Source organism: Maricaulis maris MCS10, assembly GCF_000014745.1.
In the GTDB taxonomy this organism is placed as follows: Bacteria; Pseudomonadota; Alphaproteobacteria; order Caulobacterales; family Maricaulaceae; genus Maricaulis; species Maricaulis maris_A.
Genome location: NC_008347.1, coordinates 2,057,672 through 2,170,754, shown reverse-complemented (window position 1 = coordinate 2,170,754; position 113,083 = coordinate 2,057,672). Strand labels below are relative to the sequence as shown.

Below are 113,083 nucleotides of genomic sequence, written 5' to 3'. Positions count from 1 at the left end.
GGGCGCGACCGATCGTGCCCATGTCACTGCCGAACCAGATTTCGCCGGTAGCAGGCAGGTAGTGCATGTGCCGTACAACACCGCCGCCGGATGGGATGCCGGTGACGGAGAAGAAGGTTTCGCTGGCCGGGTCAAAGCCGACAAACCAGTTCGGGTCGACGCCGGTTTCCACGAACCAGACCCGGTCCTGGCCATCAACGGCAAGGGCATATGGGCGGGCATTGGCGCCCGACGGCATGGCCCACTCGGTCACCGACCCGTCGGCCGGATCCAGCACGCCAAGATAGCCATCCGCATAATCGCCATACCAGATGCGCCCGTCCGAGGTGATGTCGAGACGGCGCGGCCGGGCCGTGTCGCGGGGCAGGTCATGCTCGGTCAGGACCATGGTTTGCGGATCGACGGATGCCAGTTTGTGGGTGCCGAACAGGGCGACCCAGATGGTGCCGTCCGGAGCCAGTTTGATGCCATAGGCGCGGGCGCCTGGCGTCGGCACCATCACCGTGTCGAGCTGGCGCGTTTCCATGTTGAGACGGCTGACCGAATTGCTGCGCTGGCTGGTGAACCAGATATTGCCGTTGCCATCGAAGATCTGTGTGTGCGGATCGGCGACCGTGTCGGGCGGCGTCTCGACATAGTCGAATGTGCCGTCGGCCGGGTCATAGATCCCGATATGGGCATCACGATTGCCGGCATACCAGATGCGCCCGTCCGGATTGACGATCAGATTGTGCGGGCCGGCGCCCTCGCGAAGATCGGTACGGGTCATCTCGCCGGTCGCGACATCAAGGCGGCCGATATAGGAATTGGCCTGGCCGACGAACCAGACCGTTTCACCATCCAGCGTGTAGGGGTCACGCGGCCGACCTTCCCACTGAACATCCCATTCCTGGATGTCGACGGCATTTCGTTCGGGGCTCGTTTCCGGCGGCGCGACGCCGTCGGCGGGGCGGGTGTCTTCGTGGCTGACCGGCGCCGGGGCCCGGCTGTCGGAGACCGGCTCGATGGCGGAATCCTCAGGCGCCGAACAGGCTGCGAGCAACGCGCAGGCCGCGCTGGCTGCCATCAGGTGAAAGCGGATTGAAGCGTGTGACATGGTGGGCCTCCCTCGGCGCGAAATTATCGCGCCGAGGGTCAACCTTCAAGCGTATTCCCGCCCCGGGACTACCAGTGGCGACGGTTGCCGCGCAGGTACCGGATCAGGCGCGTGGACCCCCGGACCGTGTAGGTTCTGCCATGGCGGTCACGGCACACCCGAACACTGACGATGGCGGGGTGGCCGCGAAAACGGGAGCGCTGGCTTTCACTCCAGCAGCGTGACTGGTGGCGGCGATTGTCACGATAATCATGACGGCCCCGGCGATAGTCGCGATAGTCGTGCCGGCCACGACCGCGGTCATTATAGTCCCGGCGCCCACCGCGACGGTCGCTATAGCCGCGATTTGACCCGCGGCGGTCGCGGTAATGGTCGCGCTGCCGGTGCTGGCGTCGTTGCAGGCGTTTCTCGCCGGCCTCGGCAACCTTCTCAGGAGCCTGGGCGGGAGCCGGCGCGCTCGACGATGTTGCGGCGGCAAGTCCACCTGCGCTGATCGCCAGGGCGAGGCCGCAGGCGATGGTTCTGACCGTTCTGAACATGTGATCCTCCCGATTTTGCGTGACAAATCTGTCATTTCGCGCCTGACGGGAATGTGAACGTCCTATTCACCAAGATGAGCGAAAGGCCTTTGCCGGCAGGTGTTTTAAGGGCGCTGTTAAGGCTCGGGCGCTAGGACAGACGCATGATTGCCGCCATGAAACCTCTCGCCACACCCGTTTTCGATGACGCGCACCTGGCCCGATACACGGGCGGTGATGCGGCCCTTCGCGATGAGTTGCTGTCGCTGATGTGCGACCAGGCGCGGCGCTGTCTGGCGATCATGGACAGCCCGCCGGACCCCGCCAGCTGGCGTGCGGCCTGTCACACGCTCAAAGGTGCTGCGCGCGGCGTCGGGGCCTTCGCCCTTGCCGAGATATGTGACGAGGCGGAAGTCCAGTCGGCGGCCGCCTGGGCCGGGGCACGGCTGGCGGTGGAGCGTGCGTTCCGGGAAACGGAACGGGCGTTTGGAACCGTCGACTGATCAGTCGGTGCGTGTCGCATCCCAGACGCTGAACTCATAGGCAATCGAGCGTTCAACCAGTTCGCGCCAGACCGGTTCGGCGATCTCTACCGCGAGGCCGTGGGATTTTGCGGCCGCGCTCACCTTCGAGATCACATCATTGATCCGCCACTCGTCGCGGACGACCTCGCGGCTTGGCTTGATGCGGGCTGCCGCTTCCATGTAGCGCGCCCGCTGCGCCACCAGGGCAACCAGTTCACGGTCCAGCGCATCGACGCCGGCACGGACCTCCTGCATGGTCTGGCAGTCTTCAGCCGGGGTAATGCCGGAAGGGGGTGTCGTGGTCATGGGCAATGGAACCTGTGCTCGTTTGTCCCCTTATAGGCGGGCTGACAGCGACGCCCAAGCGGCGGACTGTCACAGTCCTGGCAACCGGTGCAGCCTTGCCGTGGCAGGCGGCTGCGCGTGGTCCTTTTTCACCACTCGATCTTGCCCGCAGCGGCGCTATGCTGTGACGACACGCACAGGAGTCGCGACATGACCGAGCCAGTACGCATCTATGGTGACCGCCGCAGCGGCAATTGCCTGAAAGTGAAATGGACGGCCGACCACCTGGGCATTGCCTATGACTGGCACGAGGTTGATGTGGTGAAGGGGGAAACCCGGACCGAGGACTTCCTGGCCATCAATCCGGCCGGACAGGTCCCGTGCCTCGAGCGTGAGGATGGTCGCATCCTGGCCCAGTCCAATGCCATCATCTTCCACTTGGCCAACGGCTCGGAACTGGTTCCCGCCGACCCGTTCGACAAGGCCAAGATGCTGGAATGGATGTTCTGGGAACAGTACAGCCACGAGCCCTATATTGCCGTGCGCCGCTTTCAGCGGGCCTTCCAGCACATGCCGGACGAGGCCATTGACCCGCAGCTCATGGCCAAGGGACGCCGGGCACTTGGCGTGATGGAAATGCGCCTCCTGTCACGGGACTTCATCGTTGGCGATCAGCTGTCGCTGGCCGATATCGCCCTGGTCGCCTACACGCGGGTGGCCGATGAGGGTGGATTCGACCTCGACGAATTCCTCGGCGTGAGGGGCTGGGTCGCGCGGGTCGAGAACGAGCTCGACCTCGATCATGATGAGGGGCGGGTGACTGTGCTGGCCTAGCCGGTCCTTCAACCATTGACGCCTCAGCCCGGAACCGGCACCCACTGGATTTCGTAGACCGTGCCCGCATTGAGGGTCTCGAGCGGCGGCAGCTCGCCGTCGGGACCGGCGTGATCGACGCGGATCCAGTAGGTCAGCCCGGTCGGTCTTTCATCCTGGCAGACGACGTCGCCGGAACGTTCTTCAACTCCGGGAAAGCACAAGTCGGGGTCGAGATCGACCGCACCGGCCAGCATGCCGACATCCAGCGCCGACTGGACCAGTTCGGCCACCCGGACCGTGACGGCCAATAGCTGCTCGCCATCACCGTCAATGACCAATTCGACCGGTGCAGCATCCGTGCGGCGGGCTTCATAGATCAGATAGGTCTCGCCCTCGGCCGAGGCCTGACCGGGGTTGACAGTGAAACCGACCAGCGCCTCTGCAAGCGCGTCCTGTCTGAAGGGGGTATCGGCGGTGATCGGGCCGAGCCGGTCGGGATTGGCGGTCCACAACGCGGCATCGTCAGTTTGGCTGGCGTTTGAACAGGATGCGACCAGCGCAAGGCTGGCAGTGAGGGTGGCCAGGGTGATCGCGCGGGACAATGGCAGCATGGGCAGTCCTTCCATTCAGGCGCCCTGACTAGCGCGCCAATTCCTTCATCGCCGCATCGACGCCTTCAAGCGTCAGCGGGAACATGCGGTCGGCGCCGATAATGTCCTGGACGAGGCGGGTGGAGTAGGAGTGCTCCCACCATTTTTCCGGTGTCGGATTGATCCAGATCAGGTGCGGCCAGGTGTCGGCAATGCGTTGCAGCCAGACCGCGCCGGCCTCTTCATTCCAGTGCTCGACCGAGCCGCCATCATGGGTGATCTCATAAGGCGCCATGGCGGCATCACCGACCAGGATGACCTTCCAGTCGGCCGGGTATTTGTGCATCACATCCAGGGTCGGCACGGTCTCGGTGCGGCGGCGCAGATTTGACCGCCACACGCCCTCATAGGGGCAGTTGTGGAAGTAATAGTATTCCAGATTCTTGAAGGTCGAGCGCGCGGCGGAGAAGAGCTCCTCGCACAGGCGGATATGCGGATCCATTGAGCCGCCAACATCGAACAGGGCCAGCACCTTGATGGCGTTGCGGCGTTCCGGTCGCATGACCACATCGAGCCAGCCCTGCTTGGCGGTGGCGTCGATGGTCTCGCCCAGATCCAGCTCCTCGCGGGCACCATCGCGGGCAAATTTGCGCAGGCGGCGCAGGGCGACTTTCAGATTGCGCGTGCCCAGTTCGCGCTCGCCATCAAGATCCTTGTAGCGGCGCTGTTCCCAGACCTTGGCGGCGCGCTTGTTCTGGCTTTCTCCGCCAATACGCACGCCGGACGGGTTAAAGCCGGAATGCCCGAAGGGCGAGGTGCCGCCGGTGCCGATCCATTTATTGCCGCCCTCATGGCGCTTTTCCTGCTCCTCGAGGCGCTTCTTGAGGGTTTCCATCAGCTCGTCAAAGGGCAGGGCCTTGAGCTCGGCCATTTCCTCTTCCGTCAGCATGCGTTTCATCATCGCCTTCAGCCATTCGTCCGGGATGTCCTTGTCCTCGAACATCTGGGAGAGCATTTCCACGCCCTTGAAGACGTGGCCGAAGACCATGTCGAACTTGTCGAAATCCTTCTCGTCCTTCACCAGCGCGGCGCGGCTGACCGAGTAGAAATGCTTGATTTCCGGCTCGATGACGCCCTTGTCGAGGGCTTCCAGCAAGGTCAGGTATTCCCGCGTGGTCACGGGGATCTTGGCGGCGCGGAGTTCTGTGAAGAAGTGATGCAGCATGGTGGTAATCTAGCGGGGTTCGCGCGGCAGGGAAGGGCGGGGGTGTGTCGCGGATTGCCGTCATCCGTAAATGTCGGACCTGTTTCCGCGCCGGGCGCTGGAGACCGAACGGCCTTGCGGCTTGGGGCGCGCGCCGGCAGGTGGTGTGACCACGTCAGCCGTCCTTTCTCCCCACGGAAAACGGCCCCGCCCATGGGGCGAGGCCGCTCAGCCGCAATGAAGTTCGTGATCCGACTAGAAGTCGTATCCGATCTCCAACCCCCAAACCCGCGGCGCCGAGATGGACGCGAACGCTGTACCCAGCGTACTCGCCGTGATGTTGTTGACGCCGCCGACATACTGGTTGTCGAAGACGTTGTTGACGAAGGCGCTGACGGTCAGATCGCCGTTCGGTGCCGTCCAACGGGCCCGCAGATCGGTGCGGTTGCGGGCTTCGCCGGTGGCAAAGGCGGTGTAGCCGCCACAGGTGCCCTGAAGGACGGACTGGCTGTTGCACCGGCTCTCGCCGCGATATGCATGATTGGCCTGCAGGGTCAGATCGCTGCCGCCGTCCAGATCAATGACATAGTCGGCGCCGAAGGCGACATTCCAGTACGGCTCGCCGGTCGGCTCACCGGCCAGGTCGGCGCCATTGCTGTCAACGCGGCGCTTGTGGGTGGAGTCCAGCCACTGGGCATTGCCGCGCAGGCGCAATGCGTCAGACGCCTGCCAATCCAGTTCGATATCGACACCGATGGCTTCGTCATCCGAGGTCTGCACCAGGTATTGCGGCACCCCGCCACCGGTCGGAACGACGAGGCGGATCGACTGCTTGTCCTCGTAGACATAGGAGAAGGCCGACATGTTGAAGACGAGATCGGGGTTCAGGAAGTCTGACTTGAAGCCGAATTCCCAGCTGGTCACGGTCTCGTTCTCGAAGCGCGAACCGACCTCGACCGAGTTGTAGCCGCCGGCCTTGTAGCCTTCACTGAACGAGCCATAGATCATGACATTGTCGGTCAGCTGATAGTCGACGACGACGCGCGGGCTGAGATTGTTCCAACTGTCTTCCATCACGCAGGCGACGCCTTCGGCAACATTGACGCCATTATCGCAGGCCACGCCGGCGAGCGGGGCGAGGTCAAAGACGAAATCGAACAGGAAGTCTGCCGGGGAGGCACCGGCCAGCGCCAGGATGCCGGCCCCGTCGAGAGCGGCGAGCGTCTGGTCGAGACTGTCAGCCTGCCGACCGCCATTGATCCACTGGAAGCTCTTTTCGTCCTCGGTATAGCGCAGGCCGACTGACACATTAAGGCGGTCGGTGGCTGACCAGATCATGTCGGCATAGACCGCGCGGGCGGTGAACTCGCCCTGATTGCTCATTGTCTCCTGCCAGGAGTGACCGAGCATGCTGAACGGCAGGCCAAACGGGACCAGGAGGCCGTATTCCAGATCGGTGAAGGGCGTGCCGGCGCCGACATTGCCGAGCACCGTGTTGACGGTATCGGTGAAGGTGAAGGTTTCGGACGCCTGGATCGCGGTCTCGTCGTAATAACTCGCGCCGACCAGCCAATCGACCGTGCCGGTCGTGCCGGCCAGGCGGAATTCCTGATAGAAGGCTTCATTGTCCTCGACATTATTGGTGTCGAAATAGGTGTCGATCCGGTTGGTGCCGTCCTCGTCCTCGCGATTCATCGTGTCGAATTCGCGATAGGAGGTCAGCGAGGTCAGCGTCATGTCGCCGATGTCCTGACGGACGGTGAGTGTCGTTTCGGCGAGATTGCGGGCTTCGCGGTTGAACACGACATCATTGCGGACAGGTGCGTTGAACGGGTCGAGGAATGCCGTGGTGTCGACGGGAAGCGGCGGCGTGCCCGGGAAGGCGGGAATCTCGACAATGCCGATTGCCGGACGCGCGTCCTGGTCGATCGTGTCCCGGCTGTGGCGAAGCAGGATCTCGGTCGACGGTGTCGCATTCCAGCGCACGGTGAAACGGTCGGCGGAGGAGTCCTCGCGGCGATAGTCTTCACCGGTCACCGCGTCGGTCAGCCAGCCATCAGCCTTGTTGCTCAGGAAGTTGGCGCGAATGGCGAGCGTGTCCGTGATCGGCAGGTTGAGCATCGCCTCCGTGCGCATGCGGTTATGGCTGCCGATGCGCACGGCGACACGCCCTTCCAGCTCGTCGCTGGGTTCGCGGGTGATGATCGAGACCGCGCCAGCAGCCGAGTTGCGGCCGAAGAGGGTGCCCTGCGGTCCTTTCAGGACCTCGATGCGCTCGATATCGTTGAAAGCCAGCAGCGAGGCGCCCGAGCGCGCTGCATAGATCCCGTCAACATAGATGCCGACCGCCGGATCGGTGCCGACGCCGAAATCGCTGGTGGTGATGCCGCGGATCGAATAGCGCGGCTGCGTCGGGCTGCCGTTGGAGACATCGAGACCCGGCACGAAGGCTTCCAGGTCACCCATATCGTCAGCCGCGACCGCGTCGATGAATTCGCTGTCCAGGACCTGCAACGAGATCGGCACATCCTGCGACGACTGGGCACGCTGCTGTGCTGTGACGACAATAACGTCATCCGGCGTCTCGTCGCTCTGCGCCAGGGCAGGCGCCGCAGCGATACAGGCGACAGTCGATGCGAGCAGATAGCGCAAGCTGTGGCGCTTGGCTGACGTGTTGGGTTTCATGGTTCCTCCGCTGGGCAACTGGCCCGATTTCCCGATCCGGCGCGTCATCTTGTTTGCGCGCTCTGCCGGGACTCCCCCTTTGATATATCCGATCGGACATTCCAATAAACGAAACAGAATTTTTTTCAGTTATTCAAGCGGCGAACGGCGCGTGACGCGCTATGCTGTCCATGAGACGCAAATTGGTCACACTTGCCTAACGGCGCAGGTGTGCCAAATTGCGGTGCAATATCAATGAGGCAGACAGTGAACGAGCGGGCTCCGACAGAAAATGTTGATCTTGGGAGACGCGCTGCCCCCCGGCAGAAGCGGTCGCAGGAACGAATCAACACGATCGTCGCCGCCACCAAGTATCTGCTCGAAAATGACGGTGCCGACGCGATTACGACCTCAAGTGTCGCAGCCCAGGCGGGTGTCCCGGTCAGTTCGGTCTATCGATATTTCCCGAATATCTACGCCCTTCACTGCACCATTCTCGACGAGTTCATGCTCGAGGCCGAAGCGATCATTTCGACCATCCTCGAGGACCCGGAGGAGCAGGACTGGCGGATCAGCATTTTTGGCATGCTGAACGGGTTGCGCCAACTGGTCGCCGGTAATCCGTCCTATGGTGCTGTCTTCCAGCTGACCCTGACGACGCCGGAATTGCGGGTTGTCCGCGAGCGCTGGAACCTCCGTTTGGCGGCCGTCCTGTCACATCGCTGGCACAAGGGCATGGACGGTTTCCATGATGGCGACCCGGAAGTCGTCGCCCGGCTGACGGTCGAGTTTTATTGCGCGGCCGAGGTGTTGATTTTTGCCACCCGTGACCGACCGGAGCAGGCCGAGACCTATTTCAATGAAACCCTGATGGCCCTGCAGCGCTATCTGGCGCCCTATCTGGACTGATCAGCCGCAATCGCCGGGCAGGCTTTCGATCCAGGCGCGGATCAGTTCGATGCCTTCGACATGATTGGTCGAGCGCCCGACCTCCGGCATCATCTGGTCCGGCTCAACATTATCGAGGCGGAACAGCAGGATCGACTCGTCCGGACGCCCCGGGAAGATGTCGAACCGACGGTCCCCGGTGCCTGACCCGGCCGCGATCGGCAATTTGCAGATGCCCAGTGCCGGGCCGTGCGCGATATCCGGTTGAAGGTTCAGCCCGGACGTATCGGCCGGTCCCACCGGGCTGTGGCAGTGTGAGCAATTGGCATCGAGATAGGCGCGGGCCCTCGCTTCCAGGCTCGCTTCCAGGTCTTCCCAGTCCGCATTGCGCGGCGCGTCGGCAGGCACGGGCGCGCCGGTGAGGTAGCCGACCTCGGTCAGATATTCGAGCTGATTTGCGGTGCCGTCCGGATAGTCGAAGTCGCGGTTCAGATGGCGCGGTTTCGGACCGATCGGAGCGATCTGGCGGGTATTTGAGTCCGGGGCATGGCAGCTGGCGCACTGGTTCACATCCGGCATGACATAATTGAAAGTCGAAGCGCCGCCATCGGCCTCGGCTACAGTCATCGGCACGACGTCGCCATAGCGCAGGAGCACGGCCTCTGTCTGGTCATCATTCCAGCGATAGGGAAGGGCCTCCCAGCCGGCTTCACGGTGAACCAGGATGCGGGTCTCGATCAGTTGCACACGGGACAGGTCCAGGCTGCCGTCGGCGCGGGTCAGGCTGTGGCCATCGCCGCGGGTGACCTGGCCGGGCGTGTCAGCAAGGGGATAGTAGAAAGTCTTGGTGATGACGGTGCCGACCGGGAAGTCGAGCGTGTCATTCTCGCGGTAGGCTGCGGTTTCGCCGCTTGGCATCCAGATGGTCCGGAGCTTCAGCGCATAGTCGGTGAAGAGCGGTGTGTTGAGGTCGTAGGGCACGACCCCGTCGGCCAATTGCAGGTCGCCGGCGACAATACCCAGCTGCCCCCATTCGGAGAGCAGCCGGGGATTGTCTTCGCTATGGAATTGCGCCGTTGGTGCGTTCGGTGAACAGGCCGCGAGAGCGGCGGCGGCGATCAGTATCAGTCCACGAAACACGGTCACGACAAATCCCGGTATTGCTTAGTCGGCGAAGGCGAGTTCGACGGCGCTCAGGCTGTCGAGGCTGCAACGGAAGTCTTCGGTATCGACGCTCGGCGAGGCATAGCCATTCGGACCGTCGGCATTGAGTACGTCGACAGGATCGCTGACACAGATCCGCAGGGCGTCGGGCAGAGCGCCGTCGACCAGCTTGGCATCGTCGACAAAACCGTCAAACAACACGTCCGGCAGGGCGCCATTGAGACCGAACATGGCGATCTTCAGCGCGGTCAGGTCGAGACCGTCCGGCGAGGTGCCGCCACCGGAATAGGTGTTGTCATGGATCCAGATCGATTCCGGATAGGGATCGAAATCGGTCTGCACCGAGTAATCGGAATACCCGGTCGAGTGCAGGCTGGAGATGATGATGTTGGCGGTGTCGTTGTCGGAGATCCGGTTGTTGAAGATCTCGACCTGGTCGTTCGAGTTGATGACCACGCCCGAACCGGCCGGGACGCTGGCGACCGGGGTGCCGGCATGGCCGAAATTCTCGGTATTGTTGGCGAAGATGTCATTGTCGTAGACGCGGGTGTGATAGCCCGGCTGCGGCAGGTTCGGCATGTTGAAGACGAGGATGCCGCCGGTATTGTTGGTGGCGGTGTTGCCGTAGACGTCGGCGCCGATGCAGTTCTCGATCTCGATGCCGGCGACATTGTATTCGGCCCGGCTGTTGCGGACGATCACATTGCGCGACTGGCCGACATAGATGCCGGCATCCGAGGCGCCGATCGCAACCGTGTCTTCGACCAGCACATTGGTGGTCTGCACCGGATAGATGCCATAGGCACCGTTCTCGGTGGCATAGCCATTGGTCCACTCGACGCGGACGCCGCGGATGATGATGTTCTCGCCGCCATTCACCTTCAGCCCGTCACCGATCGTGTCTTCAATGGCGAGGTTTTCGAGGGTGAAGTCATTGGCGGTGACGATCAGGCCTTCTGCTCCGGCGATCTGGTCCTGGAAGCTCAGAATGGTCTCGTCCATGCCGGCGCCGCGGATCGTCACGCCATCAATATTGAGGCTCAGCGAACGGTCGAAGCTGTACACGCCTGCCGGGATCTCGATCACGTCACCCGGCTGGGCATCGATCAATTGCTCCATCAGGGTCGCCTGATAATCGACATTGGCCTCAGCGAGGTCGCGTGACGTGTCGCTATTGCCGCAGGCGGTCAGAACCAGCGCGGATGCCCCGATCATCAGATACTTGAATGTCTTCATCTTGCTCTCCCCGGCGTCTCGCCGCCCATGACTTTTGGTTCGGCATTCGCCGATCGCTTCTCCTAGCAAATTTTCACATTCAATGCGCAGATACAATCAGAAACAGAAACAGTTTCTGTTTCTTTGACAGTTAACGGGGCGCGTCGGGTCATCCCTGATTGAGTTGTCAGGGTGCCAATCGCTCCAGAGCCTCGATATCCGCCTTCATCAAGGCGTCTGACGCCGCGCGGATCGCCTCGACCGGCCAGTCCCACCAGGCCAGCGCCAGAACGCGCTCGACATCGGCGTCGGGCAGGCGTTGGCGGATCACCTGTCCGGGATTTCCGCCGACAATGGTGTAGGGCGCGACATCGCGGGTGATCACGGACTTGGCGGCGATGATGGCGCCGTGGCCAATGGTGACACCGGGCATGATCACCGCGTCCCAGCCGATCCACACATCATGGCCGATCGTGATCCCGCCCTTGTTCGGCCAGGGACCGGGATCGGGCTCACCCCAGCAACCGAAGATCGGGAAGGGATAGCTCGACAGCCGGTCGGCAAAATGATTGCCGCCATTGAGCACAAAGCTGGCATCCGCCGCGATCGAACAGAATCTGCCGATTTCCAGACGGTCCTCGATGAAATCAAAGGCGTATTTTAGCTGCGTCTCGGCAAAACGGGCCGGGTCATCGAAGGAATGGATATAGCTGTAATCGCCGGCCGAGACCTTGGGATGATCGGCGACCAGCGGTTTGAGATAGGCCATCGATGCCGCGGCCGGCATGGGGGCCGGATTCATCGGGTTGAGAGCAGGGTGATCAAACGCAGGCGTGTTGGAAGAAGCAGTCATGAACAGACTCCGGGCAAGAGGTGGATTTCGTATCGTCGAAATGCGCCCCCGGTCTCCCGGTCAGGCGCGGACTAGCCGGACATGTTCATTTGAGCGCTCTCCTGCGTTGGACGTGTTTTATAGCGGCCATCCGGTCCGCGTTCCACCGTCATTCCACGGTGGCTGCGCAGCAGGCATCCGGGGGACCTTTGCTTCCCCGTCAGACGGGTAGGTGAGGTCCCCCGGATCACGACGTGGTCGTGACCGTGGGATGACGGTGAAGATGGGGCACGAAAATCGGTGTCGAAAAAAGCAGGGCACCCACCATTTTTCCCGGACGCGCGTGAGCGCGATCCGGGACCTACGGGAGACTCATTGCTTGCCGGTCAGGCCCGTCGGTCCCGGCTCTGCGCCCCGCTGTTGCGGGGCTTCGGCCGGGAAAAATGGGGTAGGCGTCCGCAGGTTTTACCTAAGCCGCGCCCGGCCCGCGTGGACCGTCACCCGGCCCACCCGGACGCCGCACCATGAAGGACAGCTTTTCGAACAGCATGACGTCCTGCTCGTTTTTCAGCAGGGCACCGTGCAGCGGCGGGATCAGCTTGCGCGGGTCGCGTTCGGCCAGGACGGAGGCATCGATATCTTCGACGAGGAGGAGTTTCAGCCAGTCCAGGAGTTCCGAGGTCGAGGGCTTCTTCTTGACGCCGGGCACATCGCGGATCTGGTAGAAGAGGGTCAGCGCTTCTGACAGCAGGCGGCCCTTGAGGCCGGGATAATGGACCTCGACGATCTTGCGCATGGTCGCTTCGTCGGGGAAGGCGATGAAGTGGAAGAAGCAGCGGCGCAGGAAGGCGTCGGGCAGTTCTTTTTCATTGTTCGAGGTGATGATGATGACCGGCCGATTGGCTGCCTTGATGGTCTCGCCGGTCTCGTAGACGTGGAATTCCATCCGGTCGAGCTCCTGCAGGAGGTCGTTGGGGAATTCGATATCGGCCTTGTCGATCTCGTCGATCAGAAGGACAGAGCGCTCGGGGGCGGCGAAGGCCTCCCACAGCTTGCCCTTGCGGATGTAGTTGTTGATGTCGTGGACGCGGTCATCGCCGAGCTGGCTGTCGCGCAGGCGCGCGACGGCGTCATACTCGTACAGCCCCTGGCGGGCCTTGGTCGTTGATTTGACGTGCCATTCTATCAGCGGCATGCCCATCGCCTGGGCGACCTGCTTGGCCAGCTCTGTCTTGCCCGTACCCGGCTCACCCTTGACGAGGAGCGGGCGCTCGAGAGCCACCGCGGCGTTGACCGCGGCGCTCAGTTCTCCATCAGCGACATACTGATCTGTACCTTCAAAGCGCATGGCCATGATGTAGCGCGATTTTGTCGCATCGCTCCAGTGTCGAACACCGGCAAATCTGAATTGGCGCCCAACATCCTGTGATTAAGCTTCTGTAAAGGTGAATCTTGGCGTTTGTTGCACAGTTGTACAAAAGGTTTTGGGACATGGCGGACGGGATGAATCGGACCCACAACTTTTACGCCTTCGAATGGCTGACGGGGAAAGTGGCGGATTGCGATCCGAATTTTCCGACCACCCTGTACGCGTGGGACGGCGAGACGCTGGACCTTGGCAATTGCGACACGGCCTATTTCGGCTTCGTCCAGGAAGGCGAGGCGATGCTGGTGACAGCATCCGGACAGTTCAAACTCCAGGCGGGCATGTATTTTTCCGCCAATAATGCGCTCACCGTGACCGGTGGCCGCGGCATTGTGATGGCGCGCGAATACCACCAGGCCTTCTTCATGATCGGTGGGCCGGTCGAACCGCAAGGCCGCCTGAAATACATTGATGGCTGTACCGACAGCCTGCTGGTCGCGCCCGTGAAACTGGGGGCGCCCTGCCTCAACCTGCTCTACTTCCCGCCGGGTATCGACCAGACCCCGCACACCCACCCGTCCGACCGCATCGGCGTGGTCTTCTCCGGACGCGGCGAGTGCGAGACGCCGGAGGGCGTCATTCCGCTCGAGCCGGGCGTGATGTTCCGCATCCCCTTTGAGGGCAATCACAAATTCCGCACCTTCGACACCGAGATGCGGGTCATTGCCTATCACCCGGACAGTGATTTCGGCCCGCAGGACGAAAACCACCCGATGATCAATCGCACGATGGTCGATGGCGTCTCGGCGTCCAAGATCGACGCGATCCGGACCCAATAAGGGCGCGCTTCGAGCGAGACAAAAGGGGCGCCTCCGGGCGCCCTTTTTTGTTCAAGTGCCGACTCCTGCCATTTGCGCGATGTTCTCTTACAACCGTCACCCTGACGAAGGTCAGGGCCCAGATCACAAAGCGTGATGGTGCCCGGCCTGGACGCACTTCGCCCTATGACCTGGGTCCTGACCTTCGTCAGGATGACGGTTGGACAAGGCTGAAAACGTGAGCGCGCATGACCGGCATCACGGATAGCGCTGGAGGCAGGCGATACACTCCGCGCATGGCTCGCCATCCATGCGTCTACATCCTCGCCAGCCAGCGTAACGGCACCCTCTATATCGGTGTGACGGGCAATATCGCGATGCGGATCATGCTGCACAAGGAGGGCAAAGGCTCAGCCTTTACCCGGAAGTACAAGGTCGATCGCCTGGTCTGGTATGAGTTTCATCAGGACTTCGGCTTTGCGATCGAGCGCGAGAAACGACTCAAAAACTGGCACCGCCAGTGGAAGATCAATCTGATCGAGCGCACCAAACCCGGCTGGGAAGACCTTTTCGAGACCATCCAGATGTGGGCCCCGATCGGTTGATCAGAATTCCGCCCGGTCATCCGGAGCGTGTTGCGGGCGCAGCCAGTCGGTGCCGTGATCATCCGGCTTGCCGGTGGTGGCGTCATAGCGGCCCCGGCGCAGATTGCGGCGGCGGTTGATCTCGCTGGCGGCCGGCTTCTTGTCACCATCACCGAGTGCGATCTCGAGATTGCGCAGATCGGCGATCAAGGCGGCCAGCTCGTCCATTTCCATCGCGAAGGGATGGTCCGGCCCCGGCGTCGCGCGATCAAAGGTGACATGCTTTTCGATGACCACAGCGCCCAAGGCGGCCGCAGCGATCGGAGCCATGGCGCCGGGTGAATGATCAGACAGGCCAACCGGCAGACCCAGCGTCTTCTGCAGCGTCGTGATGGCCGACAGGTTGAGATCCTCCCAGGCAGGCGGATAGCTTGCGGCGCAATGCAGGGCGGTCAGATGCGGGCAGCCGCTGCGGGTCAGGGTGGTGACCGCGGTGGTCACCTCGTCGAGATAGCTGGCGCCGGTGGACAGGATCAGGCGCTTGCCGGTCGCGCCCAGGGCTTCGAGAAGCGGTGTGAAGGTCAGGTCGCCCGAAGCGATCTTGTAGCGTTTGACGCCGAGGCTCTCCATCAGCTCAACGGCGTCGAGCGAGAAGGGCGTCGACATGAACTCGACGCCATTGTCCGCGGCACAGGTCATCAGCGGGGCATGCCAGTCGTCGGGCAGGCCGGCATTTCCGAAGGCGGCGAATTTCGGGTTTTCAGTGACAGTTCCGTCGGCACCCTTCACGAAGCGGGCGATCAAGCCCTCGCGGGTCAGCGTCTGGAATTTGACCACATCGGCACCGGCCTTGGCGCTGGCTTCGATATAGCGTTTGGCCTGGTCGAGATCGCCGCCGTGATTGGAGCCGATTTCGGCAATGACATCGATATGGGTCATGGGTCAGGACGCCAGGTCTGTGACGATGGCTTTGAGAACATTGGTTTCGTCGTAGAGGCGGCACAGATGCGCCGTATCGACGGGCCAGTCGCGATCAACCAGTGCCGCATGAAGCGCGCGGACCAGAGCCAGGCCCTCGATGGTATCGACCGAGACATCGAGGTCCGGGCGATGCAGCGGCTCCGGGAAATCGACAGTGTGACAGCGAAAGCGGTCGAGGTGTTCTCGGATGAAGACCGTCACATGCTCGCGGTCGCGCGCGGTCGTCCCGGCCGCCTCGTCCAGCTGGCGCAGGACAGCGGTCTCGACGACCTCGGCGCGCAAACCCTTGGGCAGGTGTCCGGCGCTGGGGCGGGTATATTCGGCCTGATGTTGGCGGTGTTCAGCCACGCAGCGCGCGATAACCGCCGGGTCGCGAAACGGGCTGTCGGAAGTGATACGGATGATGGTCTTGGCCACGGTCTGCTCGGCGACCAGCAGGAAGCGCGACAGCACATCCTCTTCGGAACCGCGGAAAACACGGATGCCCTCGCGCTCGGCCAACGCCACAACGGTGTCATCGTCCGGATTGGTGGTGGTGGCAATCACCAGCTCGTCGACGCCCTCGATATTGCGAAGCTGGCGGCACTGATAGCTGAGCAGCGACACGTCGTCGTGGAGCGGCTTCAGGACTTTGCCGGGCAGCCGGTTTGAGCCGGTGCGGGCCTGGATGACGGCTACGGTTCGGGTCATCTGCTTGTCTCCGTGCTCGGCGGGATTTCGAGGTCTTGCCATGATCGGACCATTCGCGTGGGAGTGTAGGGCGGAAAGGTTGACGGGATATGGCCGGTCAGGTGTTCGCGGCCGGCCAGCATCCGCACCAGCAGGGCGGGGATGTTCAGCCCGGCCAGCGTCATCAGATAGCCAAATCCCCACATGCGCGGATTGATTTCGAGCAGGTAGGCGGGCGCGTCCGGTGTCGGACGCTTGACCTCGACCGCCGCCAGGCCATGCCAGGGCCCGGACGCCTCCAGCACCGCCAGTCCCGCCGCCATCAGCTCGGGATCATCGACCGTTTCGCCGGCAATGGCGACGCCGCCGGTCGGCGGATTTGTCTGCAGTTTGCGGTGCAGGGTGGAGACGATCAGGTCGCCGCGATTCCACAGCGAACCGATGGTGTAGACGGTCTCGGCGCCGCCGGGGATCAGCTGCTGGACGACACACGGGCCGTGCGCTGCCGCCGTCTCCCGCCACATTGACGTCAGTGCGTCGGCATTGCCCGGATAGCCAACACCTCGGGCACCGCGCGATGTGCGGGGTTTGACGACACAGGGAAAGCCGCCAGACCAATCGGCCAGGTCGTCAACGCAGCTGGGTTGAAGGGTCTGCGGATGCGGCAGGCCGACGTGTTTGACACGCTCGAGCAACAGGCCCTTGTCGATCCCGAAGGCGACCACATCCGGCTCGGCGACCGGGACGCGCAGACCGGCCTTTGTCCATTCACGGGCGACCGGTGCCAGGGCGGCGATTTCCGCTTCGGACCCGGGGATGATGATGTCGAGCTTGCGGTCGGTGCAGATCTCTCTGACGGCAGCCCGATAGGCCTCGGGGTCGGAGGCCGAGGGCAGGACCACGCTCGGCGTACCCGGTTCGAACATGCCGCCGGCCAGCGGGTTGATGTCGGCGGCGACCAGATTGAGGTCGGCGTCAGCCAGGCGCAGGGAGCGCAACGTCCCCAGACCGGGCGGCGCTCCGACGCCGGTGACCAGGATGCCGGTTGTCAGGGATGCAAGGCTCATGAGGCTCGCCACTGGTCGAGCGACCGGCCGAGCAGGTCTTCAAGAGCGGCGATTTCAGGCTCGAAGCGGGCCTGCAGCAGGGCGCGCGTTTCGCTCTGCATGGGGGGAATCGACACGGCGTCCTCCTGGATCGGTGGATAGACGCCGTCGGCGCTGGTGGCGCCGGACACGCCAGATACCGGGGCGACAAGTTCGGCATGGAGCTGTTCGAAACTGTCCGCGTCCCGGTGGTCATGAGCACCCTCGAGGATGGGCATTTTCGAGCGCGGAATGCCGCCGGTATTGAAGCGTTGCTCGACGGTGACCGGTGCATCGGCGTCGATCTCGAGAAACTCGAAAATCCGCCGCACGGTGCCGGGGCCGTCTTGATCGAGCTCGTCCTGAAGCAGGACCAGCATATTGGCAAAACGGTCGCGGTACTGGCGCAGGCGAGCGGCATAACGACCGGTATCGGCATAGAGCCACTGAAAGCCCCAATTGGCCGCGATGCGCCGCGGCTCGTCGGCGAGTGCCTTTTCGAACGAGTAGAATTCGGCATCGCGGCGGACATTCTGGAGGTAGTGCGACCAGGTGCGGTCGACCGGGTTCCTCAGGATGGCAATGATCCGGGTATCGGGTCCGCAAAAGGTCATTACCCGTCGGGCGGCGATGGGCGCGTAGGCGTAATAATCCGGTGAGACGTCACCGATCCGGGCCTGCCCCTCATGACCGGCAAACAGCGCCTGATAGTCGCTGACATCCGGCGCCGTGTCGAAATGATAGAAGTCCGGCCAGTAGACCGATCCATCCCCGACACCGGAGAAGAAGCGCCCTTCCTTGCGGATTTTCGACAGGAACACGTCCGGATGCTGGTTGAGATAGTGATAGAGGGAGGTGGTGCCGGATTTCGGCGCGCCGATGACCAGGAAGTTCGGCCAGACCTGCGCGGGCGCCTCGAACGCCTCGCCATTGGGTCGAGTATCGCGCCTCATTGTCCGGACTTGCCCCTCTTGCGCGCGGTCGCGCCGAATCACCCGCCTGATCGAGACCCAATGAACGGGCTCAGTCTTAAAAAATCACTGAATTTCTCAGGTCCCGGCGGTGATGAGGGCGGCCAGGTGGGTGGCGACGCGTCGGGCTCCGCCGCCGTCCACCAGGGCCTGGCCGGTTCGGGCCATGTCCTGTCGTCCGGCTTGATCTGAAACAAGCCTGGCCAGTGCCGTGTCGAACTGCTGGTCGAAACCGGGGTCTGCCGGATCCAGACTGATGCCGAGGCCCGCGCTTTCAAAATGACCGGCCCGCTCGAACTGATTGGCGGCGATAGGCAGACACAGGCTCGGCAGGCCGGTCGCTGCCGCCTCGTGCAAGCTCGTTCCGCCAGCCAGAATTCCGATATCGGCTCTTCGCATGGCTTCGGTCAGAGGCGGGATCGGACCATTGCCGACGGGGCCGCGCCCATCGACCTCGATTGCCGGAAAGCCTTGCGCCAGGCGGTCCCGGATGCGTGCCAGAAGCGGGCTGTCAGTGCCGCCCAGCGACAGCAGGACCCGCCGGGCTGTCGCCGCGACGGGGCGTGGCGGCAGCGCCTCGCATGAGGCGGGAAGCAACAGGTATTTCGGGCCACTCAAGGTTGGCGCCCCGGATGGCGACATGCCCGGCAGGAAGCCTTGCCTGATATGCAGGTCAGGGACTGCATCCTGCAGGAAATTGCCGACCAGGCTGACGTGCACGCCGTTTGCCCTCAGGCTGTGGACACGCTGCGGGTCGGTGCGGTGCCAGTCGGCGACAAGATGGTGGATGTTGCGGGCGGTCAGCGCGTCGGCCAGCTGTTCGTCATTGTCCAGTTGCACGGGCTCGACCGCATGCGACAGGCCGGCGGGCAAATGCTGAGGCGTTGTCGTCAACCAGGCAATTCCGGCACCGATCTCAGCCAGCGCATTGGCCAGCGCGCCGCAGCGCATGACGTGTCCGAGGCCAATCAGCTTCGAGCCATCCGCCCGAATGGCGATTTTGAAGGGGCGCGCCATTACGTCCTTGCCCGGGGCTGTGTCACGGATTGGTGGCGCGCGCGGGACGCGAGGGGCTCGACAAGTCCGGCCGGTGTCATGGTTCCTGACCGGCTGCCGGATCGGTCCCGGCCCATTCGATCAAGTCGAGCTGAAGCGGTTCGCCGCGCTTGATGTCGCGCGAGGCCGGGCGCCCGATAATCTTTTCGTACCAGCTTGGTGCCAAGCCGTGCCCGGGGCGGATTGAGCGCACGTTGTCCGCGGTCAGGCATTGGCCGGCTGCGATGTCGGTAACCGCGTAAAGCGAGCGTCGATAGGTGACCGAGCCCGCTTCGCTCTGGGCTGTGCCAAAGCGCACACTGCCCAGCGCGTGGAAAGCCGCATGGCAGTCTTGCACCAGGCGTCTCATTTCGTCCGGCTCAAGTGAAAACTCACTGTCAGGACCGCCATCCGCGCGGGACAGGGTGAAGTGTTTTTCAATGACCCGTGCGCCGAGGGCGACTGCGGCGACGGCACAGGCCGTGCCGGGCGTATGGTCGGACAGGCCGGCAATGACATCAAAGGCCGCGCCGAGATGGGGGATGGTGCGCAGATCGGCCTGGTCGATTGGCGCCGGATAGGCCGACAGGCAGTGCAGCAGGGCGAGGCCGGTCGCGCCATTCTCGCGGGCGGTGCGGACGGCGGCATCGATCTCGCCAAGGTTGGCCATGCCGGTGGAGATGATCATCGGCTTGCCGGTCTGCGCCACCCGGGCGATCAGCGGCAGGTCGACGGCCTCGAAACTGGCAATCTTGTAGGCCGGGGCTTTCAGGTCCTCGAGCAGGTCGACGGCGGTGAAGTCGAAGGGCGTGGAGAAGATCGGAACACCGCAGGCCCGGGCCTTGGCGAACAGCGCCCCGTGCCACTCAAAGGGCGTTCCCGCTTCCTTGTAGAGGTCGTAGAGCGTACGTCCCGCCCACGGACCGCTCTCGAGGACAAAGCCGGGACCGTCATGATCCATCGTGATCGTGTCGGCGGTATAGGTCTGGATCTTGATCGCATCCGCACCACACGCCGCGGCGGCCTCGATGGTCTCCAGCGCCCGGTCGATGCGACCGAGATGATTGGCCGAAACTTCGGCAATCACGAGCGGAGGATGGTCCGGCCCGATCGGGCGCCCGGCGATCTCGAAACCGGTCTTGTCCTGGGTCATGCTCTCAATCCGTCGTTTCGAGGGGTGGCTGCTTGGGCAGGTTGCCGCGTTCCAGTTCAAGGCAGACCGCCGCGACCATTTTGCCGTCGCGCTCGACCCTGGCTTCGATCCGTCCGGTCTCCCGGAAGCCGAATTTCCGGTGCAGACCTATGACCATCTGGTTGAATTCCAGCACTTCGCAGCGCAAGCGGTCAAATTTCAATTCGTCGAAGATGCGGTGCAGGACGAGGCGTTCCACCCGCGTGCCGATGCCGCGCCCTGTCAGGCCTTCCTCACCGATATAAAAGGCCCAGCTGGCCGATTTCCCGACCGGGTCGATCTCGCTGATCAGGACCACGCCGATATCCTCGCCGTCGCACTGGATCACCCAGAGTTCGCGCGTCGGGTCGCACTGCGCCGCCTCGAGCCAGTTTTCGTGCTCGGCTTTCTTGATCTTGTGATCGGTGTACATGTTCTGCCGGACGTGCGGCTTGTTGCGCCAGGCCCGGATTCGGCTCTTGTCGGCGCTATCGGCCGGGCGAATGGCAACAGGTCCGTCCCTGATCGGGGCTGCAGGTTTTTCAGTCATGGTTTCGGGTCTCCGGTCGATTGCCGTTCACCAGTTCCAGCAGGGCTCTGCCGACGCGCTCGGCGCCTTTTCCGTCGCAAACGGATGCGGCGGTCTTGGAAAGTGCGGCGCAGCGCTCGGGCGTCATCCGGGCCAGCAGTCCGGGCAGCTCGTTCTCGACGGCATCGATCGTGTCGATGGCGAGCAGCGCGCCTGTTCGGGCCAAGTATAACGTGGCCGGCCGCTGATTGGCGGCAAGAATGATCGCGACGCTCGGTAATCCGAGCACGCAGCGCTCCAGCGCCGTGCCGCCGCCGGCGCCGATGGCGATGTCGGCTTGTGACATGCGCCGGGCCATGTCGTCGACATCAATGCCGAGTTCAAGCCGGGGCTGGGAGGCTGCGAGCGTGCGGAGGGCGGGGAGGCTGGGCGCGCGCGGTCCGAGGATGATCTCGACCGTCGCGTCGGGCAGCGCATTGACGACCAGGCGCGCAATGCGTTCGGAAATCCCGCCGATATCGGTCAGCCCCATGGAAACAAGGACATGCCGGGGCGGGGCAATTTGCCGGGCGCGGCGCGCCAGACTGTCCGCCCGGGCCGCGGCGAATTCGTCGCGCAGAAGGGCAAAGCCGGGGCCGGCGAGGACACGGCAATCCGGCGGTACGCGGCCACGATACAGGTCTGCGCTGCGCCCGGCGCCGGGATCGACCAGCAGGTCGCAATTATGGTGGCGACCGTCAAGGTCTTCGATTGCCACGACCGCGCCAGCCCTGGCGCGAAGAGCGACCTCGTCGGAAGCGTCGGAGCTGTAAAGATCAACGAAGACGGCATCCGCCCGCGCCGGCCAGCCGTCCGGCAGCGGCAAATCTCTGTTGCCATGTGCGTCGAGAACCGCAAATCCCGACCGTGCGAGGGCGGGTACCAGGTCCGCGCTGCCCGGCGCGCAGGCGAATGCGACCCGGCAGTCTTGCGCGGCCAGCCAGCGCGCCAGGGAAAGACAACGCATGATGTGCCCGCCGCCGAGGTCGGCAAAGGCGTCGGCGCGGATCATGATGTGCGGTGGCGTGTGTGTCATGGCAATCGGGTCAGGGTGAGTGGCCAGCCTGCGCCTGCCCGGTTAATGCGTCGTTAGGTGTAACGGGCAAACTTGAAGCGAGTGCGCGAAAGGATATTCATGACGCTCGCCATTATCGTCCAGGCCCGGGCCGGCTCCTCGCGATTGCCGGGCAAGGTGCTCGAGCCGCTGGGGGCGGCCAGTGTGTTGGCCCGCGTGCTGGCGCGATGTCGTCGGCTGGAGGGGCTGGACGACCTTGTTTGCGCCGTTCCCGACAGCGCTGGCAATGATGCGGTGGCGGCCGAGGCGAAAGCCTGCGGCGCGCATGTGGTGCGGGGCAGCGAGACTGACGTGCTCTCGCGCTATGCCGATGCAGCGAGGGCCGTCGGGGCGGATGAGGTCGTCCGCGTGACCAGCGACTGTCCCTTCTTCGACCCGGAAGTGTGCCGCCAGGTGGTGGCGCTGCTGCGTGAGTCCGGTGCCGATTACGCCAACAATACGATGATTGCCGGATTCCCCCAGGGACTCGATTGCGAAGCCTTCCCGGCCGAGCTGCTCTTCAAGGCCGAGCGTCAAGCCAAAGCCCCGGCCAACCGGGAGCATGTCACCGCCTGGATGCGGCGCCAGCATGCCGTGAGCATGGCCTGTTTGCGCGGGCCGGGCGGCGATGCCGGGGCATTGCGCTGGACGCTGGACTATCCTGAAGACCTGGACTTCTGTCGCGCTGTTTTCGAGCGGCTGGGCGACGCCCGGGCTGCATGGGTCGACTACCCGAAACTGGCTGCACTTTGCCGATCCACGCCCGAACTTGCCGCGATCAATGCGGCCCATGCCGATCCGTCCCGCGCCAGCGTCGCTGCGGCGGCATCCATCGTGCGCGACTACACTTTTCCTCAGGCGGACTAGCTGGCCAGCTCTTGCGAGAGAGCCTTGGCGACCTGGTCCATCGTATTGGACCAGTCCTGAAAGCCGGTGCCGAAAAAGGAGCGGGACTGCGGATACCAGTGTTGGTGGCGGGTGCCCAGCAGCGTCCAGGCGCTGGAGCGCGAGTGAACAAACCAGACTTTTCCGCCACACGCCGCAGCCAGGTTACTGGTCGCATTCATGGGGCCGATGACAAGATCGCAGGCCGAGGCATAGGCGGCGACACCGTCAAGGTCCAATTTAAGGTCGAGGCCCTGCGGTTGATGGATGTTTACGCCAAAGCGGTCCCTGGCGACGGCCAGTTCTTCGTCAACTTCTCCGTATTGCAGGTTGATGAAGTCAACACCGCTGGTCTTGAGTACGGGGGCCCAGGCATCGAAGGACGAGAAAAACTTCGAGCGCTTGACGTCCATTTTCAGGGACTTCCAGAGAATGCCGACTTTCAGGCCGTCGCCAAACCCATCCATCTGTTGGCGGTAGCTTGATTGAAGGTCGGGGTCGGCAACCAGAAAGTGGGTGTCCGGGAAATCGGCAATATCGTTTCGGAAAGCGCGAAGCGGCGTGGCCATCGGCGTCCAGAAATCGGCGCCGTCTTCAAGCTTTAGGGCGACGCGAACGTCCCGGCCCTCGATGGTTGCTGACAGGTGGTTCCCCACGACGGCTGTGGGAAAAGAGCGCTTGACCAATGATCTCAGGCGTTGTTCGCAAGCAATGCGCAATTCGCCGTCCGGACCGAGGGCTTCCAGGAGGTCCGGAACAGTGTTCATGAACAATACCTCGTCGCCCAGGCCCTGTTCCCCGACGAGGACAAGTGTCTTTCCACGCAGTCTCCCGGGGTCTGTGCCGTCCCAGTAAGGCGCCTTCATCGTAAAAAGCGTGGCCTGCGCGCGATTGGGGTCGAGCCGACTCTCACCGGCTGCCCAACCTTCCGCCAGGCGACCTGCCGACAAAAGGGCCATGGACCGGCCATGTCGCATCGTCGCCTCTTCCATCGCGTCGGCGGGGTCCTTGAGCGCTTCATCGTAATGCGGGAGCGCCAGCAAGGGCTGGCCCAACAACTCGTGGATGTTGGCCATGTTATTGTGGGCCCGGCCATAATCCGGTTTAAGGCGTAGCGCTTCCAGATAGAATGTTCTGGCCTCCTCGGGCTCGCCCTTGTCGCTCAGAACCGTGCCCATCGAGTTCCAGAGCTCGTAGTCGTCCTGATGCGCATAGATCGCCGTCCGGAGGATTTCGATCGCTTCCTCAAACTTCCCGGCATCACGCAAGACACCGCCCAGATTGATCGCCGCATCGACCGCCGCGGGGGCGAGCTTGTATTGAAGCCGATAGAATTTCTCGGCGGCCTCGAGCATGTTCAGCTTCCAGGCGACCAGGCCAAGCTTCTGGTAAATTTCCGCATCGCTCGGATCGATTTTCCAGGCGACCTCGAAAAAGTCGAGCGCGCGTGAAAGACGGCCCAGATTATACAGCATCAAACCGAGGACATGATTGGTCAGGGCCATGTCGGGGGCGAGGAGATAGGCCTTGTGGGCTAATCGCGCAGCGCCAACATTATCCCCCTCGGCAGAAGATTTCATGGCCCGCTTGGCCAGCGCCGCCACCTTCTGGAAGACGCGGCGACGATCTGCCGGTACGCGTTCGACATGGGCATCGACCCGTACCGCCTGCTTCCCGATCTGAGCCGAGTCACGGGCTTCATTCTTTTCAACTTCTGCCTCGGCGGAAATTTCCGCTTCAAGGTCGAGCTTGCTGGCTTGTTGCATGGGTCTGAGTCCTGCCTCGATTCTATCGTGCAGGGCAGGAGATTCGCTTTAAGAACTCGCTAATAACCGATGACTGGTTCCATTCGGCCCGGAAACCATTTCTTCACCCCGTATTGCGAACCTGTACGCAGCGAACCTCGGTGTTCGCGTCAATTGTCGACCGGAGGGACCCCATGCCGCTCAAAATCTCGCTCAAGCCCGGCGAGAAGTTTGTCCTCAACGGAGCCGTCATCGAGAATGGCGACCGTCGGGCCAATCTTGTGCTGCAGAACAAGGCGTCAGTCCTGCGGGAGAAAGACATTCTCCACGCCGAGGACGTCGATACGCCGGTCAAGCGGATCTATTTTCCGATCATGATGATGTATCTGTCCGACCGGGCAGACGACAAACTCTACGATGAATTCGTGTTGCGAATGAACGAGTTCATGGGCGTGGTTTCGGACCCGCAAACTCTGGGTCTGTGCGTGAATGTCAGTCGTGATGTGATGGCGAGCGAGCATTACAAGGCGCTGCTCGGGTGCCGCAAGCTGATGACTTATGAAGCCGAGAGACTGAGCTGATGTCCCTTCAAGCCTATCAGAAATCTGCCGCAAGGGCGGAAGATCCCCGTGCGACCGAGTACCGGCTGTTTGCCCAGGTCACGCGTTCCCTCATGAACGCCAAGTCACTACCCATCGAATCCCTCCAGGACCGGGCCCAGGCGATCGACTGGAACCGCCGTGTCTGGAGCAATCTGGCGCTGGATTGTGCCAGCCAGGACAACAAGCTGCCTGAGGCATTGCGCGCCGCGATCATCTCGCTTTCGATTTTCGTGTCCAAGCAGGGCAGCCACGCCATGCGAAATCCGGAGGCGATCGACGATCTGGTCGATATCAACCGGACGGTGATGCAAGGACTGATGCCGCAGGCTGCCGCGGGTGCGGAGCAAGCGGTGGGGTAACAATTGCCGACACGGCAATAACGGCAGGCAGAATCAGGCACCCTCTCCCGAGGGTGCCTTTTTTAATATCTTAAATCTCTGAAAAGCCACGCTTATCCGGCGTCCATGCGCGGCATGGCGCTTGCGATGCCATGTGCGGGCAAAACGCCCGCGGCTGAAAAATTCAGCCTCATACGCATCCAGAATGGAGAGCAAAAAAATGGCACTTTCTGTCAACACCAACGCTGGGGCGATGATCGCCCTGCAGAATCTGAACAAGACGAACATGGACATGAACGAGGTTCAGAACCGCATCAATACCGGGCTGGAAGTGGCCAGTGCCAAGGACAATGGTGGTGTTTACGCCATTGCCCAGCGCATGCGCTCCCAGGTCAACGGGTATGGTGTGGTCGAGCAAAGTCTCAACCTCGCCGCGTCTGTCACCGATGTGGCTCTGGCTGCCGGTGAGGCAATTTCAGATATTCTGATCGAAATGAAGGAGAAGGCGCTCGCGGCATCTGACTCATCGCTTGATGCAGCCTCCCGGACGGCACTGAATGAAGACTTCAAGGCCCTGCGGGATCAGATCGCAACGATTACTTCTAACGCGGAATTCAACGGCACCAACCTGATCAACGGCACGGTGACCTCGATTTCCGCATTGGCCAATTCGGACGGCTCCAACACGATTCTCATCTCCGACCAGAACTTCACTCTGGCCGGTGGTACCGTGACGGTGGCGGCCGCGGCTTCCTTCGCTTCGGCTGGTGATGCGTCAACACTCGTCACCACGATCGAGACCTCTCTCGACAATCTGAACACCTCGCTTGCGAAGCTTGGTACGGCCTCGAAATCCCTTGAAATACACAAGGGTTTCGTGTCCCGCCTGAGTGATACGCTGGAGCAGGGAATTGGCAATTTGGTCGATGCCGACCTGGCCAAGGAAAGCGCAAGACTCCAGTCGCTGCAGGTCAAGCAGCAGCTGGGTGTCCAGGCGCTCTCCATCGCCAACCAGGCGCCGCAGACCATCCTGTCGTTCTTCGGCTAAGTTCGTCCGACCGGGATCGCCACTTTGGCGATCCCGGTCATTTTTTTCAGATTCGCCGGCGCTGGCGCAGACGCATGCCTGCAATCGGCCATTAACCTGATATTAATCATAAAATTTTGCCGACCGGCAGAAATTTCCTAGCGAAATTCGCCTGTGGACCGGCAAAATTTGCCGCCCAAATGGTTACTGGGCAAAGATTGACTCGGCAAAAACAGCCCTACGAATCACGCGACTCCGAGTTAACCCTTGTGGTCAATGTCCAATTGGCACCGCGCTTGCTCTTTCCTAGGCAGGGTCAGAAGACCCGGCGGGCAGAACGTCCGTACATCACCAGAATGGAAAGGGCCAAGAAATGGCTACAATCAACACGAATGCTGGCGCCATGGTTGCGCTGCAGAACCTCAATCAGACCAACCGCGACATGGAGCAAGTCCAGAGCCGCATCAACACCGGTCTGGCTGTGGCATCCGCCAAGGATAATGGCGGCGTTTACGCGATTGCCCAGAAGATGCGTTCTGACGTCAACGGCTATGCCGCTGTCGGCAACTCGCTCGATCTGGCTGCTTCTACCACCGACGTGGCTCTTGCCGCCGGTGAAGCAATTGGCGATATCCTGATCGAGATGAAGGAAAAGGCCCTGGCTGCTTCCGACTCGTCTCTCGATACGGCGTCCCGCACGGCCCTGAACGAAGACTTCAAGGCCCTTCGCGACCAGATCTCCACAATCGTCGACAATGCCGAATTCAATGGCACGAACCTGATCAACAACTCGGTTACGTCCATTTCGGCCCTGGCCAATGCTGACGGCTCCAACACGATCACGATCTCTGACCAGAACTTCTCTCTGGGCGGCGGCAATGTGACCGTTGCGGCTGCGGCTTCCTTCGCATCTGCTGGCGACGCTTCCACGCTCGTCACCACGATCGAAACCTCGCTCGACAACCTGAACGCATCGCTGGCCAAGCTCGGCACCGCGTCCAGCTCGCTCGAGATCCACAAGGGTTTCGTCGGCAAGCTGTCTGACGCCCTGGAAAAGGGTATCGGCAACCTGGTCGATGCGGACCTGGCCAAAGAGAGCGCGCGTCTTCAGTCCCTGCAGGTCAAGCAACAGCTTGGCGTTCAGGCCCTGTCGATCGCCAACTCGGCGCCCAGCACGATCCTGGGTTACTTCCGTTAATCACGGACTGGATGGCGGAGCCTCGCTCCGCCATCCGCCTCCGCGGTTGACGCGAAATTTTAGTGAGGCGCTGATGCCTCCGCGTCAGCGATTATTCAAATGGCAGAAACGGGGTTCAATCCAAAACCTGTTCCAGTGGCGCCCATCACCGAGAACAGGGACATATCTGCTGACCGCCCACGCGAAGCCGCGCGGCGGGTTGAGCCCGTCATGGATGCTGACCAAAGCGCGTCCGCCAGGCCTGCGTCGCCGGAGCGACCGGCCGAAGTCGAGCGCCTGGCAGCGGAGAGCCTCAGTAACTCCCGCCTGAAAATCCTCCAGGACGACACGTCCGGCGACTACATCTATCTGTTGATCGATCAGGATACCGGCGAGACGGTGCGGCGCTGGCCGCCCGAGAAACATGCCGACCTCATGGAATTCCTGCGCACGCGCTCGGCCGGCATTGTCGACCAGCGGGCCTGATCCCAAATAGTGGCGGCTTTTGACGCCGCCTGAACCCGGCAAATTTTGACCACCCGGGCATATGTGTCCCGGCAAGCCCCGGCGAAGATGATCAGGCCTGATGTCCTGACTTCGGCCTATTGTTCTGATTTAATTCGTAATTCCAGAGCGTGCCAAAACGGCACGCCTCTTGCGCATACCGGTTCGAACAGCCGCTGAATGGCGGTTACTGAGAACGCGGGAGAATGTCGCATGACCATGAGCGTCCACACAAATACCGGGGCGATGATCGCTCTTCAGAACCTGAACAAGACCAATGATGACATGTTGGGTGTTCAGAACCGGATCAATACCGGCCTGAAAATCTCCGGTGCCAAGGACAATGCCGCGATCTACGCCGTGGCCCAGGGCATGCGCGCCGATATCCGCGCCCTCGAAGCGGTGCAAAGCGGTCTCGACCGGGCCTCGACCATCGGCGATGTGGCCCTGGCCGCCGGCGAGTCGATTTCCGATCTCCTCGTGCAGATGCGCGAGAAGGCAACTGCAGCCATGGATCCGTCGCTCGATGCTTTCTCCCGGGCTGCCTACGACTCGGACTTCAAGGCCTTGCTCGACCAGATCAGCGGCATCCTCCAGAACGCCGAATTTGACGGTGCCAACATCCTCGACGGTTCGATTACCAATGGCATTGAATTCCTGGCCGACGCCGATGCGGCACGTTCGGTGACGTTGAAGGCGCAGGACATGAGCATTGGCGGAGCGATCCTGACGATTGCCGCCACCGCCAGCCTCGGCTCAGTGACGCTGGCCACCAATGCGGTGACCGCGATCAAGACCTCGCTGGAAAACGTCAACCAAGCCCTGGCCAATCTCGGCTCCGATACCAAGAAGCTGGAGGCCCACTCCAATTTTGTCGGCAAGCTGATGGACTCCCTGACCCGCGGGGTCGGTGACCTTGTCGATGCTGACCTGGCGGTTGAAAGTGCGAAATTACAGGCCTTGCAGGTCAAGCAACAACTGGGTGTCCAGGCGCTTTCGATTGCCAATGGCCAGCCGCAGATCATCCTCAACCTGTTCGGCGGCTAACCCGTTCAACATTCTCCACCACCACGGCGCGGCCCCCGGTTTCCGGGGGCCGTTTCCGTTTCGGCGACTCAATCCATCATTTCCGGCATCATGTGACCGGATCGCCGTACCACCGGCGTCTGCAGGGAGTATCGCGCATGTCCAGAAGCTTTTTGCCCTACGGGCGTCAGTCGATCGATGAGAGCGATATTGCCGCTGTGGTCGAGGTCCTGCGTGGCGACTGGCTGACCACCGGGCCGACCATTGACGCGCTGGAGACCGCCTTTTGTGACGCCGTTGGGGCTGAACACGCTGTCGCCTGCTCGAATGGTACGACGGCGCTGCACCTGGCGCTGGCGGCTGAAGGGGTGGCGCCGGGAGATGTCTGCATCGTGCCGGCCATCACCTTCATGGCGACAGCCAATGCCGCGCTCTATTGCGGTGCCGACATCGTCTTTGCGGATGTTGATCCGGATACCGGGCTGATGACGCCGGAGACGCTGGCCGACGCGCTCGGCCGGGCCGGTGGCAAGGTCCGCGCTGTTCTGCCGGTGCATCTGGCCGGCCAGTGCGAGGCATTGGACGAGATGGCGGTGCAGGCCGAAGCGGCCGGTGCGGTCCTGGTCGAGGACGCCTGTCATGCCGTTGGCTCGCGCTGGCGCGGTGAACCGGTCGGCAATTGCAAACATTCGCGGGCTGCCACTTTCTCCTTCCACCCGGTCAAGACGATTGCCGCCGGTGAGGGCGGCATGGTGACGACCCGTGACGGTGAGCTTGCCCGCCGCATGCGGACGCTGCGCAGTCACGGCATCGAGCGCGACCCGTCGCGGCATGAACGCCAGGCCGGTGAACCCTGGTGGCACGAGATGCAGTCGCTCGGCTGGAACTACCGCCTCAGTGATATTCAGGCGGCTCTGGCCCTGTCGCAATTGCGCCGCCTGGACAGTTTTGCCAAGCGCCGCAGCACGCTGGCGCGAGCCTATGATGCGGCATTGGCAGACAGCAATCTGTCTGTATCGCCACTGGCGCGGACGCCGCATTGCGACCCCTGTCTGCACCTATATCCGGTCCGGATCGATTTTGATGCCATCGGCCTGAGCCGGGCGGATGTCATGGCCGGGCTGGCCGAGCGGGGAGTGGGTAGCCAGGTGCACTATATCCCGGTCAGTGACCAGCCTTACTACACGGCACGTTACGGGCCGCAGGACCTGCCTGGCGCGCAGGCCTATTACGCACGCACACTGTCGCTACCGCTGTTCGTCGACATGCTGGATGAGGATCCGGCTTTCGTGATCGATAGGCTGGCGCAGGTGCTGAACGGCTAGGCCGCTGCCGCCATGCCGATCAACTGCCGCAGGGCCGTCTCGGTCAATTGCTCCGGATTGGTGTTGGAGGCGTAATTGAACCCGTCGGGCACAAGATGTCCGCCACTGGCCAGATAGCGGGCCGTCACCTTGGCTGCGTGGGCAGGCAGGATGGCAAACCGGTCATCAAGCTCGATCGTGGTGCGGGCATCGTCTTCCGGGATCATGATTTCGTGCAGCTTTTCGCCCGGCCGGATCCCGATCACCTTGTGCGGCAGGTGCGGCGCCATGGTGCGGGCCAGGTTGGCTGTGCTCATGGACGGGATTTTCGGGACGAAGATCTCGCCGCCACGCGCCATGGACAGGCTGGACAGGACGAAATTGACGCCTTGCTCCAGTGTGATCCAGAACCGCGTCATGCGCGGATCGGTGATCGGCAATTCGGTGGCTCCGGATTCGATCAGGCGGCGGAAATAGGGAATGACCGAGCCGCGTGATCCGACCACATTGCCATAGCGCACGACCGAGAAGACCGGGCCGCCTTCGCCGCCCATGTGCTGTGCGGCCGTGAATATTTTATCGGCAGCCAGTTTCGAGGCGCCATAGAGATTGATCGGGTTGGCGGCCTTGTCCGTGGACAGGGCGCAGACATGGCTGACGCCGCGCTTGATCGCGGCGCACACCACGTTTTCGGCACCCATCACATTGGTCTTGATGCACTCGAATGGATTGTATTCGGCGATCGGCACATGCTTCAGCGCCGCGGCATGGATGACGATGTCAACATCGCGCATGGCCTGGTCGAGTCGCGATGCATCGCGCACATCGCCAATGAAATAGCGCAGGAAGGGATAATCGCTGGGCGAAAAATCCTGAGCCATTTCATACTGTTTAAGCTCGTCGCGCGAAAAAATGATCAGCTTTTTCGGCTTGTACTCGGCGCAGATGGTCTCGGTCAGCTTGCGGCCGAACGAACCCGTTCCGCCGGTGACGAGTATTGTTTTGCCGTCGAGCGGCATGCGTGGGTCGAGGAAGGAGCGTTGGTTCATCATTTCCTCGAAAGACGCATCGGGCGCTGTCGTGTCTGACATGCTGGGCCTCGCGATTCGTATCCAGTGTCCGACGCTGCGCCGCCAAGGTTAACGGTACGTTAGGCATGTTCGTCAGCGCTGGACACTAGCAGATTGCCGCGTCCGTGAGCAGACCTGTTGTCGGCCATTGCCGGCCGCGCTTTTGCAGACAATTTGAAAGTCCCGATTTACCTTGTCTCGCAACACTTTCTTCGTGTTTGAGGTCCAGAGTGTAACGTCGAATGTAAAGGAAATTCGCCGTGAGCGTTATCGGACTGGATGTCGGGCTTCTGACGGGGTGGTACAATTCACGTATCAGCGCCTCGCTGGCCTCATCGACTTCATTGTCGACGGCGTCGTCTGCGCGTTCCCAGAAACCGACCGCCCCGGCGCCCTGGGAGATCGGCTCGCCGAACCTGATGACGCTGGAAGAGATGAGCCGCAAGGTTCTCGCCAACGGCATCTTCTTCAACGACCCTGACCGCGAATTCTCCGGCCTGGATGCGCCGGATGACCACAAACAGCTTTTCTCCCTGCACCAGGGCCTCAAGCGCCTCGCTTCCCTGGCCGAGGAAGCCCAGGAAAAAACGACCGCTGACAGTCGCCGTTCCTTCCTCAACAAGAGTTTCCAATCCGGCCTCGCCCAGCTGGACGGCTTTTTTGACGACATGGACCTGGAAGGCCTGACCCTGCTCAAGGGTGAGCAGTTGTCCAAGATCGAAAGCGAAGTCGCGATCGCACGCGGCACGTCGCAATATACGACCGACACGATCCATACCGGTGATTTTGATGCCGAAGTCGCCAGCCTGACCGGCGATGTCCAATTCTCGATCTCAGTGAAGAAGAGCGGCATTACCCAGACCATCGACATCAATCTGGCCGACATGGGCGGGACGACGCGCAATCTCGACAATATCTCCGACCACATCAACACCCAACTCGAAGCCGCCGGCGTGCTCTCGCGCTTCGAGCGCGCCAAGATTGGCGAGGAAAATGATGTCGGGGTAGTGCCGGGGAATAATTACGGCTTCCAGATATCCGGCGTGTCGACCGAAACCATTTCCTTTTCCGCCGCTGCAGCCAAACCGGCACTCTATTTTGCCGGCGTCTCCGGCATCAATGACAGCGCAGGCGGTCAGGTCGTCAAGCTGACGGATCTCGCCAGCGGCACGCCGCAGACCGGATACACGACACGCTTCAGTGCCGACCCAACCACCTCCGAAGTCGCCGTTGTCGGCGGTGAAGAGGGCGAGACGCGGGTCAAGCAGGAAGACAATCCGCTCGAAATCCATGCAACCACCGCCTCCGCTGATGGCGGCATCTTCGTGGTCGGCCATGCATCGGCCGCGACCGACGGCCAGGTGCTCAAGGGTGAGCAGGACCTGATCCTGGCCAAATATGATTCAACCGGCAATCGCGTCTGGAGCCGGGTGCTCGGCGCCGCCGAAAGCGCGCAAGGCCTGTCCATCGCGACCGATTCCAGTGGCAATGTGGTCGTCGCCGGCAAGGTCGAGGGCGGGCTTGGTGACACGACTGATGTTGGCGGCAGCGACAGCGTCGTTGTCAAATACTCGGCCAGCGGTGTGGAACAATGGACGCAGCGCTTTGGCGGGACAAAGGATGACCAGGCCAGCACCGTCGCCGTCGGTGATGACGGTACGGTGTATGTCGCCGGCAGTTCGGCCAGCGCATTCGGTGGTGACGCCCATGCGGGTGGCGGTTCGGACGGGTATATCCGTGCCATCGACGCCAGCGGTACGACTTTGTGGACGCGGCGGGTCGGCTCGACCGGAGAGGAGTCCGTGTCGGCGATCGCGATTGCGAGTGACGGCAATCTGGTCGTGGCAAGCCAGGAGGACGGCAACGCCGTCCTGCGCAAATTCGATGTCAGTGATGACACGTCAGCCGCGATCTGGGAGCAGGATCTGGGCGATCTGGATGATGGCCGGGTTGGTGGTCTCGCGATCGATGCGACCGGTATCTATCTGACCGGCGCGGCGGGCGGCGGGTTCGCACCAACGGCGCCGGTATCGGCGCATGCGGGCGGCGTTCGCGATGCCTTCGTGATGAAGATGACCGATGGTGGCGCACCGACGACCGATTTCCTGACCTTTGTCGGCTCGGACAAGGATGACGGTGCCGCCGATGTCCAGGTCCATGATGGCAAAATCTATATCGCCGGCAAGACGCTTGGCGGGATCAATGGCGGCACGTTGAATGGTGAGCGGGATGCGTTCGCGGCCCAGCTTGATGCCTCGACCGGAGCCGTCGACTGGACGACCCAGGTGTCCGGCCGGGGTGGGCTGGCGGATGCCAAGGGCCTCGCACTGTCGACGACCGATGACAGCGTGCTGGACTCGCTCGGACTGCCAACCGGTACACTGACCTATTCCGACAGCCGTGTGGTCACGGACCGCAGTTCGGCTCGCGAGGACGATTTCTTCTACGTCTCCGTGAATGGCGGTCGTCGCAAGAAGATTTCCATCGAAGCCGACGACACGATGCGATCGCTCAGCTTCAAGATCAACGCCAAGCTGGTGCTCGACGGTACGGCCGATGTCCGCCGTTCGGCCGAAGGCGACATGTTGCGCATCAAGGCGGCCGAAGGCTCCTCGATTGAGTTGTTTGCCGGCAGTGAAGGTCGCGATCTGTTGAAATCCCTCGGAATTTCGCCTGGCGCGATCGTCAATACCGGCTCCCTTCTCGACAAGGACGACAAGACCACCGATGCGCCGCCGCTGTTCGCGCTGGACCTGCCCACCACGATGTCGTTGGCAGAGAAAGACACTGCCGAGACGGCCATGGAAGCGATCCAGGACGCGCTCTCGAAAATCCAGCGTGCCTATCGGGACCTGACGATGGATCCGGCGCTAAAGGAACTGCTCCAGGGGCCGCAGGCGGGCAAGAGAGGCGGCACTGTTCCGGCTTACTACAATTCCCAGCTTGCCAACTACCAGGCCGGATTGGCGCGTCTGAACTCCGGTTCCGGCGGTCAGGCCAGCGCCTATTTCTAGGCGCCCTTCACAAATTGCATGACCAATAATCGCGGCGGGCACTGGCTACCGACCGACGAGCCGGCGTCGACCGGCTCGCGCAGGTCGAGTAGTTGCAGCCCCGCCTCGCGGGCCGCCGCGCAATAATCCGACACGCCATGATACCACGCCTCGATGCGCAATTCGGTCCCGTCAGCCTGCGCGAAGCGGGCCTGGCTTCCCAGCAATTGCCGGAAAGGGTGGAGCTCGGCGAGATAGAGCTGACCGCCGGGCTTGAGTACGCGAGCGGCCTCCTGAAAGACCGGAGCAAGCTCTGCGATATGCTCAAGAACCAGATTGCCGACCACCATGTCGGCCGAGCCTGAGCGGACGGGCCAAGGCTCGGTCACATCATGTTCGATGTATTCAATGTGGGAGCCGAGTTGGCGCGCCCGCGCCCGGTCGAGCATGGCACCGGAAATATCCATTGCCAGGACGTGGGCAGCGCGCCGAGCCAGGAATGCGGTATTCTTGCCGGTCCCGGCGCCGAATTCGACAATACGCCGTCCTGCCAGTTCGAGGCCGGCATTGATGAGGTAGGCTGCATCAAGATCGCGGGTCTTGTTGTCGTCGCTGTCATACTGTGCGGCCCATGCATCATAGGCCTTTGTCACAGATGAGCGGGCTCGGTGTTTCATGGCAGGGTGATGCCGCAGTCAAGGCGACCCGACAAGCCCTGCCATTGTCGAAATCAGGCCGTGCGGTTGACTGCGATAGCGAAGCTGCCGCCACGACCGGTCTGTTGCGACGCGCCGGGTCCGTAACCGCCAGCGGTCGAGCGTTGGCGTGCGGCTTCGTCGGCAATGGCTTTCACCACGCCTTCAGTGACAGTTTTCAACGCGCCGACAATCCGGCCATTCTCGGCCAGGGAGGCGTGGAAACTGGTCGTGGCATCGCGCAGGGCCTGTTTGATCGGTGCCGGAGCGCCGGAAAAGCGCGCCGGTTCCTTGCGCGCCCGCGCCACTTCGGCGCGATAGATATTGGCCAGCTGGGACTTTTCGTCCTGCAGGCCCAGCGCGTCATGCGGCCGACGGTCCTGGAAGAGGCGGGTTTCCTCATTGATCAGGTCGGTCAGGCGACGGGTCAGCTTGAGCAGGCCCTCGGCACGTTCGGCAGGGTTGCCGGCGGCAAGTTCGGTCATGATTAGATCTCCCCGGTTTCCTGATAGCGCAGGATTTCTGATGTCAGGCGGTCGGCAAGGCCAAGTCCGCCGGACTGGGCCATCACCTTGGCGTATTCCTCGTGCAGCAGGCCGGTGAAGGCGCGCTCGCCCGAGCCGCCGCCAAACGGGTTCTCCTCGCCGGTCTGAGCGAACATCTGCTCGATCATCTGCGACAGGAAGAAGCTCTCGAAGTCCTCGGCAATGGCCCGCGCTTCGGTCTCGTTGCGCGCGCCGCCTACATTCGGTGCCCCCTGGGCGCGACCGGCGCCGGTGGCATTGGCGAGTTGCAGTTCCAGCATGCCGTCCATGATTACAGCACCTCGATTTCGGCCTGCAGCGCACCCGCTGCCTTGATGGCCTGGAGGATGGTGATCATGTCGCGCGGGGTGACGCCCATGGCGTTCAGCCCGTCGACCAGCTGGCTCAGCGAGACGCTCTCTTCCAGCACGCCCAGCTGCATATTGTCCTCGGTGACCGACACATCGGTACGCGGCAGGACGACGGTTTCACCTTCGGAGAAGGGCGCCGGCTGGCTGGCGATCGGGCTTTCGGTGACCGTGATGGTCAGATTGCCTTGGGCAATGGCGACGGTGGAGACGCGGACATTCTCGCCCATCACGATGGTGCCGGTATTCTCGTCGATGATGATGCGGGCCGGGATGTCGGCCTCGACACGCAGCTGCTCGACCTCGGACAGAAGGTCGATCATGTCGCCGTCAAAATGGCTCGGGCGCTGCAGCGTGACCGTGCTGGGATTGGTGGCCCGTGCCGAGCCGGGGCCGACATAGGCATTGATCGCATCGGCCATGCGGCGGGCGGTGGTGAAGTCGGGATTGCGCAGCGACAGGCGCAGGCTGGCGCGGTTGGCAATCTCGGCCCAGGGATCAATGCCGGAGCCTTCGAACGGGTTTTCGACCAGGGCGCCATTGGCGATGCGGCCGGAGGTCGGTACGCCGCGGGTGATGCTGGCACCGTCACCGGCGGCTTCGAAGCCACCGACAGCGAGCGAGCCCTGGGCGACGGCCCAGGCGCGGCTCTGGCTGTCGAACAGCGGGGTGGCGATCAACACGCCGCCCTGCAGGCTGGAGGCGTCGCCAATGGCCGATACCGTCACATCGATGCGGCTTCCCTGCGAAGAGAAGGCCGGCAGTGAGGCCGTCACCATCACCGCGGCGACATTGCGGGTGTTCAGGTTGGCGTCGCGGGTGTTGACGTTGAAGTGTTCCAGCATCGCGTTCAGCGACTGGTTGGTGAAGGCGGCATTGCGCAGGCTGTCCCCGGAACCGTCCAGCCCCACCACCAGGCCATAGCCGACGAGGTGGTTGTCGCGGACGTCCTCGACATCGATCATGTCCTTGATGCGGGACGACGCCAGGGCGGGGGTCGCGAAGGACAGGGCGGCGAGAAGGGCAATGATCAGGCGCATTTTGCGGTCTCCGGAACAGGTTCGCCCACGACCTTGCCAGTGGCGTGCCAGTTTTCCGGATTTGGTTAATAAAATAAGACGCTGAAAAACAAAGGGTTGGCGAGTAGAGTGCTGATCGCAGGGGCGGAAAAACCCGCCACCTGCAGGTCCGGACCGGCAGTTTTTGCCGATCCAGGGGGTCAGGTTAAGGCTCTGTTAATCGCCCCGGCCGCATCCATTGGACGTCATCACGAGGAAATGATTCCCGCCATGAAAGTCTCCGGACCCAGCTCCACCAGTTCCGTTTCAGCCGGCAAGCGCAAGTCCACCTCGCGCGCCTCCGGTGAGGCGTTCAAGCTGGATTCGCCGGCCAAGGCCGGTGCCGGGATGACGGCCAGCGGTGTGTCCTCGGTGCAGTCGGTGGATGCCATTCTGGCGCTGCAAGGAGTCGAGGATTTCACCCATGCGCGCAAGCAGGCCACAGATCGCGCATTCGACATGCTGGACATGCTCGATGAGCTCAAGATCGCCCTGCTCGAGGGCGGTTTGCCACGCGCCAAGCTGGTCGCGCTGATGGACTTGCTGCAGACCCGCCGCGATGCGACCAATGACGCCCGGCTGGAAGCGGCACTCGACGAAGTTGAAACCCGGGCAGCGGTTGAACTGGCCAAGTTCAGCTAGGTCACACTTTTCGACACAAATCATTCAAGGTTTTTCGCTATTTGCTCCATGAAGTTGGTGTGGCAACAGCGTCTCCACATTGACTTGAGCGGCTCGGTGCATATTCTCCGCCCGCTTTCTGGGGGAGAGCGCTGTACCGCGTGGAGTTGAGTGGAAAGCGATGAGCGAAGCTGAACCGATCGAATTGCCCAAGGATTACTTCCCGTCGGAAGACGAGCCGTTCATGAATGACCGGCAGAAGGAATATTTCCGACGCAAGCTCATGGCCTGGAAGGATGACATCCTCCGGGAAAGCCGCTCGACGATCACCAATCTCCAGCAGGACATGGGGGCTCTGCCCGACCTGGCCGACCGTGCGTCGACCGAGACGGACCGCTCGCTCGAGCTGCGGGCCCGTGATCGTCAGCGCAAGCTGATCTCCAAGATCGACAAGGCCCTGCGCCGTCTGGAAGAGGACGAGTACGGCTATTGTGACGAGACCGGTGAGCCGATCTCGCTGGCCCGGCTCGATGCCAGGCCTGTTGCCACGCTGAGCCTCGAGGCGCAGGAGCGCCACGAGCGCAAGGAACGCGTCCACCGCGACAGCTGACGGGATCAGGCCGGAAACAATTCCGGCCGAACCGCCCAAAACCTGCGATTTCAATTAAAAAAATGGGCCGTCACGCCTATTGCGCAACGGCCCAGTGGGTCCCGATGGTGGTGGGGATTCGTTGTCCTAGAACGGCATCAGGATGTCATAGAGTTCCTGGCCGTAACGGGGGCGCTGGGCATCGGAGAGATGTCCGCGGCCACCGTAGGAAATGCGGGCTTCGGCGATTTGCGTATGGGCGATCGTATTGTCGGACCCGATGTCCTGCGGACGCGCAATGCCGGTGATGAGAAGTTCGCGCACCTCATTGTTCACGCGGACTTCCTGACGGCCGGCGATCACCAGATTGCCATTCGGCAGGACCTGGGTGACGAGGGCCGCGACGGTCAGCGAGATGCTTTCGGTGCGGTTGACGGATCCCGAACCGGCCAGCGACGAGGTCGAGCCAAGGCTGGTCATCGAGGTCGGGTCGATATTGTCGTTGAAGAAGCCGGTCAGGTCGGCGCCCAGGAAGCTGGTCAGGTCGCTGTCCTCGGCCGATGAGCGGCTGCGATTGGTGGTGTTGTTCAGCTGGGCGCTGTCGGAAATGGCGATGTTGACCGTGACGATGTCACCGACCTGGTCGGCCCGCGGATCACCGAAGAAGGTCGGCGAATTGGCGGTCCAGAGCGAGTTGTTGGCGGTCGAATTGGTCGCATAGCGCTGTTGCGGCATGCGCGGCATCGGCATGGGCAATTGCGACGGTCCGGTTCCGGCGAGATCGGCCGGGTTCTGGATCGGGGTCATCGGCGGCGTCTGGCCGACATAGGACAGACGGTCGGAGACGGCGCATGCCTGCAGGGCGGCAGCGGCGACGATGAGGGCGGCGAGTTTGCGGATCATGGCGTGATCTCCTTGATCAGAAGCTGGCGGCCGGCGAAGTGCCGACGCGGGCACGACCAGGGCCGTCGACGAGGGCCTCCACCGTGCGGTTTGATTGCAGGTTGATGAAGCGGGCAACTTCGCCGTCGGCGGCGTCTTCCATGGCGCGGGCGCGCACGGTCAGCTGGATGCCGGGAACTTCAAACATCAGGACGACCAGGTCACCGCGCTCGACCATCAAAGGGCGCTGAAGATCATAGCCACGCAGCGGCTCGTTGGGGCGCAGGGCGCGGCGTGTTTCCATGCCGATCAGGGCCTCCGGGTCGAGAATGGCATCGGGACGCAGACGGTCCGAACGATGGCTGATCCAGGTGATGTCCGAGGCCGTGATTTCCTGTCCGGATGCAACCGGACGGGCCAGGACCGGCAGTTCGACCGTCGCATAGGCTCGGCCGGTGACGCGGACTGGCTGGGCACCGTGATAGGGCGCGATTTCGGCGGCGAGCATGCCCGAGCGGCTGTCAAAGGAGAGGTCGTGGATCTCCGGTCCGCCAATGCTGTCGAGCGGGGCGTGCAGGGTCATCGCGGTGTTTGACAGTTGCACGTCGTGAACCCGTCCTTCCGAGGCAAACAGCTCGCCTTCCAGCATGTCGGCCAGCGTGTCGGCCGAGACGACGCGGCTGGCGCGCTCGATCGACAGGCGGCGCAGGCCGCCGGCATTGGCCCAGTCGAGGTCATTCTCGAGCGCGATACGACGGACATAATTGACGTCCAGCGCCGTGCGGCTGCCTGGCGCCGGCGCGCGGGCCAGAACGATGTCGGCTTGCGCTCCGGTGATGTCGAACAGGTCGCCCAGCGTGATATGGGCGCTGTCGACGCGGATGGTTTCGCGCAACACGACGGCTTCGGCCGCGAGCGCGGAGGAGGTCGCAAACGGGGCCGTGGTGAGGCAGGCGAGTGCGATGAGGCTTGTGCGGATCATCTATCTCTCCCGTTAGCGAAGGTTGGAGGAAGCGGCCATCATCTCGTCGGATGCGGTGATGACGCGGGCGTTCATTTCATAGGCGCGCTGGGCCTGGATCAGGGCGGTGATTTCTGACACCGAATTGACGTTCGAGGTCTCGACAAAGCCCTGCTGGATATCGCCGAAGCCCGGCGAACCCGGCGTTCCGAGTGACGCTGAGCCAGAGGCCGCTGTTTCCAGGAAAAGATTGCCCCCAATGGCTTCAAGGCCAGCCTGATTGAAGAAGGTCGCCAATTCGATCTGGCCTACGGTCTGCATGTCCGTTTGACCGTCGATCTGCACCTGGACCTGACCCTGAATATTGATTTCGATCTGGCGGGCGCCGTTAGGAATGGCGATGCCCGGCGCGACGGTATAGCCCTCCGAGGTGACCAGCTCGCCATCACCGCTCACTGCAAAATTGCCGGCGCGGGTAAAGCCATCGGAGCCATCGGGCATTTGAACCCGGAAATAGCCTTCGCCGGACACGGCGAGGTCAAACGGATTGCCGGTATTCGACAGCGCACCTTGTTCGGTGATGCGGTAGATGGAAGCTGTTTGCACGCCTAGACCGACCTGGACGCCAGTCGGCACGATCGTCCCGGCGTCGGAGCTGGCGGCACCCATCTGCTGGACATTCTGGTAGAGCAGGTCCTGGAACTCGGCCCGCTGGCGCTTGAACCCGGTGGTGTTCATGTTGGCCAGGTTGTTCGAGATCACTTCGACATTCAGCTGTTGGGCCTGCATGCCGGTGGCGGCGGTGGTGAGAGCACGCATATTCGTTCTCCTCCGATCAGATCCGGCCAAGGCGCTCGATGGCGCGCTTGCTCAGGTCTTCTGCTTGTTCAAGGAATTTCGAGACCGACTGGTAGCTGCGCATGACAGACATCATGTCGGTGAGTTCGAGGATCGACTGCACGTTGGACTGCTCGACAAAGCCCTGGCTCACCGTCGCATCGATCATGGCCAGCGGCTCGTTGGCCGGATCCTCGATCGGCGGGATGGTGTAGCGGCCATTGCCCTGCTTGGACATTTCCGAGCGGTTGGCGATCTCGAACACGCCGATCCGGCCGATCTGCTGGTCGTTCTGCATGATCATGCCGCCCTCGACGATCTGGACACTGCCGGCGGAGGCGTCGATCAGGATCGGGCCGCGGGTGTCGGCGTCAAGAACGGGCGCGCCGTCGGAGGCGACCAGCTGGCCGGCGCCATCAAGGCGGAAGCGGCCGTCACGGGTGAATTGCTCTTCGCCATTCGACTCGACGGCGAAGAAGCCGCCGCCATCAATGGCGAGATCAAATTCGCGACCGGTGAAGGCGAGTTCGCCCTGGCGGAAATCGCGAGCCATGCCCCAGGTATTGACGAACTGGATGTCGGCCGGTCCGTCATCATGCGTGGCAGTCGGTGCAGCGCGGTTTTCCAGCAGCAGGGATTCAACCTTGAAGCCGGCTGTATTGGCGTTGGCGATATTGTTGGCCACGACGTCCATAGACCGGCGAAGGGTCATCTGGCGCGAGAGGCCGATCATCATTGCGTTGTCCATCGGGCGGTTCCTTTCTGGAGCCTGGGGTCCGCCGTCGTCATTGCGCGGCAGTTGCCAGTGCTGCTGCACGCGGCGTGCCAAGGTTAATTTTCATGGAAAACAAGAGGTTGACGGGGAGGGGGTGGCAAGCCCGGCAAGCCTTTCCGGCAAAGACCGTCACGGCAGGGGGAAGAAGTTGCCGGGTCGCCGCCAATCACTACGAAACGTTAACCGCGCTGGTCGTTAATGGGATCAGATGATTCCCCCGACTGGGAGCCTGGTCATGGCTGACGACAACGAAGAGATCGAAGACGACGCCGAAGGCGAAGAGGCGCCGAAGAAGAACCCATTGAAATTGGTGCTCTTTATCGGTCTTCCCGTTCTGATCCTGCTGCTCGCGGGTGTCGGCGGTTTCATGATGTTCGCCGGTGGTGGCGACGACGAGGAACAGCATGCCGATGCCGGTCATGGTGAGGATGCGGATGGCCATGGTGCCGCCGACAGCCATGCCACTGACGAAGTATATTATTATGATCTGCGCGAGGGCGACGGCACCGAAGAGACGATCACCACCAATATCCGGTCGGTGACCGGGCGTCCGGTCATCGTCCAGCTGAAAATCTCCTTCGAGTCGAGCCGGTCGGATCTCGGTCCGATCCTGGAAGAGCATTACGACCCGGTCATGGACCAGTTCATCATGTTCTTGCGTGAGCTGCGTGAGGACGATCTCTACGGGTCGGCGGGCATGCACCGCGTGAAGCTGGAACTGCTGCGCCGGGTCAACCTGGCCATCGAGCCGGACCAGATCGATGCGGTCTGGATCCAGGAATTCATGATTGTCGACTAGGCCGATGACGACCAACGGAAAGCACACGCATGTCTGACGATATGGACCAAGATGCACTGGCGGCCGAATGGGAAGCCATGGCCGAGGACGGAGACGACCTCGACCTGGCGTCCGAATGGGAGGCGATGGTCGGTGCCGAGGATGATGAGCAGGACCTGCCGACAGTTGGCGGTGGGGCCGAGCGCATCCTCAACCAGGACGAGATCGACAGCCTGCTCGGCTTCTCGCTCTCCGATGACGACGCTGCGGACAAGTCCGGTATCCGCGCGATCATCAATTCCGCCCTGGTCTCCTACGAACGCCTGCCGATGCTGGAGATCGTCTTTGACCGCCTTGTGCGCTTGATGACGACCTCGCTGCGCAATTTCACCTCGGACAATGTCGAGGTCTCGCTCGACAATATTTCCTCGATCCGGTTCGGCGATTATCTCAATTCAATCCCGCTGCCAGCCATCCTGGCCGTGTTCCGGGCCCAGCAGCTCGACAATTACGGCCTGCTGACCGTCGACTCCAACCTGATCTACTCGATTGTGGACGTGCTGCTCGGCGGTCGCCGAGGCACGTCGGCCATGCGGATTGAAGGTCGGCCCTACACCACGATCGAACGGATGCTCGTCCAGCGCATGATCGAAGTCGTTCTGGGCGATGCCAAACAGGCCTTCGCACCGCTGACCGATGTCGAATTTGACCTCGAGCGTGTCGAGACCAATCCGCGCTTTGCCGCTATTGCCCGACCGGCCAATGCGGCCATCCTGGTCAAGCTGCGGATCGACATGGAAGACCGCGGCGGTCGAATCGAGCTTCTTCTTCCCTATGCGACTCTGGAGCCGATCCGGAAAATGCTGCTCCAGCAGTTCATGGGGGAAAAATTCGGACGTGATAATATCTGGGAAGGCCACCTGGCGACCGAACTCTGGTCGACCAAGATGGAAGTCCAGGCCGTGCTCGACGAGCAGCGTGTGTCCCTGGGCACCGTGGCCAATCTGAAAGTGGGTGACACGCTCTATCTCGACGCGTCGCCGAGCAGTGATGTCGAACTGCGCTGCGGTCAGGTCCCCCTGACCCGCGGCCGCATGGGGCGCATCGGACACAATGTTGCCCTACGCTTGAGCGGACCGCTCTCGCCGGGAGCCAAAAAAGCCATGATGAGGTTTGCATGACACTCGCCGCCCTGATTTTTGAAGGCCTCGTTGCTGCGCTGCTGGTTGTGGCTGTGGTCATGTGCTGGCGCGTGGATCGCCGTCTGAACGCCCTGAAAAAGGGCCAGGACGGCGTGCGCGAGTCGGTGATCGCCCTCAATGAGGCAACCGATCGTGCCCGCGCCAGCCTTGGCGCTCTGGAGCGTGCCACCGCACAGTCCGTCGACGTGCTGGAAAAGCGTGTCAGCGAAGCGCGGACCCTGGCCGATGAACTCCACCTGGTGACCGGCAATGTCGACCGCAAGGCCGACAGCCTGGCCCAGCGTCGAGCGCCGCGTCGCCGCGCTGCCGATATTTTCCCGGACGGTGCCGGCTCCCGCGTCATCAATGATCTCAAGGATGTGAGGTAGATCCATGCGCGAACCCCTTCGCTTCCTCACCGTGCTGGCCGTCCTGATGGGCGGTCTGTTGGGCCTCAAGACGCTGTCGATCGCCAACGGGGCGGCCGACTGGTGGGAGGCCCAGGGCAGTGCCATGGCCGCCGAGGTCACCGAGCAGGCTCAGGACGAGGACGTTGCGGGTGAGGGCGAGGATGCGCCCATCATGCCGGCCGACCATGCGGCTCCCGCGCCGGCCGAGGATGAGCCAAGTGCGTCGGACGTCTCTGCGGCCTTTGCCGAACGGATTGCCAGTGGTGTCCGGACCGCCGAGGAAGAGCGTGTCATCTACCGCCTGCGCGAACGCTCTTCCGAGCTCGACAGTCGTGAACGGGAGCTGGAGACCCGCGAAGCGCTGATGCTGGCGATGGAGCAGCGGGTGGACACCAAGATCACCGAGCTCAACGCCCTGCGGACCCAGATTGAAAGCCTGTCGGGCGAGCTGTCGGACCGCGAGAACGAAGACATGGACGTGATTGTCGCCTGGTACTCCGCCATGGACCCGCGTGACTCGTCCGAGCGCATCGCGACCCTCGACATGGACACACAGCTGCAGATTGCCTCGCGCATGTCGCAACGTGTTTTTGGCGCGATCCTCGCCGAGATGAATACCGGCGCGGCGGCCGCCCTGACCGAGCGCATGGCGCGCCGGTCGGACCTGCCGGACACCGTGGCCGAGCTGGAGGCGCGGATTGCCGAGGCCGACTAGATATACGGCCGGCCTTGCCGGATGCGTCCTGCCGCTGTTGCTGGCCTCAACAGCCCTGGCCCAGTCGCCAGCCACGCTCAGTGTCGAGCGCGGCAATAATTCCCTGCGCCTGCTGATCGACTATGACGATAGTGTCGCCGACCGTCTGCCGACCGCCGATGTCAGCGTCGAACACACCGTCCTGATTGCCCGATTGAGCGAACCGCTTGATGCCGATGTTGCGTCCCTGGTCGGGTCGCTTGAAGGCCTGGCCGCCCGGGCCCGTCTGGACCCCGACGGATCGACCTTGCGCATCGCCCTCAACCAGACGGTCGATGCCTATACCTCCGCCAGCTATGACCAGGTCGCGATTGATTTTGTGCCTGTGGGTGGCAGCCGTCCTGCCGACATTGTCTCGCCGCGCGAGGCTCGCGAGATCGAGGCCGCGCGACTGGCTGCCGAGCAGGCCGCCCTGCCGCCGCCACCGCCACCGCCCGCCGAGGCCCTGCCGGTCCAATACCGCGTCGGCCAGGCGACGGAATACACACGGATCGAATTGTTGTGGCCGCGTGAAGTCGAGGTCTCGGTCAGCCAGTCAGGCGATGTGGCGGAAGTGCGCTTCGCGGAACCCGCCGACATCGATCTGAGCCGTCTGGCGGGATCGCCGCCGCGCTTTCTCAATGGATTGAGTGCGACCCGCGACGGCGACGAGTTCGTGCTGACGCTGGATGTCGAACCCGGTGTCCAGGTCCGTGCCTGGGGTGAGGGGGGGCGTGTCGCGATCGATCTGCCGGACCCGGCCTTCGCGGACGCCGAGACCCTGTTGGCGCAGATCGAGGCCGCTGCCGGTGCTCAAATCGAGACGGACGAGATCGCCAGCGATGATGAAAGACAGGCTGAGGCTGAACCGGTTGCTGTTCCGCGTCCGCAACGCCCCGCCACGCAGTCTGCCGCGGAGCCGGTGCCGGTCGTTGCCGAAGCCCCGCCACCCGCCGCCGCTCCTGCTGACAATCGTCCAGCGGAGCTGTCAGCCCAGCCGTCCGGTGGCAACCCGGTCCCCGCTGACGGCGTTGTGCAGGCCGAGGTCTCTGATTTCAATGGCGATCTGAGGATCGACTTCAACTGGCAGGCGCCGCTCGGCATGGCAGTCTTCCGGCGCGGCGAAGCGGTCTGGGTGGTGTTTGATGCCGCCGCCGAGCTCGACCTGCGCGAACTCGACGGCGCCAGCCGTCGCCACATCCGTAATTTCGCCGGGGTCAATGGCGAGACCTATAGTGCCGCGCGACTGATCGTGCCGGCCACTTCGCAGGCCGAAGCCCGTCTGGATGGCAATCGCTGGACCGTTGTCCTTTCAGAGCGGATCGACGCGCCGCCGCGTCCGATCAATGTGCGCCGGGATGCCCGTCGCGGTCGGCCCGGTCGCATCCTGATGGACATGTCCAGCGCCCACGCGATCCGCTGGATCGATGATCCGGTGGTCGGTGACATGATCGGCGTGATCACGGCGCTCGGTCCGATCCAGGGACTGGCCGCTCGAAGTGAATTTGTCGGCGGGGCCCTGCTGCCCAGTGCCCAGGGCGGAGCAGTCCAGGCTATCGCTGAAGATATCGAGATTACCCTGATCGGTAGCGGTGCCGCGATCAGCCGTCCCAGCGGGCTGAACCTGACGCCAGCCGCCACGGCAGGCCGGGTTGATGCCGAAAGCTCGGTTCTGGCCAATATTTCATCGCCGGCCTTGATGTATTTCGATGCCTGGCGTGGAACGGGCCCGTATCTGGATGAATGGAATGCGCGCCTGCGTCGCACAGCGCTGGAAGATGGCACGGATGGCCAGATCGCGCTGGCGCGATTCCTTCTGGCCCGTGATCTGGCGCCTGAAGCGCTCGGCATGGCCGAACTGGCCGTAGCTGCCGAACCGCAACTGGTCGATGATCCTCACGTGCGGTCGCTGCAGGCCGTCGCCAGCTATATGTTGCACCGTCCCGAGGATGCCTCTGCCTACCTGTCGCATGCCTCCCTGGCCCAGGACCCCGCTGCCGATCTCTGGCGAGCCATGGTCGCGGTCAGTGAAGAGCGCTGGCAGGATGCTCGCCGCCGGTTCAATACCGGCGAGGCGACCGTCTATCACTACCCGCCGGAATGGCAGGCGCGCTTCAATGCCGCTCATGCCCGCGCCGCACTGGAGCTGGGCGACACCGCCGCCGCACAGGACTATCTCTACGCCGTCGAGGCCGGAGATCCGGACTGGCGGACGCGCCTGGATGCGCGTTATGTCGCGGCCCGTGTCGCCGAGGCCAGCGGCAACCGGACCGAGGCGATCCGCCGTTTCGAGGAATTGTCGGAATCCGGCCATCCCGAGTCCGAGGCCCGAGCCCTTTTCGACCTTTACCGGCTACAGCTTGACGAGGGTGTGATCAGTCGCACCGTTGCCATCGAGAATCTGGAGAATCTCCGCTTCCGCTGGCGTGGTGACACGATCGAGCTGGAAACGGTCCGCACCCTTGGCGAACTCTATGTCCAGGCCGGTGATTTCGCCGGCGGGCTGGAGACCATGGCCACGGCCCAGGCGCGTTTCCCCGAATCCGAAGCTGGACGCCGTATCGGCGAGGACATGGTGTCGATCTTCCGCCGCCTCTTCCTCGATGGCGAGGCGGACCGCATGGACCCGGTCGAGGCGGTCGCCATCTTCTACCAGTATCAACACCTGGCCCCGATCGGTGCCGATGGCGATCGCATGATCCGTCGCCTGGCCGACCGGTTGATTGCCTTTGATCTGCTCGACCCGGCCGCTGAGCTGTTGCAGCATCAGGTCGATTATCGCCTGCGAGAGCCACTCGCACGCGCCCGCGTGGCGACCGATCTGGCCATCGTCTACCTGATGGACCGTCGCTATGAAGACGCCCTCAACACCATCCGCCGTTCACGCATCGCCGGTCTGCCAGAAGTGCTGGTCGATGAGCGCTACCTGCTGGAGGCCCGCGCCCTGTCCGAGTTGGGGCGGTCGGATCAGGCGCTGGAATTGATCGCCTCGGACCAGTCCGAGGCCGCCAGCCGCCTGCGCGCCGATGTTGCCTGGACCCAGCGCGACTGGCGCAATGCCGGTCGCCGGCTGGAAGGTATTCTGGGCAATCGTCATTCGGACCCTGCACCGCTGGTGCCAACCGAGGAAGACGACCTCCTGCGTGCTGCCATCGCCTATAGCCTGTCGCGGGACACGGCGAGCGCGGTCCGCCTTGGGCAACGTTATGGCGAAGCCATGGCCCAGACCGACCAGGCCGCCGCGTTCAGCCTCCTGACCGATGATGACGCAACCCCCGGCAATGTCCGCTTCTCCGACATGGCGTCCCGCATCGCCAGCATCGATACGCTGGACGCCTTCATGGAGCCCTTCCGGGCGCGCTTTGTGAATGGTGGTGGGCCGAGCTAGCTGACGCTCCTCCTTCTCCAGACATGCGCACGGTTTCTCGTCTCCGCACGCTCTTGCGCCGAAGTGTGGGAGGGAACGGGATGTCGGCGGACACCGGGGTGTCCTGTTGGTGGTATGCGGTGTCCGTGATGTCCTCGACATCCCGTTCTCGGAGATTTCCCGGACGCTCTCGCCCCCGATTCCAATGCGGCAGGTAGATGGGGTCGGTCGTTTAGTGCCCCGCGACCTGGTCGCACGCCCTGCCGGAGCTTTGGATTGTCACATCCAAGGCGCGGACAGGCTCCGCTCGCTTCCGGGCACAAGTGACTGAGCTCGTGCCTCCCGTCCCGAAAACCAAGGGCAGTGTCCCATGGCGGATAAGGGGGGAGGATAAGTTTTGCGGATTTTATGCTGGGTGATGCGTTCCCTCTCACTGGGGAGAGGGTCAGGGTGATGGGGAAGTCCCGCTGTCCGCAGGAGTTTCTCCCCTCATCCGGCCTCCGGCCACCTTCTCCCAGGGGAGAAGGAAAGTGGCGCGCAGAGGGGATAAACTGCTTCAATCATGGGGGCTCGTACCGTCAGGCATGGGGCACTGCGCGGTGGGAACCGAGTTCCCCGTCAACTCAATGTCCCGAAACTCTGCACCAATGATCCCACTACCAGTCGCCAGCCATCGACCAGAACGAAGAAGATCAGCTTGAACGGTAGCGAGATGACGATCGGGGGCAGCATCATCATGCCCATCGACATCAGGATCGAGGCGACGACGAGATCGATGATCAGGAAGGGGATGAACAGCAGGAAGCCGATCTCGAAGGCGCGGCGCAATTCCGAGATCATGAAGGCCGGAGCGACGATCCAGAACGAGGTCGCTTCCGGCGATTCCGGAACGGCCTCCTGGGACATGTCGATAAACAGGGCGAGATCGTCCTCGCGGACATGGCTGAGCATGAAGGTCTTGAGTGGCGCGGTCGAAAGGTCGAAGGCCTCGGTCAGCTCGATCTCTTCGTTCAGCAGGGGCTGGATGCCCTCGTCATAGGACTGGGTGAAGACCGGCGCCATGATGAAGCCGGTCATGAAGATGGCCAGCGAGACCAGGACCGCGTTCGGCGGGCTCTGCTGCAGGCCCAGCCCGGTTCGCAGCAGCGACAGCACCACGATGATGCGTACGAAGCTGGTGGTCATGATGATGATGGACGGCGCCAACGACAGCACGGTCAACAGCGCCATCAGCTGCAGGACTCGCTCGGTCAGTGCGCCCTCCTGGCCGGCATCGATGGTCACGGTCTGCGCATCGGCCTGGAAGCCGATCAGGGTGATTACGCCCAGCAGAAACAGCGAAAAACAGAACCAGAAGCCTTTGCGGGCACTCATGCCGAACCCTCCAGCGTGTCTCGCAAGGCCGCCGCGCTGACCGGTTTGGCCGCGCCGGTCGACAGTATGGTCTCCCGCTCTGCACCCAGCAGGACCACATGTTCTTCGCCATCGGCCTGCAGGATCACCACCCGACGGCGCGGATCGATGACAAGGGTTTCGCGGAGCTTGAGGCGGCGGTCGGTTCCGCCCAGCTGGCGCAATCCCGTCATTTGCTGCAGCAGCCAGCCCTTCTGGACGGCATAGCCGAACAGTCCCAATCCGCCCAGCAGGGCGACAAGGATGGAGATGGCAAACAAGTAGCTGGTCCAGTTGACGATATCGGACATCGAGCTTTGGCCTCATAAACAATAACCACTGTCTGGGGTGCTGCGGTTAAGTCGGCGTTAACCGTGCGGGACCACCTTCGTTCATAACTGAGAAAGGGGATTCGCGCATGCGGCCCGACGACGTGCCGGTCCTGGCACTGCTTCGACAATCGATGAGTTTCCACTCCGATCGCCAGCAGGTGATCGCGGAGAACATCGCCAATGCGAACACGCCGGGCTACACACCGCGGGACATTGACGAGTCCGAGTTTCACGCTGCGCTGCGTGCCCAGATGGGTGGCAATGCGGGCGGTGCCGGTGGCAGCAATCGGGGTGCGCTGAATCTGACGACAACCGCTGCCGGGCATATTCCGGCTTCCAGCACGGGTGGCGGATCGTCATCGAACTGGGAGACGAGCGAGCGCCCCGACTCGGAGACAACGGTGAACGGCAATTCTGTCGTCATCGAGGAACAGATGGTACGGGCCCAGGAAAACCGGATGCGCTATGAAAGCGCGCTGACCCTCTACCAGAAAAGCATTGGCCTGCTGCGCACGGCGATCCGTGCGCCGGGCCGATAGGGAGTGATCGATGGGTAATGCTTCAGATACAATGCAGATCTCCGCGTTCGGCATGCGGGCCCAGGCCGCACGGATGCGGATCATCTCGGAAAACATTGCCAATGCCGACTCCACAGCACGCGAGGCCGGCGGTGATCCTTATCGGCGTCAGGTCCCGGTGTTTGAAGCCGAGCTTGATCGCGCCACCGGGCTGAACGCCGTGCGCATGACCGATGTCGCGCACGACCAGAGCGAGTTCACGCTCGAATATGACCCCGGCCACCCGGCTGCCAATGCCGAAGGCTATGTCCAGTACTCCAACGTGCAGACGCTGGTGGAGATGATGGACATGCGCGAGGCCATGCGGTCCTACGAAGCCAATCTCAACATGATCGAGAATGCCCGTCGCATGCAGGAGCGGGCGCTGGATCTGCTGCGTCGCTAGAATAGTCGACGCGAGCCCTAGAAACAGGATGAAGGACGACGTCCATGGCCGCTGATCTCTCTGCCGTACAGGCCTACCAGGCTGCTATCCGCTCTGCCCAGCAATCCTCGCTCGGCTCGAGCCAGGACAGCGCAGCCGCCAGTGGCGGTCTCGATTTCGGCTCGCTGCTGGGCAATGCCATTGCCGACACCAGCCAGACGCTCGCCCATTCCGAACGGATGACGGCTGCGGGCGCCGCCGGCGAAGCCGAGCTGATCGATGTGGTGACCGCCGTGTCGGCTGCCGAGATCTCGCTGGAGACCGTCGTTGCGGTTCGCGATGAGGTCGTGAAGGCCTATCAGGAAATCCTGCGCATGCCGATCTGATCCATGTGATCATCCACCAATGCAAAAGCCCCGGCCAGAGCCGGGGCTTTTTCATGTCTGGGCCATGTTGGATCGAAGGGTTTGCGTTACGGTTGTTCGCTCGCCACCCACGCATTGACCCGCTCTTCCAGCACCGAGAGCGGCATGGCGCCCTGGGTCAGCACGACATCGTGGAAGTCGCGGATGTCATAGGCCTCTCCTAGCGCTTCCTCGGCGATACCGCGCAGGCGCAGGATTTCCAGCATGCCGATCTTGTAGGCCGTCGCCTGGCCCGGATAAACGATATAGCGGTCGATCGCGGCGATACTGTCGCCGAGCGGGTTCGGCGTGTTTTCGCTGAGATAGTCGATCGCTTCCTGGCGCGTCCACTGGTGATAGTGCAGGCCGGTATCGACCACGAGACGGCAGGCCCGCCACAGCTCCATCGCCAGACGGCCGAAGTCGGAATAGGGGTCGGAATAGAAGCCGAATTCCTTGGGCAGGAATTCGGTGTAGAGACCCCAACCTTCGGTGTAAGCGGTGTAGCCGCCGAAGCGACGGAAGGCGGGGATGCCTTCCAGCTCCTGCATGATCGCCAGCTGCATGTGATGACCCGGGCTGCCCTCATGATAGGCCAGCGCTTCCATCTGGTAGGTCGGCATCAGCGACATGTCGCGCAGGTTGGCATAGTAGACGCCCGGACGGGAGCCGTTCGGGGCGGGGCGCTGGTAGAAGGCCTTGCCGGCGGCGTCCTGGCGGAAGATCTCAACCCGGCGGACCTCGAGCTCGGCGCGAGGGAAGGTGTTGAACATTTGCGGCAGGGTCTCGGTCATCGTGTCGATGAGCGAGGTCGCCTCGGCCAGGTACTCGGCCCGGCCTTCGTCGGTATTGGGGTAGTAGAACTGCTCGTCGGTGCGCATGAATTCAAAGAAGTCCTGCAGCGACCCCTCATAGCCGACCTGCTCCATGATGCCGCGCATTTCATCATGAATGCGCGCGACTTCGGAGACGCCCAGCTGGTGGATCTCCTCGGCCGACAAATCCATCGTCGTGTAACCGTTGAGCAGGAAGTTGTAGAACTCCCCGCCATCGGGGTGTTTCCACACGCCATCATCCTCGGTCGCGACTTCCGCCTGCTCCTCGAACAGGGCGATGACGCGGCCATAAGCCGGGGCCACGGCTTCGGTAAGGGCGGCTTCGGCTTCACTGATCAGGCGGGCCTTGTCGGCATCATCAATGTCCAGCGCCTCGACCTTGCCGGTGAAATCGGCGAGGAGCGGGCTGGCTTCGCCATCATCAAACGGTGCGCCCGAAATGATATTGCGGGCCGTGGCGATCATCGGCTCGTAGGTCCATTGCGGGGTCAGGACGCCAAGCTCGGCCGAGCGGCGCGAATTGGCGATGTTCTGGTCCAGATAGGTCGGCAGATTGCGCAGGCGGCCGATATAGGCCTGCGCGTCCTCGGCCGTATCGACGCGGTGATTGTTGATCAGGAAGGAGGCCGCATTCATGTGCGGGCCCGAACGCGGTGTGAAGGTGTAGCCGTGATCATTCCAGCGCTGGGCTTCCTGGGCGCGCTCGGCATTGTATTCGAACAGGCGCCAGGACAGCTGGGCGCTGTCGTCGAGGGCATCGAAATCGAACGTGGCCTGCATGTGCGCCAGATCAGCCTGACCGAGCTCAAAGCCTTCCTGGGCATACTCGGGAGACGCATCCGACCACTGGTCGTAATTGGTCTTCATGCCCAGATAGGTCTGGGTCATCGGTGAGCGCGCGACATTGCGGTCGAACACGTCCTGGAACCAGGCATTGAGGCGATCGGATTCCGTCTCCTCCATGCTGGCTGTTTCGGCGTCAGCCATGGTCTCGGTTGCGGCGGTTTCGGCCGGCATCGCATCGGACTCAAGAGCGGTGTCCTCGGCGGCATTGCAGGCAGTGAGGAGAGCGAGCGCCGAAACGCCAGCAGTCCAGTGTGAAATACGCATTATCTTACCCCTTCAGGTGCATTATTCGGACGCTTCGGTCCGCTTTTCGTCGACATAATCATTGACCAGGGCGGTCAGCACCGCCAAGGGCAGCGAGCCATTGGTGAGCACCACATCGTGGAACTCGCCATAGTCGAAGGCATCGCCCAACTCGGCCTGCGCGAAGTCGCGCAATTGCCGGATCCGCATCTGCCCGGTCTTGTAGGAGGTCGCCTGACCCGGCCAGACGATATAGCGCTCGACTTCGCGGGTGATTTCCTCCTCGGTGAAGGAGGTATTGGCTCGCAGATAGTCGATCGCATCCTCGCGTGACCATTGCAGCGAGTGAATGCCGGTATCGACGACCAGGCGCCCGGCCCGCCACAGCTCATAGGCGAGGCGGCCGAAATCCTGGTAGGGATCGTCGAACATGCCCATGTCCTTGCCGAGGCTTTCGGCGTACAGCGCCCAACCCTCGCCAAAGGCCGACAGGTAGAGGAAGCGCTGGAACATCGGCGTGCCTTCCTGCTCCTGCGCCAGCGTCAGCTGGAAGTGATGACCGGGAATGCCTTCGTGGTAGGCCAGAGTCTCCATCTGATAGACGGGCAGGTTTCGCATGTTCAGCGTGTTGGCATAGTAGATGCCCGGGCGGGCCCCATCGAGCGAACCGGTATTGTAGAAGGCGGTCGGGGAGCCGGCGGCGCGATAGGCCTCGACTTCGCGCACTATCATCTCGCCTTGCGGGACGGTGTCGAAATAATCGGGGATGATGCCACGTACGCGGTCGAACACGTCCGAGACCTCGGCGATGTAGCGCGCCCGGCCTTCCGGGGTGGACGGGTAGTAGAATTGCTCGTCCGTGCGCATGAATTCGAAGAAGTCCTGGAGGCTGCCTTCGAATCCGACCTGCTCCATGATGCCGCGCATCTCGCCATGGATGCGCTCGATCTCGGCGAGACCGGTATCGTGCACTTCCTGCGGCGACAGGTCCGGCAGGGTGGTGAAGGCGGCCAGCTGGCTTTGGTAATAGGCCTCACCGCGCGGCAGTTTCCAGGCGCCGTCGCGCTCGTCGGTCATCGCCTCGTGGCGTTCGAACATCGCGATCAACCGGCCGTAGGCGGGCCCCACGACGTCCGTCAGCGCCGTGGTTCCGCGCGCGATCAGGTCTGCCTTGGCGTCATCGTCAATGTCGAGAGCCTCGACCTTGGCCGTGAAGTCGGCGAGCAGGGGAGAGACCGCCTCGCTGTCATCAAACGGGGCACCGGTGACCACCGCGCCGGTATTGCCGATCAGATATTCAAAGGCGAAGCGCGGCGGGATGACGCCGGCTTCGGCACGGGCATCGGCGCGGGCGATCAGCGTGTCGAGGACAGGCCCGATACCGTTGAGCCGCGAGATATAAGCCTCGGCGTGATCGGCATTCTCGACCCGGTGCTGGCCGATCAGCGTTGAGGGCAGACCGGTGTGCGGTCCGAACATCTGCGTGAAGACATAGGTCTGGTCACGGAACTCGAACTGGCGGATGCCGGTTTCCTGCAGGTATTCGAACACTCGCCAGGACACGCTGGCATCGCGATCGAGCGCGTCGAAGTCGAAGTTTTCGCGCATGTAGGCGAGGCGGTCGATGCGGCGCTGCTGGGCGGCCTCGGCAGCAGCGTCACTGACATCGTCCCAGCGCCCATAGGCATCCAGGTCGTCGATGCGGCCCAGACCCGTCTGTTGCTGCGGTGAGCGCGCGAGATCGGCCTCGAAGAGTTCCGAATACCACGCGTAGAGGCGCTGGCTTTCTGTCTGCTCGACCGGTGTTGGCGCGGCCTCGGTTTCGACGACCGGACTTGTATCGGTGGCCGGCGCGGCGGTTGGCGGCGAGCAGGCAGCGGCGATGGCCAGAATCGAGGCGGCAGCGAGCCAGTTTTGAAGGCGTGTCATGAGTTCTCCCCCGGCAGGCCCTGTCTCTCCCGGAACAGGGCGGGCCGCTCAAACGATCCGGGCGGCAGAATAACCTGCCGCCCGGTCGGACTGTCAAACGATGGTCGCGGTCTGGCCCGATTGGCGGACCGGACTATTCGGCCAGCTTGCGGGCGATCCAGTCATCGACCAGCTCTTCCAGCAAGGTCAGCGGGATCGAACCATTGGTCAGCACGATGTCATGGAATTCGCCATAGCTGAAATCATCGCCCAGCTGGTCCATGGCACGCTGGCGCAGGTCGAGAATGGTCAGCATGCCGACCTTGTAGGACACGGCCTGACCGGGCCACACCATGTAGCGACGGACCTCATTGACGATATCGCCTTCCGGCATCGGCGTGGTGGCGAGCATGTAATCGGCCGCCTCCTGCTCGCTCCACTGAAGGTGATGGATGCCGGTATCGACGACCAGGCGGGCGGCGCGGAAGACCTCATAGGAGAGGCGGCCGAAGTCCTGGTAGGGGTCGGTGAAGAAGCCCATGTCCTTGCCGAGATTTTCGGCATACAGCGCCCAGCCTTCACCATAGGCTGAATACCATTGCAGGCGCTGGAACATCGGTGCGTTCTCGAGCTCCTGGGCCAGCGATGACTGGAAATGGTGACCCGGTGCACCCTCGTGATAGGCGAGGGATTCCATCAGATAGGTCGGATTGTCACGCATGTTGGCGAGATTGACGTAATAGGCGCCCGGTCGCGTGCCATCGAGGGAGCCAGGCTCGTAGAATGCGCCGGTCGCCGTCGTGATGCGGTATTCCTCAACCGCACGAACCTCGAGTTCCGCCCGCGGAAGCTGACCGAAATATTGCGGAGCGACTTCGCTGATCTGGTCGATCATCGCCGCCGACTCGGTCAGATAGCGCTGCCGGCCTTCCTCAGTGTCTTCGTAGTAGAACTCGTCGCTGGTGCGCAGGTGCTCGAAGAACTCCAACAGTGTGCCTTCAAAACCGACCGTTTCCATGATCGCCCGCATCTCGCCATGGATGCGCTCGACCTCGTCCAGACCCGTCTGGTGGATCTGGTCGGCCGTCATGTCCGCCCGGGTCGTGTAGTTCATCAACTGGCTGCGGTAATAAGCCTCGCCCTCCGGCAGGGCCCAGGCGCCATTGATGGCGTCGCCGGCCATGTCGGCATGAGTGCCCATCGTCGCGATCAGGTGATCATAGGCCGGGCCGACGCTCGTCAGGAGCGCAGCCTGAGCGCGGTCCAGCAGGTCCTGGCGCGCTTCATCTTCGATCTCGAGCTCACCGATCTTGGCCTGGAAGTCAGCCCAGAGCGGGGAATCCTCTCCACTGTCGTCAAACGGTGCGCCGGTGACGAAACGCTGCGCGGCGCCGATGATGATCGGATAGGCGAATGCGGGTGCCAGGACGCCCTGTTGCGCCCGGTCGTCGGCCTGCTGGGTGGCGGTGTTGAGGACATCGCCCATGCCCTGAAGGCGGCTGACATAGGCTTCGGCGTGCTCGACAGACTCGATCCGATGATAGCCGATCATGGTGGAGGCGAGGCCGGTGTGAGGGCCGAAGAAGGACGAGTAGACGTAGCCGTGATCCCAGAATTCCGATTGCTGGGCATTGTTCTCGGTGATGAATTCGGCAAAGCGCCAGGTGACCTGGGCTTCTGGTGTCAGCGCGTCATAGTCGAAATTCTCGTGCATGTAGCGCTGACGTGCCGCGGCGCGCTCCAGGCCATCCCGGTAGGCTTGCTCGCTCGGGTCATCCCAGCGGCCATAGGCGTCGAGATCGTCGATCATGCCCAGATAGGTCTGACCGATCGGCGAATAGGCCATTTCCGTTTCGAATTCCTGCTGGAACCAGGCGTAAAGGCGTTCCGTTTCGGTCTGCTCGCTTGCGGCGGACGGTTCGGACGTTGTCTCGGCAACCGGCGGATTCGCGGTTGTGGCGGCGGTTTCGGTCTCGTCGGCCGGCGTGCAAGCGCCTGCCAGGACAAGGGCGCTCGTGCTGGCGAGCAGAAGATGAAGGCGCATGGCTGGATGTTCCCCGTTTACCAGAATTGACCATTTCTTAACGCTGCTGAAGCATGCGTAAACATAATTAACCGTAAGACCGATTCTCCCCGCTCGTGCTGAGGCGAGACCCGTGACCGGACCTGAAGTTCTCGATTTTGCAAGGGAAGCCATCTGGCTCATGCTTGCCATGGCAGCGCCGATCATGCTGGTCGGCTTGGCCGTGGGCGTCACGATCGCCTTGTTCCAGGCTTTGACGCAAGTGCAGGAAATGACGTTGGTATTCGTCCCGAAGATCATCGCCATCTTCGTTGCCTTGTTGTTGTTCCTGCCCCTGATGGGCGGCTTGATGGCCGGCTTCATGGCGATGATATTCGACCGGATCGCCAATCCATGATCCCCGAACTCCCCGCGCTGGTTTACGCGGCCGGGCTGGTGTTTGCGCGGCTCGGGGCGATCTTGATGTTGCTGCCCGGTTTTGGCGAACCCTCGATTCCGGTCCGGTTCCGGCTCGCCTTCGCCCTCCTTTTCTGTCTGATCCTGGGCCCGATCATCGCCCCGTCACTGCCGGTCATGCCGGAGCAGCCGCTGGCAATGGCGGGCATCGTGATGAGCGAGCTGATCATCGGGCTGATGATCGGTGCGGTCGCCCGTATCTTCATGTCCACAGCAGCGGTCGCCGGTCAGGTGATCGGCATGCAGTCGGGCCTTGCCATGGCCCAGTCATTCGACCCGTCCCAGGGCGCGCAAGGGGCCCTGATCTCGACCTTCCTCAACCTGACCTTCCTGATGCTTCTGCTGGCGACCAACACCCACCACATGCTGCTGCAGATGGCGGCCAATTCATACCAGGTGTTTGATCCGGGCAGCATGCCGTCCTTGACCGATGCCGCCGACTGGGCCTTGAGCGCCTTTATCGACGCCTTCCGGATCGGGGTGCAGCTGGCCTCGCCGCTGATCATGTATGGCCTGCTCTTCTACCTGGCGCTCGGCGTGCTGTCCCGCTTGATGCCGCAGGCGCAGATCTTCTTTATCGCCATGCCTTCGAATATCATGATCGGCCTGTTCATCCTCGCCATTGCGCTCGGCGCGATGAGTGCGGTCTGGCTGGAGCGCATGCAGCGCTTCGCCATGGACATGAACTGAGAAGGCTGAAGGTGCATGGCTGAAGGCGAAGACGATAGCCAGAAAACCGAGGAACCGACCCAGCGGCGGCTCGATGACGCGCGCAAGAAGGGCGATGTTGCGAAGTCGCAGGAGATTCCCGGCTGGTTCGTGCTGGCGGCCGGCCTGGCCCTGCTGAGTTTCATCTTCCCGATGATGTCGCGGGCGCTGGCCGGCAATCTGGAGGTCTTCTTCGAGCAGCCGCACGATTTCGCCATCAATCCCGGCGCCATGATGGGGCTGATGCAGGCTGTCGCTTGGCAGGTGGTGGCGATAGTCGGTCTGCCGATCGGCCTGCTCGCCGTGGCCGGGTTCGCCGGCCACTACGTCCAGCAGGGCATGTTGTTCACCACCGAGAAGATCCAGCCCAAGCTGAGCAAGCTCAATCCGATCGAGGGCTTCAAGCGCAATTTCGGTCCCCAGGGCCTGGCCAACTTCCTCAAGGGGGTCGGCAAGATGGCGCTGGTCGCTGTCGCGGCCTTCCTGGTCATCTACCCCAAACGCGAAATCCTGGCCGGCCTGCCGGCGCTCGATATCGGCTCCCTGCTGTCACTGGTGCGCCAGGGAGCGATCGAATTGCTGCTGGCGGCGTTGACGGTCTATGCCGTAATCGCCGGCCTGGACTACATCTTCCAGCGCCAGAGCTTCATGAAGCGCAACCGGATGTCGCGGCGCGAGATCAAGGACGAGATGAAGCAGTCGGAAGGCGACCCGCTGGTCCGCGCCAAGCTTCGCCAGCTACGTCAGGAACGCTCCCAGCGGCGCATGATGACCAAGGTGCCCGATGCGACCGTCGTCGTCACCAACCCCACCCACTACGCCATCGCGCTCCATTATGTGCAGGGCGAGACCCCGGCGCCGGTCTGTGTCGCCAAGGGCGTGGACGAGGTCGCACTGCGCATCCGTGAACTGGCCGAAGAACACAGCGTGCCCATTGTCGAGGACCCGCCGCTGGCGCGCGCCCTGCACGCCACCGCTGATCTGGACGAAGAGATCCCGACCGAGCACTTCCAGGCCGTGGCGAAAGTCGTCGGCTACGTCCTGTCACTCTCGCAGGGACGGCGCGCGCGATACCGTCCGAGCGAGTAGACTTCCTGCAAGCAGTCCTGATTCGCGCCGGAGAGCCGCATGGCCGACACGTCCCCAACCACCCCGCAAGCTGACGCCGAAACCGGGCGCAAGCGCTTTTGGTCGAAACCGGCGGGTCGGGTGGCCTTCTGGGTCTGCGGCGGGATCGCCGTCGCCGCTGCCGCCGTGGCGCTGATCGGGGCGGGGCAGGATAGCGGGCATGGCCTGGTCTATCTGTTCGGACTCGCGGTCATCGCAGTGTTGATCCTGTTCGCGATTGCGGCCGGTGAAGCGGCTGGTCAGACCATGCGCCGCCAGGTCGCCCGCAATACCGCGCCGAGCACGTCTGAGCTGGGCTATGCGGCCATGGACGGTTTCCCCGACCCGGTCCTGATCTCGGACCAGCGCGGCGCAGCCCGCTGGGCCAATGCAGCCTATCGTGAGCTGGCCCGCCAGGCTGGCGGTTTTGGTCAGAGTTTCGGCCTGCCGACCGTTGATCGCCTGTGGGCCGGATCCGGCGGCGGTGATGGTACGGTCTATCGCCTGGCCCGCTCGGCCGCGCAGGGCGAAGCGGCCCGTGAACTCCTGCCGCCGCTCGACCTGGGCGAACATGGAGTCCGGCGTTTCCATCTGGAAGCGGCACCGCAATCGAACGGGCTGGTCCTGTGGCGTCTGGCCCCGGCGGGAGACCGCGACGGTGACGGGGCCGGTGTCCTGTCCGACTGGTCCCAGCATTCCCCGGTGGCGCTGTTCTCCCTGCGGCCCAATGGTGATGTCCCGATGGCCAATGCGACCCTGCGCGACTGGTTGGGCTTGGGCGAGGGCGTTGCCCTGCCGCCTCTGAAAGACATGCTGACTGGCGATGGCGCCCGGCGCGTGTTGCAGACCCGTGGCGGTGAGGGCGTTGCTCGCATCGATGCCCGGTTGAAGGCCCGCGACGGCATTGAGAGCCCGGTCGCCATTGCGGTGGAATGGGCTCCCGGTGAACCGGCCGCTGGCCGGGCCGTGATGTATGGCCTGTCCGTTACCGGTGCCCCTCCGGGTGTTTCCCAGGCCATGGCGGATGGGGCCAGCGCGGAAGCCCGCCCGACCGGTCGCACGCTGGATGACATGTTCGGCAATGCGCCCTTTGGCGTGGTGCGGCTCGATGGCGCCGACCCGGAAACCGCGATGATCGAGGACGTCAATCCGGCCCTGGTCCAGCTGTCAGGCGGCAAGGCGCTGCCCGGCATCAAGTTCTGCGACCTGTTCAACTGGGAAGACGGCCGCTCTCCGACCGACGCCTTCGCGGCGGCGATGGCGGGCAGCAGCGATCCGGCCGAAGCCCGTCTCAATCGCGACGACAAGGGTGTGTATGTGCATCTGGCCTTCGCACCGGCGCGCGGCGGCAAGCGGGTCGCCTATGTCATCGATGTGACCGCCTGGAAGGAGCTGGAACGCCAGTTCAGCCAGGCCAACAAGATGCAGGCGGTTGGCCAGCTGGCCGGCGGCGTCGCCCACGACTTCAACAATCTGCTGACTGCGGTCCGGCTCAATTGCGACGAGCTCCTCAACCGTCACCCGGTTGGCGATCCGGACTATTCCGAGCTGCAATCGATCAACCAGACTGTCGCCCGGGCGGCGGGTCTCGTGCGCAAGCTGCTCGCCTTCTCGCGCAAGCAGACTTTCCGCATGGAGACGCTGGAAATCGGCGACCTCCTGTCCGATGTCTCGGTCCTGCTGCGCCAGATCGTCGAGGAGACGGTCAGGCTGGACATCAAGCATGGTCGCGACCTGCCGCTGATCAAGGCCGACAAGGGCCAGCTGGAAACCGCCATCATCAATCTCGCTGCCAATGCCCGCGACGCCATGCGCGACAATGGCGGTGGCTCGCTGATCGTGAAAACTTCCCGGATCGATGCGGATGCCGTGCGCAGTGCCGGGGCTCCCAATCCACGCGAGGGTGACTGGCTGGCCATTGCGGTGACCGATGAGGGTCACGGCATGGACAAGGAGACGATGGAGAAGATTTTCGAGCCCTTCTTCACCACCAAGGAAGCTGGCAAGGGCACCGGTCTGGGTCTCGCCACCGTCTATGGCATCGTCAAGCAGTCCGGCGGTTTCCTGTTTGCCGATAGTGAGGTCGGCAAGGGCACGACCTTCACCATCTACCTGCCCGGCCACGAGCCGACCGAGGAGGAAACCAGCGAACTCGAGCAGGCCGAGGTCGCCAAGACGGTCGAGAAAGCCCCGGCCGACCTGTCAGGTCGCGGTCGCATCCTGCTGGTCGAAGACGAGGACGCCGTCCGCCAGATCGCCGCCAAGACTTTGGTCAAGCGTGGCTATGACGTGGTCGAGGCGTGCGACGGCGAAGAGGCGTATGAAATCCTCGAGGATGACGAGGAGGGGTTCGACCTGATGATCTCCGACGTCGTCATGCCGGGCCTCGACGGTCCGGGCCTGCTGAAGAAGGCGCGCGACATGCTGGGCGACACCCGTGTCGTCTTCATCTCCGGCTATGCCGCCGAGCAATTCTCCGAGACCCTGTCCCAGGAACAGGACGTGTCCTTCCTGCCCAAGCCCTTCACGCTGACCCAGCTTGCCGAGAAGGTGAAGGAAGAGCTGGGCCAGAGGAGCGAATAGCGGTGTCGGGGCCCGGCTTCGCGCCCTTCAATCCGCAGTTTGCGGGCTGACAATTCCCATCAGATGCCCATAAAGGGGCAAACGCGCGCTCGTGCGCGCCCAAGCTCATGCGGACGATCATGGAAAAGACCTTCAACCCGAACGACGCCGAAACCCGGATCTATCAGGCCTGGGAAGACAGCGGGGCTTTCCAGCCAAAAGATGACGATAATGCCGAGGCTTTCTCGATCGTCATTCCGCCGCCCAACGTCACAGGGCGCCTGCATATCGGTCACGCGCTGAACAATACGCTCCAGGACGTTCTGGTCCGCTACAAGCGCATGCTGGGTTGTTCGGTTCTCTGGCAGCCGGGTACCGACCATGCCGGTATCGCCACCCAGATGGTGGTCGAGCGCCAACTGGCCCAGGAAGGCAATATTTCGCGCGCCGATATGGGTCGCGAGGCCTTCATCAAGCGGGTCTGGGAATGGAAAGAGGAAAGCGGCGGCGCCATCATGCAGCAGCTGCGCCGCCTCGGCGCCACCTGCGACTGGTCGCGCGAACGCTTCACCCTCGATGAGGGCCTGTCCAAGGCCGTCCTGAAAGTCTTCGTCGAGCTGCACCAGCAGGGCCTGATCTATCGCGACAAGCGCCTGGTGAACTGGGATCCGCACTTCCAGACCGCGATCTCCGATCTCGAAGTCGAGAACCGGGAGACACAAGGCCATTTCTGGCATTTCGCCTATCCGCTGGCCGATGGCTCCGGCGAGCTGGTGGTTGCCACCACGCGCCCGGAAACCGTGCTCGGTGACAGCGCGGTTGCCGTCCATCCGGACGATGAGCGCTATCAGCACCTGATCGGCAAGATGATCAAACTGCCGATCGCCGACGTGGAAATCCCGATTGTCGCCGACGAGCATGCCGATCCCGAGCAGGGCACAGGCTGTGTGAAAATCACCCCGGCGCACGACTTCAACGATTTCGAGGTCGGCAAGCGGAACGACCTGCCCAAGGTCAATATTCTCGACCGTCAGGCCCGCCTCCTGAGCGAAGATGACGGCACCGGCGGTCTTGATCGCATTCCCGCCGAATGGCGCGGCATGGACCGCTTCGAGGCGCGCAAGAAACTGGTCGCCAAGATGGAAGAGCTGGGCCTTCTCCGCGAGGTCGAGGACAAGGTGATCCAGCAGCCCTATGGCGACCGGTCCGGCGTCGTCATCGAGCCCTGGCTGACCGATCAGTGGTATGTGAATGCCGGCGAGCTGGCCAAGGATGCCATCGCCGCCGTCGAGGATGGCCGCACCACCTTCCATCCCAAGACCTGGGAAAAGACCTATTTTGAATGGATGCGCAATATCCAGCCCTGGTGCATCTCACGCCAGCTCTGGTGGGGGCACCGGGTTCCGGCCTGGTATGACGAGGACGGCAATGTCTTTGTGGCCGAGAGTGAAGAGGCAGCCGCCGAACAGGCGCGCGCTAAACTTGGAAAAGACGTCGCGCTGACGCAGGACGAAGACGTCCTCGACACCTGGTTTTCCTCCGCGCTCTGGCCGTTCTCGACGCTGGGCTGGCCGGATGACACGCCGGAGATGGTCGAGCGCTATTACCCGACCTCGGTCCTGATCACCGCCTTCGACATCATCTTCTTCTGGGTTGCCCGGATGATGATGCAGGGCCTTCATTTCATGAAGGTCGCGCCCTTCAAGGATGTCTATATCCACGCCCTCGTCCGCGACGAGAACGGGCAGAAAATGTCCAAGTCCAAGGGCAATGTGATCGACCCGCTGGAGCTGATCGACGAATACGGTGCCGATGCCGTGCGCTTCACCCTGGCCGCCCAGGCCGGGCAGGGCCGCGATATCCGCATGTCCAAGGAACGCGTCGAGGGTTACCGCAATTTCGGCACCAAGCTGTGGAATGCCGCCCGCTTTGCCGAAATGAATGAGTGCGTCGTGCCAGACGGGTATGACCCCAAATCTGTCACCCAGACCGTCAATAAATGGATCATCTCGGAGGCCGCCCAGGCGGTCGAGGCGATCAATGCCGGGCTGGATGGCTACCGCTTCAACGACGCTGCGGCTGCGGCTTATCGCTTCGTCTGGAACGTCTTCTGTGACTGGCATCTGGAATTCGCCAAACCGCTCTTCAATGGCGAGGACGAGGCCGCCAAGGCCGAGACGCGGGCGACCACCGCCTATGTGCTCGATCAGGCGCTGAAAATGCTCCACCCCTTCATGCCCTTCGTCACCGAAGCGCTGTGGGCAGAGACCGGCACACGCGACACCCAGCTGATCGTCGCCGAATGGCCACAGCTCGACGGGCTGCAGGATGCCGAGGCGACGGCGGAGATGGACTGGTTGATCAATCTGGTCACCGATATCCGCCGCCTGCGCGCCGAGATGAACATCCCCGCTGGCGCGAAACTGTCGCTGGTCGCTGTCGGGGCTGACGCCGAGGTGGCGGCCCGCCTGCAGCGCCACGACGCGCTGATCCAGCGCATGGCCCGCCTGTCCGAGGTCTCGCTCGCCGACGCGGTTCCGCCGGCCTCGGCCCAGACCGTTCTCGGCACGACCACCCTGGCCTTGCCGCTGGAAGGCGTCATCGATTTCGGCGCCGAAAAGGACCGCCTCGCCAAGGAGGTCGCCAAGCTCGACGGTGAAATCGGCCGCCTTGAAAAGAAGCTCGGCAATGAGCGCTTCGTCGCCAATGCGCCGGAGAGCGTCGTCGCCGAACAACGCGAAAAGCTCACCGACTATGCCGGCCAGAAAGCCAAGATGGCCGAAGCCCTGGCCCGGCTCGAGGCGATGTAATGGACGATCGCTTCCAGTCGCTCTGGACCGAAAAGCTCGAACCCTGGCTGGCCGGGCTGGAAGCTGATCGGAAACGCTTCGTCCGGCTGCGCTGGTACTGGACGGCGGGCGGCGTGGCTTTGTCCCTGGCGTTGGCCGGCGTGCTCGCCTGGAAGGCATTCGATGGGGTGCCGATCGTCATGGCGCTCATCATCGGGCCTTTCCTTGGCTACATGATCGGCAGCCGCGCGCTGCATGCCATGTCGAAACGGGTCAAGGCGGAGCTGAATACCACCATCGCCGAAGCGCTGGGGCTGACCTATTCGGCCAAACCGTCCAATCCGGCCCGCTTCGATCGTCTGCGCGAATTCGGTCTTTTGCCCTCCTCGGACCGGCGCAAGTTCGAGGATCATTTCGCCGGCGCGCGGGATGGCTGCGAGTTCGAGCTTTATGAAGCCCATCTGGAACAGCGCCGCCGCTCGAACAAGCGGACCTATTACGTCACCGTGTTTCACGGCGTCATCATCCGCATCAACTTCCCGCGCAAGGTCGAGGGCATCACCCTGATTACGCGCGACCAGGGCCTGTTCAACGGCATACAGGCCTTCGGGCGCTCCTTTGGCGGCAACAAGCTGGAGCGGATCGGCCTGGTTGACCCGACATTCGAGAAGGCCTTCGAGGTCTATGGCAATGACCAGGTGCTGGCCCGCTACATGCTGACCCCGTCCTTCATGGAGCGCCTGCTGGCGCTGGAAACCAGCCTGAAGGGCAAGAATGTCCGTGCCGCCTTCGATGAGGATAGCGGTGAGGGCGAGCTGTTGATCGCGGCGGAAACCGGCAATCTCTTCGAGATCGGCTCCATGTTCAGGCCGCTGACCGAGCCGGGGCGCTTCACCCAGATTGTCGACGAGCTCGACCATATCACCGGGCTGATCGACTTGCTGGTGGCGCCGGCGCAGCTGAACGAGCATGAAGCCCGGCAGGGCGAATAACTGTCAGGCAGCGGGCGTGGCGGCAATGACCCGTTCAGCCAGCCCCGCAAGTGCGCGATCATCCAGACTGCCCGTTTCCAGGATGGTCCGCGAGAGCTCCGCGTCATCGCGCTTGCGGGCGCGATCATAGGCGGGGTCATAATGGGCGGTCACCAGCGCCGCGGCCAGGGCTTGCCAATCGCCCCGTCCGGCCAGCGCTTGCCACTCCTCGATCACGCTGCGGGCATGGAAGCGCCGCAAGCCGTCAATCGCGGCGAGGAGCTTGTCGGGATCATCGGGCAGGTCGGGATAGGCGGTCATCAGATAGCGGGCGCGTTCGGCGACCGGTGCCCGGATCTCCAGCCGCGGCGCCGCCTGCATGGCATTCCAAACACGCGGTGGCACGCGCAACCGGCCGACCGATCGGCTCTCCGCCTCGACATAGACCGGACGGCTTGGGTCCAGTTCCCGGATTTTCGTCCACAGCGCCGTCTCGAAGGCCTTCTGGCCTGGTTGCGGGTTGTCGGAGAAGTCACCGAAGATCGAGCCGCGATGACAGGCCAGGCCTTCCAGGTCGATGACCTGTTCGCCGCGGGCCGCGAGAACATGCAGGAGCCGGGTCTTGGCGGTCCCGGTCTGGCCGTCAATGAGGATGACCGGCAGCGGCGCATCGGCGTCCAGCTCGGCCACCACCTGACGGCGCCAGGTCCTGTAGCCGCCATCAACCAGCGTTGTTTTCCAGCCGACCGCCGCGAGAATGGTCGCCATGGATTGCGATCGCATCCCGCCGCGCCAGCAATAGACCAGCGGTTTGAACGTCTTGTCCTTGTCGGCCAGGGCGGCGGCGATGTGCCGCGAGATATTGCGGGCAGCGATGGCCGCACCCATCCGGCGCGCCTCGAAGATCGAGACCTGGGTGTAATGGGTGCCGACCCGGGCCCGCTCCTCATCATCGAGGACGGGCAGGTTGATGGCGCCGGGCAGATGGTCCTCGGCATATTCCGACGGTGATCGCACATCGATGATGGCATCAAAGCGTTCCAATCCGCGCGCGGATAGGTCATCAGTGGTGGCAATGCGTTGCATCGGCGTGTCGATCCCGGTCATCGGGGCAGACTAGCCAAAAACACAAGGTACGGGATGATGGATGACACACGACCGATCCGGTTGAGTTCGCTGGCCCATGGCGGTGGCTGTGGCTGCAAGCTGGACCCGGCGGTCCTCAGCGACATTCTCGGCGGCCCGTCGGGGTTCCCGCTGCCCAAGGAGCTGATCATCGACGCCTCGACCCGCGATGACGCGGCGGTCTGGCGGATCAATGACGAGACGGCGCTGGTGGCAACGACCGACTTCTTCACGCCGATCGTCGACGATCCGGAAGTCTTCGGAAAGATCGCCGCCACCAACGCCCTGTCCGATGTCTATGCCATGGGGGCAACCCCGATCTTCTGTCTGGCGCTGGTCGGCATGCCGGTCGGCAAGCTGCCGCCGGAGATGATCCGCGCCATCCTTGCCGGCGGTCGCTCGGTTGCCGAGGCGGCGGGGGCACCGATCGCGGGCGGACACTCCATTGATGCGGCCGAGCCGATCTACGGGCTGGTGGCGCTGGGGACGGTTCACCCGGATCGTCTGCTCAGCAATGCCGGTGCGAAACCGGGCGATGTCCTCATCCTTGGCAAACCGATCGGGATCGGGGTCTTTTCGGCGGCGCTGAAACAGGATCGTCTGTCAGACGAGGGTTATGCGCAGATGGTCGCCTCGACCACACGGCTCAATACGCCGGGCGCCGGCCTCGCCGCGCTCGGCGGGGTAAATGCTGCGACTGACGTCACCGGCTTTGGCCTGCTCGGGCACTTGTCGGAAATGTGTGAGGGCGCGGGTGTCCGCGCCGTGATCGAACGCGCGGCGGTGCCGGTGTTTGAAGAGGCGCGGGCGCTGGCGGCAGACGGCGTCAAGACGGGCGCGTCGGGGCGGAATTGGGCGGCAGTTGGCGGCGGCGTGGAGAGGCCAGCCGACTGGTCGGCGATGGATGAGGTCTTGTGGTGCGACCCGCAGACTTCCGGCGGCCTCCTGGTCAGCTGCACGCCGGAAAGCGCCGAGGCCGTGCTGGAGCATTTCAGACAGGCCGGACATGTCGATGCCGCCGTGGTTGGCCGCATTGAGGCCGGTGAGGGCATCCAAGTCATCTGAGGCAAGGGCCGGCGACGGGCGCGAGGCGCCCGCCGCCAAACCACCCGCGGCCGGGACTGGCTGGATCAGCCGGCGGGAAGGGGGTCGCGTGGCGTGTCCAGAAAGGCCGCGCGGATTTCATAGGCCTCGCTGGACAGCTGATGCTCGCTCATGAAACGGGCGAGAGCCGAAAAGGTCGTGGTGCGGATCGTGCCGCGCTGGTCTTCCAGCCGGATACGGTCATCAACGGACGGGCCCAGCAATCGCTCGAACAGGCCGGTACGGATCGGGGCCGGTTCGAACCAGGCGGTGAGATTGGCCTTGATCTGCTCGCGATCCGTGGTCTCCCAAGCGGCTGCGGCGACCACATCGAGCAGGTATTCATTGCAATTCTGGTAGCGTGGGTCGTGCGGGTTGGAGAGCAGGGAATAGTCCGGCTGGTGCAAGGCCTCGTCGGTCTCGCTGGCCAGCATCATCCACAACCGTCTTTGCATTTCCGGGGAGGGCAGGATCACTCCGACCTCGCCGACCACATCGCCCCGGGTGAAATTGAGAGGCCAGTCCTGGGCGAGATAGGAGAGCCGTGTCTCGTCGGCATGGTGGTAGAGATTGTGGACGGCATAGCCGTGTGTGCGGGTTCCGTCCGCCAGCTCGATCTCGGACCAGACCCAGAATGCGCCATGGGTATAACGCACTCCTTCGGGCAGATCCTCGCGATATCGGCCGGTGCGGAAGACCAGGGCCACACGGGCGCCGCGCGCCGCCAGATCGCGTTCAATCTGTTTCGAGAAATCGGCCGAGTCCTCGATGGCGAAGGGCGAGATCGGAAGCGCGCCCGACCCGGCTTCGGCGCCGGGCAGGGCGATAAAGCCGGTCAGGACCAGGACCGAGAGGGCAGTGAGAGTGTGCCTCATGGCGTCTCGTCCGGGTTGAAGGGGACCTGCGGGGCGTCATCGGCAATGATGACGGCATCGGTAACCTCAAGCGGTCCGCTACCAAACGGCGCCGCGGCCATCTCTGCGGCGAAGTCGAGACTGTTTTCGACCAGTTCCGGATTGCCGGTCAGGACGCCGGCGGTCGATCCCGTCACGCCGACCACGGCGGCGCCGGTCACGGTGACGCCGGCCGACGCCAGTGTCGCTGTCGCCTCGACAGATGCGCCGGCACTTTCGCCGGATGCTCGGGCCGTCGGATTGCCGCTGTCAGCCAAACTCATCGGGGTCACTGCAAGCAGCAGGGAAGATGCGATCATCAGGGTGCGCATGGTGCGTCTCCATTCGGGTGCCAGCCCGACATCACTCTCCCAGATCAGCCGTGAATTGTAAATGAACAATGTTCGTAAATTAGATTCACGTTTCCAGCCTGGCCCGATGCGCGCCCGTTTTCTCATTCAATCCGAGGGGTCCGCCTGGATTTCAAAACTCTCATCGGCCAGGTCGAATGTCAGCATGAAGTCGCTGATCGACGAGAAGCTGGCGATGTTCACTGGCCCATTGCCCTGGTCGTCGAGGCGAATGCGCGGGTCGAACCAGCCGGCCGTCAGCCGCTCCCACCAGCCCAGCTCGACCCGGGTGGGCGGGAAATAGGCGTCAAGATTGATCTTGATGCGAGCCCGGTCATCGGTCAGCCAGGCACCAGCCGCGACCACGTCCAGCAGGAATTCGGTGCAGTTCTGGAAGCGCAGGTCGGCCGGGTTCGAGAGCAGCGAATACTCGGGTTGGTGCAGGGCGTCATACTGGTCGGAGGCGATCACATCGAGCAGCCGGATCTGCATCTCTTCGCTGGGAATGATGACACCGACTTCGCCGACAACATCGCCACGCATGAAATCCAGCGGCCAGTCCTGCGCCAGGTAGGACGTCGTCGGGTCGTCCTGTCCGTGATAGAGATTATAGACGGCATAGCCGTGACCCTGCGAGCCGTCAGCCTCGGTGACGGGCCCGTAGACCCAGAAGGCGCCATGGGTATAGCGAACGCCGTCCGGCAGGGCATCACGGGGGCGGCCGGAGCGGAAGACAAGGGCGATATAGGCGCCGCGCTGTGCCAGTTCCCGTTCGACCTGTTTGGAGAAGTCGGCCGCTTCGCGCAGCGTGAAGTGATCGATCGGTCTCGCATCGCTGTCCGCCCACGCCGGGGTGGCGGCGGAGACGATGAACAGGCAACACGCGATCAGGTAGCGCATGCTACCGATCCGGATCAGGGTCAGGGGCGGTCTGGTTTACGATCGTCTCCGATACCGGCAAACCGGCCGGAGCCGGCGCGCCTTCGTCCGATTGCGCGGAGTTGTGACGGGCCCGGGCCATTTGCTGGGCGGCGCGGGCATGGCCGCGTCGTTGACCCGTTTCGGTACGAGACTGGGATTGCTCAGACCGTTCGGCGGCCGGTTGCGGCGCCGGCTGCTGGCCGTCTGCTGCACCGCCATAGAGGGCCAGGGTGAAGGTCGAAATCAGTAAAATGCGCATGCTCTATCCGTACAGCTTGGTCCCTCGCGACAACCTTACACGAGAGACTCGCCCGTTTGGAGAGTAAATCGCGAATAACGCGAGTTTGTGATCGCTGGCGCGGACAGTCGGTTGAAGGGCCGCAATGCCTGTCAAAGGGGCTGTTCCGACCCTAAAGCGAAAAACTGCCGACGATCGGAATGTGGTCGGAGGCCTTTTCCTTGCCGCGCGTCTTGGTGTGGATCTCGATGCCCTCAAGGTGATCGGCAGCCTGCGGCGAGCACAGCAAGTGGTCGATGCGGATACCATGCCCCTTGTTCCAGCGACCGGCCTGATAGTCATAGAATGTGTATTGGTGACCGCGCCCGTCGAGCTGTTCGAAGGCCTCGGTCAGGCCGAGCCATTTCAGCGCCCGGAAGGCGGCGCGGGTTTGCGGCAAGGCGAGGGCGTCGCTTTCCCATTCGGCGATGTCCCAGCAATCACTGTCGCGCGGGATGCAATTATAGTCGCCGGCGAGGATGAGCGGTTCCTCGAAGGTCAGCAGGTTTTGGGCGTGCCGACGCAGGCGCTCCATCCAGGCCAGCTTGTAGTCGTATTTCGGGCCCGGTGCCGGATTGCCATTGGGCAGGTAGATCGACGCCACGCGCACCGGCCCGCCTTCCGCCGCGATTACCGCCTCGATATAGCGGGCCTGCTCGTCACTCTCATCGCCCGGCAGGCCGCAGCGGAGCTCCTCGATCGGGTGTTTGGAGAGGATGGCGACGCCATTGTAGGACTTCTGGCCATGGGTCTCGATATTATAGCCCAGATCCTCGATCTCCATCCGCGGGAAGCCCTCATCCACCGTCTTGATCTCCTGCAGGCAGGCGACATCCGGCTTGGCCTCGCTCAGCCAGTCGAGCACATTGGGCAGGCGGGCCTTGACGGAATTGACGTTCCAGGAAGCAACGGTCAGGGTCATGATGGATCACGGGTCTTTGTTGGCGAATGAGCGTTCAGCCTAACCCGTTTCGGCGATGAGAAAAGACGCAGGAGCGCGGCAGATGCACAGACAGGTTTTGAGCGCGGGATTGGGTGTGATGCTGCTGGTCTCGACCGGTCAGGCGCAGGACGCCGGTGCGGATGACGCGCCTGTCCTGCGCGAGGAGTTGATGCCGCTCGCCTTTCTCGCCGGGTCTTGCTGGACCGGCGTGTTTCCCGGGTCCGAGACCTTCGACGTGCATTGTTATGAGCCGGTCTATGGCGGCCAGTATCTGCGCGATGTGCATGCCGTACCACAGGGTGCAGCGGTCTATCGCGGCGAGACGCTTTACCACTGGGATGCGGAAGCGGAGGTGATCACCTATCGCTACTATAATTCCATCGGCGGGGTCTCCGACGGTACCATGACGCCGGTCGGCAACCGCATGCTCTTTCCCGACGAGACCCATCGTGGGCAGGGCGGTGAGGAACGCGTGTTTTCGACGGTAATGGAGATCACCGGGCCTGACGGGTATTCCGTCGTCACCAGCGAGGACGGGGAGATTGTCATGCAGATCGAATTCCAGCGGATTTCGCGGCAGGACGCTGACGAGATGGTGCCGGACGGCGTCTGGTAGCCGATCCCGTTTGCATCTGATCCGGCCGGTTGCCGCATCCCTTGGCTGACAACAAGCCGGGGAGCATCATGCCAGTCAAACACGCTATTCGGACGGCCAGCGCCGCCATCATTATCGGTCTGACTTCGGCCGCATCGGCCCAAGAGGCCAGCTACCACTATGACGGGGACCTTCGGCTCAGCCCGGAAACCGGCATGTTGGACGCCGACTGGACGTTGACGGTCAATGATGGCGAACGATCCGAATTGACCCTGTTCCTGAATGCGGCGTTCGGCGAGGCGGAAATCAGTGGTGAGAGGGTCCGATCTGTTTCAAGCCAATTGGTTGATGGTTTCAACGGATCCATGCGGGCCTACACGGTGATCCTCAATCCTGAAGCCGAGGGGCAGGGGCGCGAGGTCCAGGTGAGGTATGCCGGAGCACTGTTTCCCGAGCCCCCTGAAACGGCCATCAATACGCTGGATACAAGCAAGGTCGAATTCACGGTCGACAGTTTCTGGCTGCCGTTTGATGCGGGCTTTGATGCCCTGATGACAGCGGAACTGGATGTGTGGTTGCCCGGCGAGTGGGCGGGGGTCGCCATGCAGTCGATCGAGCGTGTACCGGGTGGATTCCAGGTCGTCCAGGAAACGCCCACGCTCGATCTCGCCTTCACATTGATGGCTGATTATCAGCGTCATGCCGCGCCGGGCTATGCCATTTACGACACCCGCAATCCGGCCGGCACCAATATCGACGCCGTGGTCGGAGCGTTGGAACATTGTACCGGCTATCTCAACGAGCTGGCGGCCGATGCCGGGCCCTTGCCGGATGCCTCCATCGTCGTGACCTCGCGCCATGAGGGCGGGTATTCTCGCGGCACCCTGATCGCGCTCACCGACATTGCCGACAGCGAATCTCCGGCGCTGACCCAGTTCATCTGCCACGAGCTGGGCCACTATTGGAGCCACGGCAATGCGATGACCGTCGAGAACTGGCTCAATGAAAGTTTCGCCGACTATGTCGCGAACATGGGCATGCGCGAAGCGCTCGGCGAGGCCGCGTTTGAAGCACGCATGGCGAGCTATCAGCGTCAGGTCGACGGAGCCGCGAACCCGTTGCCGCCAGTCTGGACGCCGCAGATGACTGAGAGGCCGCCCTATCTGGTCGCTTACCGAAAGGGACCGCTGGCGCTGGCCCGCGCCGAAGCGCTGGTCGGTCGCGAGACCTTTGCCCGCTTCATGCAGGCCTTCATGCGCGAGCGTGTCAGGACCACGTCGCAAATGCTTGATCTGTTCGAAGCTGAAGCCGGCGCAGAGGGCCGGGCCGAATTCGAGGCGATACTCGCGGAATAGGGCTCAGTGTTCGAGGAAGCGGGTGAACTCATCCACCTCCGCCCGCTCCGAGCGCAGCGAGTTCACCGCCGCGTCCGGGTCGGCATGACCGAGCGCCATGCCGCACCAGATTCGCTCCTCCGGTGACAGGCCGATGGCGGCGCCGACGGTTTTCCAGCGTGTCATCCAGGCTTCCTGGGCGCAGGTCGCCAGCCCCTTTTCCTCGGCCGCCAGCATGACGCACATGATGAACATGCCCAGATGGCCCCATTGATTGGGGTTCATGCGGGCGTCGAGGCTGAAGAAGAGGCCGACCGGGGCGCCGAAGAACTCGAAATTCTTCAACAGGTGATTGAGCCGGGCCGGCTTGTTGTCGCGCCCGATTCCCATCGTCTCATACATCTGCTCGCCCAGCGCATGGCGTCGGGTGCGGAAGGGGTCCCAGAGTGATTTGGGATAGGCGCCGAAATCATTCTCATCACCGAACGGGTCGACTTCGAGGCGCATGCGGACCGTGTCGATGACCCTTTGTCGCGCTTCGCCGGTCACGACATGGACCGTCCACGGCTGCAGATTGCCGCCGGACGCCGCCCAGCGCGCGGTATCAAGAATGTCGCGGATCTCGTCCTTGCCGACCGGCGTGTCGAGAAAGGCGCGCGTCGAGATGCGGCGCCGGGCAATGTCCGAAAAACGTGTGGTCATGAAGGGTCAGATCTCGCCCAGTGATTCAAAGCCGCCAAAGATCAGTCGCTTGCCGTCGAAGGGCATCTCATCGGCCTTCATCCGCGGATCGGCCATCATCTTTTCCATCGCAGCATCGGCCGTCGCCTTGTCCGGCCAGACCGCCCAGGAAAAGGTGACCGTCTCGCCGTCCTTTTTCTGCACGGCCTTGGGGAAGGAGGTCAGCTCGCCTTCCGGAACATCGGCGCCCCAGCAATCGACCGCTTGCAAAGCGCCAAATTCCTTCATCATCGCGCACATGACGACGCTGCTTTCGATGAAGGCGTCCCGATTTTCATCCGGTACCGCCGCGACATACCCCTGAACATAAGCCATCTGTTTTCCTCCCGGTTGCCGGCGCAAGGATAGGGCAGCTTGTGGCAGGGGGCGAGGTCTAGACCGAAAAACTCGTGCCGCAACCGCAGGCGGCGGTGGCGTTTGGATTGTGGATCTTGAAGCTGGCGCCGATCAGCTCGTCGACATAATCGATCTCGGACCCGTCCAGAAAGGGCAGGGAGGCCTCGTCGATGACCACTTTGGCGCCATCGCGTTCGATGATCATGTCATCGCCATTGACCGCGTCGTCCAGATCAAAGGTGTAGGAAAACCCGGAGCAGCCACCGCCGACCACACCGATGCGCAACAGGCCGGCCGCCGCCTGGGCGGCGATGATGGTCTTGATCTGTTTTGCGGCCGAGGCCGAGAGTGTGACGTTTGCGGACATGGGTCTGCCTGATGCTGTCGGCCGTACGGCCTTTGGATTGTGTCGTCTTGGTCTTATATGGACCTCCCCCCGCGCGGATAAAAGGCCCTGCTGACATGACCATTGCCGCGACCGAGCGTACCCGTGCCCCCTATGCCTGCCATCCAGCCCAATCACGCGGGCGCCGTTTTCCGCAGGCTGACAGCGCCATGCGCAATGCATTCCAGCGCGATCGTGACCGAGTCATACACTCGGCGGCCTTTCGCCGGCTGAAGGGAAAGACCCAGGTATTTGTGGCCCATGAGGGCGATCTCTATCGCACCCGTCTGACCCATTCCCTGGAAGTGTCACAGATCGCCCGCACGCTGGCGCGGGCCTTGCGCGGCGATGAGGACCTGGCCGAGGCGCTCGCTCTCGCCCATGATCTGGGGCATCCGCCGTTCGGGCATGAGGGCGAGCGTGAGCTGGCCCTGAAGATGAAGGATTTCGGCGGCTTTGATCACAACGCCCAGACCCTGCGCGCGATCACCAAGCTGGAAGTGCGCTATCCCGAGTTCGATGGCCTCAACCTGACCTGGGAAACCCTGGAAGGTGTCGTCAAGCATAATGGCCCCTTGCTCGGGCCGGGGCAGACGGAAGCCGATCTGCCCTGGGCTTTCACTGACTATGAGGGCTGGCGAGACCTCGAATTCGAAACCCATGCCGGCCTCGAGGCCCAGATCGCGGCGCTGGCAGATGATATCGCCTACAATAATCACGACATTGATGACGGGTTGAGTTCCGGCCTGCTGGAAATCGAGCCTCTGCTCGAGCTGCCGCTGGTCGGCGATATATTCCGCCGGGTCCGGGAGCGGTGGCCGGACAAGCCGCAAACCATCATTATCCATGAAGCGGTGCGCGAACTGATCGGCGTCATGGTGGCGGATGTCCTCGCAGAATCCGGCAAACGGCTTGATCGGGCCCGTCCCGACAGCGCCCAGGCCCTGCGTGAGCTGGATCACCCGGTGGTGGCTTTTTCCGAGGAAATGGTGCTGCATCTCGCCGCGCTGCGCCGCCATCTCTTTGCCCACATGTATCGGCACTACAAGGTCAACCGGATGATGAGCCAGGCGCGCCGGGTGACCGGCGAACTGTTTGACCTGTATCTGGCCGATCCGGGTGTCTTGCCCAGCGATGTGCAGGCAGGCATGACAGGTGCCGGTACCGCGCAGACAGCGCGCGCGGTTTGCGACTATATCGCCGGCATGACGGATCGCTTTGCAGTGGAAGAGCACAGACGGCTTTTCACCGTGCAGGGGTATTTCTAGAGTGTCGCGGCGGTAAAGCCTTATCGACCGCAATGTTATCGTGTTGAGGCGCGTCGCGATTCGCGTGACCGCCGGGCAAGGGTGAGAACCGGGATCCATGACAGACCAAGACGAGGAAAGCCGGATCGGGGCCTACGCGCCGCCTGCTGACGAGTTCGCCACTTTTGACGCCCGCGACGAGGACGCCCGTCGGGGGTTGTTGCTGCTGACCACGGCGCTGGCGGCCTTCGTGCTGTTCCTCGGCGTGGTGTGGAGTGCCTATAATCAGGGCCTGCGTGACAGCGGTCGTGATGGCGCGCCGCGGCTTGTCCCCAATGAGGAGCCTTATCGCGAGCGTCCGGTCGATCCGGGTGGCGCGGAGACGCCGGATACCGAACTGGAAGTCTATGACCGGCTGACCGGCGATGGTGCGGCCGATGACACGGTATCACTGCGCCCGGCTCCGGAAGAGCCGCTGGAAGACAGCGGCCGGCCGACCCTGCGAGTGGAACAGGTCGATGCCGATGCGGCGGCCAACACGCAGCCGCAGGATACACCGATCGAAACTGACACACTGCCCGATGCCACGCCGCGCCAGGCACCGCAGCGCCCGGTCCGTGAGCCGGACCCTGCACCCGAACCGGTCGTGGCCGCTCCGGAACCTGCTGCGCCATCAGGCCAGGTCACCGGGGTGGACTTGACCGGAAGCTGGGTGGTCCAGATCGCCTCTTTCCGTACCGAAGCCGACGCCGAGGCGGCGTGGGTCGCCTTCCGCACCCGTTTCTCCGACATCTCGTCGGGCATGGCGCCGGACGTGGCGTCGGTCGAGATTGAAGGACGGGGCACCTATCATCGGCTGCGCATCGCGGCTTTCGGCGACCGGGGTGATGCTGTGAGCTTCTGCTCCACGCTTCAGTCCCGCGGCCAGGACTGCCTGGTGGCTCGCCGATGACCATCGCATCCGTGATCTACGGTCTGGCCGGCACCAAGCTGAGCCCGGACGAGAAAGCCTTTTTCCGCGACATTGATCCGTGGGGCTTCATCCTGTTCGCCCGCAATATCGAGGGCATCAACCAGGTCTCCCGTCTGACACTGGAGCTGCGCGACTGTGTCGGTCGCGACGCGCCCATCCTGATCGACCAGGAAGGCGGGCGTGTCGCCCGGCTGCGGCCTCCGACCTGGCGTGCCGCGCCTGCGGCCCAGCGCTTTGCCGACCTCTGGCAAGTCGATGAGGAGCTGGCGATCGAGGCGACCCGCATCAATCACCGCCTGCTGGCTCACGAGCTGCGCACCATCGGTGTCGATGTCGACTGTGCCCCGGTCGCCGATCTGCGGATCGAAGGGGCAGACGACATTATTGGTGACCGCGCTTTCGGCACCACGCCCGAACCGGTCATCCATCTGGGCCGCGCCGCCATGGATGGATTGATGGCAGGCGGTGTCGCGCCGATCATCAAGCATATCCCCGGACATGGCCGGGCCCGGGCCGACAGCCATCTCGAACTGCCCGTCGTGCCGGAAGAGCATGGCCTGTTGTCTGAGACGGATTTTGCACCCTTCAAGGGTCTAAATGATGCGCCGATGGCGATGACGGCCCATATTGTCTATTCCGACATCGACCGCGACCTCCCTGCCACCCAGTCCGCAGACATGGTCGACAAGGTGGTGCGTGGCGAGATCGGGTTTGATGGGCTGCTTATGACAGACGATCTGTCGATGAAGGCTCTGACCGGCACATTCCGCGAGCGCGGCGAGCTGTCCCTGAAGGCCGGCTGCGACATGCTTTTGCACTGTAATGGCCAGATGTCCGAGATGATCGGGGTCGCCGAAGGAACGACAGCCCTGACCGGCCGGGCGCTGGAACGGGCCGAAGCGGCCGAGCGGATTCGCGACGTGATCGAGGATTTTGACCCGGACGATGCCGAATCGCGGCTCAATGACTGTCTGGACAGGCTTCCCGCCTGATCCTGGCGCGCTGTCCACGCCAGGTTGATCCAAGGGGAGAAAGCCTGAGCGAGGTCGCAAGCTGAGCGAGGTCGTGTCCTGAGCGAGGAATTGAGGTGAGCGAGGACTTCGAGGAAGACGTGCGGTTTGAAGCCGCCGAGAACGCCGAGACCGACGCGCTCGTCGTCGACCTTGATGGATTCGGGGGACCGCTTCACCTGCTCCTCGCCCTGGCGCGCAAGCGCAAGATCGATCTTGCGAAGATCTCCATCCTCGACCTGGCCGACCAGTATCTGCTGTTCATGGAGGCGGCGCGGAAAAAGCGCCTCGACCTGGCGGCCGACTATCTTGTGATGGCGGCCTGGCTGGCCTTTCTCAAATCGAAACTCCTCCTGCCCAAGCCGCCCAAGGAAGACGATGACCAGCCCGCTGAAGTGCTCGCGGCAGCGCTGGCTTTCCGACTGCGCCGGCTGGAAGCCATGCGCGCGGCGGCCGATGCATTGTTCGCGCGGCCCTTGCTGGCCACCAACATCCATGTCCGCGGCATGCCGGAGGGCGTTCGGGCGACGCGGTCGGTGGTCTATGAGGCCGATTTGCACGATCTTCTGTCGGCCTATTCCAGCCGCCGGGTCAAGCAGGCCAAGTCTGTTTACCGGCCCCCGACGCCGAAGGTTTATGGCCTGGAAACTGCAAGGGACCGTCTTGAAACACTGATGCCGCAACTCAGTGACTGGCGGGACCTGGACAGCCTGCTTCCCGGAGCCGGGGAGCTGGGCGCCAACCCTCCTCCGATGCGTTCGGTGCGGGCCAGTTCGATGCTGGCCGCACTTGAAATCACCAAGGAGGGCCATGCACGATTGCGCCAGCAGGAAGCCTATGCGCCGCTGTATGTGCGGTCGCTTTCGGGGGAAGAGGGCGCGACAGATGACTGACGAAACGACAACGGACGAACCGGCCGACGCGATCACCAGCGCGATCTCGGCCCTGCGCGAACGTGCCGCCCATCAGGGCCCCAATGTCGCCGCCGATGCGGAAGCGTCCGAAGCCCTGGGCGTCCATCTCGCCGTCAATACCGAACGTCGCAATCTGCGCATCCTCGAGGCTTTGCTGTTTGCGGCTGCCGAGCCGCTGGACGAGGAAACCCTTATCGGACGCCTGCCACTGGAAGCGAACATCCAGGACCTGCTGGGCAAGTTGCGTGATGAATATGCCGAACGCGGCGTGCACCTGTCCGAAGTGGGCGGCCGCTGGCGGTTCGAGACCGCGCCGGATCTCGCCGACGTGCTGGTCGAGGTCAAGCAGGAGCCGCGAAAGCTGTCGCAAGCGGCGCTGGAGACCCTGTCGATCATCGCCTATCACCAGCCGGTGACGCGTGCCGAGATCGAGGAAATCCGCGGTGTCGCCGTGTCGCGCGGCACGCTCGACCTTTTGTTCGAGCTGCGCTGGGTGCGGCCGCGCGGGCGTCGTCGCACGCCGGGACGCCCGGTCACCTACGGCACGACCCAGGGATTCATGGAGTATTTCTCCCTGCAATCGATCGGCGATCTGCCCGGCATGTCCGACCTGAAGGCCGCCGGCCTGCTCGATGCGCGCCTGCCGCCCGATTTTTCGGTGCCGGACCCGTCGCGCAGTGTCGAACCGGACCTGCTGGAAGACCCGCTCAGTGACGAGGAGGCCCATGCCTTCCATGTCGACTTCATGGATGGGGATGATGATCCGGACGGAGCGACCTAGCCGTTCGCGTGCGATCAATCGTCCTGCTGTCTGATTGACGGGTTGGACGAGGCCCGGCAAACGCAGTAGACCCAATTGGCAAGGTTCAGACGGAGGGGCAAATGGCTCCCGGCATGTGGCAAATTCTTCTCGTAGTCCTTCTCGCGGTGCTGCTGTTTGGCGGTCGCGGAAAGATCGCGTCGGTCATGGGCGATTTCGCCAAGGGCATTACCAGCTTCCGCAAGGGGCTGAAGGATGATGAAGGCGAGAGCGAAACTTCGGAATCCGACACGCCGACCGGCGCGCTCAACACCGAGACCCGCGAAGACGAAAAGACCGGGAGCTAGGCGATGAGCCCCGGCATCGGCATGCCGGAATTGCTGGTGGTCCTGGTCCTCGCACTGGTCGTGGTCGGTCCGCAGCAATTGCCTGTCATGATGCGCAAGGTCGGCCAGATGATGGCCCAGGCCCGCGCCATGGCGAAGGATTTCCAGAACAGTTTCGAGGAAATCGGCCGTGAGACCGAACTGTCCGAGCTGCGTCGTGAAATCGACGCGCTCAAACAGGCCAATCCGATAAACCAGATCCATGGTGAGTTGGACAAGGCGGCCCGCGGCACGCAGGACGACGACATTCGCGCCCTGAAGCTGAAACATGTCGAGCAGAACCAGGCGGAAACCGACGCTGACAAGGCCGCCAAGGCGGCGAAACTGGCCGCCCTCGACAGCGAAGGACCGCAAAGCACGACGCCGGAAGCTGACGCGCGAGCCGACGCCGCTGCCAGTGCGGATGAGACAGAGCGGGCGGCGCCGGTCGAAACCACGCCTGCCAAGCCGGTCGACGAAATCAAGGGACGCTGAGCCGGATGGCTGAAATCGAGCATGATGAAGTCGAGGCGAGCCGGGCGCCGCTGATCGAGCACCTGATCGAGCTGCGCTCGCGCCTGGTTGTGATCATGGGATTTTTGCTGGTCGGCTTCATCGGCTGCTTCATCTTTTCCGAGACGCTCTACCAGTGGCTGCTGCTGCCTTACCGGGATGCGGCCTCCATCGTGCGCGGTGTCCCGGTCGAGGAATTGGACCTGACGGCCAATTTCTTCGCCCCGCTGGAATTCTTCTTTGTCCGGCTGAAACTCTCCCTGGTCGGCTCGGTGATCATCATCTTCCCGGTCATCGCCTGGCAGATTTACGGCTTCGTCGCACCGGGCCTGTACAAGAATGAGCGCGGCGCCTTTGCCCCCTTCCTGGCCATGTCGCCAGTTCTCTTCGGGGTGGGGGTCAGCTTTGTCTACTTCCTGGTCCTGCCCATGGTGATGCGTTTCTCGCTGGGGCAGGAGCAATCCGCCGAGCTGGTCGGCACGCGCATCGAGCTTCTGCTCAATGTCTCCGACTATATGAACCTCATCACCACGCTGATGCTGGTCTTCGGAATCTCCTTCCAGATGCCGGTTTTCCTGATGCTGCTGGCCAAGGCCGGCATCCTCAAGGCGAAGACCCTGCTGAAGGGCTGGCGTTTTGCGGTGGTCGGGATTGCCCTGTTTGCGGCCTTTGCCACGCCGCCGGATCCGATTTCCCAGATCATGCTCGGCGGCGCGCTGCTGCTGCTCTACTTCATCTCGATCGGCGGCATGCATCTCATGCAGTCCTCCGACGACCGGGCGGACGACACGCAAGAGGACTGATCCGGTTTACGGCGCGCGCGGGCAGGGCTATAGCCCGGCCTCGTTATTTCATTGCAACCGGATCAGACCCATGCATGACATCAAGCTCATCCGCGACAATCCCGACGCATTCGACGCTGGCCTCGCCATGCGTGGACTGCCGGCCCAATCCGCGACCCTGATCGAGCTTGATGCCTCCCGCCGCGAAGCGCTGGGCAAGCAGCAGGATGCCGAGACCGAGCGCAATGCGCTGTCCAAACAGATCGGCAAGGCCAAGGCCAGCGGCGACGAGGCCGAGTTCAACCGCCTGCGCAGCGAAGTCGACCGCCTGAAGGCTGTGCTCGAGGAGTCCGGTCAGCAGGCGCGTCATTTCGACGAGGTTCTGAACCAGCACCTCGCAGCGCTGCCGAACCTGCCGCATGCGGATGTGCCGCAAGGGGCTGACGAGGCCGACAATGTCGAAGAGCGCCGCTGGGGCGAGCCGCGGACGATGGCGTTCACGCCGCGCGATCATGTTGATCTGGGTGAAAGCCTCGGTCAGATGGACTTCAAGAAAGCGGCCGAGATTTCGGGCTCGCGCTTTGTCGCCCTGCGTGGCGGGCTGGCTCGTCTGGAGCGCGCGCTGGCGCAATTCATGCTGGATCTGCACACCACCGAGCACGGCTATGAAGAGGTCAGTCCGCCCTACATGGTGCGCGATGAGGCGGTGTTCGGAACCGGCCAATTGCCGAAATTCGCCGAAGACCTGTTCCGCACCACGGATGATCACTGGCTGATCCCCACGGCTGAAGTCCCGCTGACCAATCTGGCCCGCGAGACCATCCACGCCGAGGCCGACCTGCCGATGCGCATGACGGCCTATACACCGTGCTTCCGTTCGGAAGCCGGCTCGGCCGGTCGCGACACGCGCGGCATGATCCGCCTGCACCAGTTCCAGAAGGTGGAAATGGTCTCCATCGTCACGCCGGACGAGAGCGATGCCGAGCTGGAGCGCATGACCGGTTGCGCCGAAAAGGTGCTGCAGTTGCTGGAATTGCCCTACCGCGTCATGAAGCTGTGCACCGGTGATATGGGTTTTGCCGCCCGCCGCACCTATGACCTGGAAGTCTGGATGCCCAGCCAGGATTGCTATCGCGAGATCTCGTCCTGCTCGACCTGCGGCGATTTCCAGGCCCGCCGGATGGATGCCCGTTTCCGCAAGGAGGGCGAAAAACGTCCCGCCTTCCTGCACACGCTCAACGGTTCAGGCGTCGCCGTCGGCCGCGCCCTCGTTGCCGTGCTGGAAAACCACCAGAATGAGGACGGGTCGATCACCATCCCCGCCGCGCTGCGTCCCTATATGGGCGGTGTTGAGCGTATCGAAGGCTGAGCCTGACCTTGGAGTGGCGATGCGCCACTCCAATTTCCCGCCTTGCAATCTGGTGGTTCGCGCAGCTCTCCCGACAGGAGGGTCGTCGGCGTCGCTTCGACGGACTTTGTCCGAATTTTATTTCGGACATTCTCGTAATAAATTGATTATAATCAGGTATCTCAATCTCTCGCAGCCCTTCGGCCGAGCTTTGGACCCCGAACCACCCATATGGGCGATTGTTGTCGCTGCCCCTTTCCCCGACCGTTCGCCGATAATTTTGCGTTAGCGCATCGTTAACAATCGGGGGCGTCGCCCAGGCGACGGATGATCATGGCGACGAAAAAATCAAACAACCAGGCACGACAGTCGGCAGCCAACGCCGCGGCGCCGGCCAATCCGGGCATCGACATTGATGGCTCCGGGCGCGGTGACCTCCTGTTCGGTACCGGTCGCGACGACATCATTGACGGGCGCGGCGGCAATGATCTGATCCTCGGACTGGGCGGCGATGATGTCATCTCGGGCGGTGGCGGCCATGATTTCGTCCTTGGCGGGGCCGGCGATGACGATATCAGCGGCGATGCGGGCAATGACTTCCTGTCCGGCGGCAGCGGAAATGATGTGATTTCCGGCGGGCGCGGCAGAGATTTTGTCCTCGGTGGCAGCGGTGACGACCAGATCAGCGGTGGCCGCGGCGGGGACACCTTGAACGGCGGCGACGGCAATGATGTCATTGATGGTGGTGCCGGCAATGACCGCGTCTCCGGTGATGCGGGTGACGACTTCCTGTCCGGCGGTGCCGGCAGAGACACACTGCTCGGCGGCGATGGTGACGACATCCTGTCCGGCGGTGCGGGTCGGGACACCATTATTGGTGGTCAGGGGCATGACACGCTCGTCTATGGTGGCAGCGTTCGCGATGCACAGGTCACGGGTGACAGCAATCAGGCGGAAGTCCGGGGCGCGGACGGCCGCGACACGCTGGAGGGTGTCGAGGCCATCCAGTTCGACGATGGGACGGTCTATCTGGACGGGCGCAATAACGGCCCGATGGTCGAAGACCAGGCGGCCACGATCAGCGAGAACGACATTGCGGTCATCGTCAATGTTCTCGACGGCGCGTTTGACTTTGATGGCGACGCGATTTCGCTCCTGTCGGTCGATGCCGGGGATTTCGCCGGGACGGTCAGCTTTGATGCCGCCAGCGGCGAGGTTTCGCTCATGCCGGGCGCTACCTATGACCATCTGACCGAAGGCGAGAGCGTCGAGGTCACGCTGACCTACACCGCCACGGACGGCACGGACACGACGACCGGAATAATAGCGGTCACGATCACCGGTATCGATGACGAGCCCCTGATCACGGCGATCGATCTGGGCGCGCAGAATGAGGATGACGGCTTCATCTCCGTCGATCTGTTGGCCACAGCCAATGGCGACGTGATCGGCATCGAGGAGATCCAGTCGGTCGCCTCGTCCAATCCGGACCGGACGATCAGCTGGGGCCTCGACCCGAACAATTACGACGCGGTGCGGCTCGACCTTAACCAGTTCACCGATCTTCAGGCCGGTGAGACCGAGACGGTGACCATCACCTATGTGGTCGGCGACAATAATGGTGGCCTGACCACCAATACCGCGACCTTCGTGGTTGAAGGCACGAACGACCTGCCGACCTTCGTCGACTTCACCCTGTCACTGGGCGAGAGCGAGCCGCTGTGGGTCAATCTTCTGTCCGGCGTCCAGGACGTCGACAGTGACACGGTGATCGTCACCGATGTGGTCGCCTCGACCAACAATCCGGACCGAGTGGTCACAGCCAACGTCAACTATGTCGACGGTACGGTGACCTTCCCCTATGGCCAGTACGAAGATCTGGCCGAAGGCGAAACCGAAATCCTGACCATCAGCTTCAACCTGGATGACGGCGATGGCGGCGTGGTGGCTCGCGAGCTGAGCTTTACCATCGTTGGCGAGAATGACGCCCCGAACGTGGTGCCGATCGACATGGGCACCCAGAGTGAAGATGGCGGCTTTATCTCGGTCGATCTGATGTCGACGGCGAGCGATATCGATACCAATGACGTGATCGGCATCGAGGAGATCCAATCAGTCGCCTCGTCCAATCCGGACCGGACGATCAGCTGGGGCCTCGACCCGAACAATTACGACGCGGTGCGGCTCGACCTTAACCAGTTCACCGATCTTCAGGCCGGTGAGACCGAGACGGTGACCATCACCTATGTGGTCGGCGACAATAATGGTGGCCTGACCACCAATACCGCGACCTTCGTGGTTGAAGGCACGAACGACCTGCCGACCTTCGTCGACTTCACCCTGTCACTGGGCGAGAGCGAGCCGCTGTGGGTCAATCTTCTGTCCGGCGTCCAGGACGTCGACAGTGACACGGTGATCGTCACCGATGTGGTCGCCTCGACCAACAATCCGGACCGAGTGGTCACAGCCAACGTCAACTATGTCGACGGTACGGTGACCTTCCCCTATGGCCAGTATGAAGATCTGGCCGAAGGCGAAACCGAAATCCTGACCATCAGCTTCAACCTGGATGACGGCGATGGCGGTGTGGTGGCTCGCGAGCTGAGCTTTACGGTGATCGGGCAGAATGATGCGCCTTACATCGAACCATGGAACTCCTCGCTTGAGGGAACGGTCGATGAGAATGATGCAGTAAGCCTGTTCTCGGCCGGTTCGATCGTGTACGACGATGTTGACGCCAGTGACCAGCACTATGGCTATATCAACAATGTGTCTCTGTCGGGTGAGGCAGGAAATCTCAATCCGGGTAGTCTGTACGGCCTCCTGCGTCTGGACGACTATGCCTCTGGCGGCGCGCTGGGCTGGACCTTCAACGCCGACAGCGGATTGTTCGATTATCTGCAAGAGGGTGAGAGCGTCACCCTGACCTATGATGTCGAGGTCAGCGACGGCCGCGAGGGTGGCCAGACAACCGTGTCGATCACCATCGAAGGTACGAATGATCTTCCGGTCTTCAACGGCTACTCATTCTCCCTGGGCGAGAGCGAGCCGCTGTGGGTCAATCTTCTGGCCAGTGTCCAGGATGTCGACAGTGACACGCTGACAGTCACTGATGTTGTCGCCATGACGAATAATCCCGACCGGGTGGTCGTGGCGAACGTCAATTATGCCGATGGCACGGTGACCTTCCCCTATGGCCAGTATGAAGACCTGGCCGCGGGCGAGACAGAGACCCTGACCATCCGCTTTAACGTTGATGATGGTGATGGCGGCGTCGTCCCGTGTGAGCTTAACTTCACCGTGATCGGGCAGAATGATGCGCCCTATATCGAGCCGTGGAACTCCACACTCGAAGGCACGGTCGACGAGAATGACGCGCCGGTCCTGACGACCGGAGGCACTATTGTGTTCGATGATGTTGATGCCAGCGATCAGCACTACGGCTACATCAACAATGTCACCCAGACGGGCACGGTCGGTGACTTCAACATATACGACCTTTTTGGCCTGCTGCGCCTGGACGACTATGCCTCGGGCGGCGCGCTGGGCTGGACCTTCAATGCCGATAGCGGCCTGTTCGACTATCTGCAGGAGGGTGAGAGCATCACCCTGACCTATGACGTCGCAGTCAGCGATGGCCGCGAAGATGGCCAGACAACCGTGTCGATCACCATCGAAGGTACGAATGATCTGCCGACCTTCATCGACTTCGGCCATCAGATCGATGAAAGCACGTCGCTGTGGGTCAACCTTCTGTCTGGCGTCCAGGACGTCGACAGCGATGCGGTGACAATTTCGGATGTGGTTGCCTATACCGACAATCCGGACCGGGTCGTCGCACTTGATGTCAATCTGGCAGAAGGGACGGTGCGTTTCCCTTATGGCCAGTATGAGGACCTCGCCGAGGGCGAGAGCGAGATCCTGACCATCAGCTACACGATTGATGACGGCGATGGCGGAGTCGTGCCGGCTGAAATGCACTTCACGGTGATCGGGTCGAACGACGCTCCTTATATCGAGCCGTGGAACTCCACACTCGAAGGCACGGTCGACGAGAATGACGCGCCGGTCCTGACGACCGGTGGCTCGATCGTATTCGACGATGTTGATGCCAGCGATCAGCACTACGGCTCTATCAACAATGTCACCCAGACGGGCACGGTCGGCGACTTCAACATCTATGACCTTTATGGCCTGCTGCGCCTGGACGACTATGCCTCTGGCGGCGCGCTGGGCTGGACCTTCAATGCCGACAGCAGCCTGTTCGACTACCTGCAGGAAGGCGAGAGCGTCACCCTGACCTATGATGTCGAGGTGACCGATGGCCGTGAGGGTGGCCAGACGACGGTCTCGATCACGATTGAAGGGTCGAATGACCTGCCCAGCTTTGTCGACTTCACGATCTCGTTCGGTGAAAGCGAACCGCTGTGGGTCAATCTTCTCGCCAGCGTCCAGGACGTCGACAGCGACACGGTGGTCGTCACCGATGTCACGGCCCATACCGACAATCCCGACCGCGTTGTCGTGGCCAATGTGGACTATGAGGCCGGTACGGTCTCCTTCCCCTATGGCCAGTATGAAGACCTGGCCGAGGGCGAAACCGAAACGCTGACCATCAGCTTCAACCTCGAAGACAGTGATGGCGGGGTGCTGCCGCGCGAATTCAATTTCACGATCATCGGGCAGAATGATGCGCCCTATTTCGAGCCGTGGAACTCCTCGCTGGACGCGACTGCCGACACTGGCAACGCTGGGCAGCTTGAAGCGAGTGGCGTGATCGGGATCTGGGATCCGGATGCCAGCGACGAGCACACGGGGGCCACGCTCAGCGTCAGCCTTGCCGGCGATGTCGGTGGGCTGACTGAAGCCGATGTCCTGGGCCTGCTGAGTTTTGACGGCTCCCGCCCGGACGCGTCGGTCGACTGGTCTTTCGCGTCGGACTCCACACTCTTCGCCTACCTGTCGACGGGTGAGAACGTCACGCTGACCTATGAGGTCGAAATCTCCGACGGGCATGACAGCGTGACTGCCCCGGTCACCATCACCATCACGGGGCAGAATGATCTGCCGATGGTGAGCGCGGACATTGCTGTGGCGACGCACGAAGACGCAGCGCCATTGCTGGTCGATCTGTTCGCCAATGCCAGCGATCCGGAAGGTGATGACATGGCGGTTACCGGTGTCGTCGTCACGACGGCGTCCGGTCGCACGGTCGATTTTTCCGTTGATGCGCTGACCGGTGAGATGGTTATCGATCCCGCCCAGTTCGGTGATCTTGATGCCGGTGAGTTGGAAACACTGACGGTGAGTTATGGTATTGGCCATGCCGACACGGTCATCACGGGCGGGGCGGACAGTATTCCGACGATCGGCAATGCCGGGCGTTGGTTCGTGGTTGATCTGGACAGTGGCCAGACCGTCCAGGAGGCTCGCGGCAGCGGCAATTCGGCCGAGCCCTTCGCCGTTCCGGCCAATGGCGTCGTTTTCCATTTCAATGGCAACAATGCCGATTATGTCATTGCTGCCACCGCTTATGTCGATGGCGTGGCCAGCGTGATTGATCCGGCCGGATTCGAGATTTCCGGCTATTCGGGCACATTGTATGAAGACGGGGTGTGGCTGAACTTTGCCGACACAATCAGCGACGCCATGATCAGCTGGACAGGCACGATCGAAACCGTCGACGGTCCGCGCCAGGTCAGCTTCACCTTTGACGGCCTCAATTTCACCGACAACCAGACCGGCACGTCGACGCTCGATAGCTTCTCTGTCGAGGTCAGCGGCCCGCGTACGGCGGCAATTGCCGTAATTGAGGTCGAAGGCCGCGACGAGGGCGCGGCCATGGAGGCTCGGGTCTTCTCGAAGGGCGAGGTGATCGATGTCGCCAAGGTCCCGGTCGCCGACACGCTGACGGATGGGGACGCCGGGTCGACCGACGGACTGGTCACCCTGTCACACGAAGACGCGCTGACCGTCATCACAGCGGCAGATGTGGCGGATTTCGCCTTTGAACGGGTGTTCGACGTCACCAATTTCCGGGGGGCGGTGCAGTTCGCCAGCCTCACGGAAGCCGATGACACTGCAATGGAAGTCGACAGCGTGCAGCCCGCGCTTGGTCAGGCAGATGCATTCGACTTGCCCGGTCTGGATGCGTTCGGCCTGCCTCAAGATGATGCGGCTTTGACCATGCCCCTGCCAGAAGTGCCCGAAGGCTGGTAGGCGCCGTTGTATCAACATGTCTGTCGAATGCTCAGGCGGTCCTGCCCAAGGGCCGCCTGATGCATGCCCGGGCCGGACCGGACCGCGTTCGGGGACTGGCGGGCGGGCAGAATTGGTTTAGAAAGCAGGCCGAAGCAAAAGCCAGCAATCGACCGGTTGATCATGATCCCTGAAAACCCCCGCATCCTCCTGACCAATGATGACGGCATTCGAGCCCATGGGCTCAAAGTGCTCGAGAAGATCGCGCGCCAGTTGTCCGACGATGTCTGGATCGTGGCGCCGGCCGAGGAGCAGTCCGGGGCCGGGCGGTCGCTGTCGCTGCATGATCCGTTGCGGGTGCGCCGTTTTGACGAGCGCCGCATGTCGGTGTCGGGCACGCCGACCGATTGTGTGCTGATGGGCATCCAGGACCTGATCCCGGGCAAGCAGCCCGACCTCGTCCTGTCCGGCGTCAATCGCGGCCAGAACATTGCCGAGGATGTGACTTTTTCCGGCACGGTGGCCGGCGCCATGCAGGGCATGCAGCTGGGCATTCCGTCGGTGGCGCTGTCGCAGGCCTATGGCTTTGGCAAGGACGACCCGATCCAGTGGGAAACGGCAGAGATGTATGGCGCGCCGATCCTGCGTCGCCTGTTCGATCTGAAATGGCCGGACGATGTGCTCATCAACATCAACTTCCCGGACCGCAAGCCAGGCGATGTCGAAGAGGTCGAGGTCACCCGCCAGGGTCGCCGTGACCAGCATATCCTGCATGCTGAACACCGGGTCGATCCGCGCGGGATGGATTATTACTGGCTGGCCTTCAAGGGCCTGTTGTCCAATCCGCCGGACGGGGTCGATCTGCGCGCGATCTATGACGGCAAGATTTCGGTCACGCCGCTGCACATGGACCTCACCCATGGCGAGACGCTGGGCAATCTGAAGCGCATGCTTGGCGGCGTGCCGCCCAAGTCCTGATTCAAGGCCACGCCCGGAGGGTTGCCGCGCATGCAATTGCCAGATCCCCGCATGATCCAGCTCGTGATGAGCCTGCGTGGCGGTGGTGTGACCGATGCCAAGGTCATGGGCGCGCTGGAACGCACGCCACGCCATCTGTTCGTGCCGCAGCGTTTTGGCGACCAGGCCTATGATGACCGGGCCCTGCCGATCGATTGCGGCCAGACCATCTCGCAGCCGCTGATCGTGGCCCTGATGACCCAGGCGCTGAAACTGGATGATCGCTGCAAGGTGCTCGAGATCGGTACCGGCTCGGGCTATCAGGCCGCCGTCCTGGCGCGCCTGGCGCGGCGGGTCTATTCGGTCGAGCGGTATCGCACCCTGTCACGTGAGGCCGAGGCTCGCTTCGAAGCGATGCGATTGACCAATATCGTCACCCGGATCGGGGATGGCACCCAGGGCTGGCCCGAACAGGCACCATTTGACCGCATCATCCTGACAGCCTCCGCGCCAACACGTCCCGACGTCATTCTCGAACAGCTCAAGGATGGTGGCATTGCCGTGGCCCCGGTCGACCGGGAAAACCGACAGGTCCTCGTGCGTTATGCCCGGCATGGCGATGACATCACCGAAACCGATCTGATGGATGTGCGGTTCGTGCCGCTGGTAAAGGGCGAGGCGCGCGCTTTGTAACGCGCATTGTAAGCGGTGATCTCGGCGAAATGTGCTAGAGTGCGGCGATGGGCGTCAAGTACGAACACCTTGAGACAGACCGGTTGGTCTTTCTGACTTTGACCGGTCTGCCGACGCGAACGGATCATGCCGTATTTACCAGACGGGTCGCGGCGCAGGTCCGGTCGGGGCAGGCGCGTGGCGTGGTCATTGATGCCTCCGCCGCCGAATTGCCGACCCGGCAAAGCTTTTCCCGCGAGATTTGGGAAGATTTCCTCGCCGAAATCGGGGAGTGCCCCTTTGCCTATGTGCCACCGGTCGGACATGACAATGCGGAGCGCCAGGCAATGATCCAGGGCCTTCTGGATGAATGGGGGGCCTGCTTCACGACATCCGAAAGCGCGGCCGATGCCCGCGCCTGGTGCCTTGCGCAATTGGCGGACAGCTCACGCTGATCCGGCGGGATCGCCAAGGTTCACATTAATTCTGCATCAGGAACGGGCAGGGCGTCGTGTGGATAACCGCCGGTTAAGCCTTCTCTGGCTTGATGGCCGCGGAAATCCTGTCGGAGGTCGAGCCTGAAATGCGTGTCACGTCCCTGATCTGCCTCGTTGCGGTGGTGAGTGCGAGCCTTGCGGCCTGTGCGACCAATCCGCGTGAGCCGGCCCGGGTCGACTATCGCAGTTTCGGCAATGGATCCAACACATCTTCGTCTTCGTCGTCCTCGCGTTCACCCCAACGCGGCACGATGAATTGTGGCTCCGGCTATACCGTGCGGACCAATGACACCCTGTCCGAGATTGCCGAGCGTTGCGGCGTCGGCATGTCGGACCTGGCCAGCACCAATGGTCTCAATGCGCCCTATACGCTGCGCGTCGGGCAGACCATTTCGATGCCGCGGCCGCCGGTTCATGTGGTCCAGCGTGGCGAGAATCTGTACCGGATAGGCCTGCGATATGGCGTGCCTTTCCAGCAGCTTGCCAATCATAATGGCATCGGCGCACCGTTCGAGATCGAGGTCGGGCAACAAATTCGCCTGCCCAATGGCGCCCGGGTCGCCAGTACATCGTCGGGTGGGTCTTCGCGCGCACCAACGACATCGTCGAACAGGGACCGCTATACGCCGCCGCCGGCCGAGGCCGGAGCGCCCAGCTTTGACTGGCCGGTTCGCGGTTCGGTCCTGGCCAGTTTCGGTCGTCGTCCCAATGGCGAGCGCAATGACGGTATCAATATCGAAGCGGCCGCCGGTGCCGATGTGCGCGCGTCGGCGCCTGGCCAGGTTGTCTATGCCGGCAGCGAGCTGGCCGGCTATGGCCAGCTGGTACTGGTCCGCCATTCCGGCGGCTTTGTAACGGCCTATGCCCATAATTCCCGGCTTCTGGTGCGCGAAGGCGACCAGGTCAGCCGCGGCCAGGTCATCGCCCAGGCCGGTGCGACCGGTACGGTGGACCGCCCGCAGGTCCATTTCGAGATCCGCTCCGGTGTGAACCCGGTCGACCCGATGTCCTATCTGCGCTGACCGCGGATGGGCCGGGTGTGCCTTTGCGCACACAGATGCAGCCTGATCCAACAGCCGACCCTTGTTGCAACCAAGGCCCGTGCCGATATAGTCCCGCGCATTCGAATTTCCGGGCGCCGACGCAATCATGTTGCGTTACGCACCCAGCAGCCGCGGAGCGCGCTTCTTCATGCAAGAATTTCTTCAATCCCCGATCCCGATGCTCGTCCTCATGGGCCTGGTCTTCTATTTCCTGCTCATCCGTCCGCAACAAAAGCGGATGAAAGAGCACAAGGAACTGATTGGCGGCCTCAAGCGCGGTGACGAAGTCATCACCCAGGGCGGCATGATCGGCAAGATCGCCAAGGTCTCCGACGAGGAAGTCACCCTCGACATCGGTGAAGGCGTGAAAGTCCGTATCGTCCGCTCGACCATTGCCGATGTGAAGGGCCGCACCGCGCCCAAGCCGGCCAATGACGCCAAGTCGGATACCAAGAAAGACGCCAAGAAGGACGACAAGGAAATCGGCTGAGCCGATTGCCCGTCATCCCTGATCGTCCCTGATCGTCCCTGACCAAGAGGCCGCGCTGACATGCTGCATTTCGGGCGTTGGAAACTGCTTTCCATATTCCTCATCACGCTGCTCGGCGTGATGTACACCATTCCCAATTTCGTGCCGGAAGAAGACCGGTTCACGATCAATGAGGTGGATGGTACGGCGACGCCCAAGGGCATCTGGCGTTTCATCCCGGCCGGGACGATCAATCTGGGCCTCGACCTGCAGGGCGGTTCGCACATCGTCTTTGAGGTCGACATGGACGAGGTGCGCGACGCCCAGCTGGAAACGCTGGCCTCCGACATCCGCACCACGCTGCGCGATGCGCCGCCGGTTCTGGCCCGCTCGGTCGCTGTAATCGGGGATGAAGTCGTCGTTCTGCTGGTCCGCCCGGAAGAGCGCGATACTGCGCTGGAGCGGATCCGTGAGCTCAATGCGCCGGTCACCACCGGGATCGGTCAGGTCGGTCTGTCCAACATGTATGATATCGGTGCGGACCCGTCTGACCCGTCGGCGATCCGGATCTCGGTGACCTCGCAGCAGTATGAATCCATCCGCAACCGCACACTGGAACAGTCGATCACGGTGATCCGTCGCCGTCTCGACGGGCTGGGCACCACCGACCCGACCATCGCCCGCTCCGGCGACCGCCGGGTCCTGGTGCAGGTGCCGGGTGCCGATGATCCGCAGGAGATCATCGACCTGGTCGGAACACAGGCGGCGATGAGCTTCCACATGGTCGACGAGAATGTCGATCCGGGCCCCAATGGCCAGGCACGTACACCGCCGGGCGTGACGGTCTATCCGATGGCCGATACCGGCGGCACCCAATGGCTGGCCGTCGAGACACGCCAGCGCCTGACCGGTGAGAACCTCAACAGTTCCAATGTCACAACCCATCCGAGCTATGTGGGACCCGTGGTCGGCTTCCGGCTCGACACGCAGGGCGCCCTGATTTTCGGCGAGCTGACCCGGGCCAATCGTGGCCGTCGTTTTGCCATTGTGCTCGACAATGAAATCATCACCGCACCGACGATCAACGAACCGATCCTGTCAGGGTCCGGGGTGATCGGCGGCAGCTACACCTATGAGACGGCCAACCAGCTCGTGATCCTGCTCAATGCCGGTGCCCTGCCGGCCTCGCTGACGCCGGTCGAGCAACGGGTCGTTACCGGTACGCTGGGTCAGGACCAGGTGGAAAGCGGCAAGCTGGCCATCATGATCGGTTTCGCCCTGGTCATCGTCTTCATGGTTGCCATGTATGGCGTGTTCGGCCTGTTCTCGACCATGGCGCTTCTGGTCAATGTCGTCCTCATCCTGGGCGGCCTGTCGGGGCTTGGCATGACGCTGACCCTGCCGGGTATTGCCGGTATCATCCTGACGATCGGCATGGCGGTGGACGCCAATGTGCTGATCTATGAGCGGATCCGCGAGGAGGTGTTGAACAATCGCACCCCGGTGCAGGCTCTACAGGCTGGCTACGAGCGAGCCTTGGCGGCCATTCTCGACGCCAATATCACCACCTTCATCGCTGCTGCCGTGCTCTACATGCTCGGTGCCGGTCCGGTGCGGGGTTTCGCGGTGACGCTGGGTATCGGCATCATCACCTCGGTCTTTACGGCCTTCGTCGTCTCCCGCCTCCTGGCGGTTCTCTGGTTGCGGGCGTTCAAGCCCAAAAAGCTGCCGCTTTAAGGGGAGGAAACGAACATGACCCTCGCACTCGTCAAATACCTGCCGACCTCCGGCAAGATCCCCTTCATCCGCGCTCGCTGGATCGCCCTCGCGGTATCCGGCCTGTTCATCCTGTTCTCGATGTTCGAGTTCGCCACCGTCGGCATCAATTTCGGCATTGATTTTCGCGGTGGTATCCAGACCGAAGTCACGGCGCTGAACACCACCTCGATCGAGGATCTGCGGTCAACCGCGAACGGCCTCGATCTCGGGGAGGCGCGCGTCCAGGGCGCCGGCTCGGTCGGCGATGACCGCACCACCTATCTCATCTCCCTGCCGCTGCAGGCGGGCGAGGGGCTGGAAGGTGAAGCGGCGCAGAACACGGCTCGACAGGCGCTGGAAGCGGCACTGACGACGACCTTCCCGGATATCCAGATGCGCGGCACGACAGTGATCGGCGGCGCCGTCTCGGGCGAGCTGATCGTGACCGGATTTACTGCCATTGGTATCGCGCTCTTCCTGATGCTGGTCTACATCTGGTTCCGCTTCGAGTGGCAGTATTCGGTTGGCGCCATTGTCGCCCTGACCCATGACGTCATCGCCACGATCGGCATGTTCTCGCTGACCCAGATGACGTTTGACCTGGCCACGGTCGCGGCCATCCTGACCATTGTCGGCTACTCGATGAACGACACCGTGGTGGTCTATGACCGGATCCGCGAAAACCTGCGCAAGTACAAGCGCAAGCCGCTTCAGGAAGTCCTCGACCTGTCGATCAATGACACGCTGTCACGGACCATCCTGACCTCCGTGACGACGCTGGTGGCGCTGATCTCGCTCTACCTGATCGGTGGCACGGCCCTGAAGGGCTTCGCCTTCGCGATGATCTGGGGCGTGATGATCGGTACCTTCTCGTCGATCTTCGTCGCCGCGCCGATCCTCTTGTTCACCAATGTCCAGCGCGAAAGCAATGACAGCTGATCAGGTCCGGCCGGGTGCAAACCCGGCCGGACTATCCTGAGACGCGAATAAGCCGTAATTTCTCCCCGATGACAGACTGATTCTGACATTGGGGAGGGATTATAATGGCTGCAATTCTCAGCAATCTACGCACGACTGTGATCGTGTCTTTCGTACTCAGCGCGATTTATCTGTGCGCCTATGTGGCAACCGGCGGAATCGCGCTTGACGGTGCTTTCTGGCAGGCATTTGCCCGCTGGACCCATGTGGTCTCCGGCATCATGTGGATCGGACTGCTCTGGTACTTCAACTTCGTGCAGATTCCGAACATGCCCAATATTCCGGATGACCAGAAACCGGCCATCGGCAAGGTAATCGCGCCGGCTGCCCTGTTCTGGTTCCGATGGGGTGCGGCCTTCACGGTCCTGACGGGCCTGACGGTTGCCGGGCTGCGGGGTTACTCGATGGAAGTACTGAGCCTTGGCTTGGCGGCTGATGTTTACTCGCCGCAGTATTCCTTCATCGGTATCGGCATGTGGCTGGCGATCATCATGGCGGCCAATGTCTGGTTCGTGATCTGGCCCAACCAGAAAATCGCGCTGGGCATGGTCGAGGCCGAGGCCGACGCCAAGCCGAAAGCAGCCCGCACGGCGATGCTGTTCTCGCGCACCAACACGCTCTTGTCCTTCCCGATGCTGATCGCGATGGCCATGGCGCAGACGGTCTTTGGCTAGCACAAGGCCGCCAATGTTGACCTGAAACGTTCAGGGCCCGCCGATAACCGGCGGGCCCTGTTCACGTTCGGGGGGTACGTGAGCATCCGAGCCCGCGAGGTAGGGAGGGGTTGCGGCCCGTTGCCTGTCTGTAACGCACCTGGCAGCGCCTTTCCGTCGCCCGTGCCTGAAAAATATTTTCAGGCGTCAGTCGAAGGCGAAACTGGCATACACCATCGGCCGGAAAATCCGCAGCGTGCGCGGCTCGGGCCGGTATTGGGACGGCTGGATCTGGGTCATGATCACCGCTGCCGTACCCGTCGCCGGGCTGACGAAGAAATCGGTGTCGAAAAATCCGCCCCAGCTGAGATCGCCCGGCACACCGGCCGGCTGCTGGTCTTCAACCGGTGGCAGGACGACATCCATGCCCAGTGCGAAGCTGCGACCACCCCAGTCGCCGGTCTGGTCGGCCGTGACGTGCGGCCTGGCGAGGATGGCAAAGGTCTCCGGCGTGATCAGCTGGACATCGCCCAGCGCGCCGCCATTGGCGAGCAACATCGCAAAGCGGATATAGTCCGACGCCGTCGAGACCAGTCCGCCGCCGCCGGACGGCCAGTCCGGACTGCCGAACTCGTAATAGACCATGCTGCCGTTCTCATCATGCACATAGAGCGGCGCCAGCCCGGCTTCATCGAAATCGACATCGCTGAAAAAGAAACCGGTCGAGTTCATGCCCAGCGGCGTGAAGATCTCGCTTTCCAGGAAGGTGTTGAGCGGCATGCCGCTGACCACCTCGATGACCCGTCCGGCCACGTCCAGCCCGTAGGAATACTGCCAGACATCGCCGGGATCATTGTAGAGCGGCAGGGCGGCAAGGCGGTCGATGCGGGCGGCAAGGTCACCCTCGCCGGAATAGAGCGAATTCTCCAGATAGAGCTGACCGAGATCGCTCTCGGCCTCGAAGATATAGCCAAGCCCTGCCGTATGGGTGAGCAGGTGCTCGATGGTCATCACGGCATCGGGGGCGCGGGTCTCGATTTCGCCGGCCTCATTGGCCATCGGCGAGACGGCGACACGGACATCGGCGAAGGCCGGAATGTAGTCGCTGACCGGATCGTCCAGGGATATCTCGCCGCGCTCGACCAGCATCATGATGGCCATGGCCGTGACCGGCTTGGTCATCGAGGCGATGCGGACCGGGGTGTCGACGGTGAAAGGTATGTGATTGGTAAGGTCGGCTTCGCCAGCCTCGGATGTGTAGGCGATACGGTCACCGCGGGCGATGATTGCCGCATAGCCGGGGCGCGCACCTTCTGTCGCCAACGCGTCCAGGCGAGCATCGAGTGCAGAAAGTGCAGCCGGATCAAAGCCCAGCGCCGCGGGGTTTTCGACAGTCTGGATGTCTTGCGCCTGGAGCGGCGCAGTGACGGCCAGCATGGCCGTCGAGACCAGCGCGAGCGCTGCCATGGCTTGTTTGAACGCCATCTAACCTTCCCTTCGGGATATGTGTTTATCGACCGAGGGGAAGGTTAGGACGCGAGCGGCGCTCTGACGAGAGCCTTATTGGGCTGCGGCGAGGTTTTCAGCCGCAAATTCCCAGTTCACGAGCTTGTCGAGGAAGGTCGTGATGTAGTCCGGGCGACGGTTCTGGAAGTCGAGATAGTAGGCGTGCTCCCAGACATCCATGGTCAGCAACGGCGTGACGCCATCCTCGGTGAGCGGTGTCTCGGCGTTCAGCGTCTTGCGGACTTCCAGCTTGCCACCGGCCAGAACCAGCCAGGCCCAGCCGGAGCCGAACTGCGTTGCGCCGGCATCGGCAAAAGCTGTCTTGAAGGCGTCCAGCGATCCGAAGTCACGGTCGATCATCGCGGCGAGGTCGCCAGACGGGGCTCCACCACCATTGGGGCGCATGGACTGCCAGTAGAAGGTGTGGTTCCAGATCTGGGCGGCATTGTTGAAAATACCCGCCTTGGCGCTGTTACCGGCGGTCTTCTTGATCACGTCTTCCAGGGACAGGGCGGCCAGATCGGTGCCCTCGACCAGACCGTTCAGCTTGCCGACATAGGCGTTGTGATGCTTCCCGTGGTGGAAATCGAGCGTCTGGGAGGAGATATGGGGGGCCAGCGCATCCTTGGCGTAGGGCAGATCGGGCAGGGTGAAAGCCATGGAAACCTCTTACAGTGACGTGGTCGGGATGGATGAAGGCCCGGCGGGCCGTTTTCATGCCCGCACATATGGTGTGGTTGGCGGCCATGTCCACCGGGGAGACGCATGATGGGGTCAGAAATCGACAGCCTGCTGCGCAATGCGGACCCGGATCGGTATCTGTGCGCCATGTTTGCGCAACCTGACCAGCGAGCGGCGTTGCTGGCACTTTACGGACTTGAACACGAGCTGGCCCGTGTCGCCCTTTCGCCGTCGGAAAGCCTGATCGGTGAAATTAAGCTGATCTGGTGGCGTGATGCCGTGACCGATCTGGGCGCCAGCCCGCCCAAGGTGCGTCGTCATGAGGTGACCGAAGGGCTGGCCCGTCTGGGGGATCGGATCGGCCCGTCTGATTTGATGCCGCTGATCGATGCCCGCTTTGACGATATCTCGGCACGCCCCTTTGCTGACCTGGATGATGTGCTGGCGCATGTGGATGCCACCGCGGGGGTGTTGGTGCGCCTGTCCTTGCGGCTGGTGGGAGCCTCGGACAGCGTCTCGCCCGGGCTGATGCGTGCGGCCGGGCGCGCCTGGGGGCTGACCGGGCTGCTTCGGGCCTTCCCGCAGCGCGCCCGGATCGGTCGGGCTCCGGTGGGCGCCGACGAGTTGGCGCGCCAGGATGCCACCCCCGCAATGCTGGCCCAGGGTCTGGGAAGCGAGAAGATCGCAGCGGCACGCCAACCGGTCATCGAGGCCGCCCGGGCTGCCTGCGAGACCGTTATGTCCTCCGGGCCCTTGCCGGCCGAGGCTGTGCCGGCGATTGGCTATTGCCGTCTGGCTGCAACCTATCTCGACCGATTGCCGGCCGGTCCGTACCAGATCGCACCGGACCTCAACCCGCTCGGCCGCCGCCTGCGACTGACCTGGCTGGCTTTGACCGGTCGATAGACAGCGGCAGGGTCTTGCGTCCCGCACCCGCTCGCGTTCAACATGGGCGCAACCAAGGAGACGACCCATGCACCACGCGCTGATCACCGGAGCCAATCGCGGACTGGGGCTGGAGCATGCCCGGCAATTGCTCGAGCGTGGCTGGCATGTCAGCGCTGCGGTGCGCTCACCCGGAGATGCTGCCGAGCTGGCCGCATTGCCCGTCGGTGACGGCAAGCTGGACCTGCACGCCTATGACGCGGCCGATCCGGACAGCGCTGCGGCGCTCGCGAAAGCGGTGACCGGTCCGGTCGACCTGTTGTTCGCCAATGCCGGCAAGATGGCACCCGAGACCCGCCAGTTCGGCAGCGCCGCCGGTGCCGCCATGCTGGAAGAGTTCAAGGTCAATTCCATCGCGCCGCTGGCGCTGGTCGAGGCCTTTGTTGATCAGGTTGCCGCGTCGGAAATGAAAGTGATCGCCCTGCAATCATCCCGCATGGGCTCGATCCGCGACAATGGCAGCGGCGGTGGCTATGGCTATCGCGCTTCGAAGGCAGCCCTCAATGCCATCGGCAAATCGCTGAGCATTGATCTCAAGGATCGCGGCATTGTCGTGCTGACGCTTCACCCCGGCTGGGTGAAAACCGACATGGGCGGCCCCAATGGCCAGCTCACCGTACAGGAATCGGTGTCGGGTCAGCTCGACCTCATCGCCCGTGCCTATGGCAATCCGGTGATGAGCGGCCGTTTCTACCACGTGTCCGGCCAGGACCTGCCCTGGTAGGCAGGCTCAGCCGGCCTGCCAGTCCGCCAGATCGCTCAGCGCGCGTGCTGACATCGCAGCCTTGCGGGCCGGGGTCTTGGCCTTGCCCTTGATGCGATTGCCGTCGGCATCGACGGTGGGCTGCTCGATCGGCGGGAACAGGCCGAAATTGACATTCATCGGCTGGAAGGACCCCTTGCCGGAGATCAGGTGTCCGCCGGTGACATGGCCGATCAGCGCGCCCAGCGCTGTGGTGGCCGGTGGCGGGGTCAGGCTGGCGCCCAACCGCTCTGCAGCGGCGTAGCGACCGGCCAGAAGGCCCATCGCCGCGCTCTCGACATAACCTTCGACACCGATCAGCTGGCCGGCGAAACGCAGGCGCGGCTGGCTCTTCAGGCGCAATTGCGCGTCGAGGAGTTTGGGTGAGTTGAGGAAGGTGTTGCGGTGAATGCCGCCAAGACGGGCAAAGCGCGCCTCCTCCAGGCCCGGGATCATGCGCAGCACCTCGCCCTGGGCGCCGTATTTCATCTTGGTCTGGAAGCCGACGAGATTGAACAACGTGCCCAGCGCATTGTCCTGGCGCAGCTGGACGATGGCCCAGGGCTTCACGGTCGGATTGTGCGGATTGGTCAGGCCGACCGGCTTCATCGGGCCGTGACGCAGGGTCTCGCGGCCGCGCTCGGCCATCACTTCAATGGGCAGGCAGCCATCGAAATAGGGGGTGTTGGCCTCCCATTCCTTGAACTCGGTCTTTTCAGCCGCGATCAGCGCATCGATGAAGGCCTCATACTGGTCCCGGTCCATCGGGCAGTTGAGATAGGCCTTGCGCTCGGCGTCCGTGTCGCCCTTGTCATAGCGCGACTGGAACCAGGCCTTTTCGGTGTTGACGCTGTCGCGATAGACGACCGGGGCGATGGCATCGAAGAAGGCCAGCTCGCCTTCACCGGTCTCTTTCAGGATGGCCTCGGACAGGCTTTCCGAGGTCAGCGGGCCGGTGGCGATGATGACGCTGTCCCAGTCTTCCGGCGGCAGGGCCGGGATTTCCTCGCGACTGATGGTGACCAGCGGGTGCTCGGAGAGCTCCTTGGTGACCGCCTGCGAAAACACATCGCGATCAACCGCCAGCGCCCCGCCGGCGGGCAGGCGGGCCGCATCGCCCTGACGCAGGATGATCGAGTCGAGACGGCGCATCTCCTCGTGCAGCAGCCCGACCGCATTGGTGCGGTGATCATCCGAACGGAAGGAGTTCGAGCACACCAGCTCGGCCAGCCCGTCCGTGTGGTGGGCATCGGTACCCTTCACGCCGCGCATCTCGTGCAGGATGACGGGAACGCCTTGGGAGACGAGCTGCCAGGTCGCTTCGGAGCCGGCCATGCCGCCGCCGATGACGTGAATGGGTTTCATCGCTTGATCTGTCATGCGCGGCATATCGAACCGGGGGGCGGGGGAGTCAAGCGGCGTAGGGCAGGGATGGGGCTGTTCAGCTTGACCGGTCGTGGCTGGCGGACGATAAAACCGATCAACGGGGAGTTGTGCTATGAAGCGTTTGGTCAGTTTGTTGGTCGCGTTGTCGATGACTGCCTTGGCCGACGCGCAAGAATTGCCCGCTGCGGTTTCGGACGCCTATCTGCGCTATGAGGCGGCTCTTGAACAGGCCGATTTCCCGGCGGCGAGTTTGGCGGCAGAAGCGGCATATGCCGAAGCACAGGCGGCCGCGATTGATCCCGAAATTCAGCTGACGCTTGGCCTCAACGCTTTGGCGATGGCACCGGCACGCGGACGTGGACTCGGGCTGGTGGAAATTGTCGAGTCCGCCGCCGAGCTGGCCAGGCTCGCGGGCGAGCCGGAATTGGCCCGTGATGTATATCTTCAGGGCCTTTCCGCAGCTCATCAGGCTGAAAACACTGTCGCATTCCTGGTTCTGCAAGACCCGTTGATCGAGGTGTTGGCCGCCGGCCCGATCCTGAGTGACCGGGAACGCGAACGCCTGTTCAGCAGTGTATATCCGAACATATTCTCCGAGCCGCTGTCGGACGGGCTGCGCATGGAGTTGGAGATGGAACGCTCGACGGCGCTCTCCAACCTTACAGATCCGGTGCGACTGGCGAACCTCACGCTGATCCTGCGACGAGACGCGATGCTTCGCGAAAATCGCAGCACGGCCCTGGAACTCACGGATCAGGCTGTGCAGGCGATCGATCGATCCACAGCGGACGGAATGCGGGCTTTGGCGGCACTGGTCGCCGGGCTGGCCGATATACTTGTGACGGACGGGCAGGGCCTGCCCGATGCGCTGTCATCGATGGCGCCGGAAACGCAATCCGTATTGTGCGCTGACCTCGCCAGCAGGCCTGTGCCCGTCGGACCATGGGAGGAAGTCCGGGTCCCCTTGCGCTCGGTTGAACGCGGCCAGCTGGGCGGCGTCGCCCGGGTCGAATTCAGTGTTCAGGATGGCGAGTTTGTCGAGCTTGGCCCGGATCCGCAAACATCGCCGCGGCGTGACAGTCGGCTCGTGCGGGCGATTGACCGAAACCTCTCCCGGACAGAATTCCATACGGACTGCGAAGGCGTGCCTGTCACGATGACTGGCTTGTTTCGTGTCGCCTTTACAGGGGCGGTCGATGGTCGCCGCGGGGCGGCAACGCAGTTGTCCTTTCGGTTGCTGCAGTCGATCAGGCCAGTGCCGATCCCCCCCGTTGAAAACCAGGATTGATAAAGAGGCATTTGCGATGAAACAGGTTTTGATTGCGTCCCTGACGCTCCTGGCCTCGGCCACCACGGCGTTGGCTCAGGACGAGGCATTGCCGCAAGACGTTGCGTCGGCCTATCTCGACTATCAGGCCGCCCTGGAAGTGGGTGATGCCATGGCCCTGCTCGACGCGGGGCGTCGGGCGTACGAAGCCGGTGATGAGGCCGATATTGATCGCGCCACCTTGGCGACGCTGGCCGAGAATTACGGTTTTGCCGCGTCCTTGAACGCTGATTACGAGTCGGCGCAAGAGGCCTGGCGGATAGCGGGGCGCTTGTCCGACCGTGCCGATGTCGATCCGGTCGAGCGTGCCTGGCGATGGCACAATGCGGCACTGGTAGCCCTGCATAATCAGGATAGAAATGACGCCTATTCCTGTTCACGCAATGCTGCCAACGCGTTGGAAGAGCTCGGCGATGACCTTGGTGCTGCGACTGAATTCGCTGGCGATGCCTTCCTGACCCGGGCCGCATTGGCTATTGGCCGGGGCCGGCTCGATGATGCCGGCGATGCCGCGGTGCAATCTGTCGCAGCCTTCGAGGCCAGTCTGGATGCGCCCAGTCAGAGCTATGCCCTGGCCCTGTTCTATGCCGGAATCGCGCAGACTCTGGACCGTGAATTTGAGGACGCGACCTATTCGCTGCATGTGGCCAGGGATGTGCTGGCTGAGGTCGCGCCCGACCATGTCGACACGGCGACCCTGCGAGCGGCGTATACATCGGCCCGCCTGAACCTGTTCGAGCATGATGAAGTCGGGACCCGTGAAGCCCTCGACCGGCTTGAGGCCCGATTGGCGGCTAATCCCTTCCACCCCGCCCTGCCAGCGACTGACGAGCCGGATATCGGGTCCGATCCGAACGATGAATCCGAGCCGGAGGCCTGCTGCGACGCCGAACCGATCAGCCGACGCATGCCCAACTATCCGCGCGATGCCGCCTACTCGAATCTCGATGGTGTGGTCTATGTCAGCTTCGACGTGACCGCGACCGGCCGGACCCGGAATATCCGCATTATCGGATCCTTCCCGCCGGCCATTTTTGATGCGACTTCGGTCAGTGCGGTTGAGGACTGGCGCTATGAGCCGGCCACGCGCGATGGCGAGCCGGTCCTCAGGGAGGGTGTGGAAACCCGATTCGACTTTCGCATGCAGCGCTGACGCGACCGCTCTGATTGTGTGTGGTTTGCCATTGGGGCCGTAAGTGGAGGAAGCGATGAAACAGGTTTGGATTGCGTCGCTGACCTTCGTGGCCTCGGCGACCACGGCGTTGGCTCAGGATGAGGCATTGCCGCAAGCGGTCGGTGACGCCTATCTGGCCTATGAATCGGCCTTGGCGTCGAATGACCATGAGGCCGCGTCTGAGGCGGCTGAACTCGCTTGGCGGGCGGCGCAGGATGCGCGAATTGATCGAGCGCTCATTGGCGTCCTGGCGGCGAATTACGGGGATATGGCCGAGGCGCAGGGGGATCATGCGGCGGCATATGAAGCACGGCGCGAAGCCGCCGAAATCGCCGAGCGGCTCGGTGACCCGGCACGCGACCGTTTCCGGCTCTGGTACAATGCCGCCAGCTCTGCCTATCTGGCAGGCGATTACTCGGACGCATACCGGTGTGCCGAGCGTGCCGACCGTCACCTGGCGGATAGTGACGCCGCTAGCGTTTCCGATTCAATGCGGGCGGATCATTACCTGCTGGCCGCGCAGACCGGCATTCTGGCGCGGCGGACGCGCGACGCGGCCAGCATGGCGGTTGCGGGATTGCCTCTGGTTCGCGAGCGTGATGGAGCCGGGAGCCTCAACTATGCCAACCTGGCGTTCATGAGCGGGGTCGGAGAGACTTTCCGGCGTGACTGGGTCGGGTGTAGCGTGCAGATGCGGCAGGCCTCGGCGGCCTATTCGGCGCTGGATCTGGAGACCAATCACCTTGTCGCCGAAGCTCTGCAGGGCATGTGCATCGCTTATGTTGATGAGGATGAACGCTGGGAGATGATTTCCCGCATCCAGACCTCCGACCATCCGGACCCGGACTATGACCAGGTAGACGCGCTGACCGGGGAGGTCCGGTGGCTCCGTCGCCACGTGCCAATCCCTGATTCGGAATGGTCGCAGCAATACCTGAGCGGCGCGATCACGCTGGAGTATTCGGTCGACCGGACCGGTGCTGCGACGGATATTGTGGTCGTGGAAAACACGCTTGATGAGGCCATCATACCGGTCGTCACGGAAGCGCTGGAGGGCTTCTGGTTCGAGCCGGATCGTGAAGGCCTGCAGAGAGGGGCGGTTCGTTTCGAGTTCGATCGTGGTCGCTATGTTGATCCGGACGAGACCGGGTTTCGGCCGGTCCCGCTTGTGCGGCGGGAGCCGGCGTATCCGTACCCTGCTGCACGGAGTGGGGAGGAAGGTATTACCGTCGTCCGTTTCTCCGTCGACGAGATGGGGCGGGTCAATGCGCCCGAGCTGATCTATGAAGTGCCCGCGGGTGTGTTTGGCGAGGTGACGCTGGAGGCGGTCGACAGTTGGACATACGCGCCGGTCGATCCGCTGATGCCGGCAGAGACACGCGACGGTCTTGTGACTTTTTTCCATTTCCGGCTGCGTGGATAGGGGGCGTTCCCTTTGCGACCGCGCGTCGCGCTTGATCCTGTCGGGCAGGGCGGTATCTCTGATCGCGAACCGATCGGAGCCGTCATGTCGAGCCAGCCCATTGCCATCCTGCCCAGCCTGTCTGCGGCCTATCGCCTGTTGTTGGCCAACTGGCAGCGCTTCGTGCTCGCCGGTCTGCCCTTCACGCTCGCCTATGCCATCAAGCTGTGGCTGGGCCAGATGGCCCAGTCGGCCGAATTGACCGGCTTCTGGCTGACCCTGGATGCCGTCGCGCTGATCGCGCTGACGGTGGGCAGCCTGGCCTTTTCGGCGATGGCTTTCAGACTCGCCGTGCGCGGTGAATATGACGGGCGTTTCGGCCTGCGGCTGTCGGCCGATGAATGGCGGTTATTCGTGGTCGCCATGCTGAATGCGGCGCTGGTGCTGATCGTGGCGCTGCTGGCGGCCATGTTCGCGATCGTGGTGTTTGGCACAGTCGCGGCCGGCGCGGTCGAACGGGCCGGTATCGACGCCCGCGAGGCCGGCATCGATCTGCCGATGGCGATGCAATATCTCACCACGGCCGACTGGGTTGCCGTTGGCGCGGTCAATGTGCTGGCCCTGCTCCTGGTCGGTTGGCTGGTGGCGCGGCTTTGCCTGTCATTTCCAGCGAGCTTCGCCCAGCGCTCGGTGCGCGTCCTCTCGGTCTGGTCTTTGAGCGAAGGGCAGGCCTGGCGGATCCTGGCGTCGATCGTGGCGGCCCTGGCGCCGCTGGTGATCGTCGAGATCGGTCTTTATGAGGCGGTCTGCGCCATCCTCGGCGAGCGGCCCCTGATGGTGCCGGTGGTGCTGGGCGAGGACTTGCTGACCGAAGGCGGCTTTGTCCGCATTCCGGAATATCTGCGTCTGACGGGCCTGTTTGCCATCTTCAACCTGCCGGTCGTGGCCGGGCTCTACGCGCATTTCCACACGCTGCGGGCGCCGGCTTCCGAGTAGCGGGACGAAGGGCGACCCGTTCCCGCTGGCGATTTCTCCCGCTTGCGTCATGATAATATCCTCGTGGTGCAGTGGAGGGGCAAATCATGGCCAGGCAGGAATTCGATATCGGCAAGGGAATCTTCTGGTTCTTCATCCGCTTTGGCGAAAAACCGGGCGGAGCCCTGTGGTTGTTCGCCTTCCAGGCAATCTGCGCAACCGCCTTGCTGGCACTGGGCGTGATGATGATGGGCCCGGCCTACATGAACCTGTTCGAGCTCATCGACGCCGATGCCGGCGGGCGGCTGAGTGACGCTGAAGCCATGCGATTGGTCTTCGACATCCTCATGCCCTTTCTCACCTATGGTTTCCTGATCATTCCGGCGTCCATCCTGTTCGCGGTCATGTTTCAGGCGGCGTGGTTGCGGTTTCTCACCAAGGGTGAGGTCAAGCCGGTTGTCCCCATCCGCCTGGGTGGCGACGAGATGCGGCTGATCGGCGTCAATCTGATGTATCTGGTTGTCGCTGCCGTCGCCTATTTCGGCGTGGCCACCGTGATTGGTTTCTTCGGCTTCGGCGCGATGATGATCGCCCATAGCGGCGGCGACTCGGCTGCCGTCGGTTTTGGTGGCGTATTGCTCGCCGGGCTGGCCATACTGGCCGTCCTCGTCGGCCTGGTGGTCCTGGGCGTCCGACTGGCTTCGGCTCCGGCACTGACCGTGCTCGATGGCCGCCTGCGCTTTTTCGAGAGCTGGGATGCCAGCAAGGGCGTGTTCTGGCACATGCTGGTCAGCTATATCGTCGCCTATGTCATCATGATGGTGATTGGCGGCACGATCGGCTTTGTCGTCCAGCTGGCCCTGTTCGCGGCCTTCTTCCCGGCGATCATCGATCTGGTCGAGCTTGCCGACCAGGGCAGTCATGTCGATCCTGACGCCTTCCTGGCCAGCCTTCAGGCCAGTCTCAGCCAGCCCGGAACGGTGATCGGCCTGATCGTTGGCTTCGTCCTGCTCTACGCCATCCAGGTCATGCTGGAAGCCGTCTGGCACTCGATCGGCGCCTATAACGCCGTCCGCGCCCGCAGTGGCGGTGAGGGTGAGCAGGGTGATGCACCGAAACTGGCCGCCGACCATCCGATGGGTGCCTCTCCCAGCGAGGGGTGACCCGTTCCGGCGTGGCGGTAGACGGCGGCCCCGCTGACTTGCAAGCCCGGTCGCCTTCTGCCTAACCTCCGGTCGAATAACGTTGCTTGCGGGCATCGCAGCTTCGGGCATCGGGGGACAGGCATGGCCGGACGGGAAATCTATTCGAAACGCGGGTTGCGGGCCCGGCGGACCTGGACAGCAGCGGCCATACCGATGGCAATTGCGCTGATTTTCGTCGGGGCGATCATCGGTGCGATTGCCGGGGTTTTTCTCGGCTATGTCTCGATGGACGGAACCTCGGATTACACTTGGCAGGGCCTCACCTACACGCTGATCGGCACATTTGCGCCGGGCGCCATCCTGGTCTTTCTCTGGGTCATCCTGTTCGAGCGTCGCTCGCTCGCTGCGATCGGCCTCAACGCAAATTTCCTCGGACGTTTCCTGCGCGGCTACGGTCTCGGACTGGGCTTTCTCGCGGTTGTCGTCGGCGGTATCTGGCTGCTGGGCGGCTATCAGGTTGAGGCTGGTGGATCGGTCGCCCTGGTGGTCCTGATCCCCGCAGCCTGGGTTCTGCTCGGCTTCATCGTGCAGGGATCGACGGAAGAGATTTTCATGCGCGGCTGGTTGATGGGCGTCATCACCTCGCGCCATGGCATTGCCTGGGGTGTGGTGGTCAATTCGGCGATTTTCTCGCTTCTGCACGGCGCCAATATAAAGATGTCGGCTGAGCTGGCCTTCGGTCTCGCCAACATCCTCCTGGTCGGCGTGATGCTGTCGCTCTACGCGATCAAGGAAGGCTCGCTTTGGGGCGTGTGCGGCTGGCATGCAGCGTGGAACTGGCTCCTGGCCTCGGGCTTCGGCCTGCCGGTCAGCGGCCATGACAGCCCGGTCAGCCCGATCCTGATCGATCTCGCCGACGCCCCCGACGCCGCCTGGTGGCTGACCGGCGGCGTGTTCGGCCCGGAAGCCAGCGCCGTGACGACTGTCGTCCTGCTGGCCGGAACGCTGTATTGGGCGTTCAAGGGCAAGGCGGCGGATTATGGGGTTGAGGTGGATGCGGCGCCGGCAGCGGCTGCCGACTAACCCGCCTTCTTCCGCAACTCCTTCGCCCGTTCCAGCATCGGCGCCAGGTAGCGGCCGGTCCAGCTGCGCTCAACCTTGGCGACGTCTTCCGGTGTGCCGACCGCGACCACTTCGCCGCCGCCATCACCGCCCTCGGGACCCAGATCGATCAGCCAGTCGGCGGTCTTGATGACGTCGAGATTGTGCTCGATCACCACGACCGTATTGCCGGCCTCGACCAGCTCGTGCAGGACTTCCAGCAGTTTGCGGACATCCTCGAAATGCAGGCCGGTGGTCGGCTCGTCGAGAATGTAGAGCGTCTTGCCGGTGGCGCGTTTGGAGAGCTCCTTGGAAAGTTTTACGCGCTGGGCCTCACCGCCGGAAAGCTGGGTCGCCGGCTGGCCGATCTTGATATAGCCCAGGCCGACGCGTTTCAGCGTTTCCATCTTGTCGCGCACGGCGGGCACGGCCTTGAAGAAGTCGGCGCCTTCCTCGACCGTCATGTCGAGCACGTCGGCGATCGACTTGCCCTTGAACTGGACCTCCAGCGTCTCGCGGTTGAAGCGTTTTCCGTGGCAGACATCACAGGGCACGAAGACATCCGGCAGGAAGTGCATCTCGATCTTCACCACGCCATCGCCCTGGCAGGCCTCGCAGCGTCCACCCTTCACATTGAAGGAGAAACGGCCCGGCTTGTAGCCGCGCGTCTTGGCTTCGGGCAGCTGGGCGAACCATTCGCGGATGGGGGTGAAGGCGCCAGTATAGGTGGCCGGGTTGGAACGCGGCGTGCGGCCGATCGGTGACTGGTCGATATCGATGACCTTGTCGAGCCGGTCCAGACCCTCGATCCGGTCATGCGGGGCAGGGACTTGCTGGGCCTTGGAGAGCTTTCGAGCGGCTGCCTTGTAGAAGGTCTCGATGGTCAGGGTCGACTTGCCGCCGCCGGACACGCCGGTCACGCAGGACATGACGCCAAGCGGGAATTCCGCGTCGACGGTCTTGAGATTATTGCCGGTCGCGCCGACGACTTTGACCATTCGCTTCTTGTCGATCTTGCGGCGCTTGGTCGGTACTTCGATGCGGCGTGTGCCCCGCAGATACTGGCCGGTCAGGCTGGCCGGATTGGCGATCACCTCTTCGGGCGTGCCGGCTGCGACGACTTCGCCGCCATGGACGCCGGCGGCAGGACCCAGATCGACGACATAATCCGCCGTCAGGATGGCTTCCTCGTCATGCTCGACAATGATCACCGTATTACCCAGATCGCGCAGCCCGCGCAGGCTTTCCAGCAGGCGGGTATTGTCGCGCTGGTGCAGGCCGATCGAGGGTTCGTCGAGGACATAGAGCACCCCGGTCAGGCCGGAACCGATCTGGCTGGCCAGGCGGATGCGCTGGCTCTCGCCGCCCGACAGCGTGCCCGATGCCCGGTCAAGCGTGAGATAGTCCAGCCCGACATCGACGAGGAATTTCAGACGCTCGCGGATTTCCTTGAGGATGCGTTCGGCGATCTGCTGTTGTTTCGGCGTCAGTGTGGCCTCGACCGCGCCGAACCAGTCGCGGGCAAGACGGATCGAGAGTTTCGAGGCGTCGGTGATGTCCTGGCCATCAATCTTGACGCAAAGGGCCTCCGGCTTCAGGCGCCGGCCGCCACAGGTCTCGCAAGGCTGGGCCGACTGGAAGCGGGCGAGGTCCTCGCGGACCCAGCTGCTGTCGGTCTCGCGCCAGCGCCGCTCCAGATTGGGGATGACGCCCTCGAACGGCTTTTGGGTCTCGAATTTCCGCAGCCCGTCCTCATAGACGAAGGTGACCTTTTCCTTGGTGCCGAACAGCACGATCTTGCGGAAAGGTTCCGGCAAGTCGCGCCAGGACTGGAACATGTCACCGCCGAAATGTCCGGCCAGCGCCTGCAGCGTCTGCTGGTAGAGTTTCGACGTCGCCCGGCTCCACGGCGCAATGGCGCCATCGGACAGGGGCTTGTCGCGGTCGGGTACGACGAGGTCCTCGTCGAACTTCAGCGACTGGCCGAGGCCGTCGCACTTGGGGCAGGCTCCGAATGGATTGTTGAACGAGAACAGGCGCGGCTCGATCTCCGAGATGGTGAAGCCGGAGACGGGACAAGCGAACTTCTCCGAGAAGATCATCCGTTCCGGCTTGCCCTTCTCGTCCTGGCGGTCGGCAAACTCGGCGACGGCGAGGCCCTCGGCCAGGCGCAGGGCGGTTTCCAGACTGTCAGCGAGGCGGCTTTCCATGTCCGGCTTGATGACGATCCTGTCCACCACCACGTCGATATCGTGCTTGAATTTCTTGTCGAGCGTGGGGGCGTCTTCCAGCGTGTAGAACTCGCCATCGACCTTGACCCGCTGGAAGCCGGCCTTCAGCCATTCGGCGAATTCCTTGCGGTACTCACCCTTGCGGCCGCGCACGACGGGGGCCAGCAGGTAGAGGCGCGAGCCGTCCTCGAGCGCGGTGAGGCGGTCGACCATCTGGCTGACGGTCTGGCTTTCGATCGGCAGGCCGGTGGCGGGCGAATAGGGCACGCCGACCCGGGCCCATAGCAGGCGCATATAGTCATAGATTTCGGTCACCGTGCCGACGGTCGAGCGCGGGTTCTTCGAGGTCGTCTTCTGCTCGATGGAGATGGCCGGCGACAGGCCTTCGATACTGTCCATGTCGGGCTTGGACATCAGCTCGAGGAATTGCCGGGCATAGGCCGACAAGCTCTCCACATATCGCCGCTGGCCCTCGGCATAGATGGTGTCGAAGGCGAGGGAGGACTTGCCCGAGCCGGACAGGCCGGTGAACACGATCAGCTTGTCGCGCGGCAGCTCGACGGAAACATCCTTGAGATTGTGCTCGCGTGCGCCCTGCACGCGGATTTTGTCGAGCGCCATGCCTTAGCCAGTCTCCGTTCGGTCGCACCTGTCGGTTGGGAATCGCAACCGGATCGGAACGTTAGGGGAACATCATGTCGCCTGTCCAGCGCACGACGCGATCCCGTTCAGATAGGACGGCGATGGTCCGGGGTCCAGAGCGGCGTCCGCGACAGCTGACAGGACGGTGGCAGGAGCGGGCGATGGCTCCAGATGCGAAAGCCCTGAGTCGGCCGGCTGGACTCTGCGTCACGCCTCCTCTCAAATCACCCCGACTCGCGGGCGCCAATTGACCTGCGGAACAGAATGTGAACACTAGGCGGCCCGCCCGGAGAGGCGTGGACGCAAGGATGGAGAACGGGCGATGGCGGGAAGCGTCAACAAGGTAATTCTGGTCGGCAATCTGGGACGTGATCCGGAAATTCGCCGCATGAACAATGGCGACCCGGTCGTCAATCTGTCGGTCGCGACGTCTGAAAGCTGGCGCGACAAGTCCTCCGGCGAACGCCGTGAGAAGACCGAATGGCACCGTGTCGTGATCTTCAACGACAATCTCGCCAAGGTCGCGGAGAACTATCTCAAGAAGGGCTCCAAGGTTTATGTCGAGGGCCAGCTCCAGACCCGCAAATGGACTGACCAGAACGGCCAGGAAAAATACTCCACAGAAGTCGTGCTGCAGCGTTTCCGTGGTGAGCTGACCATGCTGGACGGTCGCAATGAAGGCGGCGCCGGTGGCGGCAGCTTCGGCGGTGGCGGCCAGAATGAAATGGGCGGTGGCTCCGGTGGCGGCCAGCGTTCCATGGATGGACCGAAGGAAGATTTCCGCAATGCTGATCTCGATGATGAAATCCCGTTCTAGCCTGACCCGCCTGATCAGTGTCGGCCTGCTGACCGCCTCTCTGGCGGTCGGTGGCGCCAGCGCCCAGGATGATGTCACCGGCGACCCCAATGCGCGGTCGCCCCAAATCGTCATTGTGCCGCTGGGCGACGAGGAGGGCGAAGCCCATTTCGTCGTAGGCGAGATGGCATGGGGCGATGTTCTGGGCTTGCTCAACCAGCTCCAGTCAGAGACAGGCGACAGCGTGATCGAGGTGGCCCAGACGCTGTGGTCGTCGCGTGACCTCAACCCGCCCTTCTTCCTGTTCGAGCTGGCCCGCCTGACCGCCGAGTCCGATCCGGAATTCGCGGTCCAGGCCTATTTCCTGGGGCGGTCGCGGACCATGTATGATGCGGCACGTTGCCTTGATTCCACGGCCCTGGACGTCATCAATGAAGCTTCGGCTTACGCCGGAGAGACTGTGGTTCAGGTTATTGCCTCGCGGCCGGAATTGACGATAGCGGCGATCGAGCAGGTCATCGAGACCGATGGAGCCTTTGCCGGCCAAGCCTCGCCCTGGTGGGCTTGCTCGTTCGGAACCAACGCCTATTTCGCTGCCGTAAACGAACAGACCCTTAGCGGCGATGAGTGGTTGATGGTCGAGAGTCGCTGGCCCTCGGTGCGCGCGCGCATTTCATCCAATCTGCAAGGCAATCTCACCATGATGCAGGATGCTGTCGCGGCCGCCACGGCTGCTGAATAGCCCAAGCTGCAACACCCGGACACCGTTCTGGATGGCAGTCCGGCGTCGGGTTTCGGGCTGAATTACTAATTTGTTAGTTGATGAATTTGACCGCCCGTGGG

Annotated in this window: 107 protein-coding genes (1 of these 107 only partly in view); 61 read left to right on the top strand and 46 right to left on the bottom strand. The window is 62.9% G+C overall.

Going from position 1 to position 113,083, the window contains the following annotated elements; genetic code table 11:
- Positions 1-1,096, bottom strand: partial view of a streptogramin lyase gluconolactonase family gene (locus MMAR10_RS10325; protein WP_011643926.1) — the 5' portion only. It extends 11 nt beyond the left edge of the window; only the first 1,096 of its 1,107 coding nucleotides appear in the window; it begins with the start codon at positions 1,094-1,096; its stop codon lies beyond the left edge, outside the window.
- A gap of 68 nt (positions 1,097-1,164) precedes the next feature.
- Complete coding sequence (locus MMAR10_RS10320) at positions 1,165-1,635, bottom strand: hypothetical protein (protein ID WP_011643925.1); 471 nt, start codon at positions 1,633-1,635, stop codon at positions 1,165-1,167.
- Positions 1,636-1,778: 143 nt separating this feature from the next.
- On the opposite strand from MMAR10_RS10320, the gene MMAR10_RS16265 reads away from it, so the two are divergent.
- The gene (locus MMAR10_RS16265) at positions 1,779-2,117 is read left to right on the top strand and encodes an Hpt domain-containing protein (RefSeq protein WP_011643924.1); all 339 of its coding nucleotides are present in this window, start codon (positions 1,779-1,781) and stop codon (positions 2,115-2,117) included.
- Here the strand turns inward: MMAR10_RS16265 and MMAR10_RS10310 are convergent, their stop codons facing one another.
- Complete coding sequence (locus MMAR10_RS10310) at positions 2,118-2,444, bottom strand: chorismate mutase (protein ID WP_011643923.1); 327 nt, start codon at positions 2,442-2,444, stop codon at positions 2,118-2,120.
- Between the two features lie 189 nt (positions 2,445-2,633).
- Here MMAR10_RS10310 and MMAR10_RS10305 point away from each other — a divergent pair, with 189 nt between their 5' ends.
- Positions 2,634-3,257, top strand: a complete 624-nt coding sequence (locus tag MMAR10_RS10305) for a glutathione S-transferase family protein (protein ID WP_011643922.1) — start codon at positions 2,634-2,636, stop codon at positions 3,255-3,257.
- Positions 3,258-3,280: 23 nt separating this feature from the next.
- Here the strand turns inward: MMAR10_RS10305 and MMAR10_RS10300 are convergent, their stop codons facing one another.
- From MMAR10_RS10300 to MMAR10_RS10290, 3 genes are all read right to left on the bottom strand, one after another.
- A complete protein-coding gene (locus tag MMAR10_RS10300; protein ID WP_190273913.1) occupies positions 3,281-3,850 on the bottom strand; it encodes a DUF1131 family protein in 570 nt (189 codons plus the stop codon).
- Between the two features lie 28 nt (positions 3,851-3,878).
- Complete coding sequence (locus MMAR10_RS10295) at positions 3,879-5,054, bottom strand: vWA domain-containing protein (protein WP_011643920.1); 1,176 nt, start codon at positions 5,052-5,054, stop codon at positions 3,879-3,881.
- A 234-nt stretch (positions 5,055-5,288) separates the two neighbouring features.
- A complete protein-coding gene (locus tag MMAR10_RS10290; protein ID WP_011643919.1) occupies positions 5,289-7,718 on the bottom strand; it encodes a TonB-dependent receptor in 2,430 nt (809 codons plus the stop codon).
- 234 nt (positions 7,719-7,952) lie between these two features.
- Between MMAR10_RS10290 and MMAR10_RS16260 the strand changes: the two genes are divergently transcribed.
- Positions 7,953-8,606 carry a TetR/AcrR family transcriptional regulator gene (locus MMAR10_RS16260; RefSeq protein WP_011643918.1) on the top strand — a complete coding sequence of 218 codons (654 nt, stop codon included), beginning with the start codon at positions 7,953-7,955 and terminating at the stop codon, positions 8,604-8,606.
- On the opposite strand, the gene MMAR10_RS10280 is transcribed toward MMAR10_RS16260, so the two are convergent.
- From MMAR10_RS10280 to MMAR10_RS10265, 4 genes are all read right to left on the bottom strand, one after another.
- On the bottom strand, positions 8,607-9,731 hold the full coding sequence (locus MMAR10_RS10280; RefSeq protein ID WP_011643917.1) for an SO2930 family diheme c-type cytochrome: 1,125 nt from the start codon (positions 9,729-9,731) through the stop codon (positions 8,607-8,609). It lies immediately after the preceding gene.
- 18 nt (positions 9,732-9,749) lie between these two features.
- A complete protein-coding gene (locus tag MMAR10_RS10275) occupies positions 9,750-10,985 on the bottom strand; it encodes a parallel beta-helix domain-containing protein (protein ID WP_011643916.1) in 1,236 nt (411 codons plus the stop codon).
- A 166-nt stretch (positions 10,986-11,151) separates the two neighbouring features.
- Positions 11,152-11,817 (bottom strand): CatB-related O-acetyltransferase, encoded by a 666-nt coding sequence (locus MMAR10_RS10270; protein WP_011643915.1) that lies wholly within the window; start codon positions 11,815-11,817, stop codon positions 11,152-11,154.
- 448 nt (positions 11,818-12,265) lie between these two features.
- A complete protein-coding gene (locus MMAR10_RS10265; RefSeq protein ID WP_049755801.1) occupies positions 12,266-13,144 on the bottom strand; it encodes an AAA family ATPase in 879 nt (292 codons plus the stop codon).
- A gap of 155 nt (positions 13,145-13,299) precedes the next feature.
- On the opposite strand from MMAR10_RS10265, the gene MMAR10_RS10260 reads away from it, so the two are divergent.
- Positions 13,300-14,001, top strand: a complete 702-nt coding sequence (locus MMAR10_RS10260; protein WP_233353821.1) for a cupin domain-containing protein — start codon at positions 13,300-13,302, stop codon at positions 13,999-14,001.
- 275 nt (positions 14,002-14,276) lie between these two features.
- Positions 14,277-14,585 (top strand): GIY-YIG nuclease family protein, encoded by a 309-nt coding sequence (locus MMAR10_RS10255; protein ID WP_041636929.1) that lies wholly within the window; start codon positions 14,277-14,279, stop codon positions 14,583-14,585.
- On the opposite strand, the gene MMAR10_RS10250 is transcribed toward MMAR10_RS10255, so the two are convergent.
- The 8 genes from MMAR10_RS10250 to pseG form a co-directional block, all read right to left on the bottom strand.
- Positions 14,586-15,503 (bottom strand): N-acetylneuraminate synthase family protein, encoded by a 918-nt coding sequence (locus tag MMAR10_RS10250; protein WP_011643911.1) that lies wholly within the window; start codon positions 15,501-15,503, stop codon positions 14,586-14,588. It abuts the gene before it with no gap.
- A gap of 3 nt (positions 15,504-15,506) precedes the next feature.
- Complete coding sequence (locus MMAR10_RS10245; RefSeq protein WP_011643910.1) at positions 15,507-16,235, bottom strand: cytidylyltransferase domain-containing protein; 729 nt, start codon at positions 16,233-16,235, stop codon at positions 15,507-15,509.
- The gene (locus tag MMAR10_RS10240; RefSeq protein ID WP_011643909.1) at positions 16,232-17,281 is read right to left on the bottom strand and encodes an ATP-grasp domain-containing protein; all 1,050 of its coding nucleotides are present in this window, start codon (positions 17,279-17,281) and stop codon (positions 16,232-16,234) included. The genes MMAR10_RS10245 and MMAR10_RS10240 overlap by 4 nt, the downstream gene beginning before the upstream one ends.
- Positions 17,278-18,252 carry a sulfotransferase family protein gene (locus MMAR10_RS10235; protein ID WP_011643908.1) on the bottom strand — a complete coding sequence of 325 codons (975 nt, stop codon included), beginning with the start codon at positions 18,250-18,252 and terminating at the stop codon, positions 17,278-17,280. Before MMAR10_RS10235 ends, MMAR10_RS10240 begins: the two co-directional genes overlap by 4 nt.
- Before the next feature lie 96 nt (positions 18,253-18,348).
- Positions 18,349-19,287, bottom strand: coding sequence for a spore coat polysaccharide biosynthesis glycosyltransferase-like protein (locus MMAR10_RS10230; protein WP_011643907.1), 939 nt, complete (start codon positions 19,285-19,287; stop codon positions 18,349-18,351).
- 76 nt (positions 19,288-19,363) lie between these two features.
- The gene (gene pseI / locus MMAR10_RS10225; RefSeq protein ID WP_011643906.1) at positions 19,364-20,458 is read right to left on the bottom strand and encodes a pseudaminic acid synthase; all 1,095 of its coding nucleotides are present in this window, start codon (positions 20,456-20,458) and stop codon (positions 19,364-19,366) included.
- Between the two features lie 4 nt (positions 20,459-20,462).
- Entirely contained in the window at positions 20,463-21,026 is a 564-nt protein-coding gene (gene pseH / locus MMAR10_RS10220; RefSeq protein WP_011643905.1) for a UDP-4-amino-4,6-dideoxy-N-acetyl-beta-L-altrosamine N-acetyltransferase, read from the bottom strand.
- The gene (gene pseG / locus MMAR10_RS10215) at positions 21,019-22,080 is read right to left on the bottom strand and encodes a UDP-2,4-diacetamido-2,4,6-trideoxy-beta-L-altropyranose hydrolase (protein WP_011643904.1); all 1,062 of its coding nucleotides are present in this window, start codon (positions 22,078-22,080) and stop codon (positions 21,019-21,021) included. Before pseG ends, pseH begins: the two co-directional genes overlap by 8 nt.
- A gap of 99 nt (positions 22,081-22,179) precedes the next feature.
- Here pseG and MMAR10_RS10210 point away from each other — a divergent pair, with 99 nt between their 5' ends.
- Entirely contained in the window at positions 22,180-22,965 is a 786-nt protein-coding gene (locus MMAR10_RS10210; RefSeq protein ID WP_011643903.1) for a cytidylyltransferase domain-containing protein, read from the top strand.
- Here the strand turns inward: MMAR10_RS10210 and MMAR10_RS10205 are convergent.
- Positions 22,962-24,749: a tetratricopeptide repeat protein gene (locus MMAR10_RS10205; protein ID WP_011643902.1), complete on the bottom strand. Its 1,788-nt coding sequence runs from the start codon at positions 24,747-24,749 to the stop codon at positions 22,962-22,964. The two genes, MMAR10_RS10210 and MMAR10_RS10205, sit on opposite strands and share 4 nt — an antisense overlap.
- 173 nt (positions 24,750-24,922) lie before the next feature.
- Between MMAR10_RS10205 and flbT the strand changes: the two genes are divergently transcribed.
- From flbT to pseC, 7 genes are all read left to right on the top strand, one after another.
- Entirely contained in the window at positions 24,923-25,309 is a 387-nt protein-coding gene (flbT, locus tag MMAR10_RS10200; protein WP_011643901.1) for a flagellar biosynthesis repressor FlbT, read from the top strand.
- Positions 25,309-25,689, top strand: a complete 381-nt coding sequence (gene flaF, locus MMAR10_RS10195) for a flagellar biosynthesis regulator FlaF (RefSeq protein ID WP_011643900.1) — start codon at positions 25,309-25,311, stop codon at positions 25,687-25,689. Before flbT ends, flaF begins: the two co-directional genes overlap by 1 nt.
- A gap of 199 nt (positions 25,690-25,888) precedes the next feature.
- On the top strand, positions 25,889-26,716 hold the full coding sequence (locus MMAR10_RS10190) for a flagellin (protein ID WP_011643899.1): 828 nt from the start codon (positions 25,889-25,891) through the stop codon (positions 26,714-26,716).
- A 352-nt stretch (positions 26,717-27,068) separates the two neighbouring features.
- The gene (locus MMAR10_RS10185) at positions 27,069-27,893 is read left to right on the top strand and encodes a flagellin (protein ID WP_011643898.1); all 825 of its coding nucleotides are present in this window, start codon (positions 27,069-27,071) and stop codon (positions 27,891-27,893) included.
- A gap of 210 nt (positions 27,894-28,103) precedes the next feature.
- On the top strand, positions 28,104-28,358 hold the full coding sequence (locus MMAR10_RS10180; protein WP_041636927.1) for a flagellar protein FlaG: 255 nt from the start codon (positions 28,104-28,106) through the stop codon (positions 28,356-28,358).
- A gap of 231 nt (positions 28,359-28,589) precedes the next feature.
- Positions 28,590-29,423: a flagellin gene (locus tag MMAR10_RS10175; RefSeq protein WP_011643896.1), complete on the top strand. Its 834-nt coding sequence runs from the start codon at positions 28,590-28,592 to the stop codon at positions 29,421-29,423.
- A gap of 137 nt (positions 29,424-29,560) precedes the next feature.
- Positions 29,561-30,727, top strand: a complete 1,167-nt coding sequence (gene pseC, locus MMAR10_RS10170) for a UDP-4-amino-4,6-dideoxy-N-acetyl-beta-L-altrosamine transaminase (protein ID WP_011643895.1) — start codon at positions 29,561-29,563, stop codon at positions 30,725-30,727.
- Here pseC and pseB read toward each other — a convergent pair.
- Positions 30,724-31,797 carry a UDP-N-acetylglucosamine 4,6-dehydratase (inverting) gene (pseB, locus tag MMAR10_RS10165; protein WP_011643894.1) on the bottom strand — a complete coding sequence of 358 codons (1,074 nt, stop codon included), beginning with the start codon at positions 31,795-31,797 and terminating at the stop codon, positions 30,724-30,726. The two genes, pseC and pseB, sit on opposite strands and share 4 nt — an antisense overlap.
- Positions 31,798-32,036: 239 nt before the next feature.
- Here pseB and MMAR10_RS10160 point away from each other — a divergent pair, with 239 nt between their 5' ends.
- The gene (locus MMAR10_RS10160) at positions 32,037-34,790 is read left to right on the top strand and encodes a hypothetical protein (RefSeq protein ID WP_011643893.1); all 2,754 of its coding nucleotides are present in this window, start codon (positions 32,037-32,039) and stop codon (positions 34,788-34,790) included.
- Here the strand turns inward: MMAR10_RS10160 and MMAR10_RS10155 are convergent.
- Genes MMAR10_RS10155 through MMAR10_RS10140 form a run of 4 tightly spaced genes read right to left on the bottom strand, consistent with a single transcriptional unit; the run spans position 34,787 to position 37,396 of the window.
- Positions 34,787-35,446: a class I SAM-dependent methyltransferase gene (locus MMAR10_RS10155; RefSeq protein ID WP_011643892.1), complete on the bottom strand. Its 660-nt coding sequence runs from the start codon at positions 35,444-35,446 to the stop codon at positions 34,787-34,789. The genes MMAR10_RS10160 and MMAR10_RS10155 overlap by 4 nt on opposite strands.
- A 53-nt stretch (positions 35,447-35,499) precedes the next feature.
- A complete protein-coding gene (locus MMAR10_RS10150) occupies positions 35,500-35,949 on the bottom strand; it encodes a hypothetical protein (protein ID WP_011643891.1) in 450 nt (149 codons plus the stop codon).
- 2 nt (positions 35,950-35,951) lie between these two features.
- Entirely contained in the window at positions 35,952-36,278 is a 327-nt protein-coding gene (locus MMAR10_RS10145; RefSeq protein ID WP_011643890.1) for a rod-binding protein, read from the bottom strand.
- 2 nt (positions 36,279-36,280) lie between these two features.
- On the bottom strand, positions 36,281-37,396 hold the full coding sequence (locus MMAR10_RS10140; protein WP_011643889.1) for a flagellar basal body P-ring protein FlgI: 1,116 nt from the start codon (positions 37,394-37,396) through the stop codon (positions 36,281-36,283).
- Positions 37,397-37,645: 249 nt separating this feature from the next.
- Here MMAR10_RS10140 and MMAR10_RS10135 point away from each other — a divergent pair, with 249 nt between their 5' ends.
- Together MMAR10_RS10135 and dksA are read left to right on the top strand one after the other, a co-directional pair.
- A complete protein-coding gene (locus MMAR10_RS10135) occupies positions 37,646-38,056 on the top strand; it encodes a flagellar assembly protein FliX (RefSeq protein ID WP_011643888.1) in 411 nt (136 codons plus the stop codon).
- Between the two features lie 160 nt (positions 38,057-38,216).
- Entirely contained in the window at positions 38,217-38,645 is a 429-nt protein-coding gene (gene dksA / locus MMAR10_RS10130) for an RNA polymerase-binding protein DksA (RefSeq protein ID WP_011643887.1), read from the top strand.
- 126 nt (positions 38,646-38,771) lie between these two features.
- Here dksA and flgH read toward each other — a convergent pair whose 3' ends face one another.
- From flgH to MMAR10_RS10110, 4 genes are read right to left on the bottom strand one after another with little or no spacing between them, the layout of a single operon-like run.
- Positions 38,772-39,527, bottom strand: coding sequence for a flagellar basal body L-ring protein FlgH (gene flgH, locus MMAR10_RS10125; protein ID WP_011643886.1), 756 nt, complete (start codon positions 39,525-39,527; stop codon positions 38,772-38,774).
- A 16-nt stretch (positions 39,528-39,543) separates the two neighbouring features.
- A complete protein-coding gene (flgA, locus tag MMAR10_RS10120; protein WP_011643885.1) occupies positions 39,544-40,488 on the bottom strand; it encodes a flagellar basal body P-ring formation chaperone FlgA in 945 nt (314 codons plus the stop codon).
- Positions 40,489-40,500: 12 nt separating this feature from the next.
- Positions 40,501-41,286 carry a flagellar basal-body rod protein FlgG gene (gene flgG / locus MMAR10_RS10115; RefSeq protein WP_011643884.1) on the bottom strand — a complete coding sequence of 262 codons (786 nt, stop codon included), beginning with the start codon at positions 41,284-41,286 and terminating at the stop codon, positions 40,501-40,503.
- 16 nt (positions 41,287-41,302) lie between these two features.
- Positions 41,303-42,052: a flagellar hook-basal body complex protein gene (locus tag MMAR10_RS10110; RefSeq protein WP_011643883.1), complete on the bottom strand. Its 750-nt coding sequence runs from the start codon at positions 42,050-42,052 to the stop codon at positions 41,303-41,305.
- 262 nt (positions 42,053-42,314) lie between these two features.
- Here MMAR10_RS10110 and MMAR10_RS16255 point away from each other — a divergent pair, with 262 nt between their 5' ends.
- The 5 genes from MMAR10_RS16255 to MMAR10_RS10085 are packed head-to-tail and all read left to right on the top strand — an operon-like array spanning position 42,315 to position 48,569.
- Positions 42,315-42,878 (top strand): flagellar basal body-associated FliL family protein, encoded by a 564-nt coding sequence (locus tag MMAR10_RS16255; protein ID WP_049755711.1) that lies wholly within the window; start codon positions 42,315-42,317, stop codon positions 42,876-42,878.
- Between the two features lie 29 nt (positions 42,879-42,907).
- Entirely contained in the window at positions 42,908-44,038 is a 1,131-nt protein-coding gene (gene fliM / locus MMAR10_RS10100) for a flagellar motor switch protein FliM (RefSeq protein ID WP_011643881.1), read from the top strand.
- Entirely contained in the window at positions 44,035-44,427 is a 393-nt protein-coding gene (locus tag MMAR10_RS10095) for a DUF6468 domain-containing protein (RefSeq protein WP_011643880.1), read from the top strand. The genes fliM and MMAR10_RS10095 overlap by 4 nt, the downstream gene beginning before the upstream one ends.
- A gap of 4 nt (positions 44,428-44,431) precedes the next feature.
- Entirely contained in the window at positions 44,432-45,163 is a 732-nt protein-coding gene (locus tag MMAR10_RS16250; RefSeq protein ID WP_011643879.1) for a MotE family protein, read from the top strand.
- Positions 45,147-48,569 carry a hypothetical protein gene (locus MMAR10_RS10085; protein ID WP_011643878.1) on the top strand — a complete coding sequence of 1,141 codons (3,423 nt, stop codon included), beginning with the start codon at positions 45,147-45,149 and terminating at the stop codon, positions 48,567-48,569. Before MMAR10_RS16250 ends, MMAR10_RS10085 begins: the two co-directional genes overlap by 17 nt.
- A gap of 597 nt (positions 48,570-49,166) precedes the next feature.
- On the opposite strand, the gene fliP is transcribed toward MMAR10_RS10085, so the two are convergent.
- Together fliP and MMAR10_RS17155 are read right to left on the bottom strand one after the other, a co-directional pair.
- Positions 49,167-49,922 (bottom strand): flagellar type III secretion system pore protein FliP, encoded by a 756-nt coding sequence (gene fliP, locus MMAR10_RS10080; protein ID WP_011643877.1) that lies wholly within the window; start codon positions 49,920-49,922, stop codon positions 49,167-49,169.
- Positions 49,919-50,251 (bottom strand): flagellar biosynthetic protein FliO, encoded by a 333-nt coding sequence (locus MMAR10_RS17155; protein ID WP_011643876.1) that lies wholly within the window; start codon positions 50,249-50,251, stop codon positions 49,919-49,921. Before MMAR10_RS17155 ends, fliP begins: the two co-directional genes overlap by 4 nt.
- Before the next feature lie 107 nt (positions 50,252-50,358).
- Here MMAR10_RS17155 and flgB point away from each other — a divergent pair, with 107 nt between their 5' ends.
- From flgB to fliE, 3 genes are read left to right on the top strand one after another with little or no spacing between them, the layout of a single operon-like run.
- Positions 50,359-50,811: a flagellar basal body rod protein FlgB gene (gene flgB / locus MMAR10_RS10070; RefSeq protein WP_011643875.1), complete on the top strand. Its 453-nt coding sequence runs from the start codon at positions 50,359-50,361 to the stop codon at positions 50,809-50,811.
- 10 nt (positions 50,812-50,821) lie between these two features.
- Entirely contained in the window at positions 50,822-51,235 is a 414-nt protein-coding gene (flgC, locus tag MMAR10_RS10065; RefSeq protein WP_011643874.1) for a flagellar basal body rod protein FlgC, read from the top strand.
- A 44-nt stretch (positions 51,236-51,279) separates the two neighbouring features.
- Entirely contained in the window at positions 51,280-51,600 is a 321-nt protein-coding gene (gene fliE, locus MMAR10_RS10060) for a flagellar hook-basal body complex protein FliE (protein ID WP_011643873.1), read from the top strand.
- Between the two features lie 86 nt (positions 51,601-51,686).
- On the opposite strand, the gene MMAR10_RS10055 is transcribed toward fliE, so the two are convergent.
- From MMAR10_RS10055 to MMAR10_RS10045, 3 genes are all read right to left on the bottom strand, one after another.
- On the bottom strand, positions 51,687-53,564 hold the full coding sequence (locus tag MMAR10_RS10055) for a DUF885 domain-containing protein (protein WP_011643872.1): 1,878 nt from the start codon (positions 53,562-53,564) through the stop codon (positions 51,687-51,689).
- Between the two features lie 21 nt (positions 53,565-53,585).
- Positions 53,586-55,472, bottom strand: a complete 1,887-nt coding sequence (locus MMAR10_RS10050) for a DUF885 domain-containing protein (RefSeq protein ID WP_011643871.1) — start codon at positions 55,470-55,472, stop codon at positions 53,586-53,588.
- 133 nt (positions 55,473-55,605) lie between these two features.
- Positions 55,606-57,495 carry a DUF885 domain-containing protein gene (locus tag MMAR10_RS10045; RefSeq protein ID WP_011643870.1) on the bottom strand — a complete coding sequence of 630 codons (1,890 nt, stop codon included), beginning with the start codon at positions 57,493-57,495 and terminating at the stop codon, positions 55,606-55,608.
- A 112-nt stretch (positions 57,496-57,607) separates the two neighbouring features.
- Between MMAR10_RS10045 and fliQ the strand changes: the two genes are divergently transcribed.
- The 6 genes from fliQ to MMAR10_RS10015 all read left to right on the top strand — a co-directional run bounded on the left by fliQ (position 57,608) and on the right by MMAR10_RS10015 (position 66,088).
- A complete protein-coding gene (gene fliQ / locus MMAR10_RS10040; RefSeq protein WP_011643869.1) occupies positions 57,608-57,871 on the top strand; it encodes a flagellar biosynthesis protein FliQ in 264 nt (87 codons plus the stop codon).
- A complete protein-coding gene (gene fliR, locus MMAR10_RS10035) occupies positions 57,868-58,620 on the top strand; it encodes a flagellar biosynthetic protein FliR (protein ID WP_011643868.1) in 753 nt (250 codons plus the stop codon). Before fliQ ends, fliR begins: the two co-directional genes overlap by 4 nt.
- 15 nt (positions 58,621-58,635) lie before the next feature.
- Entirely contained in the window at positions 58,636-59,727 is a 1,092-nt protein-coding gene (flhB, locus tag MMAR10_RS10030; RefSeq protein ID WP_011643867.1) for a flagellar biosynthesis protein FlhB, read from the top strand.
- Between the two features lie 39 nt (positions 59,728-59,766).
- Complete coding sequence (locus tag MMAR10_RS10025) at positions 59,767-62,328, top strand: hybrid sensor histidine kinase/response regulator (protein WP_011643866.1); 2,562 nt, start codon at positions 59,767-59,769, stop codon at positions 62,326-62,328.
- Between the two features lie 116 nt (positions 62,329-62,444).
- Positions 62,445-65,117: a valine--tRNA ligase gene (locus MMAR10_RS10020; protein WP_041637530.1), complete on the top strand. Its 2,673-nt coding sequence runs from the start codon at positions 62,445-62,447 to the stop codon at positions 65,115-65,117.
- Positions 65,117-66,088, top strand: coding sequence for a DUF3137 domain-containing protein (locus MMAR10_RS10015; protein WP_011643864.1), 972 nt, complete (start codon positions 65,117-65,119; stop codon positions 66,086-66,088). Before MMAR10_RS10020 ends, MMAR10_RS10015 begins: the two co-directional genes overlap by 1 nt.
- 3 nt (positions 66,089-66,091) lie before the next feature.
- On the opposite strand, the gene mnmH is transcribed toward MMAR10_RS10015, so the two are convergent.
- Positions 66,092-67,174: a tRNA 2-selenouridine(34) synthase MnmH gene (gene mnmH, locus MMAR10_RS10010; RefSeq protein WP_233353819.1), complete on the bottom strand. Its 1,083-nt coding sequence runs from the start codon at positions 67,172-67,174 to the stop codon at positions 66,092-66,094.
- Between the two features lie 33 nt (positions 67,175-67,207).
- Between mnmH and selD the strand changes: the two genes are divergently transcribed.
- A complete protein-coding gene (gene selD / locus MMAR10_RS10005) occupies positions 67,208-68,257 on the top strand; it encodes a selenide, water dikinase SelD (RefSeq protein ID WP_011643862.1) in 1,050 nt (349 codons plus the stop codon).
- A gap of 65 nt (positions 68,258-68,322) precedes the next feature.
- On the opposite strand, the gene MMAR10_RS10000 is transcribed toward selD, so the two are convergent.
- The 5 genes from MMAR10_RS10000 to xth form a co-directional block, all read right to left on the bottom strand.
- Positions 68,323-69,150 carry a DUF2145 domain-containing protein gene (locus MMAR10_RS10000; protein WP_011643861.1) on the bottom strand — a complete coding sequence of 276 codons (828 nt, stop codon included), beginning with the start codon at positions 69,148-69,150 and terminating at the stop codon, positions 68,323-68,325.
- Entirely contained in the window at positions 69,147-69,500 is a 354-nt protein-coding gene (locus tag MMAR10_RS09995; RefSeq protein WP_150099756.1) for a hypothetical protein, read from the bottom strand. The genes MMAR10_RS10000 and MMAR10_RS09995 overlap by 4 nt, the downstream gene beginning before the upstream one ends.
- Before the next feature lie 126 nt (positions 69,501-69,626).
- The gene (locus tag MMAR10_RS09990; RefSeq protein WP_011643859.1) at positions 69,627-70,418 is read right to left on the bottom strand and encodes a DUF2145 domain-containing protein; all 792 of its coding nucleotides are present in this window, start codon (positions 70,416-70,418) and stop codon (positions 69,627-69,629) included.
- Between the two features lies 1 nt (position 70,419).
- Positions 70,420-70,698, bottom strand: coding sequence for a hypothetical protein (locus MMAR10_RS09985; protein ID WP_011643858.1), 279 nt, complete (start codon positions 70,696-70,698; stop codon positions 70,420-70,422).
- A 151-nt stretch (positions 70,699-70,849) separates the two neighbouring features.
- Entirely contained in the window at positions 70,850-71,638 is a 789-nt protein-coding gene (gene xth, locus MMAR10_RS09980) for an exodeoxyribonuclease III (protein ID WP_011643857.1), read from the bottom strand.
- A gap of 82 nt (positions 71,639-71,720) precedes the next feature.
- Between xth and MMAR10_RS16245 the strand changes: the two genes are divergently transcribed.
- The gene (locus MMAR10_RS16245; protein WP_011643856.1) at positions 71,721-72,275 is read left to right on the top strand and encodes a hypothetical protein; all 555 of its coding nucleotides are present in this window, start codon (positions 71,721-71,723) and stop codon (positions 72,273-72,275) included.
- Positions 72,276-72,343: 68 nt separating this feature from the next.
- Complete coding sequence (locus MMAR10_RS09970) at positions 72,344-73,609, top strand: M1 family aminopeptidase (RefSeq protein ID WP_011643855.1); 1,266 nt, start codon at positions 72,344-72,346, stop codon at positions 73,607-73,609.
- Positions 73,610-73,612: 3 nt separating this feature from the next.
- On the opposite strand, the gene MMAR10_RS09965 is transcribed toward MMAR10_RS09970, so the two are convergent.
- Genes MMAR10_RS09965 through erpA form a run of 3 tightly spaced genes read right to left on the bottom strand, consistent with a single transcriptional unit; the run spans position 73,613 to position 75,032 of the window.
- Positions 73,613-74,290, bottom strand: a complete 678-nt coding sequence (locus MMAR10_RS09965; RefSeq protein WP_011643854.1) for a nitroreductase — start codon at positions 74,288-74,290, stop codon at positions 73,613-73,615.
- A gap of 6 nt (positions 74,291-74,296) precedes the next feature.
- On the bottom strand, positions 74,297-74,644 hold the full coding sequence (locus MMAR10_RS09960; protein ID WP_011643853.1) for a DUF1428 domain-containing protein: 348 nt from the start codon (positions 74,642-74,644) through the stop codon (positions 74,297-74,299).
- 58 nt (positions 74,645-74,702) lie between these two features.
- Positions 74,703-75,032: an iron-sulfur cluster insertion protein ErpA gene (gene erpA / locus MMAR10_RS09955; RefSeq protein WP_011643852.1), complete on the bottom strand. Its 330-nt coding sequence runs from the start codon at positions 75,030-75,032 to the stop codon at positions 74,703-74,705.
- A gap of 95 nt (positions 75,033-75,127) precedes the next feature.
- On the opposite strand from erpA, the gene MMAR10_RS09950 reads away from it, so the two are divergent.
- The 18 genes from MMAR10_RS09950 to MMAR10_RS09865 all read left to right on the top strand — a co-directional run bounded on the left by MMAR10_RS09950 (position 75,128) and on the right by MMAR10_RS09865 (position 96,208).
- Positions 75,128-76,318 (top strand): deoxyguanosinetriphosphate triphosphohydrolase, encoded by a 1,191-nt coding sequence (locus MMAR10_RS09950; protein WP_041636923.1) that lies wholly within the window; start codon positions 75,128-75,130, stop codon positions 76,316-76,318.
- A 97-nt stretch (positions 76,319-76,415) separates the two neighbouring features.
- Positions 76,416-77,249 carry an SPOR domain-containing protein gene (locus tag MMAR10_RS09945; protein ID WP_011643850.1) on the top strand — a complete coding sequence of 278 codons (834 nt, stop codon included), beginning with the start codon at positions 76,416-76,418 and terminating at the stop codon, positions 77,247-77,249.
- Positions 77,246-78,262, top strand: a complete 1,017-nt coding sequence (gene nagZ, locus MMAR10_RS09940; RefSeq protein ID WP_011643849.1) for a beta-N-acetylhexosaminidase — start codon at positions 77,246-77,248, stop codon at positions 78,260-78,262. Before MMAR10_RS09945 ends, nagZ begins: the two co-directional genes overlap by 4 nt.
- Positions 78,263-78,357: 95 nt before the next feature.
- On the top strand, positions 78,358-79,173 hold the full coding sequence (locus MMAR10_RS09935; protein ID WP_011643848.1) for a segregation and condensation protein A: 816 nt from the start codon (positions 78,358-78,360) through the stop codon (positions 79,171-79,173).
- Entirely contained in the window at positions 79,166-79,975 is an 810-nt protein-coding gene (gene scpB, locus MMAR10_RS09930) for an SMC-Scp complex subunit ScpB (protein WP_011643847.1), read from the top strand. The genes MMAR10_RS09935 and scpB overlap by 8 nt, the downstream gene beginning before the upstream one ends.
- Before the next feature lie 101 nt (positions 79,976-80,076).
- On the top strand, positions 80,077-80,301 hold the full coding sequence (locus tag MMAR10_RS09925) for a twin-arginine translocase TatA/TatE family subunit (protein ID WP_011643846.1): 225 nt from the start codon (positions 80,077-80,079) through the stop codon (positions 80,299-80,301).
- A gap of 3 nt (positions 80,302-80,304) precedes the next feature.
- On the top strand, positions 80,305-80,814 hold the full coding sequence (gene tatB, locus MMAR10_RS16240) for a Sec-independent protein translocase protein TatB (protein ID WP_011643845.1): 510 nt from the start codon (positions 80,305-80,307) through the stop codon (positions 80,812-80,814).
- Between the two features lie 5 nt (positions 80,815-80,819).
- Positions 80,820-81,635, top strand: coding sequence for a twin-arginine translocase subunit TatC (tatC, locus tag MMAR10_RS09915; RefSeq protein ID WP_011643844.1), 816 nt, complete (start codon positions 80,820-80,822; stop codon positions 81,633-81,635).
- Positions 81,636-81,705: 70 nt separating this feature from the next.
- Positions 81,706-82,983, top strand: coding sequence for a serine--tRNA ligase (gene serS / locus MMAR10_RS09910; RefSeq protein WP_011643843.1), 1,278 nt, complete (start codon positions 81,706-81,708; stop codon positions 82,981-82,983).
- A gap of 312 nt (positions 82,984-83,295) precedes the next feature.
- Positions 83,296-89,181: a VCBS domain-containing protein gene (locus MMAR10_RS09905; RefSeq protein WP_190273912.1), complete on the top strand. Its 5,886-nt coding sequence runs from the start codon at positions 83,296-83,298 to the stop codon at positions 89,179-89,181.
- Positions 89,182-89,343: 162 nt separating this feature from the next.
- Positions 89,344-90,138 (top strand): 5'/3'-nucleotidase SurE, encoded by a 795-nt coding sequence (gene surE / locus MMAR10_RS09900; RefSeq protein ID WP_011643841.1) that lies wholly within the window; start codon positions 89,344-89,346, stop codon positions 90,136-90,138.
- A gap of 30 nt (positions 90,139-90,168) precedes the next feature.
- Complete coding sequence (locus MMAR10_RS09895) at positions 90,169-90,810, top strand: protein-L-isoaspartate(D-aspartate) O-methyltransferase (RefSeq protein WP_011643840.1); 642 nt, start codon at positions 90,169-90,171, stop codon at positions 90,808-90,810.
- A gap of 47 nt (positions 90,811-90,857) precedes the next feature.
- Entirely contained in the window at positions 90,858-91,244 is a 387-nt protein-coding gene (locus MMAR10_RS09890) for a hypothetical protein (protein ID WP_011643839.1), read from the top strand.
- A gap of 128 nt (positions 91,245-91,372) precedes the next feature.
- The gene (locus MMAR10_RS09885) at positions 91,373-92,308 is read left to right on the top strand and encodes a M23 family metallopeptidase (protein WP_190273911.1); all 936 of its coding nucleotides are present in this window, start codon (positions 91,373-91,375) and stop codon (positions 92,306-92,308) included.
- Between the two features lie 169 nt (positions 92,309-92,477).
- Entirely contained in the window at positions 92,478-92,819 is a 342-nt protein-coding gene (gene yajC, locus MMAR10_RS09880) for a preprotein translocase subunit YajC (RefSeq protein WP_011643837.1), read from the top strand.
- A 60-nt stretch (positions 92,820-92,879) separates the two neighbouring features.
- Positions 92,880-94,535, top strand: a complete 1,656-nt coding sequence (gene secD / locus MMAR10_RS09875; RefSeq protein ID WP_011643836.1) for a protein translocase subunit SecD — start codon at positions 92,880-92,882, stop codon at positions 94,533-94,535.
- 15 nt (positions 94,536-94,550) lie between these two features.
- A complete protein-coding gene (secF, locus tag MMAR10_RS09870) occupies positions 94,551-95,495 on the top strand; it encodes a protein translocase subunit SecF (RefSeq protein WP_011643835.1) in 945 nt (314 codons plus the stop codon).
- Between the two features lie 104 nt (positions 95,496-95,599).
- Complete coding sequence (locus tag MMAR10_RS09865) at positions 95,600-96,208, top strand: urate hydroxylase PuuD (RefSeq protein WP_011643834.1); 609 nt, start codon at positions 95,600-95,602, stop codon at positions 96,206-96,208.
- 186 nt (positions 96,209-96,394) lie between these two features.
- Here the strand turns inward: MMAR10_RS09865 and MMAR10_RS09860 are convergent, their stop codons facing one another.
- The gene (locus tag MMAR10_RS09860) at positions 96,395-97,672 is read right to left on the bottom strand and encodes a serine hydrolase domain-containing protein (RefSeq protein WP_011643833.1); all 1,278 of its coding nucleotides are present in this window, start codon (positions 97,670-97,672) and stop codon (positions 96,395-96,397) included.
- Positions 97,673-97,747: 75 nt separating this feature from the next.
- Positions 97,748-98,353, bottom strand: coding sequence for a superoxide dismutase (locus MMAR10_RS09855; protein WP_011643832.1), 606 nt, complete (start codon positions 98,351-98,353; stop codon positions 97,748-97,750).
- Between the two features lie 105 nt (positions 98,354-98,458).
- Here MMAR10_RS09855 and MMAR10_RS09850 point away from each other — a divergent pair, with 105 nt between their 5' ends.
- Both MMAR10_RS09850 and MMAR10_RS09845 read left to right on the top strand, forming a co-directional pair.
- On the top strand, positions 98,459-99,280 hold the full coding sequence (locus tag MMAR10_RS09850) for a phytoene/squalene synthase family protein (protein ID WP_011643831.1): 822 nt from the start codon (positions 98,459-98,461) through the stop codon (positions 99,278-99,280).
- Positions 99,281-99,347: 67 nt separating this feature from the next.
- Positions 99,348-100,043 (top strand): SDR family oxidoreductase, encoded by a 696-nt coding sequence (locus MMAR10_RS09845; RefSeq protein ID WP_011643830.1) that lies wholly within the window; start codon positions 99,348-99,350, stop codon positions 100,041-100,043.
- Positions 100,044-100,049: 6 nt separating this feature from the next.
- Here the strand turns inward: MMAR10_RS09845 and trmFO are convergent, their stop codons facing one another.
- Positions 100,050-101,450, bottom strand: coding sequence for a methylenetetrahydrofolate--tRNA-(uracil(54)-C(5))-methyltransferase (FADH(2)-oxidizing) TrmFO (trmFO, locus tag MMAR10_RS09840; protein ID WP_011643829.1), 1,401 nt, complete (start codon positions 101,448-101,450; stop codon positions 100,050-100,052).
- A 109-nt stretch (positions 101,451-101,559) separates the two neighbouring features.
- Between trmFO and MMAR10_RS09835 the strand changes: the two genes are divergently transcribed.
- From MMAR10_RS09835 to MMAR10_RS09810, 6 genes are all read left to right on the top strand, one after another.
- A complete protein-coding gene (locus MMAR10_RS09835) occupies positions 101,560-102,735 on the top strand; it encodes a hypothetical protein (RefSeq protein WP_011643828.1) in 1,176 nt (391 codons plus the stop codon).
- Positions 102,736-102,751: 16 nt separating this feature from the next.
- On the top strand, positions 102,752-103,927 hold the full coding sequence (locus MMAR10_RS16235) for an energy transducer TonB (RefSeq protein ID WP_011643827.1): 1,176 nt from the start codon (positions 102,752-102,754) through the stop codon (positions 103,925-103,927).
- A 55-nt stretch (positions 103,928-103,982) separates the two neighbouring features.
- Positions 103,983-105,371: an energy transducer TonB gene (locus tag MMAR10_RS16230; protein ID WP_011643826.1), complete on the top strand. Its 1,389-nt coding sequence runs from the start codon at positions 103,983-103,985 to the stop codon at positions 105,369-105,371.
- A gap of 12 nt (positions 105,372-105,383) precedes the next feature.
- Positions 105,384-106,346 (top strand): hypothetical protein, encoded by a 963-nt coding sequence (locus tag MMAR10_RS09820; RefSeq protein WP_041636920.1) that lies wholly within the window; start codon positions 105,384-105,386, stop codon positions 106,344-106,346.
- 86 nt (positions 106,347-106,432) lie between these two features.
- The gene (locus MMAR10_RS09815; protein WP_011643824.1) at positions 106,433-107,488 is read left to right on the top strand and encodes a hypothetical protein; all 1,056 of its coding nucleotides are present in this window, start codon (positions 106,433-106,435) and stop codon (positions 107,486-107,488) included.
- 123 nt (positions 107,489-107,611) lie between these two features.
- A complete protein-coding gene (locus tag MMAR10_RS09810; protein WP_011643823.1) occupies positions 107,612-108,553 on the top strand; it encodes a CPBP family intramembrane glutamic endopeptidase in 942 nt (313 codons plus the stop codon).
- On the opposite strand, the gene uvrA is transcribed toward MMAR10_RS09810, so the two are convergent.
- A complete protein-coding gene (gene uvrA, locus MMAR10_RS09805) occupies positions 108,550-111,423 on the bottom strand; it encodes an excinuclease ABC subunit UvrA (protein ID WP_011643822.1) in 2,874 nt (957 codons plus the stop codon). The genes MMAR10_RS09810 and uvrA overlap by 4 nt on opposite strands.
- Positions 111,424-111,766: 343 nt before the next feature.
- On the opposite strand from uvrA, the gene ssb reads away from it, so the two are divergent.
- Complete coding sequence (gene ssb / locus MMAR10_RS09800) at positions 111,767-112,261, top strand: single-stranded DNA-binding protein (RefSeq protein WP_011643821.1); 495 nt, start codon at positions 111,767-111,769, stop codon at positions 112,259-112,261.
- Entirely contained in the window at positions 112,230-112,982 is a 753-nt protein-coding gene (locus MMAR10_RS09795) for a hypothetical protein (RefSeq protein WP_041636918.1), read from the top strand. The genes ssb and MMAR10_RS09795 overlap by 32 nt, the downstream gene beginning before the upstream one ends.
- Positions 112,983-113,083 lie beyond the last annotated feature (101 nt).

What these genes read in the sequence shown, in the direction of transcription:
- MMAR10_RS09945 (WP_011643850.1), top strand. Translation starts at nt 76,416, where the DNA reads ATGACAGACCAAGACGAGGAAAGCCGGATCGGGGCCTACGCGCCGCCT.
- MMAR10_RS10025 (WP_011643866.1), top strand. Translation starts at nt 59,767, where the DNA reads ATGGCCGACACGTCCCCAACCACCCCGCAAGCTGACGCCGAAACCGGG.
- MMAR10_RS10155 (WP_011643892.1), bottom strand. Translation starts at nt 35,446, where the DNA reads ATGAAACACCGAGCCCGCTCATCTGTGACAAAGGCCTATGATGCATGG.
- MMAR10_RS16260 (WP_011643918.1), top strand. Translation starts at nt 7,953, where the DNA reads ATGAGGCAGACAGTGAACGAGCGGGCTCCGACAGAAAATGTTGATCTT.
- MMAR10_RS10275 (WP_011643916.1), bottom strand. Translation starts at nt 10,985, where the DNA reads ATGAAGACATTCAAGTATCTGATGATCGGGGCATCCGCGCTGGTTCTG.
- MMAR10_RS10000 (WP_011643861.1), bottom strand. Translation starts at nt 69,150, where the DNA reads ATGAGGCACACTCTCACTGCCCTCTCGGTCCTGGTCCTGACCGGCTTT.
- MMAR10_RS09845 (WP_011643830.1), top strand. Translation starts at nt 99,348, where the DNA reads ATGCACCACGCGCTGATCACCGGAGCCAATCGCGGACTGGGGCTGGAG.
- MMAR10_RS09925 (WP_011643846.1), top strand. Translation starts at nt 80,077, where the DNA reads ATGGCTCCCGGCATGTGGCAAATTCTTCTCGTAGTCCTTCTCGCGGTG.
- MMAR10_RS09985 (WP_011643858.1), bottom strand. Translation starts at nt 70,698, where the DNA reads ATGCGCATTTTACTGATTTCGACCTTCACCCTGGCCCTCTATGGCGGT.
- MMAR10_RS09795 (WP_041636918.1), top strand. Translation starts at nt 112,230, where the DNA reads ATGCTGATCTCGATGATGAAATCCCGTTCTAGCCTGACCCGCCTGATC.
- MMAR10_RS10210 (WP_011643903.1), top strand. Translation starts at nt 22,180, where the DNA reads ATGACGCTCGCCATTATCGTCCAGGCCCGGGCCGGCTCCTCGCGATTG.
- pseC (WP_011643895.1), top strand. Translation starts at nt 29,561, where the DNA reads ATGTCCAGAAGCTTTTTGCCCTACGGGCGTCAGTCGATCGATGAGAGC.
- secD (WP_011643836.1), top strand. Translation starts at nt 92,880, where the DNA reads ATGCTGCATTTCGGGCGTTGGAAACTGCTTTCCATATTCCTCATCACG.
- MMAR10_RS09815 (WP_011643824.1), top strand. Translation starts at nt 106,433, where the DNA reads ATGGCCAGGCAGGAATTCGATATCGGCAAGGGAATCTTCTGGTTCTTC.
- MMAR10_RS10095 (WP_011643880.1), top strand. Translation starts at nt 44,035, where the DNA reads ATGACACTCGCCGCCCTGATTTTTGAAGGCCTCGTTGCTGCGCTGCTG.
- MMAR10_RS10270 (WP_011643915.1), bottom strand. Translation starts at nt 11,817, where the DNA reads ATGACTGCTTCTTCCAACACGCCTGCGTTTGATCACCCTGCTCTCAAC.
- MMAR10_RS10305 (WP_011643922.1), top strand. Translation starts at nt 2,634, where the DNA reads ATGACCGAGCCAGTACGCATCTATGGTGACCGCCGCAGCGGCAATTGC.
- MMAR10_RS10140 (WP_011643889.1), bottom strand. Translation starts at nt 37,396, where the DNA reads ATGCGCCTGATCATTGCCCTTCTCGCCGCCCTGTCCTTCGCGACCCCC.
- flgC (WP_011643874.1), top strand. Translation starts at nt 50,822, where the DNA reads ATGGGTAATGCTTCAGATACAATGCAGATCTCCGCGTTCGGCATGCGG.
- MMAR10_RS10190 (WP_011643899.1), top strand. Translation starts at nt 25,889, where the DNA reads ATGGCACTTTCTGTCAACACCAACGCTGGGGCGATGATCGCCCTGCAG.
- MMAR10_RS10295 (WP_011643920.1), bottom strand. Translation starts at nt 5,054, where the DNA reads ATGCTGCATCACTTCTTCACAGAACTCCGCGCCGCCAAGATCCCCGTG.
- MMAR10_RS10205 (WP_011643902.1), bottom strand. Translation starts at nt 24,749, where the DNA reads ATGCAACAAGCCAGCAAGCTCGACCTTGAAGCGGAAATTTCCGCCGAG.
- ssb (WP_011643821.1), top strand. Translation starts at nt 111,767, where the DNA reads ATGGCGGGAAGCGTCAACAAGGTAATTCTGGTCGGCAATCTGGGACGT.
- fliE (WP_011643873.1), top strand. Translation starts at nt 51,280, where the DNA reads ATGGCCGCTGATCTCTCTGCCGTACAGGCCTACCAGGCTGCTATCCGC.
- MMAR10_RS10180 (WP_041636927.1), top strand. Translation starts at nt 28,104, where the DNA reads ATGGATGCTGACCAAAGCGCGTCCGCCAGGCCTGCGTCGCCGGAGCGA.
- erpA (WP_011643852.1), bottom strand. Translation starts at nt 75,032, where the DNA reads ATGTCCGCAAACGTCACACTCTCGGCCTCGGCCGCAAAACAGATCAAG.
- MMAR10_RS10045 (WP_011643870.1), bottom strand. Translation starts at nt 57,495, where the DNA reads ATGCGCCTTCATCTTCTGCTCGCCAGCACGAGCGCCCTTGTCCTGGCA.
- flgA (WP_011643885.1), bottom strand. Translation starts at nt 40,488, where the DNA reads ATGATCCGCACAAGCCTCATCGCACTCGCCTGCCTCACCACGGCCCCG.
- MMAR10_RS09965 (WP_011643854.1), bottom strand. Translation starts at nt 74,290, where the DNA reads ATGACCACACGTTTTTCGGACATTGCCCGGCGCCGCATCTCGACGCGC.
- MMAR10_RS10255 (WP_041636929.1), top strand. Translation starts at nt 14,277, where the DNA reads ATGGCTCGCCATCCATGCGTCTACATCCTCGCCAGCCAGCGTAACGGC.
- pseI (WP_011643906.1), bottom strand. Translation starts at nt 20,458, where the DNA reads ATGACCCAGGACAAGACCGGTTTCGAGATCGCCGGGCGCCCGATCGGG.
- MMAR10_RS10290 (WP_011643919.1), bottom strand. Translation starts at nt 7,718, where the DNA reads ATGAAACCCAACACGTCAGCCAAGCGCCACAGCTTGCGCTATCTGCTC.
- dksA (WP_011643887.1), top strand. Translation starts at nt 38,217, where the DNA reads ATGAGCGAAGCTGAACCGATCGAATTGCCCAAGGATTACTTCCCGTCG.
- MMAR10_RS09860 (WP_011643833.1), bottom strand. Translation starts at nt 97,672, where the DNA reads ATGGCGTTCAAACAAGCCATGGCAGCGCTCGCGCTGGTCTCGACGGCC.
- MMAR10_RS10150 (WP_011643891.1), bottom strand. Translation starts at nt 35,949, where the DNA reads ATGACCGAACTTGCCGCCGGCAACCCTGCCGAACGTGCCGAGGGCCTG.
- MMAR10_RS09890 (WP_011643839.1), top strand. Translation starts at nt 90,858, where the DNA reads ATGGGCGTCAAGTACGAACACCTTGAGACAGACCGGTTGGTCTTTCTG.
- pseH (WP_011643905.1), bottom strand. Translation starts at nt 21,026, where the DNA reads ATGACTGAAAAACCTGCAGCCCCGATCAGGGACGGACCTGTTGCCATT.
- fliR (WP_011643868.1), top strand. Translation starts at nt 57,868, where the DNA reads ATGATCCCCGAACTCCCCGCGCTGGTTTACGCGGCCGGGCTGGTGTTT.
- MMAR10_RS10265 (WP_049755801.1), bottom strand. Translation starts at nt 13,144, where the DNA reads ATGCGCTTTGAAGGTACAGATCAGTATGTCGCTGATGGAGAACTGAGC.
- MMAR10_RS09835 (WP_011643828.1), top strand. Translation starts at nt 101,560, where the DNA reads ATGAAGCGTTTGGTCAGTTTGTTGGTCGCGTTGTCGATGACTGCCTTG.
- MMAR10_RS10145 (WP_011643890.1), bottom strand. Translation starts at nt 36,278, where the DNA reads ATGGACGGCATGCTGGAACTGCAACTCGCCAATGCCACCGGCGCCGGT.
- MMAR10_RS09970 (WP_011643855.1), top strand. Translation starts at nt 72,344, where the DNA reads ATGCCAGTCAAACACGCTATTCGGACGGCCAGCGCCGCCATCATTATC.
- MMAR10_RS17155 (WP_011643876.1), bottom strand. Translation starts at nt 50,251, where the DNA reads ATGTCCGATATCGTCAACTGGACCAGCTACTTGTTTGCCATCTCCATC.
- MMAR10_RS09895 (WP_011643840.1), top strand. Translation starts at nt 90,169, where the DNA reads ATGCAATTGCCAGATCCCCGCATGATCCAGCTCGTGATGAGCCTGCGT.
- MMAR10_RS09950 (WP_041636923.1), top strand. Translation starts at nt 75,128, where the DNA reads ATGACCATTGCCGCGACCGAGCGTACCCGTGCCCCCTATGCCTGCCAT.
- MMAR10_RS16250 (WP_011643879.1), top strand. Translation starts at nt 44,432, where the DNA reads ATGCGCGAACCCCTTCGCTTCCTCACCGTGCTGGCCGTCCTGATGGGC.
- MMAR10_RS16265 (WP_011643924.1), top strand. Translation starts at nt 1,779, where the DNA reads ATGATTGCCGCCATGAAACCTCTCGCCACACCCGTTTTCGATGACGCG.
- MMAR10_RS10320 (WP_011643925.1), bottom strand. Translation starts at nt 1,635, where the DNA reads ATGTTCAGAACGGTCAGAACCATCGCCTGCGGCCTCGCCCTGGCGATC.
- MMAR10_RS09885 (WP_190273911.1), top strand. Translation starts at nt 91,373, where the DNA reads ATGCGTGTCACGTCCCTGATCTGCCTCGTTGCGGTGGTGAGTGCGAGC.
- MMAR10_RS09865 (WP_011643834.1), top strand. Translation starts at nt 95,600, where the DNA reads ATGGCTGCAATTCTCAGCAATCTACGCACGACTGTGATCGTGTCTTTC.
- MMAR10_RS09810 (WP_011643823.1), top strand. Translation starts at nt 107,612, where the DNA reads ATGGCCGGACGGGAAATCTATTCGAAACGCGGGTTGCGGGCCCGGCGG.
- MMAR10_RS10250 (WP_011643911.1), bottom strand. Translation starts at nt 15,503, where the DNA reads ATGACCCATATCGATGTCATTGCCGAAATCGGCTCCAATCACGGCGGC.
- yajC (WP_011643837.1), top strand. Translation starts at nt 92,478, where the DNA reads ATGCAAGAATTTCTTCAATCCCCGATCCCGATGCTCGTCCTCATGGGC.
- MMAR10_RS10310 (WP_011643923.1), bottom strand. Translation starts at nt 2,444, where the DNA reads ATGACCACGACACCCCCTTCCGGCATTACCCCGGCTGAAGACTGCCAG.
- MMAR10_RS10135 (WP_011643888.1), top strand. Translation starts at nt 37,646, where the DNA reads ATGAAAGTCTCCGGACCCAGCTCCACCAGTTCCGTTTCAGCCGGCAAG.
- flhB (WP_011643867.1), top strand. Translation starts at nt 58,636, where the DNA reads ATGGCTGAAGGCGAAGACGATAGCCAGAAAACCGAGGAACCGACCCAG.
- fliM (WP_011643881.1), top strand. Translation starts at nt 42,908, where the DNA reads ATGTCTGACGATATGGACCAAGATGCACTGGCGGCCGAATGGGAAGCC.
- flgB (WP_011643875.1), top strand. Translation starts at nt 50,359, where the DNA reads ATGCGGCCCGACGACGTGCCGGTCCTGGCACTGCTTCGACAATCGATG.
- xth (WP_011643857.1), bottom strand. Translation starts at nt 71,638, where the DNA reads ATGACCCTGACCGTTGCTTCCTGGAACGTCAATTCCGTCAAGGCCCGC.
- MMAR10_RS10110 (WP_011643883.1), bottom strand. Translation starts at nt 42,052, where the DNA reads ATGGACAACGCAATGATGATCGGCCTCTCGCGCCAGATGACCCTTCGC.
- pseG (WP_011643904.1), bottom strand. Translation starts at nt 22,080, where the DNA reads ATGACACACACGCCACCGCACATCATGATCCGCGCCGACGCCTTTGCC.
- flaF (WP_011643900.1), top strand. Translation starts at nt 25,309, where the DNA reads ATGTCCCTTCAAGCCTATCAGAAATCTGCCGCAAGGGCGGAAGATCCC.
- tatC (WP_011643844.1), top strand. Translation starts at nt 80,820, where the DNA reads ATGGCTGAAATCGAGCATGATGAAGTCGAGGCGAGCCGGGCGCCGCTG.
- flgH (WP_011643886.1), bottom strand. Translation starts at nt 39,527, where the DNA reads ATGATCCGCAAACTCGCCGCCCTCATCGTCGCCGCTGCCGCCCTGCAG.
- MMAR10_RS10235 (WP_011643908.1), bottom strand. Translation starts at nt 18,252, where the DNA reads ATGAGGCGCGATACTCGACCCAATGGCGAGGCGTTCGAGGCGCCCGCG.
- mnmH (WP_233353819.1), bottom strand. Translation starts at nt 67,174, where the DNA reads ATGACCGGGATCGACACGCCGATGCAACGCATTGCCACCACTGATGAC.
- scpB (WP_011643847.1), top strand. Translation starts at nt 79,166, where the DNA reads ATGACTGACGAAACGACAACGGACGAACCGGCCGACGCGATCACCAGC.
- MMAR10_RS10055 (WP_011643872.1), bottom strand. Translation starts at nt 53,564, where the DNA reads ATGCGTATTTCACACTGGACTGCTGGCGTTTCGGCGCTCGCTCTCCTC.
- MMAR10_RS09855 (WP_011643832.1), bottom strand. Translation starts at nt 98,353, where the DNA reads ATGGCTTTCACCCTGCCCGATCTGCCCTACGCCAAGGATGCGCTGGCC.
- MMAR10_RS09905 (WP_190273912.1), top strand. Translation starts at nt 83,296, where the DNA reads ATGGCGACGAAAAAATCAAACAACCAGGCACGACAGTCGGCAGCCAAC.
- trmFO (WP_011643829.1), bottom strand. Translation starts at nt 101,450, where the DNA reads ATGCCGCGCATGACAGATCAAGCGATGAAACCCATTCACGTCATCGGC.
- tatB (WP_011643845.1), top strand. Translation starts at nt 80,305, where the DNA reads ATGAGCCCCGGCATCGGCATGCCGGAATTGCTGGTGGTCCTGGTCCTC.
- MMAR10_RS10175 (WP_011643896.1), top strand. Translation starts at nt 28,590, where the DNA reads ATGACCATGAGCGTCCACACAAATACCGGGGCGATGATCGCTCTTCAG.
- MMAR10_RS16230 (WP_011643826.1), top strand. Translation starts at nt 103,983, where the DNA reads ATGAAACAGGTTTGGATTGCGTCGCTGACCTTCGTGGCCTCGGCGACC.
- MMAR10_RS09850 (WP_011643831.1), top strand. Translation starts at nt 98,459, where the DNA reads ATGATGGGGTCAGAAATCGACAGCCTGCTGCGCAATGCGGACCCGGAT.
- MMAR10_RS16245 (WP_011643856.1), top strand. Translation starts at nt 71,721, where the DNA reads ATGCACAGACAGGTTTTGAGCGCGGGATTGGGTGTGATGCTGCTGGTC.
- secF (WP_011643835.1), top strand. Translation starts at nt 94,551, where the DNA reads ATGACCCTCGCACTCGTCAAATACCTGCCGACCTCCGGCAAGATCCCC.
- MMAR10_RS16235 (WP_011643827.1), top strand. Translation starts at nt 102,752, where the DNA reads ATGAAACAGGTTTTGATTGCGTCCCTGACGCTCCTGGCCTCGGCCACC.
- MMAR10_RS09995 (WP_150099756.1), bottom strand. Translation starts at nt 69,500, where the DNA reads ATGCGCACCCTGATGATCGCATCTTCCCTGCTGCTTGCAGTGACCCCG.
- fliP (WP_011643877.1), bottom strand. Translation starts at nt 49,922, where the DNA reads ATGAGTGCCCGCAAAGGCTTCTGGTTCTGTTTTTCGCTGTTTCTGCTG.
- serS (WP_011643843.1), top strand. Translation starts at nt 81,706, where the DNA reads ATGCATGACATCAAGCTCATCCGCGACAATCCCGACGCATTCGACGCT.
- surE (WP_011643841.1), top strand. Translation starts at nt 89,344, where the DNA reads ATGATCCCTGAAAACCCCCGCATCCTCCTGACCAATGATGACGGCATT.
- MMAR10_RS09960 (WP_011643853.1), bottom strand. Translation starts at nt 74,644, where the DNA reads ATGGCTTATGTTCAGGGGTATGTCGCGGCGGTACCGGATGAAAATCGG.
- MMAR10_RS10245 (WP_011643910.1), bottom strand. Translation starts at nt 16,235, where the DNA reads ATGACCCGAACCGTAGCCGTCATCCAGGCCCGCACCGGCTCAAACCGG.
- pseB (WP_011643894.1), bottom strand. Translation starts at nt 31,797, where the DNA reads ATGTCAGACACGACAGCGCCCGATGCGTCTTTCGAGGAAATGATGAAC.
- uvrA (WP_011643822.1), bottom strand. Translation starts at nt 111,423, where the DNA reads ATGGCGCTCGACAAAATCCGCGTGCAGGGCGCACGCGAGCACAATCTC.
- MMAR10_RS16255 (WP_049755711.1), top strand. Translation starts at nt 42,315, where the DNA reads ATGGCTGACGACAACGAAGAGATCGAAGACGACGCCGAAGGCGAAGAG.
- MMAR10_RS10230 (WP_011643907.1), bottom strand. Translation starts at nt 19,287, where the DNA reads ATGGCGCGCCCCTTCAAAATCGCCATTCGGGCGGATGGCTCGAAGCTG.
- MMAR10_RS10300 (WP_190273913.1), bottom strand. Translation starts at nt 3,850, where the DNA reads ATGCTGCCATTGTCCCGCGCGATCACCCTGGCCACCCTCACTGCCAGC.
- nagZ (WP_011643849.1), top strand. Translation starts at nt 77,246, where the DNA reads ATGACCATCGCATCCGTGATCTACGGTCTGGCCGGCACCAAGCTGAGC.
- selD (WP_011643862.1), top strand. Translation starts at nt 67,208, where the DNA reads ATGATGGATGACACACGACCGATCCGGTTGAGTTCGCTGGCCCATGGC.
- MMAR10_RS09990 (WP_011643859.1), bottom strand. Translation starts at nt 70,418, where the DNA reads ATGCGCTACCTGATCGCGTGTTGCCTGTTCATCGTCTCCGCCGCCACC.
- MMAR10_RS10240 (WP_011643909.1), bottom strand. Translation starts at nt 17,281, where the DNA reads ATGAGCCTTGCATCCCTGACAACCGGCATCCTGGTCACCGGCGTCGGA.
- flbT (WP_011643901.1), top strand. Translation starts at nt 24,923, where the DNA reads ATGCCGCTCAAAATCTCGCTCAAGCCCGGCGAGAAGTTTGTCCTCAAC.
- MMAR10_RS10260 (WP_233353821.1), top strand. Translation starts at nt 13,300, where the DNA reads ATGAATCGGACCCACAACTTTTACGCCTTCGAATGGCTGACGGGGAAA.
- MMAR10_RS10015 (WP_011643864.1), top strand. Translation starts at nt 65,117, where the DNA reads ATGGACGATCGCTTCCAGTCGCTCTGGACCGAAAAGCTCGAACCCTGG.
- flgG (WP_011643884.1), bottom strand. Translation starts at nt 41,286, where the DNA reads ATGCGTGCTCTCACCACCGCCGCCACCGGCATGCAGGCCCAACAGCTG.
- MMAR10_RS10185 (WP_011643898.1), top strand. Translation starts at nt 27,069, where the DNA reads ATGGCTACAATCAACACGAATGCTGGCGCCATGGTTGCGCTGCAGAAC.
- MMAR10_RS10050 (WP_011643871.1), bottom strand. Translation starts at nt 55,472, where the DNA reads ATGACACGCCTTCAAAACTGGCTCGCTGCCGCCTCGATTCTGGCCATC.